Here is a 112010-nt window from a genome sequence, read left to right as displayed (position 1 = left end):
CGCTCCGAGAACACCTCGGGTCTGGGCATCCGGGCGCTGGCCGAGGCGATCGAGAAAGAGGGCTTCGAGGTGGTGGGCGTCACCAGCTATGGGGACCTGAGCCAGTTCGCCCAGCAGCAAAGCCGGGCCAGCGCCTTCATCCTGTCGATCGACGACGAGGAGTTCACCCCCGGCCCCGAACTGGACCCGGCGGTGCTGAACCTGCGCAAGTTCATCAGCGAGATCCGCTTTCGCAACGCCGACATCCCGATCTATCTGTACGGCGAGACCCGCACCAGCCAGCACATCCCGAACGACATCCTGCGCGAGCTGCACGGCTTCATCCACATGTTCGAGGACACGCCGGAGTTCGTGGCGCGCCACATCATCCGCGAGGCCAAGAGCTACCTGGATGGCCTGGCGCCGCCGTTCTTCCGCGCGCTGATGGACTACGCGCAGGATGGCTCGTATTCGTGGCACTGCCCGGGCCATTCGGGCGGTGTGGCATTCCTGAAGAGTCCGATCGGCCGGATGTTCCACCAGTTCTTCGGCGAGAACATGCTGCGCGCCGATGTGTGCAACGCCGTGGAAGAGCTCGGGCAGCTGCTGGACCACACCGGCCCGGTGGCGGCCAGCGAGAAGAACGCGGCGCGCATCTTCAATGCCGACCACTGCTTCTTCGTCACCAACGGCACCAGCACCAGCAACAAGATGGTCTGGCACCACACGGTGGCGCCCGGCGACGTGGTGCTGGTGGACCGCAACTGCCACAAGTCCATCCTGCACTCGATCATCATGACCGGTGCGGTGCCGGTGTTCCTGACGCCCACGCGCAACCACTACGGCATCATCGGCCCGATCCCCGAGAGCGAGTTCAGCAAGACCTCGATCCAGAAGAAGATCGCCCGGCATCCGCTGCTCAAGGGCGTGGACGCCAAGAAGGTCAAGCCGCGCATCCTGACGGTCACCCAGAGCACCTACGACGGCGTGCTCTACAACACCGAGACCATCAAGGCCAAGCTCGACGGCTGGGTGGACACGCTGCACTTCGACGAGGCCTGGCTGCCGCACGCCGCCTTCCACAAGTTCTACGGCACCTTCCACGCCATGGGCAAGGGGCGCCCACGCCCCAAGCAGGCGCTGGTGTATGCCACGCAGTCCACCCACAAGCTGCTGGCCGGCATCAGCCAGGCCTCCCAGGTGCTGGTGCAGGACGCGCAGGAGCAGAAGCTGGACAGGCACCTCTTCAACGAGGCCTACCTGATGCACACGTCGACCTCGCCGCAGTACGCGATCATTGCCAGCTGCGATGTCGCGGCGTCGATGATGGAGCCGCCGGGCGGCACCGCGCTGGTCGAGGAAAGCCTGCGCGAGGCGCTGGACTTCCGCCGCGCGATGCGCAAGGTCGACGCGGAGTACGGCCAGGACTGGTGGTTCCAGGTCTGGGGCCCGGACCGCCTGACCGAAGAGGGCATTGGCCGGCCCGAAGACTGGCTGCTGCATGCCAACGAGACCTGGCACGGCTTCGGCAAGCTGGCCGAGGGCTTCAACATGCTGGACCCGATCAAGTCCACGCTGATCACGCCCGGGCTGGATGTCGACGGACGTTTTGCCGACACAGGCATCCCGGCCAGCATCGTCACCAAGTTCCTGGCCGAGCACGGCGTGGTGGTCGAGAAGACCGGCCTGTACTCGTTCTTCATCATGTTCACCATCGGCATCACCAAGGGCCGCTGGAACACGCTGCTGACCGCGCTGCAGCAGTTCAAGGACGACTACGACCGCAACCAGCCGCTGTGGCGCATCATGCCGGAGTTCTGCCAGGCCAATCCGCGCTACGAGCGCATGGGCCTGCGTGATCTGTGCCAGAGCGTGCATGAGGCCTATGCCCGGGGCGACATCGCCCGCCTGACCACCGAGGTCTACCTGACCGAGCTGGAGCCGGCGATGAAGCCCAGCGACGCCTACGCCTGCATCGCCCACCGCAACACCGAGCGCGTCGAAGTCGACCAGCTCGAAGGCCGTGTGACCACCGCCATGCTGACGCCGTACCCGCCGGGCATTCCGCTGGTCATCCCGGGCGAGCGCTTCAACCGCAAGGTGGTCGACTACCTGCGCTTCACGCGCGAGTTCAATGCCCAGTTCCCGGGCTTCGGCGCCGACGTGCATGGTCTGGTGGCCGAGCAGGGGCCTGATGGCCGGATGTATTACTTCGTCGACTGCGTGCGCTGAGGCTCAAGCCGGCCGCTGAACGGCCGATAGCAGGCCTCACAGGCCTGCCACACGGGTGGGCCAGGCAACGCCCGCATGAAAGCCGCTCGCTGGACCACCGCACTCGACAACCCCCTGGCCCGACCGGCCTCGGCCTGGTGGCGCCGCTGGTGGCGACGCGGGGTTGACGAAGCCGCCGGCCTGCTGGCCACTGATGCGCTGACCGGCCTGCCGGACCGTGAGGGCCTGCTGGCCCAGGCGCTGGCGCTGCAGGTGCGGGCACGGCAGCGCGACGCCACCCGCCCGATGGGCCTGCTGCTGATCGAGTTCGACGACACGCCGGCCCTGGTGGCGCAGCATGGCGTGACGGTGGCCGAGTCCGCGGTGCGGACGCTGTCGATGGCGCTGCGGCGGGGCATCCGCCAGGGCGACCTGATTGGCCGCTGGGCGGCCGGCGCCTTCATGGTGGTGTTGCCACCGCTGGATCCGCGCGACCTGCGCATGATCGGCGAGCGCCTGCGCGCCGTGGCCCAGGCCACCGAGCTGCGCGAAGGCCCGCAGGGCAGTCTGATCCCGATCTCGGTGCATGTCGGCGCCAGCAGTGCCCCGCTGGACGAGCCGCTGAGCGCGGCCCTCGCCCGCAGCGAACTGGCGCTGAAGAACGCGGCGCCCCGACTGGGGCGCGGTGAGCGGGTCAGCGTGGTGCTGCGCTGACCCGGCCCGGCTGGCTCACTCGCCTTCGCCGCCGCCCGGCGTCATGTGGCTGAAGCCACCGTCGACATACAGGATCTCGGCGTTCACGCCGCCAGCCAGGTCGGACAGCAGGAAGGCGGTGGCATTGCCCACCTCGTCGATCGTGATGTTGCGGTGCAGCGGCGCGTGCTCGGCGAACTGGCTGAGCTTCTTGCCGAAGTTGGCAATGCCTGAGGCGGCCAGGGTCTTGATCGGGCCGGCCGACACCCCATTGACGCGGATGTCCTTGTCGCCCAGCGAGTACGCCAGGTAGCGCACCGACGCCTCCAGCGAGGCCTTGGCCAGGCCCATGGTGTTGTAATCCGGCACACGGCGTGCGGCGCCCAGGTAGGACATGGTCACCAGCGAGGCCTTGGGGCGCAGCAGCGGCAGCGCCGCCTTGGCCATGGCCGGGAAACTGTAGGCCGAGATCTCGTGGGCCACGCGGAAGGCGTCGCGCGACAGGCCATTGAGGAAATCACCGCCGATCGACTCGCGCGGCGCGAAGGCGATGGCGTGGACGAAGCCGTCGAACTGGCCCCAGCGCTCGCCCAGCGTGGCGAAGGCCTGGGCGATCTGCTCATCACTGGCCACGTCCATCTCGACAATCAGGTCCGAGCCGAATTCCTTGGCGAAGTCGGTGATGCGTTCCTTGAACCGCTCGCCCTGGTAGCTGAAGGCGAGTTCCGCGCCTTCGCGGTGGCAGGCCTTGGCGATGCCGTAGGCGATGGAGCGGTTGTTCAGCAGGCCGGTGATCAAGAGACGTTTGCCGGCAAGAAATCCCATGGTGGCTCCGAAATCGGTGTTCTCAAGCCCGCGATTCTGGCATGGCATGCGCGAATCGGTGCAGGCGTCTTGAAGCGGTCAAAAGCTCAGGCTACAATCCGACTTTCGCTAGATTTGCACGGGTGGGCGGATTCTTCCAGCCCATTTTTTTTGCTTGAGCACCAAGTGGGCTGTCCGGGTGGCTGTGTGGCACAGCATACCGGAGGGCGCAGGTGGCGGGCGGAGAGTGTCCGGCGGCGGGTGGGCAAAGGGTCTGCCAGCCGTGCGGGGCGAACGGAAAGGATTGCTGGCCCTGATGAACTGGATGCAAGCTGTCGAGAAGACAGTGACCGGACTGCAGTATGAACTTGTCGACGTGGAGCGTTCGGCAGGGGGCTTGCTGCGCGTCACCATTGATCGCATCCCGGGCCAGAGCTATCCCACCGGCGAGCACGAATTCGTCACGGTGGAGGACTGCGAGGCGGTGACCCGCCAGCTGCAGTACCTGCTGGAGGTGGAAAACGTCGACTACGCCCGGCTCGAGGTCTCCTCGCCGGGGCTGGACCGGCCGCTGAAGACGCCGGCGCATTTCGCGCGTTTCACCGGCCAGCTGGTCCAGATCACCCTCAAGCTGCCCTTCCAGGGCCGCAAGAAGTACCAGGGCACGCTGCTGGCCGCCGATGCGGGCGAAGGCTGGCGCCTGGTGTTCACCGAAGGCAAGGTCGAGCAGGCGCTCGACTTCAGCTTCGATGAAATCCGCGAGGCCCGGCTGGTGCCGGTGCTTGATTTCAAGGGGCGCCGCAAGGCGGCCCCGGCGCCCGCAGCGCCAGCCGATACGACTGACGGAGGTCAACAAGAATGAACCGCGAAATGCTGATGTTGGTGGACGCGATCTCGCGCGAAAAGAGCGTGGATCGTGAGGTCGTCTTCGGTGCGGTGGAAGCCGCGCTGGCCTCCGCGACCAAGAAGCTCCACGGGGGCGAGGTGGACATCCGTGTCACCGTCGACCGCGAAACCGGCGACTACGAGACCTTCCGCCGCTGGCTGGTCGTGCCTGATGCCGCCGGTCTGCAGAATCCCGATGCCGAAGAGCTGCTCTCGGAAGCCCGCGAGCAGATCGCCGAGCTGGAAGAGGGCGACTACATCGAGACCTCGATCGAGTCCGTGCCCATCGGCCGTATCGGTGCCCAGGCCGCCAAGCAGGTGATCCTGCAGAAGATCCGTGACGCCGAGCGCGAGCAGCTGCTGAATGATTTCCTCTCGCGCGGCGAGAAGATCATGGTTGGCACCGTCAAGCGCCTGGACAAGGGCGACGTGATCGTCGAGTCGGGCCGCGTTGAGGGCCGCCTCAAGCGCAGCGAGATGATCTCCAAGGAGAACCTGCGCACCGGCGACCGCGTGCGTGCCTTCATCCTCGGCGTCGACACCCAGGCGCGCGGCCCGCAGATCATGCTGTCGCGCTCGGCGCCGGGCTTCATGGTCGAGCTGTTCGCCCAGGAAGTGCCCGAGATCGAGCAGGGCCTGCTGGAGATCAAGAGCTGCGCCCGCGACTCGGGCAGCCGCGCCAAGATCGCGGTGGTCTCGCACGACAAGCGGGTCGACCCGATCGGCACCTGCGTGGGCGTGCGCGGCTCGCGCGTGACCGCCGTCACCAACGAGCTGGCCGGCGAGCGCGTCGACATCGTGCTGTGGTCCGACGACCCGGCCCAGTTCGTCATCGGTGCGCTGGCCCCGGCCAATGTGCAGTCGATCGTGGTGGACGAGGAGCGCCACGCGATGGATGTGGTGGTTGACGAGGAGAACCTCGCGATCGCCATCGGCCGCGGCGGCCAGAACGTGCGTCTGGCCTCGGAGCTGACCGGCTGGCGCATCAACATCATGACGGCCGAGGAATCGGCCGCCAAGCAGGCCGAGGAAAGCGACTCGGTGCGCAAGCTCTTCGTCGACAAGCTCGACGTCGACGAGGAAGTGGCCGAGCTGCTGATCCAGGAAGGCTTCACCAGCCTCGAGGAAGTGGCCTATGTGCCGCTGCAGGAGATGCTCGAGATCGAGGGCTTCGACGAGGACACCGTGGCCGAGCTGCGCACCCGTGCCAAGGATGCGCTGCTGACCATGGAAATCGCCCGCGAGGAGAAGGTCGACGAGGTGTCGCAGGATCTGCGCGACCTGGAAGGACTGAACCCCGACCTGATCGCCCGCCTGGCCGATGGCGGCGTGCACACCCGTGACGACCTGGCCGATCTGGCCGTGGACGAGCTGACTGAGATGACCGGGGTCGACGAGGCCCAGGCCAAGGCGCTGATCATGAAGGCGCGCGAACACTGGTTCAACGCCTGAACCCGCCGCGCCCCGCACCACGCCTACCGAACCCGGCCCCAGAATTCAAGGAACAACAAGCATGGCAGTGACCACCGTCGCCCAACTCGCAGCCGAACTGAATCGGCCCGCCGCGACGCTGTTGGAGCAGTTGCAGTCGGCTGGCGTGGCAAAGCAGTCGGCCGACGACGCCCTGACCGAAGTCGACAAGGAGCGCCTGCTCGACTTCCTGCGCACCTCGCATGGCACCGCCAGCGGCGAGCGCAAGAAGATCACGCTGACCCGCAAGTCGACCTCCGAGATCAAGCAGGCCGACGCCTCCGGCAAGGCCCGCACGATCCAGGTCGAGGTTCGCAAGAAGCGCACCTTCGTCAAGCGCGATGACCTGCCCGGCGCGCCGGTCGAGGACGCCGCCGCCCAGGAGGCCGCCGAACTCGCCCGCCGCGAGGAGGAAGCCCGCGCCCAGGTCGAGCTGATCCGCCAGCAGGAAGAAGCACTGGCCGAGCAACGCCGCCAGCGCGAGGAGCGTGAGCGCCTGGAACGCGAGGCCGCCGAACGCGCCGCCGCCGAGGCTGCCGCCGCGCGCGCTGCCGCCGAGGCCGCCGCCGCTGCCGAGGCCGCCGCCCAGGCCGCCGCGGCCGCTGCGGCCCAGCAGAGCGCCGCCGCCGTGACCACGCCGGCACCTGCCCCTGCGCCCGCCCCGGTGCCGGCACCGGCGCCTGCCGAGCCGGCCAAGCCGACCGTGCGTCTGGTCAAGGGCAACTCGGCGGACGCCGAGGAGCAGAAGCGCCTGGCCGATCTGGCCAAGCGCAAGCAGGCCGCCGAGGACGAAGCCGCCAAGATTCGCGAGATGATGAATCGCAAGGCGAAGGTCATGGTCGCCAAGAAGGAGGAGCCCAAGCCGGTCGAGCCGGTGGCTGCCGCCAACAAGGAAGGCATCAAGGGCACCATCCACAAGGCCAAGGCCGCGCCGGGCGCCCCGGGCACCACGACCACCGCCACCGCTGGCAAGCCGGGTGACAAGAAGTCGGTCAAGTCCGAGAAGCTGTCGTCGAGCTGGGCCGAGGACAAGAAGCGCGGCACGCCGGCCGGCAAGGGCCGACCCGACACCAACGCCGGTCGCGCCGGCTGGAAGGCCCCGCGTGGCGGCCGCCGCGGCGACAGCCGCGATGGCGACCGCGGCAGCAACTTCCAGATGCCTTCCGAGCCGCAGACCCAGGAAGTGCACATCCCCGAGACCATCTCGGTGGCCGACCTGGCTCACAAGATGTCGGTCAAGGCCAGCGAGGTCATCAAGAAGCTGATGCAGCTGGGCCAGATGGTCACCATCAACCAGCAGCTGGACCAGGAAACGGCCATGATCGTGGTCGAGGAAATGGGCCACAAGGCGTTTGCCGCCAAGCTGGATGATCCGGACGCCTTCCTCGAGGAAGAACACGCCGCCACCGATGGCGAAGCGCTGCCGCGCGCGCCGGTGGTCACCGTCATGGGCCACGTCGACCACGGCAAGACCTCGCTGCTGGACTACATCCGCCGCAGCCGGGTGGCCGCGGGCGAGGCCGGCGGCATCACGCAGCACATCGGCGCCTACCACGTCGAGACGCCGCGCGGTGTCGTCACCTTCCTCGACACCCCGGGTCACGAGGCCTTCTCGGCCATGCGTGCCCGCGGTGCCAAGGCCACCGACATCGTCATCCTGGTCTGTGCCGCCGACGACGGCGTGATGCCGCAGACCAAGGAAGCCATCTCCCACGCCCGTGACGCCAAGGTGCCGATCGTGGTGGCGATGACCAAGATCGACAAGCCCGAGGCCAACGTCGAGCGCGTCAAGAGCGAACTGGTGGCCGAGCAGGTCGTGCCGGAAGACTTCGGTGGCGAGAGCCCCTTCGTGGGCGTGTCGTCCAAGACCGGCCAGGGCATTGACGAACTGCTGGAGCAGGTGCTGCTGCAGGCCGAGGTGCTGGAGCTCACCGCGCCTGTGGACGCGGCCGCCAAGGGCCTGGTCGTCGAAGCGCGCCTGGACAAGGGCCGCGGCCCGGTCGCCACCGTGCTGGTGCAATCCGGCACGCTGAAGAAGGGCGATGTGGTCCTGGTGGGTTCGAGCTACGGCCGCGTGCGGGCCATGCTGGACGAGGATGGCAAGCCCACCGAGGCGGCCGGCCCGTCGATTCCTGTCGAGATCCAGGGCCTGACCGAGGTGCCGCTGGCCGGTGACGACTTCATGGTGCTGGCCGACGAGCGCCGCGCCCGTGAGATCGCCACCTTCCGCCAGGGCAAGTACCGCGACGTCAAGCTGGCCAAGCAGCAGGCCGCCAAGCTGCAGACCATCATGAACGAGATGGGCCAGGAAGCGGCGCAGGCACTGCCCCTGATCATCAAGGCGGACGTGCAGGGCTCGCAGGAGGCACTCACCCAGTCGCTGCTGAAGCTGTCCACCGCAGAGGTCAAGGTGCAGATCGTCCACGCGGCGGTCGGCGGCATCAGCGAGTCGGACGTCAACCTGGCGGTCGCCTCCAAGGCCATCATCATCGGCTTCAACACCCGTGCGGACGCCAATGCACGCAAGGTGGCCGAGCACAACGGCGTGGACATCCGCTACTACAACATCATCTACGACGCCGTGGACGAGGTGAAGGCGGCGATGGGCGGCATGCTGGCGCCGGAGCAGAAGGAAGAGGCGCTGGGTACGGCGGAGATCCGCAAGGTCTTCGTGGCCTCGAAGATCGGCACCGTGGCCGGCTCGATGGTCACCTCGGGCCTGGTCCGCCGCAACGCCAAGTTCCGTCTGCTGCGCGACAACATCGTCATCTACACCGGCGAGGTGGAATCGGTGCGTCGCGAGAAGGATGACGTGAAGGAAGTCAAGGAAGGCTTCGAGTGCGGTATCAAGCTGCGCAACTACAACGACATCCACGAAGGCGACGTGCTGGAGATCTACGAAATCAAGGAGATCGCCCGCACGCTGTAAGCCGGCGGACAGGACGCCCCGCGTTCAACCCCGCCGCCTGCGGCGGGGTTTTTGCTTGAGGCGACCGATGGTCAGGAGCATCCCATGCGACACAAGCGCAGCATTCCCAATCGCAGTTTCCGCGTCGCTGACCAGATCCAGCGCGACGTGGCCGAGCTCATCCGCGAGCTCAAGGATCCGCGCATCGGCATGGTCACGATCAGCGGCGTCGACGTCACGCCCGACTACGCCCACGCCACGGTGCGCTTCACGCTGCTGGTAGGCAGCCCCGAGGCCACCGAAGAGGCCTTGAACGAGGCGGCCGGCTTCGTGCGCAACGGCCTGTTCAAGCGCCTGCAGATCCACACCGTGCCGACGCTGCATTTCAAGTTCGACCAGACCACCGAGCGGGCGGCCGAACTCAATGCGCTGATCCAGCGCGCCAACGCCACCCGCGCCAAGGACGAATGAGCCTGTGAACGCGCCCTTGCGTCCCCGCGTGCCGCGCCGTGCCCTGCATGGCGTGCTGCTGCTGGACAAGCCGGTGGGCCTGTCCAGCAACGACGCGCTGCAGAAAGCCAAGCGCCTGATGCGGGCCGAGAAGGCCGGCCACACCGGCACGCTGGACCTGCTGGCCAGCGGCCTGCTGCCGCTGTGCTTTGGCGCGGCCACCAAGTTCTCGCAGGCCAGCCTGGACGCCGACAAGCGCTACACCGCCACGCTGCGCCTGGGCCAGACCCGCGCCGGCGGCGACCTGGAAGGCGAGGTGCTGCGCGAGCGCCCGGTGGCCGTGGACCTGGCGGCGATCCAAACCGCCTGCGCCCGCTTCACCGGCCCGATCGCCCAGGTGCCACCGATGCACTCGGCACTGAAGAAGGACGGCAAGGCGCTGTACGAGTACGCCCGCGCCGGCATCGAGGTCGAGCGCACGCCGCGCCAGGTCACGATCCATGCGATCGACACCCTCGCCTGGACGCCCGAGCAGCACACCCTGGTGCTGGACGTGCGCTGCTCCAAGGGCACCTACATCCGCACGCTGGCCGAGGACATCGGCGAGGCGCTGGGCTGCGGCGCCCACCTGTCGGCGCTGCGCCGTACCGCCAGCGGCGGCCTGGCCCTGGCCGACGCCGTCACCCTGGAGCGCCTGGCCGAGATGACCGAGCCTGAGCGCGACGCCTGCCTGCGCCGCCCCGACAGCCTGCTCTCCGACCGCCCCGAGGTGCGCCTGCCGGCGCCCGAGGCGGCCCGATTCCTGCAAGGCCTGCGTCGCCGCACCGCGCTGGCCGATGCCGACGCCGTGCGCGTCTACGGCCCCGAACCCGCTGCCTTTCTGGGCAGCGCCCACATCACCGCCGGCGAACTCATCGCCGACCGCCTGTTGAGCCCCCCCGAGGTCCAGGCCCTGCTGCAATCCTGAGAAACCGAGGCCCCTCATGAGCCGTCAGATCCGCAACATCGCCATCATCGCCCACGTCGACCATGGCAAGACCACCATGGTCGACCAACTGCTGCGCCAGAGCGGCACCTTCGCCGAGCACGAGAAGGTCGTCGACACGGTGATGGACAGCAATGCCATCGAGCGCGAGCGTGGCATCACCATCCTGGCCAAGAACTGTGCGGTGCGCTGGAACGACACCCACATCAACATCGTCGACACCCCGGGCCACGCCGACTTCGGCGGCGAGGTCGAACGGGCCCTGTCGATGGTCGACGGCGTGCTGCTGCTGATCGATGCCCAGGAGGGCCCGATGCCGCAGACCCGTTTCGTCACCAAGAAGGCGCTGGCACTGGGCCTGCGCCCGATCGTCGTGGTCAACAAGGTCGACAAGCCGGGCGCCAACTGCGACAAGGTGATCAACGCCGCCTTCGACCTGTTCGACAAGCTGGGCGCCACCGATGAGCAGCTCGATTTCCCGGTGGTCTATGCCTCGGGCATCAATGGCTGGTCCTCACTCGAGGAAGGCCCGGCCGGCGAGGCCTGGGGCACCTCGATGGGCCCGCTGTTCGACACCATCCTGAAGCACGTGCCCGCCCACCAGGGCGACCCGGCCGCGCCGCTGCAACTGCAGATCTCGGCGCTGGACTACTCCACCTTCGTCGGCCGCATCGGCGTGGGCCGCATCAACGCCGGCACGCTGCGCCCCGCGCAGGATGTGCTGGTCATGGAAGGTCCGGACGGCAAGTCCTACAAGGGCCGCGTCAACCAGGTCCAGACCTTCCAGGGCCTGGAGCGCCAGCAGGCCACCGAGGCCGGCCCGGGCGACATCGTGCTGATCAACGGCATCGAGGACCTGGGCATCGGCGTGACCATCACCGACCCGGCCAACCCGGCGCCGCTGCCGATGCTGAAGATCGACGAGCCGACGCTGACGATGAACTTCTGCGTCAACACCAGCCCGCTGGCCGGCCGCGAAGGCAAGTACGTCACCAGCCGCCAGATCTGGGACCGGCTGCAGAAGGAGCTGCAAAGCAACGTCGCGCTGCGCGTGTCCGAGACCGACGAGGACGGCGTCTTCGAAGTGTCCGGCCGAGGCGAACTGCACCTGACCATCCTGCTGGAGAACATGCGCCGCGAGGGCTACGAACTGGCGGTCAGCAAGCCGCGCGTGGTCTTTCACGACATCGACGGCGTGCGCCACGAGCCGATCGAGCTGGTCACCGCCGACGTCGAGGAAACCCACCAGGGCGGCGTGATGCAGGCGCTGGGCGAGCGCAAGGGCGAGCTGGTCAACATGGAACCCGATGGCCGCGGCCGCGTGCGCCTGGAGTACCGCATCCCGGCGCGCGGCCTGATCGGCTTCTCCAACGAGTTCCTGAACCTGACCCGCGGCTCGGGCCTGATCAGCAACATCTTCGACGGCTACGAGCCGCACAAGGGCGAGATCGCCGGCCGCAAGAACGGCGTGCTGATCAGCATGGACGCCGGTGAGATCTTCACCTACGCGCTGGGCAAGCTCGATGACCGCGGCCGCATGTTCGTCAAGCCCAACGACCCGGTGTACGAGGGCATGATCGTCGGCATCCACAGCCGCGAGAACGACCTGGTGGTCAACGCCACCCGCACCAAGCAGCTGACCAACTTCCGCGTCAGCGGCAAGGAAGACGCGATCAAGATCACGCCGCCGATCGAGCTGACGCTGGAGTACGGCGTCGAGTTCATCGACGACGACGAACTGGTCGAGATCACGCCCAAGAGCATCCGCGTGCGCAAGCGCCACCTCAGCGAACACGACCGCAAGCGCGCCGCGCGCGAGAGCGCATGACGCACCGCCAGGCGGTGCTGACGATGCTGATCGTCACGCTGCTGTGGAGCATCGCCGGCGTCGTCACGCGCCACCTGGAAGCCGCCGCCTCGTTCGAGGTCACCTTCTGGCGCAGCGCTGCCAACGCGCTGGCGCTGGCCGTGCTGCTGGGCTGGCAGAAAGGGCTGGCCACGCTGTGGGCCGAGGTGCGTGGAGGAGGGCGGCTGCTGTGGTTGTCGGCCGCCTGCTGGACGGTGATGTTCACCTCCTTCATGCTGGCGATGACGCTGACCACCGTGGCCAATGTGCTGGTGACGATGTCGCTGGCGCCGCTGGTGACCGCGCTGATCAGCCGGGTCTGGCTGAAGCACCGGCTGCCGGTGCGCACCTGGGTGGCCATCGTGCTGGCCGGTGTCGGCATCGGCTGGATGTACGGCTCCCAGGTGGCTGGCGGCAGCCACCGCGACCTGCTGGGCACGCTGGTGGCGCTGACCGTGCCGCTGGCCGGCGGCACCATGTGGACGCTGCTGCAGCACAACGCCCAGGCCCACCCCGATGAGCACCGCGACATGACGCCGGCGGTGCTGCTGGGCTCCCTCGCTTCGGCGCTGCTGACGCTGCCGCCGGCCTGGCCGCTCACCGCCTCGGGCCATGACATCGGTCTGCTGGTGATGCTGGGCGTGGTGCAACTGGCCATTCCCTGCGTGCTGGCGGTGGCCGCCGGCCGGGTGCTGAAGGCGCCCGAGGCGGCGCTGCTGGGCTTGCTGGAAATCCTGTTTGGCGTCACCTGGACCTGGCTGGGCACCGCCGAGTCGCCCACGCCGGCGGTGATCGGTGGTGGCACCCTGGTGCTGCTGGCGCTGGCCGGCAACGAGGCCCTGGCGCTGCGCCAGCGCGCCCAGGCCTGAGAAAATCCTGCCCATGAGCACGCAACCTTCCCACGCCGTCTCGAGCGACGGCCATGTGCTGGCCGAGCGCCGCGGCGCGATCGGCCTGATCACGCTGAACCGCGCCGGTGCGCTGAATGCGCTGTCGCTGGCCATGGTGCGCGACCTGACCCAGGTGCTGCTGGACTGGCGCACCGACCCCGCCGTGGCCGGCGTGGTGGTGCGCGGCGCCGGCCGCGAGGGCAAGCCGCCGGCCTTTTGCGCCGGGGGCGACATCCGCTTCTTCCACCAGGCTGCGCTGGCAGGTGACCCGCGGCTGGAGGACTTCTTCACCGAGGAGTACGCCCTCAACCACCTGATCCACCGCTACCCCAAGCCGTACATCGCGCTGATGGACGGCATCTGCATGGGTGGCGGCATGGGCATCAGCCAGGGCGCGGCGCTGCGCGTGGTCACCGAGCACAGCAAGCTGGCCATGCCCGAGACCCACATCGGTCTGTTCCCCGACGTCGGCGGGGGCTGGTTCCTGGCCCGCTGCCCTGGGCACCTGGGCGAATACCTGGCGCTGACCGGCCAGGTGCTGGGCGCCGAGGATGCAATCGCCGCCGGCCTGGCCGACCTCCGCGTCGAGTCGGCGCGACAGGCCGAGCTGATCGATGCGCTGGCCTCGCTGAAGGACGCCACCGCCGATGGCGTGCTGGCCGCGGTGCGCCACTTCGGCACGCCGGTGGGCGCCGCCCCGCTGGACGCCCACCGCGCCGAGATCGACGCCTGCTTCAGCCGCGACTCTCTGGCCGGCATCGACGCCGCGCTGCAGGCCGCCGGCGGCGCCTTCGCCCACAGCACACGCCAGGCCCTGGCCAAGCGCTCGCCGCTGATGATGGCCGTCACGCTGGAACAGGTGCGCCGCGCGCGCCAGATGACGCTGGCCGAGGATCTGCGCCTGGAGCGCGACCTGGTGCGCCACTGCTTCTGGCTGCGCCCCGGCACCGCCAGCGAAACCGTCGAGGGCATCCGCGCGCTGGCGGTGGACAAGGACCACGCACCGCGCTGGAACCCGCCGCACATCGCCGACGTCACCCCCGAGATGGTGGCGCCGTTCTTCGACAGCCCCTGGCCCGCGCACGTGCATCCGCTGCGGGCGCTGGACTGAGGACGGCCATGCAGATCAGCGCGCACGGCGTGGCCATTGAGGTGGATGACCAGGGGCCGATGTCGGCACCGGTGGTGCTGCTGATCCAGGGCCTGGGCATGCAGCTCACCGACTGGCCGCAGGCCCTGGTCGATGAGCTGGTCGGCCGTGGCTGGCGCGTGCTGCGCTTTGACAACCGGGATGCCGGTCTGTCGCAGGGCTTCGACAGCGCGGCGATGAGCGGCGGCCTGGCCTACACATTGAGCGACATGGTGCGCGATGCGCTGGGCGTGCTCGACGCCATGGGCGTGCGCTGCACTCATGTGGTGGGCGCGTCGATGGGCGGCATGATCGCCCAGCGGCTGGCCGCCGCGCACCCCGAGCGCGTGGCCAGCCTCACGCTGGTGATGACCACCGCCGGCGCGCGCGGCCTGCCGGCCCCGACACCGCAGGCCCTGGCGGCGCTGGCCGCACGGCCCGACGGGCCGGCAATCGACCAGCTGGCGCAGCACATGGTGCGCAGCTTCGGCGTGCTGGGCAGCCCCGCCTACGCGCCCGAGCCGATGGCCTTCCTGGCCCATTGGCAGCGCCAGGTGCAGCGTGCCTGGCGGCCGCAGGGCACGGCACGCCAGATGGCCGCGGTGATGGCCGACGGCGACCGCACCAGCCTGCTGGCGCGCATCATCGCCCCGGTCCACATCATCCATGGCGATGCCGATCCGCTGGTGCCGGTGGCGGCCGCGGAGCACCTGGCCCGGCACCTGCCGGGGGCGACGCTGGACATCATCCCCGGCATGGGCCATGACTTCCCGCTGCCGCTGATGCCGCGCTGGGCGGCAGGCATCGCCGCCAATGCGGCGCGCGCAGGAGCCGCCCGATGAGCGTCCAGTGGTTCCCCGGCCACATGCATGCCACGCGCAAGGCGATTGCCGAGCGCATGAAGGCCGGCATCGATGTGGTCATCGAGCTGCTGGACGCGCGCCTGCCGGGCTCCAGTGCCAACCCGCTGCTGGCCGAACTGACGGCGCGCCGACCTGGCCTGAAGGTGCTGAACAAGCAGGATCTGGCCGATGCCAGCCGCACCGCCGACTGGCTGGCGCATTACAACGCCCAGCCGCAGACCCGCGCCATCGGCCTGGACGCCAGCGAGCGCGCGCCGGCCCAGCGCCTGGTGGCCGCCTGCCGGGAACTGGCGCCGCAACGCGGCGGCATGGACCGGCCGCTGCGCATCCTGATCTGCGGGGTGCCCAACGTGGGCAAGTCCACGCTGGTCAACACCCTGGCCGGCCGAAAGGCCGCCAAGACCGGCGACGAGGCCGGCATCACCAAGAACGAGCAGCGCATCACGCTCGCCGAGGACGCCTACCTGTTCGACACGCCGGGCATGCTCTGGCCCAAGATCATCGCGCCGCGCTGTGGCTTCCACCTGGCCGCCAGCGGCGCCGTGGGCCGCAATGCCTACGACGAGCAGGAGGTGGCGCTGGAACTGCTGGAATCGCTGGTCGAGGCGGGCTATGCCGCCCTGATCGCGGCGCGCTGGCGCCAGGCCGAGGTCGACGGCGTGCCCGCCGAGGACCTGCTGGAGCGCATTGGCCGCTTCCGCGGTGCCGTGCGCAGTGGCGGCGTGGTCGACCTGCAGAAGGCCGCCGAGGTGGTGCTCAACGACTTCCGCAGCGGCGCGCTGGGCCGGCTGACACTGGAGACCCCGGCGCAGATCGCCACCTGGATCGCCGAGGGCGAGGCCGAGGACGCCCGCCGCCGCGAGGAGCGCGCGGCCATCCGCGAGGAACGCGCGCGCCAGCGCCGCAAGGCCCGCAAGTGATGGATGCGTCGCTGTCGCCGTGGCGCCTGTCGGTCGCGCCAATGCTGGACTGGACCGACCGGCACTGCCGCTACTTCCACCGCCTGATCACCCGGCGCACCCGGCTGTACACCGAGATGGTCACCACCGGGGCCCTGCTGCATGGCGACCAGGCGCGTCACCTGGACTTCAACCCCGAAGAGCACCCGCTCGCGCTGCAACTGGGCGGCAGTGAGCCCGAGGACCTGGCCGCCTGCGCCCGGCTGGCCGAGCGCTGGGGCTACGACGAGGTCAACCTCAACTGCGGCTGCCCCAGCGAACGGGTGCAGCGCGGTGCCTTTGGCGCCTGCCTGATGAACGAGCCGCGGCTGGTGGCCGACGGCGTGAAGGCGATGCGTGACGCGGTGCAGCGCATCCCGGTCACGGTCAAGCACCGCATCGGTGTCGACCGCACCGAGTCCTACGACTTCGTGCGTGACTTCGTCGGCACCCTGGCCGAGGCGGGCTGCGAGGTGTTCATCGTCCACGCCCGCAACGCCTGGCTGCAGGGCCTGTCGCCCAAGGAAAACCGCGAGGTGCCGCCGCTGCGCTACGAGTTCGTCTACCGGCTCAAGCGCGACTTCCCCCACCTGACGGTGGTGCTCAATGGGGGCGTGCAGACCCACGAGCAGATCGCCGCGCACCTGGCTCAGGTCGATGGCGTGATGGTCGGCCGCGAGGCCTACCACCAGCCCTGGCTGATGGCCGACTGGGACCAGCGCTTCCTGGGCGCGCCGGACAACCCGGCCCAGGACCGCGACCAGGTCGAGGCCGCCCTGGTGGCCTACATGGCCCGCAGCGGCGTGCCCTGGTCGCACATCGCCCGCCACATGCTGGGCTTGCGCAACGGCCTGCCCGGGGCCCGCCGCTGGCGCCAGGTCTGGAGCGACCACCGCCTCAAGAGCCAGCCCGCCCAGGCGGTGTGGCAACAACTGCGTGACATGGCGCCCGCGCGCTGACACCTGGCTACCCACCGTTACAGTGCGACCCGGGCGCAGAAGGCACCATGCCGCCTGCATTGGCTCGTTGGGAGGAGCGCATGAACACCCGCATGACAGCGAGATGGCTGCCCTGGATGGGTCTGGCCAGCGTACTGGCCCTCGCCGGTTGCGGCGGCAGCCAGCCCCAGGACGAGGCGGCCACAGCGGCCGCGGCGGCCGACAAGGCCACCCGGCAATCGGTGAGTCCGCAGGGCACCAGCAGCACCAGCGCCGCCGATGCGGTGCGTCTGGCCCACCAGGCCAGTTTCGGCCCCAGCGAGGCCCTGGTGGCCGAGATCCAGGCCGCTGGCGCGGCCCCCTGGATCGAGCAGCAGATGGCGCTGGACGTCTCGCGCTACCAGCGCGGCGGCAATGACCGCATCCACACGCGCGCCAGCACGGTGCCCTTCTGCGACGCCGGTGCGCAGAAGGACAACCCGAACTGCTGGCGCGACTTCTATTCCACCGAGCCGCTGGTCTGGGATTTCTACCGCAACGCCGTGGGTCAGCCCGACCAGCTGCGCCAGCGGGTGGCGATGGCGCTGTCGCATTTCCTGGTGGTCAGCGGCCACGAGGTGTCGGGGACCTATGGGCTGCGGATCTACCAGAACAACCTGCTGTCGCTGGCCTTCGACAACTACCGCAAGCTGCTGCGGCAGGTGATCCTGTCGCCGGTGATGGGCGACTACCTGGACCACGTCAACAACGACCGCTTCGCGCCGAACGAGAACTTCGCGCGCGAGCTGCTGCAGCTGTTCTCGCTGGGCACCTGCAAGCTCGAGGCCGACGGCACGCTCAAGGGTGGCCGCTGCAAGCCGGTGTACGACAACACCATGGTGCGCAACTACGCCTATGCCCTGACCGGCTGGACCTACCCGGCCGGTGGCGCCAGCCCCTGGGGCTGCTGGCCGCAGGGGGCCAACTGCGTGTACTACGGTGGCGAGATGGTCGAGGCGCCCCGCCTGCGCGACCGCCGCTCGCGCAGCCTGCTGTCCAAGGTCAGCATCGCCGCGCAGACGCCGGCGCCGGCGGCACTGGAGCTGGTGCTCGACAGCCTGATGCGCCACCCCAACCTGGCCCCGTTCGTGGCGCGCCGCCTGATCCAGCACCTGGTGTCGAGCGACCCCGAGCCCGCCTATGTGGGCCGCGTCGCGGCGGCGTTCGAGACCGGTCGCTTCACCTACACCGACGGCAGCGGCGAGCATGTCTTCGGCACCTCCCACAAGGGCGACCTGTCGGCCACGGTGGCTGCCGTGCTGCTCGATCCGCTGGCGCGCAACGAGGCCCCGGATGCACCGCGCGCCGGTCACCTGCGCGCACCGGCCCTGCTGTTCACCGGTGCACTGCGGGCCTTCAACGGCCACACCGATGGCGAGCCCTTCAACTGGTGGTGGGGCGACACGCTGCACCAGCAGATGTTCATGTCGCCGTCGGTGTTCGGCTTCTACCCACCGGACTATCCGGTGCCGGGCACCGGCCGGGTCGGCCCCGAGTTCGGCATCCACAACACCAATGGCGCGCTGGAGCGGCTGAACGTGCTGACATGGCTGTTCGACTGGGGCGGCTCGGCGCCCAATCCGGGCATCCCGGATGCGCTGGGCACCGCGGTCGACCTGAGTGCCTTCACGCCCATGGCCGGCGGCGCCGCCACCCTGGTGGACCGCATCAGCGGGCTGCTGCTGGGGCGCACGCTGGCGAAGGAGCCGCGCAAGAAGGTGATCGACGCCGTGTCCTTCTGGACCAGCGACGTTGACAAGGACCGTTGGCGGGAACGCCGGGTGGCCACCGCGGCCTACCTGCTGCTGGCTTCGCCCGACTACCAGGTGCAGCGCTGAGGAGGGCCGCACGATGACGCACACCCATCACACCAGCCGTCGCCGCTTCCTGGGCGCCGGCAGCGCCCTGGCCGCGGCCCTGGGCACCGGCAGCCTGGCCAACCTGCTGCTGGCGCCGCGCTCGGCCTGGGCGGCCGATTACAAGGCCCTGGTCTGCATCGTGCTGTACGGCGGCAATGACGGCATGAACATGGTCGTGCCTACCGACACCGCCCGGCACGACGCCTACGCCGCCGTGCGCGGCCCGCTGGCATTGCCCCGCAGCAGCCTGGTGGCGCTGTCGGGCAGCGACTATGGGCTGCACCCGGCCATGGCACCGCTGGCGGCGCAGTGGAACAGCGGCCGGCTGGCGCCGGTGTTCAACCTGGGGCCGCTGCACGAGCCGCTGACCAAGCAACAGTACCGCGACGCGCCCGAGGGCTCGGAGACCGTGCCGGAGAGCCTGTTCTCGCACTCCGACCAGCAGATCCAGTGGGAGACCGGCACCACCGATTCTCAAACCCGCACCGGCTGGGGCGGCCGGGCCTCGCAGCTGCTGGCCACGGTCAACCCGGTGATCTCGCTGGGGGGCAACGGCCACTTCGGTGTCGAGGACCTGCGCATGCCGCTGGTGCTGCCGGGTCCGGGGGCCGGTTTCGGCGCCTACGGCCTGCGGCCCGAGGACCAGACGTGGGAGCCCAACCGGCTGCGCAAGGCGGCGATCGATGCGCTGTATGCGGCGCCCCAGGCGCTGGAACTGGGCAGCGCCTTCGCCACCCAGCAGCGCAGCGCCTTCGATGTGTCGGGCCGCCTGGCCGGCCTCGTGGGCATCCGCCCGGGCGATGCCGACGCGATCCCGCAGATCGACACCGCGTTCGCGCCGCTGATCAACGGCGGCGCGGTGCAGGGACAGCTGGGGCCGCAGCTCTACCAGGCCGCCAAGCTCATCGCCGCGAACGCGGTGGTGCAGGGCAACCGGCAGATGTTCTTTGCCCAGATGGGGGGCTTCGACAACCACCTGAACCAGGTCGGCGGCAGCGCCACCGAGGGCACGCATGCGGCGCTGCTGGGCGATCTGGCGCTGGCCTTGTCCTGCTTCCAGAACGCCCTGGTGGCGCTGGGCCTGGCGACGCAGGTGACCACCTTCACCCAGAGCGACTTCGGCCGCACCTTCGCGCCCAACGAGACGCGGGGCACCGACCATGCCTGGGGCAACCACCAGCTGGTGCTGGGCGGTGCGGTGCGTGGCGGGCAGACCTACGGCACCTACCCGACGCTGCAACTGGGCGGCCCGGACGACGTGGGGCTGGACGCCTGGGAGCTGCAGGGCCGCTGGATCCCGAGCAGCTCGGTCGACCAGTACGCCGCCACCTTGCTGGGCTGGTTCGGCGTGGCCGACGCCGACCTGGGCGGCGTGCTGCCCAACCTGGTGAACTTCGGGAGCCGACGCAGCCTGGGCTTCGTCTGATCAGGCGCGGGCCGGCCAGGTGGCCAGCAGCAGACCGGCCAGCGCCAGCGCCAGCGCGCCCACCTGGGCCAGACCCAGCGATTCGCCCAGGAAGAGCACGCCCACCGCGGTGGCGCTGAGCGGCAGCAGCACCGAGAACACACCGGCGCGCGGTGCCGGCACCTCGCGCAGCCCGCGCATCCACAGCCAGACCGTGACCACGCTGGCCGCCAAGGCGTAGAACACCAGCAGGGTCCAGGTCGGCAGGGCCACCGCGGCGAAGTCGAAGGACAGGGCCTGCCACAGGCCCAGCGGCGTCACCAGCACCAGGCCCCAGAGGTTGATCAAGGCGCTGATGCGGCGTGGCGACACCCCCGCCGTCAGCCGCTTGCCGATCACCACGTAGCAGGCCTCGCAGACCGCCGCCGCCAGCAGCAGCGCGTAGCCCCACCAGGGCGCCTCGGCGGCGGTCGATGAGGCGCCGGCCAGGGCCAGCCACGCCACGCCAGCCACGGCGCAGCCAATGCCCAGGCCCACGCGGCGCCCGATCTGCTCGCCCAGGAACAGCCAGGACAGCAGTGCCACCAGCGCCGGGATGGCGGCCATCACCACACCCGCCGCCACCGCCGAGGTGGCGGCCACACCGAACAGCATGCAGATCGAGAACAGGAAGTTGCCCAGGAAGCTTTCCCAGAACAGCAGCCAGCGCTCGTGGCGGCCCAGCGGCGGCTCGCCCGGCGCGCGGCGCAGCCAGGTCAGCATCGCCAGCGCGGCGATGCCAAAGCGCAGCCAGGCCAGCAGGAAGACCGGCAGCACCGCCACCAGCAGGCGTGACAGGCCGACATAGCTGCCCACCAGCGCCATGCTGGCCGCCAGGCTGGCGTAGGCCAGCCAGGGCACCCGGCGTGTGCTCATCGCTGCGGGCGCCCCTGTGCGTCCAGCACCGTCAGCGCCACCTGCGACGAGGCCTGGCGCTTCAGCGGATCCCACTGCAGCACGAAGCCGCCCGGGTCCCAGCCGCCCAGTGATTCCAGCGCGGTCATGAAGGCCTGGCGGCTGCCGCGCGGCGGCGTGCGGCGCAGGGCTTCGATCACCAGCTGGCCGACGATCCAGGCCTCCAGCGACACATGCTCGGGCGCGGTGCTGCCCAGGCGCTGGCGGTAGGCCGCCACCACGGGGCGCGACACGTCCCCCGGCGAGGGCACGACCTGGGTGATGTTGAGCCCGGCCACCTGGGGCCCCAGCAGCGGCCCCAGCGCGCTGGAGCTGGCCAGGCTGGTGGCATAGGCGCCGCCGGCAAAGCCGCCCAGCCGCAGCCGCTTCAGGATGGCCGCGGTGGGTGCATAGGCGCACAGGAAGAGCACGGCCTGCGGTCGGGCGGCCAGGATCTGCTGGCTCACCTGCAGCACGTCGCGCTGCTCCAAGGCCACCTGGCCCGTGGAGTTGCGCTCGATGCGGGCGATCGTCAGCGGTGCCGGCAGGCCCGCCTGGCTGAGCACCGCGCGCAGGGCGTCCAGGCCCGCGTCACCGTCGGCATCCGCCTGCTGGACCACGGCCAGGTGCTGCCAGCCCATCGTGGCCAGCGTTCGCACGATCAGTCCCAGTTCGGCGCTGAGGCCGGGGCGCAGGTGGTACAGCCAGCGCGAGGGCTGTTTGCGAAGGGATTCGGCGCCGGTCAGCGGCGCGATCATCGGCACGCCCGCCTGAACCGCCACCGGCAGGCTGCGCTGGGTGGACTCGGTGCCCACATAGCCCACCAGCGCCAGCACCTGGTCCTGCTGGATCAGCGTGCGGGTGTTCTCCAGCGCCAGCGCGGGTTCGTACTGGTCGTCCAGCGACACCAGCTCGAGGCGTCGGCCCGGCAGCACCCCAGTGGCGTTGGCGGCATCCACCGCCAGCTGCAGGCCGCGCTGGACCTCGATGCCCAGGTGCTGCGCCGGCCCGCTGATCGGCACCGACTGCCCCAGGCGGATCACTTCCGGCGCCGCCTGGGCCGCGGCACCTACCGACCAGGCCGCGGCGCCCAGCAGCAGGTCGCGGCGGCGCAACGCGCCCCGCGTTGGCTGCCTGGATGCAGCCCTGTCCTGAGTGCCGCTAGAAGGCAGCGGCATAGCGCTGCAGTTCCCAGTCGCTGACATGGCGGGCGTAGCTGATCCACTCGGCCCGCTTGAGCCGGATGAAGGCCCGTGACAGCGTCTCGCCCAGGGCCTGGCAGACCACCGGGTCGGCCTCGAGGGCGTCCACGGCCTCACCCAGCGACTGCGGCAGCAGGCCAATGCCACGTGCCCGCAGCGCCGGCAGATCGAGCTGGAACAGGTCGTCGGTACAGACCGGGGGCAGCGCCGGTTGGCGGTCGATGCCGTCCAGGCCGGCGGCGATCAGCGCGGCCGTGGCCAGATAGGGGTTGGCGCTGGCATCGGGCACGCGCCACTCGAAGCGGCCGGGCAGGGTGCGCACCAGCGCCGAGCGGTTGTTGGGCCCATGGGCGATGTAGGCCGGCGCCCAGCTGGTGCCCGACAGGCTTTCGCCCACCACCAGTCGCTTGTAGCTGTTGACCGTGGGGGCGGCCAGCGCACACAGCGCCGGCGCGTGCGCCAGCACGCCGGCGGCGAAGTGGCGACCCAGCACCGACAGGTCCTCACCGGCCTCATGGGGCTTGAACAGGCACTCGCCGGCCGCATCCCACAGCGACACATGGAAGTGCAGGCCGCTGCCCGGCTGGTTGGCGAAGGGCTTGGGCATCATCGAGAAAACCATGCCGTGCGCCTCGGCCAGCGCATGGGCGGCCAGCTTGAAGCCCATCAGGTGGTCGGCACTGGCCAGCGCCTCATCGAAGGCGAAGTTCAGCTCGTACTGGCCATGGGCATCCTCGTGGTCGATCTGCAGCACGGTCAGGCCCCAGGCCTCCAGCACGCCGCGCAGCGCGTGCAGGAAGCCGGCCTGGCGCGGCAGCGACTTCAGGTCGTAGCTGGGCTTGTCCAGCCGGTCGTGGTCGTCCACCGGCACGAAGCGGCCGCCTTCTCGGCGCAGCAGGAAGAACTCGGGCTCGATGCCGGTCTTCAGCGTCCAGCCGCGCTCGGCCAGGCGGGCGGTGGCCCGGCGCAGGACGTGGCGCGGGCAGGCGTCGAAGGGCTGACCGGCAACGAAGCCGTCGCAGACCACCCGCGCATAGCCCGGCTGCCAGGGCATGGGGGTGATGCGGCGCTGGTCGCCGCGCGCGTAGTACTCGGCGCGCGCGCCGGTGCGCGGCAGGTCGGTGCCCCAGATCGACGGGCCGGCGAAGCCGGCGCCGGTGGCGAGCAGCTCGCCCAGCTGGTGCAGCGGCACGTATTTGCCCTTGGCCACCCCGTGCAGGTCGGTGAACTGGGCGAGCAGGGTGTGCACGCCCTGCGCGGCAAGCTGCTCGCGCAGGGTGGCCACGTCGGTTCGGGCGTCAGTCAATGCGGATCCAGGTGGTCTTCAGCTCGGTGTACTTGTCGAAGGCGTGCAGCGACTTGTCGCGGCCGTTGCCGCTCTGCTTGTAGCCGCCGAAGGGCACGGTGATGTCGTCCTCGTCGTACTGGTTGACATGCACCGTGCCGGCCCGCAGGCCGCGCGCCACGCGGTGGGCGCGGTTGATGTTGTCGCTCCAGACGCTGGCCTGCAGGCCGTAGGCCGAGCCGTTGGCCAGCGCCAGGGCCTCGGCCTCGTCCTGGAAGCGGATCACGCTCATCACCGGGCCGAAGATCTCCTCGCGGGCGATCTTCATGTCGTTGCGGATGCCGTCGAACACGGTGGGCTCGACGTAGTAGCCGCCGGTCTCGGCGCGGGCCTGGCGCCCGCCGGTGACGCAGCGGCCCCCTTCGGCGTGGCCGGCATCGATGTAGCCCAGCACGGTCTTGAGCTGGGTCTCGTCGACCAGCGCGCCCAGCTCGGTGGCCGGGTTCAGCGGGTCGCCCGGGGCGTACTTGGGCGCCTCGGCGGCGACCAGCCGGACGAACTCGTCCGCCACCGAGGCCTGCACCAGCACGCGCGACGGTGCGTTGCAGCTTTCGCCCTGGTTGAAGAACATGCTGCCGGCCACGGTGCGGGCGGCGCGGGCCAGGTCCTTGAAGTCGTCGAAGACCACGAAGGCCGACTTGCCGCCCAGCTCGTTGTAGACCCGCTTGAGGTTGGAGCGGCCGGCGTAGTCCAGCATGCGCCGGCCCACGCGGGTGGAGCCGGTGAAGCCGATCGCGTCGACCTCCATGTGCAGCGCCAGCGCTTCGCCGGCCTCGTGACCGAAGCCAGGCACGACGTTGAAGACGCCCGGCGGAATGCCGGCCTCGATCGCCAGTTCGGCCAGGCGCAGCGCGGTGTAGGGGCTCTTCTCGCTGGGCTTGAGCACCACCGAGTTGCCGGCCGCCAGCGCCGGGCCCAGCTTCCAGGCGGCCATGATCATCGGGTAGTTCCAGGGCACGATCGCGCCGATCACGCCCATGGCTTCGCGGGTGATCAGGGCCAGCGCGCTGTCGGGCGTGGGGGCGATCTCGTCGTAGATCTTGTCCACCGCCTCGGCGTACCAGGCGATGCAGCGGGCGGTGGAAGGCACGTCGACCGACAGCGAATACTGGATGGGCTTGCCCATGTCCAGGGTTTCGAGCAGCGCCAGCTCTTCCTTGGCCGCCAGGATCTTGTCGGCAAAGCGCTGCAGGATCTTCTTGCGCACGGCCGGCGCCTTGCCGGCCCAGCGGCGGTCGTCGAACGCGGCGCGGGCGGCCAGCACCGCGGCGTCGATGTCGGCGGCCTGGCCGCGTGCCACCGCACCGAGCAGCCGGTTGTCGATCGGGGAATGCTTGGCGAAGGTCTGGCCGTCGGCGGCGTCGACGCGCTTGCCGTCGATCAGCGCGCGGCCATCGGGCCGGAGGTCGGCGGCGCGCGCCGCCCAGTCGATCGTGCTCATGGGAAGTCTCGGTTCTGGAAACGAAACGGCCGCGCGAACCGGTCAGCCCGCGCGGCCGGCAGGGGCAGGGTCAGAAAGCGACCACCACCGATGCCGCCAGCATGTTGTTGGTCTTCTTGAGGGCGCCGGTCTTGACGTCTTCGAACACAGCGCGGTCAGCACCGTCGAGGCGGTACTCCAGCTTCAGCGTGGTGCTGGTGTCGAACAGGTACTTCAGACCGGTGGTGACCGCCCAGCGGTTGGCGCCACGGTTGGGATCGGCGGGGTTGGCGCCGATGCCGTTGCGGCCGTCGAAGGTGGTCGGGTTGTCGTTGGCGTCCACGAAGCCGGTGTAGCCGAACAGGCCGCCACCGTTCTTGGTGTTGCGGATGTAGTCGGCGCGGATCAGGCCCTGCAGGCGCGGGTCGAACAGGTAGCCGGCCAGGCCGGACAGGCCCCACCACTGGCTGTCACCCCCGTTGGTGGCGGCGCCCTTCTGGCGGCCGAAGCTGGCCTGGCCCTGCAGCGTGATGTCGCCGCGGGTGAAGTAGCCATCGACTTCGAGCAGCTGGGCCATCGACGGCAAGCCGGTGTTGAAGTTGGTGGCCCGGCCCACCAGTGCGGCGGCGCCCCAGCCGGCGAACTCGCCCTTGGCGTAGTCGACGCGCGCGGCGATCACCGGCCGCTTGTCGCCGCTGTCCTTGATGGTCTTGTTGACGTTGCCCAAGGCCCAGCGGATCCACCACTTGCCGTCCTTGATGTCCATGCCGACACCGGTGTAGTTGGTGGGCAGCGTGAAGTCATACAGCAGGTTGTGCGAGGTCAGCGGGTTCAGCGTGGGCTGCTGGTACTCGTAGCCCGACCAGTCGGCGATCTGGCCCACCAGCAGGCGGGTCTGCAGGTCGCCCAGCGGGATCGACACCGTGGCTTCCTGGACGATCGATTGGCCATCGACGACCGCGCCGGTGCCGCGGTTGGGCGCCAGCGTGAGCTTCCAGATCACGCCGCTGTCGGTTTCCTTGGTCAGGTCCAGCACCGCGGCACCCATGTAGGAGGTGTCGTAGTTGTAGCCGTCGCCCTGCTGGTTCAGGAACTGCACGCCGGCGCGGTTCTGGCGCTGGTTGTAGACGAAGGTGGGCTCGATGTAGCCCGAGATCTTCAGGCCCTTGTAGCCCTGGTCGGTGAAGTTGTCCTGGATGGCCTCGGTCTTGACCGCGATGCGGTTGAACTCGGCGGCCTGCTCAGGCGTCATGCCCCACTGGGGCTTGGTGGCGGCGGCGCCGTCAAGCTTCTTCTCGAGGTGGGCCACGCGCTCCTTCAGGGCGCGCAGCTCCTTGAGCAGCTCTTCATTGGACTGCGCGGCCACCGGGAATGCGGCGGACACGGCCAGGGCGAGGAGGGTCGGACGCAGCAACAAGCTCATGGAGGGTTCCTTCTGGCTGGGGTTGTCTCTGTGGTGGTGTTCAGTGGCGGGCCGCTTCGGCCATCTCGCGCTGGCGCTTGCGCTCGGCATTGGCGATCGCGTAGCTCGCGAGCACGGTGCCGATGGCAACGACCAGCACGATCAGCGTGGCGATCGCGTTGACGCTGGGGTTCAGGCCCAGACGGGCCCGGGAGAAGATGACGAGCGGCATCGTCGTGGAGCCGGGGCCGGACAGGAAGGCCGACAGCACGACGTCGTCGAGCGACAGGGTGAAAGTAAGCAGCCAGGCCGACATCAGCGACTGGGCGATCATCGGCAGCGTGACCAGGAAGAAGACCTGGCGCGGACGCGCACCCAGGTCCATCGCGGCTTCCTCGAGCTGCGGGTTGAGCTCCTGCAGCCGGGCCTGCACCACCACCGTGGCGTAGGCCATGCCCAGCAGCAGGTGGCCCATCCAGATGGTCAGCGCGCCGCGCTCCGGGAAGCCCAGCGCGCGCTGCACCGACACCATCATCAGCAGCAGCGACAGGCCCACCACCACCTCGGGCATCACCAGCGGCGCATTGACCATGCCCGAGAACACGGTGCGGCCGAAGAAGCGCTTGTACTTGACCAGCGCGAAGGCCGCGAAGGTGCCCAGCACGACCGAGCCGCAGGCGGTGAAGAAGGCGATCTTCACCGACAGCCACAGGCCGGTGAGCATCTCCTGGTCGTCCAGCAGGGCCGCATACCACTTCAGCGTGAAGCCGCGCCAGACGTTGGCCACCGGCGAGTCGTTGAAGGAGTACAGGATCAGGGCGATGATCGGCAGGTACAGGAACAGGTAGCCACCGGCCAGCCAGCCCTTGCCGAAGCGGCGGTTGAAGTTGGGGGTCAAGCGCATGTCAGCGGTTCTCCTGCGCTTCGGCCTGGTACTTGTTGAAGATGGCCAGTGGCACGATGATCAGCAGGATCATCACCACGGCCACGCTGGAAGCCATCGGCCAGTCGTTGTTCGAGAAGAACTCGTCCCAGACCACGCGGCCGATCATCAGTGTTTCAGGGCCGCCCAGCAGCTCGGGGATCACGAACTCGCCGACGCAGGGAATGAAGACCAGCATCGAGCCGGCGATGATGCCGGCCTTGGACAGTGGCACCGTGATGCGCCAGAAGCCCTGCCAGGGCGTGGCGCCCAGGTCGGCCGCGGCTTCCAGCAGGCGCAGGTCCATCTTGGCCAGGTTGGAGTACAGCGGCAGGATCATGAAGGGCAGGTAGGTGTAGGTCATGCCCAGCACCAGCGAGAACGGCGTGTTCATGAACTTGCCTGGCGCGCTGATCAGGCCGCCGGCCACCAGCAACTGGTCCACGCCGGTGACGATCAGCAGGTCGGACACCCAGCCGTGTTCAGACAGCAGGGCCTTCCAGGAGTACACCCGCAGCAGGAAGCTGGTCCAGAAGGGCAGCATCACCAGCATCAGCAGGGTGGGCTGGATCGTGGGCTTGGCGCGCGCCATGAAGTAGGCGAACGGGTAGCCGATCAGCAGGCACAGCAGGGTGGTCACCGCCGCGTACTTCAGGCTGGCGATGTAGGTCAGGAAGTAGAGGTCGTCGCTGGCGATGAACTGGTAGTTGGTGAACTTCAGCGTCAGCGCGAGCACCCCTTCCTTCCAGGTCAGCACGTCCTTGAAGGTCACCGTCTCCATCTCGGAGACGCTGATCTTGGCCAGGATCAGGAAGGGGAACAGGAAGAACAGCAGCAGCCAGCCGTAGGGCAGGGCGATGACGCCGGTGCGGCCGGTGAACAGGCGCTGCAGGCGCCGGACCAGGGCTTTCATGGCTGCGTCCTCATTGGGTCAGCACCACGTGGGCCGAGCGCGACCAGTGCGCCCAGACGCTGTCGCCCCAGGTCAGCTCGTCGTCGCGCTGGCGCACGGTGTTGGCCTGGCTGACCTTGAGCATGGCGCCACTGGCCAGCTTGACGCGGTAGACGGTGAAGCTGCCGAAGTAGGACATCTCCTCGATCGTGCCCCGCACGGTGTTGTAGTCATCGGCCGGCTTGTGGCGGGACAGGTGGATCTTCTCGGGCCGCAGCGCCACCGTGACCGGCATGCCCTGGGTGCCGGTGATGCCGTGGCCGACGAAGTGCTTGCAGTCGTCGCAGCCGATGACCACGTGGTCGGCGTAGTCCTCGTCCAGCGTGCCTTCCATGAGGTTGACGTTGCCGATGAAGTCGGCCACGAATCGGGTCTGCGGGGTCTCGTAGACCTCGGAGGGCGAGCCCACCTGCAGGAAGCGGCCTTCACTCATCACCGCCACGCGCGAGGCCATGGTCATCGCCTCTTCCTGGTCATGGGTCACCATCACGCAGGTCACGCCGACCTGCTCGATGATGTTGACCAGCTCGATCTGGGTCTGCTCGCGCAGCTTCTTGTCCAGCGCCCCCAGGGGCTCGTCCAGCAGCAGCAGCTGCGGCTGCTTGGCCAGGCTGCGCGCCAGCGCCACGCGCTGCTGCTGACCGCCCGAGAGCTGGTGCGGCTTGCGCTTGGCGAACTTGCCCAGCTGCACCAGCTTGAGCATGGCATCCACCCGCGCGGCCACCTCGTCCTTGGGCAGGCCGTCGCGCCGCAGCCCGAAGGCGATGTTGTCCCACACCGTCAGGTGCGGGAACAGCGCGTAGGACTGGAACATCATGTTCAGCGGCCGCTCATACGGCGGCAGCCCGGCCAGGTCCTGGCCGTTGAGGATGATGCGACCGGAGGTGGGGGTCTCGAAACCCGCCAGCATGCGCAGCAGCGTGGTCTTCCCGCAGCCCGACGAGCCGAGCAGGGCGAAGATCTCGCCCTTGGCGATGTCGAGGCTGACATGGTTGACGGCCTTGTAGCCGCTGAAGTCCTTGACCACATCCTGGATCTGGAGGAAGTGGGCGTCGGCGCTGTTGCTGGCGGGAGAGGGACTCATGGTGTTCCGGTCGCGAGGCCTCAGAGGCCGGTCTTGAACGAGGTGAAGGTGCGCGTCATCAGCCGGCGCAGGTCGTTGTTCAACGAGTCCGGCGGCACCATCTTCTTCATGTCCTCGTCCGACAGGAACACGGTCGGGTTCGACGCCACTTCAGGCTTCACGAACTTCTTCGATTCCTTGTTCGGGTTGGCGTAGAACACCTTGTTGGTCAGCTGCGCATGCACCTCGGGGCGCAGCACGTAGTTGATCCACTTGTGGGCATTGCCCGGGTGCGCCGCATCGGCGGGGATGACCATCACGTCGAAGAACAGCAGACCGCCGGTCTTCGGGATCAGGGCCTGGATGTTCTGGCCGGTCTTGCCATCGATCGCGCGCTGACGGGCGATGTTGATGTCACCCGACCAGCCCAGCGCCAGGCAGATCGAGCCGTTGGCCATGTCGTTGATGTAGCCCGAGGAGCTGAACAGGGTGACGCTGGGGCGCACCGACTTCAGCAGCTGCGCCGCCGCGGCGTAGTCGGACGGGTTCTTGCTGAACGAGGGCTTGCCCAGGTAGTGCAGCGCGGCCGGCACGATCTCGGAGGCCGAGTCCAGGAAGGATACGCCGCAGGACTTCATCTTCGAGATGTACTCGGGCTTGAAGACCAGGTCCCAGGCGTTCTCGGGCATGGGCGTGCTGCCCAGCGCCGCCTTGACCTTGTCGACGTTGATGCCCACGGTGGTGAAGCCCCAGAGCCAGTCGACCAGGTAGTCATTGGTCGGGTCCATGGCCTGCAGCTGCTTGAGCACCGCCGGGTCCAGGTTCTTCCAGTTGGGGATCTGGCTCTTGTCGAGCTTGCGCAGCAGGCCGCCGTCGATCTGCAGCTTGGCCCAGTTGGACGAGGGCACGACGATGTCGTAGCCGGTCTTGCCCGCCACCAGCTTGGCGTGGACGATCTCATTGTTGTCGAAGTTGTCGTACCGGACCTTGATGCCGGTTTCCTTCTCGAAGTTCTTGATCGTGTCTTCGGCGATGTAGTCGGACCAGTTGTAGATGTTGAGGACCTTCTCCTCTTCCTGTGCGAAGGCCTGACCGGCTGCGAGCAGCAGGCTGGCGCTGGCCAGGGCGAGGACCGAGCGGACGGATCTGAACTTCATGGTGGTGAGACCTCCGGGGTGGCTTGGGGTAGGGGAGTGACAGTGGCGGTCCTCAGCGGAGGCTGGCGGATCGCGCCCATTCAGCGGACGAGTCTAGGTGGCGGTTGACCAAGGCTGCAACGGGGGTTGCGAGGGCTGTCGGGCGTCCACCACGGGGGCGGCACCCGACCACGCTCACAGCCAGCCCTGGCGGGTGGCGTCGGCCAGCGTCAGGTCCAGGCACTTGCGCACCAGGGCCATCAGCTCGTCGATCTGCGCGCGCGACATGACCAGCGGCGGTGCAATGATCATGCGGTCGCCGACGGCACGCATGATCAGGCCGTTACCGAAGCAGTGGCCGCGGCAGACCATGCCCACTTCCAGCTCCGACGGGAAGAGCGTGCCCTTCGCCTTGTCCTTGACCAGCAGCAATCCCGCCATCATCCCGCAGTGATCGACATCGCCCACCAGCGGGTGATCCCGCAGCGACTCGAACTGCTCAGCAAGATACGGGCCCACGTTGTCGCGCACATGCTCGACCAGGCCCAGTTGCTGGATCAGCTTGATGTTGGCCACCGCCACCGCCGCCGCCACCGGATGACCCGAGTAGGTGAAGCCGTGGTTGAAGTCGCCGCCCTGTTCGATCAGCACCTTGGCCACGCGGTCGCCCACCATCACGCCGCCCAGCGGGATGTAGCCCGAGGTCACGCCCTTGGCGAAGGTCATCAGGTCGGGCTTTGAGCCCATGGTCTGGCTGCCGAACCAGTTGCCGGTGCGGCCGAAACCGCAGATCACCTCGTCGGAGACCAGCAGGATGCCGTACTGGTCGCAGATGCGCTGGATCTCGGGCCAGTAGGTCTCGGGCGGCACGATCACGCCGCCGGCGCCCTGCACCGGCTCGCCGATGAAGGCGGCCACTTTCTCGGGGCCGACCTCCAGGATCTTGGCCTCCAGCCAGCTGGCGGCCACCTTGCCGAAGTCGGCGCGGCTCATGTCGCGGCCGTTCTCGTACCAGTAGGGCTGGTCGATGTGGACGATGCCGGGAATCGGCAGGCCGCCCTGGGCGTGCATGTAGCTCATGCCGCCCAGCGAGGCACCGGCCATCGTGGAGCCGTGGTAGCCGTTCTTGCGGCTGATGATCACGTGGCGCTCGGGCTGGCCCAGGATGTCCCAGTAACGGCGGACCATGCGCACGATGGTGTCGTTGCCCTCGGAGCCCGAGCCGGTGAAGAACACATGCTCGAAGCCGGGCGGCGAGACCTGCGCCAGCAACTCGGCCAGTTCGATCGACGGCGGCGTGGCGGTCTGGAAGAAGGCGTTGTAGAAGGGCAGCTCCTTCATCTGGCGCGTGGCGGCGTCGATCAGGGCCTGCTGGCCGTAGCCGACGTTGACGCACCACAGGCCGCTCATCGCGTCGAGGATCTTGTGGCCCTCGCTGTCCCAGATGTAGATGCCCTCGGCCTTGGTGATGATCCGAGAGCCCTTCTTGTTCAGGCTGCCGAAGTCGGTGAAGGGGTGCAGGAAGTGCTTGGAGTCGGCCTGCTGCCACTCGCGGGTGCTGCGCTTGGTCGCCACGGCGGGCGCCTGGATGACGATGTTGTCTTGCATGGTGTTGCTCTCGAATCAGGTCGGCAGGTCAGACGTGCAGAAGGAGGTGCTCGCGCTCCCACGGCGAGATCACCTTCATGAACTCGGCGTGCTCGATCTCCTTGACCTCGGTGTAGACGGTGACGAAGGACTCGCCCAGCACGCTGGCCAGGTCCTTCTCGTTGCGCAGCAGGTTCAGCGCTTCGCCCAGGCTGCGCGGCAGCTGGTACTCGCCCAGGTAGGCGTCGCCCTTGCACTCGGGCGTGGGGGCGACCTTGTTCTTGATACCCAGGTAGCCGCAGGCCAGGGTGGCGGCCAGCGCGACGTAGGGGTTGGCGTCGGCGCCGATCACGCGGTTCTCGATGCGCCGGGCCTGGGGCGAGGCCAGCGGGCTGCGGATGCCCACGGTGCGGTTGTCGGTGCCCCACTGGATGTTGATCGGCGCGGCAGTGAAGCGGGCGAGGCGGCGGTAGCTGTTCACATAGGGCGCGAACAGCGCCATGGCCGCCGGGATGTACTTCTGCAGGCCGCCGATGTACCAGTAGAACTCGTCGCTGGGGCTGCCGTCTTCCTTGCTGAAGATGTTGCGGCCGGTCGCCTTGTTGACCACCGACTGGTGGATGTGCATGGCGCTGCCCGGCTCACCGGCGATCGGCTTGGCCATGAAGGTGGCGAACATGTCGTGGCGCAGCGCGGCTTCGCGCACCGTGCGCTTGAAGAAGAAGACCTCGTCGGCCAGGCCCAGCGGGTGGGCGTGGAAGAAGTTAATCTCCATCTGGCCGGCACCGATCTCGTGGATCAGGGTGTCGACGTTGAGCTCCATCTTGTCGCAGTAGTCGTAGACGTCCTCGAACAGCGGATCGAACTCGTTGACCGCGTCGATCGAGTAGGCCTGGCGGGAGGTCTCGGAGCGACCGCTGCGGCCGATCGGCGGCTTGAGCGGCATGTCGGGGTCGGTGTTGCGGGCGACGAGGTAGAACTCGAGCTCGGGCGCCACCACCGGATCCCAGCCTTCGGCGGCGAACAGGTCGCAGACGCGGCGCAGCACGGAGCGGGGCGCGAAGGGCACCAGCTGGCCGTCGCGGTCGTAGCAGTCGTGGATCACCTGGGCGGTGGGGTCCACGGCCCAGGGCACCAGCCGCACCGAGGCCGGATCGGGCCGCAGGTGCATGTCGTGGTCCATCGGGCTGATGACGTCGTAGTAGGGTCCTTCCTCGGGGAATTCGCCGGTCACGCCCATGGCCACGACGGCCTCGGGCAGCCGCATGCCGCGGTCCTCGGTGAATTTCTCGCGCGGCAGGATCTTGCCGCGGGCCACGCCGGTGAGGTCGGGCACAAGGCACTCGATCTCGGTGACGCGGTGTTCATTGAGCCAATGTTCAAGCTCGTGGAAATTGAAGAGTTCTTTGCTGGCCATGTCGGCACCTGGATGGTTTCGCGCGCGGGTTGGGTGTGCTCCCCGCTGGGGGGAGCGCCGGGCCGCGCGGGCCCCGGCGTGTTCAGAGCGTCAGTTGCGGGCTGGCTGAGGGGCCCGGTGGCGGTCGCGGTAGGCGCGGCAGGCCTGGCCGAAGGCGCCCAGCATCGCGATCGACTGCGGGTTGTCGGCGGCCAGCCACTCGGGGTGCCATTGCACGCACAGGCTGAAGCCCGGCGCGCTGGCCACCGAGAAGGCTTCCACCAGGCCGTCGGGCGCACGCGCTTCGACGCGCAGCCCATCGGCCAGGCGATTGACCGCCTGGCCATGGACCGAGTTGACGCTGAACTGCGTGCCGGCGCCGAACAGGCCAGCCAGGTGGCCGCCCGGCTGCACCGTCACCGGGTGGGCGGCGCCATAGGCCTCGGCCGCGGGCGCGCCCTCGCGGGGGCGGTGGTCGTCGTGGCCGTCCACCTCATGCACCGCCTGGTGCAGCGAGCCACCCAGGGCCACATTGGTTTCCTGGGTGCCGCGGCAGATGCCGAACAGCGGAATGCCACGCGCCAGTGCGCGGCGGATCAGCGGCAGGGTCCAGCCGTCGCGCAGCGGATCCAGCGGCAGCGACGGGTCATGGACCTCCTCGCCGAAGTGGCTGGGGTGCACGTTGCTGGGCGAGCCGGTCAGCAGCACGCCATCGGCCATGTCCAGCAGGGCGTCGATCTCGGCGGCCTCGGCGGCCGGCACGACCAGCGGCAGGGCGCCGGCCAGGCGGACCGCGTCGATGTACTTCTTGCCGGCGATGTGGAACGGGTGCTCGCCCAGCATGCGGTTGCAGGCCGGCACCAGCACGACCGGCTTGGCGGCAGGGTTGTCAGGGGGCAGGGTCATGTCGTTCATCGTGCTCATCCCAACAGGTCGCGCAGACGGTACCAGGCCATGCCCAGCACCAGGGCCGGCGTGCGAAGCAGCCGACCGCCCGGGAAGGGATGGTGCTTGAGCCGGGCGAAGACGTCAAAGCGCGAGGCATCACCGGTCATCGCCTCGGCCACCAGGCGGCCGGCCAGGCCGGTCAAGGCCAGGCCGTGTCCCGAGAAGCCTTGCAGGTAATACAGGTTGCTGCCCAGGCGGCCGAAATCGGGCGCGCGGTTCATGGTGATGTCGACAAAGCCGCCCCAGGCGAACTCGATCTTCGCGTCGCGCAGTTGCGGGAAGGTCCCGGCCATGCGCTGGTGCATGCTGGCCGCCAGGTTGGGCGGCGTCATCGTGCTGTAGCTGACGCGGCCGCCGTAGAGCATGCGGTGGTCGTTGGTGGTGCGGAAGTAGTCGAGGACGAAGTTGGTGTCGCAGACCGCCGAGCGGCTGGGCACCAGCGAGTCGGCCAGACCGCTGTCCAGGGTCTCGGTGCAGACGATGTAGGTGCCGACCGGCATGATCCGTTGTTCCAGCTGCGGGGCCACGCCCTGCAGGTAGACGTTGCCGGCCAGCAGGACCTGGCGTGCCCGCACCTGACCTTGCGCGGTGCTCAGCTGGACGACATCGCCGGGCTGCAGCGCGGTGACCGGGCTGTCTTCGTGGATGCGTACTCCCGCGGCGGCGGCGGCGCGGGCGATGCCCAGTGCGTACTTCAGCGGATGCAGGTGGCCGGAGCGCGGGTCGTGCAGACCGCTGTGGTAGCGCGGGCTGGCGATCCAGTCCTGAATGGCTGATGGGGCCACCAGCGTGAACTGCGCACCGTAAACACGCGCCATGCGCTCGGCCCAGGCGGTCAGCGCCGCGCCCTTGCCCGCCGAGGTGGCCACGCCCAGGTAGCCATCGCGCCAGTCGCAGTCGATGCCGTGCTGGGCGATGCGTTCGCGCAGCAGATCCAGCGCCTCGAGCGACATGTCCCACACACGGCGGGCGTCGTCCAGACCCAGCTGGGCTTCAATGGTCTCCTGGTCGCAGGCCAGACCGTGGATCGCCTGGCCACCGTTGCGGCCGCTGGCGCCCCAGCCCACCTGGCGGGCTTCAAGCAGCACCACCTGCCGGCCCTGCTTGGCCAGGTCCAACGCCGCGCACAGGCCGGCCAGACCGCCGCCGACGATGGCGACATCACAGTCGACCGCACCCTGCAGGGCAGGAAAGGTCTGGGTGCGCGGGGCGGTGGCAGCGTAGTAGGACTGCCGGGCAAGATCGCGGTCGACGCTCAGGAAACTCATACGTTATGCGCTAGGCAAGCCCTCTGGCGGTGATGTTCTCTATCGAGCAAGCTTCAGACCAACAAGATCATTGCCGATCAGTCTGCTGCCCCGAAAAATCGTTGGAAGGCAGTGTAGGCGTCGGCACGCGCAATGTGCTTGCGCGCCGACCCCGGAGGAACCCGGTCTGGCGCAATTTCATGCGAGGATCTGTGCGAAGATTGCACGATCATGCGAAACAGCTCCCCCAGCCTGCAATTGGATGCGATTGATCGGGCCATCCTGACCCAGCTGCAGCACAACGGAAAGCTCTCCAATGTGGAGCTGGCGCAGCGGGTCCACCTGTCGCCGTCGGCCTGTCTGCGGCGCGTGAAGCAGCTGGAGGAGGCGGGCGTGATCGCCCAGACCGTGGCGCTGCTGAACCCCAAGGCGGTGGGCCAGCACGGCACCAGCTTCACGATCATCAACCTGGAGTCGATGACCAACAGCCTGCTGGAAGCCTTCGAGCAGGCGGTGCGCGACGAGCCGCAGATCCTGGACTGCTACTACCTGACCGGCTCGAACGACTACATGATCCGCTTCACCTACCGGGATGCGGAAGACCTGGAGCGCTTCCACACCCAGGTGCTGATGCGCCTGCCCGGCGTGGAGCGGTCGAACTCGATGCTGGTGCTGCGCACCGTGAAGAAGACCACGGCGCTGCCGCTGTAGGGCCTGTTCACACCACCGGGAGTGCCTGGCGCGGCAGCCGCCGGTCGGCCTCAGCCGATGAAGGCGCGGCGCTGCTCGGCCAGGCGCCGGCCCAGACCGTCCACCTCTTCCGACAGGGCCAGGCGGGCCTGCGGGTAGATCAGCGATTCCTCCAGCGCGATGTGGTCGTGGTAGAGGGCGGTGAAGACCTCGACCCCGGCGCGCAGGGCGTCCAGGTCGTACCAACTGTAGCCATCGGCCACCGCAGAGAGCTGCAGCGCCAGCTCGCGCCAGTCTTCCTCCAGCCAGCCGTGGTCCAGCTGCAGGCGCTGGACGTGGCGCACCAGCTCCAGATCCTGGCCGCTGAGCAGCGGCGGGAACACGGTGCGCTCCTCGTCGCGGTGGTGCTCGTGCGCCTCGGTCTCGAAGAAGCGCATCACCGCGCCGGCCATCTGGCGCGCCGCCGGGTCGACGCTGTGGCGCTCCAGGTGGTCGATCAGACGGTTGAGCACCTGCAGGTGTTCGATCACCCGGGCATGGCAGGCATCAAGCGCCTCGAACGGAGCGAGGCGGGCCTGCAGCTGGCGCTGCAGTTCGGGGGTCAGGGCCTGGGCCATGGTGGGATCCTCCGGCGACGTTGCGATGGCCCATTCTTCGGGTCTGTCCGGGCGTCGCCCTTGTCCGATGTCAAAGGCCCTGGGGGCTGTCGCGCGCCGCGCCGCCCTGGTGCGTGGGCTGCACCGGCGCAGCGCAGCGCGGCACCAGCCTGGGTCGTCTGAACTACAGCCCGGCCAGGCGCCGCTGCCCGCACAACCAGGTCCACACCGCATGGGCGGCGGCGAGGCTGCTCAGCTCGGCGTGATCGTAGGGCGGCGCCACCTCGACGCAGTCCATGCCGACAAAGGGCAGCGCACACAGCTCCTCGACCAGGGTCAGCAACTGGCTGCTGCTCAGGCCGCCCGGTTCGGGCGTGCCGGTGCCCGGGGCGAAGGCCGGATCCAGGCAGTCGATGTCCAGGCTCAGGTACAGCGGCGGGCGGCCCTGCGCCTCCCAGCGCTGCCGGATGGCCTGGACCACGGGCGCCAGCGCCGCCGGACCGTCCTGGCCCCGCAGGTCGCGGGCGGTGAAGATCTGGCCGCCCTGGGTTCGGACATGGTCGCGCGCCTCCGGCACCGCGGCCGACCGGATGCCGATCTGGGTGAAGCAGACAGGGTCGACCAGGCCTTCCTGGATGGCTTCCCAGACCCAGGTGCCATGGCCGCTGGGTTCGCCGAAATGGTCTTCCCAGGTGTCGCAGTGGGCATCGAAGTGGACCACCCCCAGCGGCTGGCCGAGGTGCGCACGGTAGGCGCGCAGCAGCGGCAGCGTGACCGAGTGGTCGCCCCCCAGCCAGGCCATGCGGTGGCGCTGCAGCAGCGCCGGCAACTGCGGCATCAGCGCGGCGCGCATGCCCTCCAGGCTGGTGTTGGGCAGCGGCAGGTCGCCCGCGTCGGCCAGCACGCCGTCGAGGTCCAACCCGAACAGCGGATGGGTGCCGTCGCACAGCGTGTGGCTGGCCTGGCGGATGGCTGCCGGTGCGAAGCGGGCGCCTGGTCGGTTGGTCACGCTGCCGTCCCAGGCCAGGCCGGCCACTGCGAAAGGCGCTGCGGGCGCGGCATGGGTGCTCGGGCAGCGCAGGAAGCTGGTCTGCGCCAGGTAGGCGAATCCGGTCATGAACGCTGGGCGGGGTGTCCGCCGTGTCGGGGAGGGGTTGGAAGTGTAGGCAGCGCCTGGCGGGCGGAGCGGGGATGCGTGTTTACCATGACGAAATGACGGTTGCGCCATGTGAAATGCGGCGATGCTGCGATGCCGCAAAATTTCTCATTTCGAAAAATTGTCTTTCACACTGCGGAAGATGATGGATAAGTTGTTGTTTTTATTGAGATGAAAAAGTAGTCTTATATAAGACACAAGTGTTCGCAGGCCTGTGGCTCGGGTTAAGCTAACGCCCATCTTGATCCTCACTTCCCCCTTGCCAGGAGAGCATTGATGACCCGACTGACCCGCGAACAACAGATCGCCGCCCTCGAAAAGGACTGGGCCGAGAACCCCCGCTGGAAGCTCGTCAAGCGCGGCTACAGCGCGGCTGACGTGGTGCGCCTGCGCGGCAGCCTGCAGCCCGAGTACACGCTGGCCCAGCGTGGTGCCGAGAAGCTGTGGGAGAAGGTCAATGGCGGCGCCAAGAAGGGCTACGTCAATGCCTTCGGCGCGATCACCGCCGGTCAGGCGATGCAGCAGGCCAAGGCCGGCCTGGAGGCCGTGTACCTGTCGGGCTGGCAGGTCGCCGCCGATGGCAACACCAGCGAAACCATGTACCCCGACCAGTCGCTCTACGCGTACGACTCGGTGCCCACCATGGTCCGCCGCATCAACAACACCTTCAAGCGTGCCGACGAGATCCAGTGGAGCCGTGGCATCAACCCGGGCGACGAGCAGTTCGTCGACTACTTCCTGCCGATCGTTGCTGACGCGGAAGCCGGTTTCGGCGGCGTGCTCAACGCCTTCGAACTGATGAAGAACATGATCGCCGCGGGCGCTGCCGGCGTGCACTTCGAAGACCAGCTGGCCGCCGTCAAGAAGTGCGGCCACATGGGTGGCAAGGTGCTGGTCCCGACCCAGGAAGCCATCGAGAAGCTGATCGCCGCGCGCTTCGCCGCCGACGTCATGGGCGTGCCGACCATCGTGCTGGCCCGCACCGACGCCGAGGCCGCCAACCTGATCACCAGCGACCACGACGCCAACGACAAGCCCTTCCTGACCGGCGAGCGCACCCAGGAAGGCTTCTACCGCGTGAAGAACGGTCTGGAGCAGGCCATCAGCCGTGGCGTGGCCTACGCGCCCTACGCCGACCTGGTGTGGTGCGAGACCGGCGTGCCCGACATCGGCTTCGCCCGCGAGTTCGCGCAGGCCGTGCACGCCGCCTGCCCGGGCAAGCTGCTGAGCTACAACTGCTCGCCCTCGTTCAACTGGAAGAAGAACCTGGACGACAAGCAGATCGCCTCGTTCCAGGAAGACCTCTCGGCGCTGGGCTACAAGTACCAGTTCATCACGCTGGCCGGCATCCACATCAACTGGTACAACACCTTCCAGTTCGCCCACGACTACGCCCGCGGCGAAGGCATGAAGCACTACGTGAACCAGGTGCAGGAGCCGGAATTCGCGGCCCGCGACCGCGGCTACACCTTCGTGTCGCACCAGCAGGAAGTCGGCGCCGGCTACTTCGACGACGTGACCACCGTCATCCAGGGCGGCTCGTCCAGCGTCAAGGCGCTGACCGGCTCGACCGAGGAAGAGCAGTTCCACTGATCGATTGAAGTCGCCTGCCGACCGCAGGCGCACCCGGGCCCGGCCGCCACCAGCGGCCGGGCTTTTTTCATGGCGGACTCACAGCGAGGCGTGCAGCATCTCGCGGTACTCGTCGGCCGTGGCCACACGCGGGTTGGTGCCGTGGCAATGGTCGGCCATCGCGCCAGTGATCACGCGGTCGAACAGCTCCGGCGTCACGCCCAGCGCGCCCAGACCGCTGGGCAGGCCCAGCCGGGCGTTCAGTTCGCGCACGGCCTCGGCCAGCTCGGTGCCCTGGCTGTCACAGCCCGGCAGGCCGATGGCCTGCGCCATGCGCTGCAGACGCCGCTCGCGCTGGATGCTGTCGGCACCCGCGTTGAAGCGGATCACGGCGGGCAGGAACATCGCGTTGAGCGTGCCGTGGTGCAGGCGCGGGTTCACGCCGCCCAGGCTGTGGCTCAGGCTGTGCACTGCGCCCAGGCCCTTCTGGAAGGCCATCGCGCCCTGCATGCTGGCGCTCATCATCTGCCAGCGCGCCTCGCGGTCCTGGCCGTCGCGGGTGGCGCGCTCGATGTGGGCCCAGCCACGTGCCAGGCCGTCCAGCGCGATGCCATCGGCGGGCGGGTTCACCGCCGCGGCCATGAACGTTTCGAAGCAATGGGCCAGCGCGTCCATGCCGGTGGCAGCCGTCAATGCGGGCGGCAGGCCCAGCGTGAGTGCCGGGTCCAGCAGTGCGGCCTTGGGCAGCAGCAGCCAGCTGTGAAAGCCCAGCTTGCGGCCATCGTCGACGATGATGATGGCGCCGCGTGCCACCTCGCTGCCGGTGCCGGCGGTGGTGGGCACGGCGATCAGCGGCGCCACGCGGTCGGTGATCTTCGGGCTGCCGCCCTCGATCGTGGCGTAGGTCTTCAGCGGGCCCTCGTGGGTGGCGGCGATCGCCACGCCCTTGGCCAGGTCGATGCTTGAGCCGCCGCCCACGGCAATCAGGCCGTCGCAGCCTTCATCGCGGTACTGCGACACCGCCGCCCGGACCGCCGCCTCGGTGGGGTTGGACGGCGTGCGGTCGAACACCGCATGCGGCACCTCGCCCAGCGCGGCCAGCGCCTGGTCCAGCACACCGGCGGCGCGCACACCCGGGTCGGTGACCACCAGCGGGCGGCGGATGCCGATGCGCGCGCATTCGGCAGGCAGTTGCGCGACCACGCCGAAGTCGATGTCGATCTGGGTGAGGTACAGGATGCGGGCCATGACGGAGTTCGGGATGGAGGAGGGCACAGTATGCTCAGGCCTGCGCCCCCGTGCTCCCGAGACTTTCCTTGAGTACCCACCTGCTGACGCCGGCCATGGCCGGCATCCTGGAGCGGATCCAGCGCGCCAAGCGCCCGCCCTTCCACACGCTGTCGCCGCAAGACGCCCGGCGTGCCTATGTCGCCGGCGCCGAGGTGCTCGAGCCGCCGCGCGCGCCGCTGCCGCGGGTGGAGGATCTGCAGGTGCCCGGCGCCGGTGGGGCCCTGCTGGCCGCGCGCCTGTATGCGCCCTCGACCGAGCGGTTGCCGCTGCTGCTGTATCTGCATGGTGGCGGCTTCGTGATCGGCGGCCTGGAGACCCACGACAGCCTGTGCCGCCAGCTGGCGCTGCGCAGTGGTGGCGCGGTGCTGTCGCTGGACTACCGGCTGGCGCCGGAGCACCGCTTTCCCACCGCGGTGGACGACTGCGTCAGCGCGCTGCGCTGGCTGATCGACGAGGGCGCTGCCAGCCTGGGCCTGGACGGTACCCGCATCGCCGTCGGCGGCGACAGCGCCGGCGGGACGCTGGCCGCGGTGGCGGCGCTGCAGGCCCGCGACGCCGGCCTGCCGCTGGCCCTGCAACTGCTGATCACGCCCGGCACCACCGCGCATGCAGACACCGGCTCGCACACCCTGTTCGCCAATGGCTTTCTGCTCGATGCGGCGGCCATCGCCTGGTTCTTCGACCACTACATCGACCGCCACCACCGCAGCGACTGGCGCTTCGCCCCGCTGCTGGCCCCCGACGTGGACGGCGTGGCCCCGGCCTGCGTGTTGCTGGCCGAGTGCGACCCCCTGGTCGATGAGGGCCTGGCCTACGCCGACCGGCTGCGTCTGGCCGGCGTGCCGGTCGAGCTGGAGCTGTACCGGGGCCTGACCCATGACTTCATCAAGATGGGCCGCATCCTGAAGGAGGCCGGCCAGGCCCAGCAGGTGGCGGCCGATGCCCTGCGAAAGGCCTGGAACGCATGAAACGCGCCGATTTCCGTTATCTGGACCGCCAGCGGGTGCGCTGGGCCGAGGTGGACCTGCAGAAGATCGTCTTCAATGGCCACTACCTGATGTACATGGACACCGCGGTGGCGGGCTACTGGCGCGCGCTGGCGCTGCCCTACCACGCCACCATGGACGCCCTGGGCGGCGATCTGTACGTGCGCAAGGCGACGCTGGAGTACCACGCCTCGGCCGAGTACGACGACGCGATCGAGACCGGCATCCGCTGCGAGCAGATCGGCAACTCGTCGATGCGCTGGGTCAGCGGCGTGTTCCGCGGCGAGGAGTTGCTGGTCAGCGGCGAGCTGGTCTATGTCTTCGCTGACCCGGTGGCGAAGAAGTCGCTGCCGGTGCCGCCCGACCTGCGCCGTGTGCTGCAGGGATTCGAGGCCGGCGAGGCGATGGTCGAGGTGCGCGTGGGCACCTGGGACGAACTGGGCCGCGAGGCCGGTGCGATCCGCCAGCAGGTCTTCGTGCAGGAGCAGCGCATCCCCGCCGAGATGGAGTGGGACGCGGCCGATGCCGCCTGCCTGCATGCCGTGGCCTTCAACCGCTTCGGCCTGCCGCTGGCCACCGGGCGGCTGCTGGAGCACGTGCCCGGCGTGGCCAAGATCGGCCGCATGGCGGTGCAGCGACCGATGCGCGGCAGCCAGATCGGCCGCCACGTGCTGGATGCGCTGATGGCTGCGGCGCGCCAGCGCGGCGACCGGGAGGTGCTGCTGCATGCCCAGACCAGCGCGGCGGGCTTCTACCGGCGCGCCGGCTTCGTGCCGCGCGGGCCGGAGTTCGAGGAGGCGGGCATCGCCCACATCGAGATGGTCTGCCCGCTGTAGGGGCGCCTCCAACGACTTGGCGCGGGCGCTGGCCCGCGCGCGGCGCTCAAAGCTTGTCGGCCGGCCGCAGCAGGCTGCGCACACGGCGCTTGCGCACGGGTTCCGCCTCGGGCCGGTGTTCGGCCAGCTGGCCTTCGGCCACCGGCGACACGCGCACCGATCGTTCAGGCTCGGTGTCATCGTCCAGGCGGTACTTCGGCGGCCAGTCGTGCAAGGTGGAGTGGCGCAGCAGCGCCAGGCCGGGCCCCGACGTGAAGGTGCGCTCGAACACATGGGTGACCAGGTGCTTGGGCTGGCGCTCGGTGATCACCAGCGTGGAGCAGCGGGTGCCGTAGTGGCCATCGGGCGATCGGATGAAGGCCGAAGACAACCAGCGCTCGCGCTCGGTGCCGATGCCGGTGTCGGGCAGTTCATCGTCGGGCGCGATCTGGCGATCGGCCAGAGCCGCCATCAGGCGGCTGGCCAGGTCGTCCACCGAGGCCGCCACGTCGATCGCATCGTGCATACGCTCCTTCAGGCGCCGGACCTTGGGCCAGGGCTCATCCAGCATCCCGTTGCTGAGCCCGGCGACACCGCGCTCCAGGCGGCGCGGGCTGGCCTGCTCGCTGCTGGCCCAGAAGCTCAGGCCCTCGCGGAAATCCGCCGCCAGCAGGTTGAAGGGCTGGTGGCCCGACAGCGCCACCGACGGCCAGAACTGCTCGGGCCGCTGGTCGCCACGCAGCCAGCGCAGCACGATGCCACCGCGCGAGGGCGCCTGCGGATCGGGCGCCACCGGCTTGCGCACATTGGTGACCACGGCCAGGCGGCCCTCGGCAGTCAGGCCCAGCCAGGTGCCGCCGGCGGACAGGTCGCGCCCGCTGAGCACCGCCGGGCCGCCGCCCTCCGGTGTCCACCAGGCCAGACGCGCGGCCGGGCGCTCGAAGAACTCGTCGCGGTTGGCCGCCAGCACCAGCGGGAAGCGCCGGTGGGCGTCCAGGGCCAGGGCCACTAGGCACATGGCACGAAGACCTCGAGGTGGCGGCTGCCCGCCAGCGCGTGGCCCAGGCGTTCCTGTGCCCGGCGGGACAGCCATTCGCCCAGCGCGGCCTCGTCCTGGGCGCTGAGCGCGGGGGGCAGGTGGTAGATCTCCATCAGTGTCAGCTCGCCGGTCGCGGCGTCGGGCAGCGGGCGCTGCATCAGCTGGCCCTGCAACCCGGGGAAGGCGGCGCAGGCCTCGGCGACCAGACCGCGGGCCGCAGCCATCAACTCGGCGCTGCGCGACGGCGCCACCCGATAGTAGATGAACCAGGCGGTGCCGGGCACCGGGCCGGCCCGATCAGGCGGCATCCGCCGGCAGCGCGTAGGGCAGGGGGCGGGCGGCCAGCGCCGGGCCGTCCGGCGCGCCGTGGTGCAGCGGGGCGGACACGGCGTCGAGCTTGGTCTCCACCAGCGCGTCCCAGCCGCCGGTGGGTGCCGGCGCGGCCAGCACCACCATGCCGGCGGGCTGGCCGGGATCGGCCGCCGAGAACACCTCCTGGCCGGCGGCCATCGGGGCCTCGCCGTGCCAGAGCAGGGCGCGCCGCTTCAGCGTGCCCCGGTACTGGCTGCGCGCCACCACCTCCTGGCCCGGGTAGCAGCCCTTCTTGAAGCTCACGCCGCCCACCAGTTCCAGGTTCACCATCTGCGGCACAAAGGCCTCGGCGGTCGCGGCCGTCACCCGGGGCACGCCGCTGCAGACCTCCAGCCAGGACCACAGGCCGGCCGGCAGGGGCTCGCCCAGCGGCGGATGCTCTTCGGACAGGCCCGCCAGCCAGCGCGGCTGGCCCTGGCTGTCGGGCAGCCGCACCACCAGGCCGGTCGAGGTGGCACTGGCGCGCATCGGCTCCAGCGGCACACCTGCGGCTTGCACGCCAGCGGCCCCCAGCAGCCCCCAGACGCGCCAGGCCGGTTCGCTCAGCTGGCATTTGGCGCGCAGCACGAACATCCGCAGGCGCTTGAGCACGGCGGCCTGCAGGTCGGCGCTGCAGGCCAGCAGGTAGCCACCGCCGGGCTGACGCACGACCAGGAAGGTGGCGATCAGCCGCCCCTTGGCGGTGCAGTAGCCGGCCCAGCGGGCTTCGCCCGGCTGCATGCCCAGCACATCGTTGCTCAGCTGCCCTTGCAGGAAGCTGCCGGCATCGTCGCCGCTGGCGTGGATCAGGGCCCAGTCGTCCAGGCGCTGAACGCCGTTGGCGGGGGCGGAGGAGGTGGGCGTCGCGTTCATGCGGACGATTATCATCGCCACCCGAAATGGCCCGGTGGCGGGCTTGGAATTCGAGGCCCCGCGCCTGATGAGATGGATCCGTAATCTGCTGGCCGCACTGGCCCTGGTGGCGCTGGCCGTTGGGGGGGCGCTGGCCTGGTGGCTGCACCAGCCGCTGGCGCTGCGGCAGGCCGTGGTGGAGGTGTCGATCGAGCCCGGCACCTCGCCGCGCGAGGTGGCCCAGGCCTGGGTGGCCGCCGGCGTCGACACGAATGCCCAGGCGCTGTACTGGTGGTTCCGCAGCTCGGGGGATGCGCGGCGCATCCGCGCCGGCAGCTATGCGCTTGAGCAGCCCACCTCGCCGCGTGAACTGCTCGAGATGATGGTCCGGGGCGACCAGACGATGCAGACCGTGCGCCTGATCGAGGGCTGGAACTGGCGCCAGGTGCGCCAGGCGCTGGCCCAGGCCGAACACCTGCGCCCGGAAACCGCCGGCATGAGCGATGCCCAGGTGGCCGCCGCGCTGGGCCTGGCCACCGATTCGCCTGAAGGCCGGCTGTTCCCGGACACCTACGTCTACAGCCGCGGCGTCAGCGACCTGACGGTGCTGCGCCGCGCCCGCGAGGCGATGCAACGCCGACTGGACAGCGCCTGGGCCGAACGCATGCCCGAGCTGCCGCTGACCAGCCCGGAGGAGCTGCTGGTGCTGGCCTCGGTGGTCGAGAAGGAAACCGGTCGCGAGGCCGATCGGCCGATGGTGGCTGCGGTCTTCGTCAACCGCCTGCGCATCGGCATGCCGCTGCAGTCCGATCCCACCGTGATTTACGGCCTGGGTGAGCGCTTTGACGGCAACCTGCGCAAGGTCGACCTGCAGACCGACACGCCCTACAACAGCTACACCCGGCGCGGCCTGCCGCCCACGCCGATCGCCATGCCGGGCCTGGCCTCGCTGCGGGCGGTGGCCCGCCCCGCCGCCAGCCGGGCGCTGTACTTCGTCGCGCGCGGCGACGGCAGCAGCGTCTTCAGCGACTCCCTGAGCGACCATAATCGCGCGGTGAACGAGTTCCAGAGACGGCGCAGCCCATGAGTGGCGGTGCCCGATTCATCACCTTCGAAGGCATCGACGGCGCCGGCAAGTCCTCGCACATCGAGGCCGCCGCCGAGTGGCTGCGCGAGCGCGGCCACCAGGTGCGCCTGACGCGCGAACCCGGCGGCACGCCGCTGGCCGAGTCGCTGCGCGAGCTGTTCCTGCACCGGCCCATGGACGGCCTGACCGAGGCGCTGCTGGTGTTTGCCGCCCGCCGCGACCACCTGCGCAGCGTGATCCTGCCCGCGCTGGCCGCCGGCCAGACCGTGCTGTGCGACCGCTTCACCGACGCCACCTTCGCCTACCAGGGCGCCGGACGGGGCTTCGACCTGGCGCAGCTGGGCCAGTTGGAGGCCTGGGTGCAGCAGGGGAGGGACCCGGACCTGACGCTGTGGTTCGATGTGGCACCCGACGTGGCCGCGCAGCGCCGCGCGGCGGCCCGCGAGGCCGACCGCCTGGAGCGTGAGGACATCGACTTCTTCGCCCGCGTGCGCAGCGGTTACGCGGCCCGCGCCGCCGCAGCCCCGGCACGCCTGGTGCGCCTGGACGCCGGCCACCCGATCGACACGGTCCGGCAGGCCGTGCTGGCCTGCCTGGCTGAGCGCTGCTGACATGACCCTCGAACCCCTGGCCATGCCCTGGCTGGACGCCCCGCTGGCGCAGTTGCTGGCGCAGCAGCGCGGCCATGCGCTGATCCTGCAAGGCCGCTTCGGCGACGGCCTGCTGGCCCTGGGCTGGCGCCTGGCGCGCGCCTGGCTGTGTGAATCCGGCGGACCGCGGCCCTGCGGCCAGTGCGGCAGCTGCCACCTGGCCGACCAGCAGACCCACCCCGACCTGCGGCCGGTGCTGCCCGAGACCTGGCAGCTGGCGCTGGGCCTGACCGCCGGCGAGGAGGGCGACGGCGAAGGCAAGGCCAGCAAGCGCAAGCCCAGCAAGGACATCCGCGTCGAGCAGGTGCGCCAGGCGATCGACTGGAGCCACACCACCAGCGGCCGGGGTCGCGGCAAGGTGCTGCTGCTGTCGCCGGCCGATGCGATGAACGAGGTCTCGGCCAACGCCCTGCTCAAGACGCTGGAAGAGCCGGCAACCGGTCTGCGCCTGCTGCTGTGCACCGAAGACGCCGGCCAGCTGCTGCCCACCATCCGCAGCCGCTGCCAGAGCTGGCGCCTGCCCAGCCCGGAAGATGCCCCGGTGCGCGCCTGGCTGTCGCAGCAGGGCCTGAACGACGCCGACGACCTGCTGCGCGCCTGTCAAGGGCAGGCACTGAGCGCCTGGCAGGCAGCGCAGCAGGGCTGGCGGGCTGACGCCTGGCGCGCACTTCCCCGCCTGGTGGCCCAGGGCGACGCCCAGAGCCTGAGCGCCCTGGCACCGCCGGACGCCTTGCGCCAGCTCCAGCAGCTCTGCCATGACGCGATGGCAGTGGCGGTGGGCGGCGAGCCGCGCTACTTCGACCGCCAGGCCTTGCCTGCCCGGCTGCGGCTGGAGGCCCTGGTGCCCTGGTCGCGCGCGCTCGCCCAGGCGGTGCGTCAGCAGGACCACCCCTGGAACGCTGGTCTGCTGATCGAGTCGCTGGTGCTGCAGGGACAGGCGGCGCTGGCCCCGGCGGCGGCCGTGTCCCCGCGCCGTGCGGCAGCGCAGCGCCCGGCTACACTGCGCCCATGAGCGACAACGAACCGCGCGCCGCAGCGGCCGCCGGCACACGCCCCAGCGTGATCCAGCTCGTCTTTCGCGAGAAAGGCGCGCTGTACGCCGCCTACATTCCGCTGTTCAGCGAAGGCGGCCTGTTCGTGCCCTCCACCCGCGAGTACCAGCTGGGTGACGACATCTATCTGCTGCTGTCGCTGCCCGGTGACCCGCAGCGCTACCCGGTGGCCGGCAAGGTGGGCTGGATCACCCCGGCCAACACCCCCGGTGGCCGCACCCAGGGCGTGGGTGTCCGCTTCCCGTCGGACGAGAAAACCCGGTTGCTGAAACTGAAGATCGAGGAGCTGCTGGGCACCTCGATCTCCTCGTCCAAGCCGACCCAGACCATCTGAGCCGCGCCTGCCGCGGCGCGCAGCCCGTCCCTTGCCCATGTTTGTCGATTCCCATTGCCACCTGAGCTTTCCGGGGCTGCGCGAGCGCCTGCCCGAGGTGCTGCGCGACATGCGCGCAGCCCAGGTGCGGGGGGCGCTGGTCATCTGCACCACGGTGGAGGAGTTCCCCGAGGTCAGCGCGATCGCGCACACCGCGCCGCACCTGTGGGCCAGCGTGGGCGTGCACCCCGACAACGAGGACGTGCATGAGCCCGACGTCGACGAGCTGCTGCGCCTGGCGCGCGGTGACGAGCGGGTGGTGGCGATCGGCGAGACCGGGCTGGACTACTACCGCCTGAACGGCCGCAGCATGGCCGACATGGCCTGGCAGCGCGAGCGCTTCCGGGTGCACATCCGCGCGGCGCTGGCCGCCGACCTGCCGCTGATCATCCACACCCGCAGTGCCTCCGAGGACACCCTGGCCATCCTGCGCGAGGAAGGGCAGGGGCGGGCGAGGGGGGTGTTCCACTGCTTCACCGAGACCGTGGCCGTGGCCCGCTCGGCGCTGGAGTTGGGCTTTCACGTGTCGCTGTCGGGCATCGTGACCTTCCGCAATGCGGGCGAGCTGCGCGAGGTGGCCCGCATGCTGCCGCTGGATCGTCTGCTGATCGAGACCGACAGCCCCTACCTGGCCCCGGTGCCGTACCGCGGCAAGACCAACACGCCGGCCTATGTGCCCTATGTGGCCGCCGAGATCGCTCGCGAGCGGGGCACCGAGGTGGCGGCCATCGCCGAGGCCAGCACCCGCAACTTCGAGCGCCTGTTTGGCGTTCAGCTGCCGCAGGAGCATCCATGATCGCCTGGCGACGTGCCGGACTCGTCTGTTCGCTGGCCCTGCTGATGCTGGGCGCGCCCGCGGCGCGCGCCGATGTCTACGTCGATTTCTTCCGTGCCGTGAATGTCGACAATGTCAGCGGGGTGCGAGCCGCGCTGCAGCGCGGTCTGGACCCCAATGTGCTGAACGAGCAGGGCCAGTGCGCGCTGTACCTGGCGGTGCGCGAGGACAACGCGCAGGTGTTCGATCTGCTGCTGGCCTGGCCCGGCATCCAGCTGGACCAGCGCAACGCGGTGGGCGAAACGCCGCTGATGATGGCGGCGCTGAAGGGCCAGATCGACCGGATGCAGCGTCTGATCGACCGCGGTGCGGCCATCCACCAGGAGGGCTGGTCGCCCTTGCACTACGCCGCCACCGGCCCCAGTGTCGCCGCGGTGCGCCTGTTGCTGGACAAGGGGGCACCGGTGAATGCGCGTTCGGCCAACGGCAGCACGCCACTGATGATGGCGGCACGCTACGGCGAGGAGCGCTCGGTGATGCTGCTGGTCGAGCGCGGCGCAGACCTGGGCGCGCGCAACAACCTGGGTCTGGATGCCGCGGACTTCGCCCGCGGCGCCGACCGCGACTGGATGATCGCCACGCTCGAGCGCCTGCAGCGCCAACGGGCGGGCGCGGCGCGCTGAGCGCCGGCGACGGCGTGCTTCGGACGCGCTTGTCAGGCAAACGCTGACAAGCCCTTTGTCGGGCCGCCGACTACTGTCGGCCGAGGGTCCTCTCTACAGTCTGGGTCATCGGCTCCGGTTCCACGGGGCCCCCGCCAGGAGAGTCCCATGCGTTCCACCCAGACCCGCAGCAACCCGTTCACCATGATGATGAACCCCGAGGCCATCATCCAGGCGGTCGAGCGCTCCGAGCGCCTGAACCGTCTGCAGCGCCGGGTCTGCCGCCCGCTGGACAAGCCCCTGATTCCGAAGATCGTCATCGACGACCAGGCGGCGTTCGACCGCTCGGTGGAGTTGGACGACACCGAGGCCTGCGACGCGGACGAGCTGAGCTGAGCCGGCCCGCCTGGGCGCCAGCCCTGGAGGGTGGCGCATCGGCCACCCTGGAGCCGCCACTCCGTCGCGCGTCTATAAGCGCGACAATGTATATTATGTAAAATCATGGAGCGGCCGCAGATGCCGATCTAGGGGGAGCCGCAAGCTAGGGGCTTTTCGTTGCCCCGCCGAGCGGCGCAGCATCGCCAGCATGGCGGTGCAACTGTCTTCCACCTCCCGCGGCAACACGCCCACAGACCCCGGCCCGGACGAGCCGAGCGGGCAACGGCGTGCGCTGGAGATCAGCGACCTGCGGCTGTCCTTCGGTGCGGTACGCTGGATCCAGTCCTTCGAGATCAACGACCGGCCGATCGAGCTGGCGCTGCGATTTCCGCGCTTGGCCAATCTGCTCAGCACCCTCTGGCCCGATCCCGTGGCAGCCGCTGCCGCCCTGGACGAATTGCTGTGCGACCGCCGCGGCGGGCGTCGCGGCTTCCCCGACGCGGTGCGCCAGGAACTGCTGGACCTGCGGGCCCGGCTGCCGCGCCCTGGCTGAGGCCCTTGCACGCCCCCGGGCCGAAGGCCCCGGAAACGCCCAGGAGGCCCCCCAAGGAAAAAGGCCCCGCACGATCACTCATGCGGGGCCTTTGCCGTTGGTTGGCGGAGACGGAGGGATTCGAACCCTCGATGGAGTTTTTTGACCCCATACTCCCTTAGCAGGGGAGCACCTTCGGCCTCTCGGTCACGTCTCCAACCTAAGCTGGCATTCTAACCTGATTATTGGCCTCAGTCGGCGCTCTCGGCGGTGGGTTCGATCGAGGCGTCCAGGTCGAAGGCCTTGTGCAACGCGCGCACGGCCAGCTCCATGTATTTTTCGTCGATCACGACCGAGGTCTTGATCTCGGAGGTGGTGATCATCTGGATGTTGATGCCCTCCTCGCTCAGCGCGCGGAACATCGTGCTGGCCACGCCGGCGTGGCTGCGCATGCCGATGCCGACGATCGACACCTTGCAGATCTTGGCATCGCCCAGCACCTCGGCGGCGCCGGTGGCCGGCAGCACCTTGGTCTTGAGCAGGTCCAGCGTGCGCTGGTAGTCGTTGCGGTGCACGGTGAACGAGAAGTCGGTCTTGCCGTCGTGCGAGACGTTCTGGATGATCACGTCGACGTCGATGTTCGCCTCGGCCACCTGGCCCAGGATCGAATAGGCGATGCCGGGCTTGTCGGGCACGCCCAGCACGGTGACCTTGGCTTCGTCGCGGTTGAAGGCGATGCCCGAGACAACGGCTTGTTCCATTTTTTCGTCTTCCTCGAAGGTGATCAGGGTGCCGGATGCGGCCTCTTCAGTGATGTCGATGTCCCAGGGCGTGAAGCTGGAGAGCACGCGCAGCGGCACCCGGTACTTGCCGGCGAACTCCACCGAGCGGATCTGCAGCACCTTGGAGCCCAGGCTGGCCATCTCCAGCATTTCCTCGAAGCTGATCGAGTGCAGCCGCTTGGCCTCGGGCACGATGCGCGGGTCGGTGGTGTAGACGCCGTCGACATCGGTGTAGATCAGGCACTCGTCGGCCTTCAGCGCGGCGGCGACCGCGACGGCCGAGGTGTCCGAGCCGCCACGGCCCAGCGTGGTGACGTTGTTGTCCTCGTCCACGCCCTGGAAACCCGTGATGACCACCACGCGGCCGGCAGCCAGGTCGGCGCGCACGCGGGCGTCGTCGATGCTCTGGATGCGGGCCTTGGTGTAGGCCGAATCGGTGCGCACCGGCACCTGCCAGCCGGTGTAGCTCACGGCCTGCATGCCCTCGGCCTGCAGCGCCAGCGACAGCAGACCCACCGAGACCTGTTCGCCCGTGCAGGCGATCATGTCCAGTTCGCGCAGCATGGCCGCGGTCTGCTGGGCTGGCGACACGTCCTTGGCCAGGGCCAGCAGGCGGTTGGTTTCGCCGCTCATCGCCGACGGAACGACGATCATCTGGTGGCCGGCGCGTGCCCACTTGGCGACGCGTTTGGCGACGCTGCGGATGCGCTCGGTCGAGCCCATCGACGTGCCGCCGTACTTGTGAACGATCAAAGCCATGGAAGGATTGGAAGAGTGGGTCGAAGCGGGATCTGCGCACGCCGGCGGCGGGCGAAAAACCCCCTATTCTAGCTGCTGCGCTGCAGCATCCGGCTCGTCCGCCGACCACTCCAGGCTCAGCTGTGGCTCGCCCGCCGCAGCGCGGGCCTGCGCTTCCACGCCCAGGCCGGGCACCCACAGCAGTTGTGCACCGGACCACAACAAGGGTCCCTGGCGCTGCCAGGCGGGAATGCCCAGGGTCTGAAACTGCTTCTTCAGGCTGCGCGCCGGTCGGCCGGGCCCCAGCGCGAAGCGCTCGCCGCCCTGGCGCGCCTGCCAGTGGCTGCCGGCCAAGCGTGAGCAGGGCAGACCGCCCTCCTCCACCGGCCGCAGCCGCACCCAGCCTTGGCCGGCGGGCAACGGACGCCAGCGGTGATCGATGGCCACGGGCCAGACTGGCGCGTCCGTGGCAGTGATGCTGGCGGACGAGCGCCGGGACAGACTCAGCGTTCCCCGGTACAGGCGCAACTCCAGCGGGCCGTCGACCGGCCAGCGTCCGATGCGCGTCTGCGGCAGTTCCGCCAGCAGGCGGTCGACGAAGCGATCGCTGGCGTGGCCGGCCCCTTGCTCCTTCAGCCAGCGGCGCAGGCTGGCTCGCCGCCGAGCCGGGCTGAGCGCCAGCCAGGCCGCGAGGGCCAGCCCGTGGGGCGCACGGCGCACCGCCTCCAGGTCGGCCGCAGCGATTTCGTCGATCAGTTCAGCCGCTTCCCAGGCCTGGCGCGCCACGTCAACCAGGGCCTGTTCCGTCGCCGGAAACGCCTGGACCAGCGCAGGCCACACCTGCAGACGAAGGCGGTTGCGCTCGAAGCGCGGATCGCGGTTGCTGGGGTCCTCGATGTGACCCAGGCGGTGTCGCCTGACGTAGTGCTCGATGGCCTGCGGAGAGCAGCCCAGCCAGGGGCGGGCCCAGGTCAGGCCGTCGCGCACCACGCTCCGAGGCATGGCCGCCAGGCCCGCCGGGCCGGCGCCGCGCAGGGCCTGCAGGCAGACCGTCTCGGCCTGGTCGCGTGCGTGGTGGGCCAGCAGCAGCAGTGTGGCGCCCTCTTCCGCGGCCATGCGGCCCAGGGCCTGGTGACGCCGCTGGCGCGCCCAGGCCTCGATGCTGGCCCCCGCGGGCGGACGGTCGGTCAGCCGCGCCACCCGCAGGCGCAGCGGCCAGCCGGCGCGCTGCCAGCGCCGGCATTGCCGCTCCAGGTGGCGCACCCAGTCGTCGGCCTCGGCTTGCAGGCCATGGTGGACATGCAGGGCCACCACCGTCAGACCCAGCGCCCGGGCGGCACGCACGGTGGCGTGGCACAGCGCCGTGCTGTCGCGGCCGCCGCTCAGGGCCACCGCTACACAGGCGGGACGGCCCTCAGCGGTCGGTGGTGTCGGTGAAGCGGCCGTAGGACTTGAGGCGTTGGTAGCGGCGTTCCAGCAGCTCGGGCACCGACAGGTCGGACACCTGGCGCAGCGCATCCACCAGGCCGCGCTTGAGCTGCGAGCTCATCTGCTTGAGGTCACGGTGGGCACCGCCCACCGGTTCGCTGACGATCTTGTCGATCAGACCCAGCGCCTTCAGGCGGTGCGCGGTGATGCCCAGCGCCTCGGCGGCGTCCGAGGCCCGCTCGGCGGTCTTCCAGAGGATGGACGCGCAGCCTTCCGGTGAGATCACCGAATAAACCGAGAACTGCAGCATCAGCACCTGGTCGGCCACGCTGATGGCCAGCGCGCCGCCGGAGCCGCCTTCACCGATGATGGTGGTGATGATCGGCACCTCCAGCTGCGCCATCTCGAAGATGTTGCGGCCGATGGCCTCGGACTGGCCGCGTTCCTCGGCGCCGATGCCGGGGTAGGCGCCCGGCGTGTCGACGAAGGTGAAGACCGGCAGGCCGAACTTCTCGGCCAGCTTCATCAGGCGCAGCGCCTTGCGGTAGCCCTCGGGGCGCGACATGCCGAAGTTGCGCGCGGCGCGCTCCTTCGTGTCGCGGCCCTTCTGGTGACCCAGCACCATGCAGGCCTGGCCATTGAAGCGCGCCAGGCCGCCGACGATGGACAGGTCATCGGCAAAAGCGCGGTCACCATGCAGTTCCTGGAAGTCGGTGAACATCTCGTTCACGTAGTCCAGGGTGTACGGGCGCTGCGGGTGCCGCGCGATCTGCGTGACCTGCCAGGGCGTCAGCTGCTGGTAGATCTCTTTCGTGAGCTGCAGGCTCTTCTTGTCCAGGCGGTCGATCTCCTCGGAGATGTCCACCGCCGATTCGCTTTGCACGAAGCGGAGTTCCTCGATCTTGGATTCCAGCTCCGCGATCGGTTGCTCGAAGTCCAGGAAATGTCGCTTGCTCATTCAGCCACTCCTTGGGCGCGATTGTGCCCAATCCCAACGGGTTCTCAATAGTCGACCGGCAGCGGGTCCAGGCTGCGCCACAGGTACCAGGTGGCCACCGACCGGTAGGGGGCCCAGCCTTCGCCCAGTTCGCGCGCCTCGGCCCGCGACACCGGCTCGCCGCTGAAGTAGTTGACGCTGATGCCCTTGAGCAGGCCCAGGTCGTCCAGCGGCAGCACGTTCGGGCGCATCAGGTGAAAGATCAGGAACATCTCGGCGGTCCAGCGGCCGATGCCTCGGATGGCCACCAGCTCGTCGATGATGGCCTCATCGTCCATGCCCTGCCACTGGCGCACATGGACCTGCCCATCCTCGAAATGCCGGGCCAAGTCGCCCAGGTACTCGGCCTTGCGGGCCGACAGCCCGGCCGCCCGCAGCGCTGGCACGTCCAGCGACAGCACGGCGGCTGGCTGCAGGCGCTTGTTGGCGCCGCCGCCGCCGACGGCCGCGACAAAGCGCTCCCACACCGATTGCGCGGCCTTGACCGAGATCTGCTGGCCGACGATGGAGCGGGCCAGCGTGGTGAAGGCGTCGCCGTGGCTGTGCAGCCGGGCCTCGCCGAATTGCGGGATCAGCTTCTTCATCACCCGGTCGCGCTTGACCAGGTGCTTGCAGGCCTCGTCCCAATAGTCCGGCGTGACGCCGGTCGCAGCGCGTGTTCCCACCTCAGGCCCTGACCCAGGTCGTGCCCTGCGGGCCGTCCTTGAGCTGCACGCCCTCGGCGGCCAGCTGGGCGCGGATGCCATCGGCGCGGGAAAAATCGCGCGCAAGCTTGGCCGCCTGGCGTTCGGCGATCAGGGCTTCGATGCGGGCGGCATCGGCATCGCCGGCGCCGCCTTGCAGGTAGATCGCCGGATCCTGCTGCAGCAGGCCCAGCACGCCGGCCAAGGCCTTGAGCAGGCCGGCCTGGCGCGCGTCGCGGCTGCGGTTGACCTCGGTGGCCAGCTCGAACAGCACGGCGACCGCCTCCGGCGTGCCCAGGTCCTCGTCCATGGCGGCCTTGAAACGGGCTGCATGCGCATCGGTCCAGTCGATGTCAACGGCCGCGGCCGGCACGCTGGCCAGCGCCGTGTAGAGCCGGCGCAGCGAGGCACGCGCATCGTCCAGATGCACGTCCGAGTAGTTCAGCGGGCTGCGGTAGTGGGCCCGCACGACGAAGAAGCGGATGGTCTCGGCGTCATAGGCCTTGAGCACCTCGCGGATGGTGAAGAAGTTGCCCAGGCTCTTGGACATCTTCTCGTTGTCGACGTTGACGAAACCGTTGTGCATCCAGGTGCGGGCCAGCGGCACGCCGTTGGCGCCTTCACTCTGGGCGATCTCGTTTTCGTGGTGCGGGAACTCCAGGTCGGCGCCGCCGCCATGGATGTCGAAGGTCTGGCCCAGCAGCGCGCAGGCCATGGCCGAGCACTCGATGTGCCAGCCGGGCCGGCCGGGGCCGTAGTCGCTGGGCCACTGGGCATCGGCCGGTTCGGTCGGCTTGGCGGACTTCCAGAGCACGAAGTCCAGCGCGTCTTCCTTGCCGTCGGCCACCGCCACGCGCTCGCCCGCCTGCAACTCGTCCAGCGACTTGCCCGACAGCTTGCCGTAGCCGGGGAAGCGCCGCACCGCGTAGTTCACGTCGCCCTGGCTGCTGCGGTAGGCCAGACCCTTGTCCTCCAGCGTGCGCACGATGTCGAGCATCTGCGGCACGTAGTCGGTGGCGCGTGGATCGTGGGTGGGGCGCAGGATGCCCAAGGCATCGAAGTCGGCGTACATCTCGGCGATCATGCGGTCGGTCAGGGCCCGCACGGTTTCGCCGTTCTCCACCGCGCGGCGGATGATCTTGTCCTCGATGTCGGTGATGTTGCGCACGTGGGTCACGCGCAGGCCGCTGGCCTCCAGCCAGCGCCGGGCGATGTCGAAGGCAATGTTCGAGCGCGCATGGCCGATGTGGCAGAGGTCGTAGACGGTGATGCCGCACACGTACATGCGCACGTGTCCGGGCTCGATCGGCGAAAAGTCTTCGACCCGGCGGGTCAAGGTGTTGTGGATGCGCAGCGTCATCGACGGGACAGGAGGGAGGCAGTGCGCGCACCGTGGACCGGCGGCGCCGACAGGCCGGAGCGCCCGGAGGGAGAACAGGCGCTCGGTAGAATCGGGGCAGTATAGCCAAGGAGCCTCCCAACGTGACACGCCCCCTGCTGGCCGGCGCCGTGATCGCCCTGTCCGCCCTGATCACCCTCCCTGCCTGGGCCCAGAAGGTGCGCCTGGCCACCAGCGCCGGTGACATCGTCGTGCAGCTTGACGCCGAGAAGGCGCCCAAGACCGTGGCCAACTTCCTGCAGTACGCCAAGGCCGGTCACTACGACGGCACCATCTTCCACCGCGTGATCGACGGCTTCATGATCCAGGGCGGCGGCATGAAGCCCGACATGAGTGAAAAGCCCACCCGGGCGCCGATCCCGCTGGAGGCCGGCAAGGGCCTGTCCAACCTGCGCGGCACGATCGCCATGGCGCGCACCGGCTTTCCCGATTCCGCCACCGCGCAGTTCTTCATCAACGTGGTCGACAACGTCCGCCTCGATTCCTACGGCGGCGGCTATGCCGTGTTCGGCAAGGTGGTCGAGGGCATGGAGGTCGTCGACAAGATCAAGGCCGTGCCGGTGGGCAACCAGGGCGGCCACCAGAACGTTCCGCTGCAACCCGTCACCATCAAGAAGGCCTCGATCGAGGACTGAAGCACCATGACCAAGACTGTTGAACTGACCACCTCCGCCGGCGCCATCCGCCTGGAACTCGATGACGCCAAGGCGCCCCAGACGGTGGCCAATTTCCTGGCCTACGTGGCCAAGGGCCACTACGACGGCACGGTGTTCCACCGCGTGATCAAGGGCTTCATGATCCAGGGCGGCGGCATGACCGAGTCGATGGACCAGAAGCCCACCGACGCCGCCATTCCCAACGAGGCCAACAACGGCCTGAAGAACGACAAGTACACCGTGGCCATGGCGCGCACCAATGCGCCGCATTCGGCCACCGCGCAGTTCTTCATCAACGTCACCGACAACGACTTCCTGAACTTCAAGTCCGAGTCGCCCAGCGGCTGGGGCTATGCGGTGTTCGGCAAGGTCGTGGCGGGTACCGAGGTGGTCGATGCGATCGAGAAGGTCCGCACCGGTCGCCGCGGCTACCACGACGACGTGCCGGTCGACGCGGTGACGATCCTCAAGGCCGCCGAGATTGCCTGAGTTCGGCCTGGATGCGCTGGCGGTGCCTGCGGGCGCCCGGCGCATCGAGTTCGTCTCGGACCTGCACCTCAGCGCCGAGCTGCCCCGCACGCAGGCCGCCTTCCTGTCCTGGCTGGCGAACAGCCAGGCCGATCTGCTGTTCATCCTGGGTGACCTGTTCGAGGCCTGGATCGGCGATGACGCGGCCGACGATGCGCCGCTGCCCGCGATCCTGTCGGCGCTGCAGCACGCCAGCGCCCGTCGCCCGGTGGCCGTGATGCGCGGCAACCGCGACTTCCTGCTGGGCGAGGCCTTCTTCCAGCGCAGCGGCTGCACGCCGCTGGCCGATCCCTGCGTGCTCGAGGCTTTCGGCCAGCGGGTGCTGCTCAGCCATGGCGACGCGCTATGCCTGGCCGACACGGCCTACCAGCGCTTCCGTGCCGAGGTGCGCCAGAGCGCCTGGCAGGCGGCGTTCCTGGCGCGGCCACGGGCCGAGCGGCAGGCCATCGCCAGCGGTCTGCGGGCCGCCTCGCTGGCCAGCCAGGCCGGCCGTGCCGTGGAAACCTATGCCGATCCCGATCCCGCGCTGGCCACCGACTGGCTGCGCCAGGCCCGGGCCACGGTGCTGGTCCATGGACACACCCACCGCCCCGGCGATGAGCAACGCACCGAAGGCTGGACGCGGCGCGTGCTGAGCGACTGGGACCTGGATCAGGCGCAGCGCGCCGAGGTGCTGGCCTGGACCGCCCAGGGTTGGCAGCGCCTGGCGCTCCCGACCGACGGTCGATGGGCTGGCTGAGCCGCCTGGCCGAGTGGCGCGAGCAGCGCCAGCTGGCCCGCCACGCGATCGACGAGCGGCTGTGGCAGGCGGTGCTGCAGGCCTATCCGTTCATCGCCGAGCGCTCCGAGGCCGATCGGACGGCGTTGCGCCGCCTGTGCAGCCTGTTCCTGGCGCGCAAGCAGTTCCATGGTGCCCAGGGCCTGGTGATCGACGACCTGATGGCCGTGTGCATCGCCGCCCAGGCCTGCCTGCCGGTGCTGGGCCTGTCGCTGGACCACTACGACGACTTCGTCGGCATCGTGGTCCAGCCTGACGAGGTGCTGGCGCCGCGCACCGTGACCGATGAGGACGGCGTCGTCCACGAGTACGCCGAGGCATTGACCGGCGAGGCGATGGAAGGCGGCCCGGTGATGCTGTCCTGGCACGACGTGGCCCACGCCGGCGCGCAGGCCGACCTGGTCTACAACGTCGTGATCCACGAGTTCGCCCATGTGCTGGACATGCGCGACGGCGTGGCCGACGGTGTACCGCTGCTGCCCACCGCCGCCGAGCGCCAGGCCTGGGTCGAGGTGCTCGAGGCCGAGTTCGAGGATTTCGTCCGGCGCGTCGACGCCGGCGAGGACACATTGATCGACCCCTACGGCGCCGAGGCCCCCGAGGAATTCTTCGCCGTGGCCAGCGAGGCCTTCTTCGTCGCGGCGACCGACCTGCGCGACGAACACCCTCGCCTGTACCGGCTGCTGGCCGGCTACTACCGCCAGGATCCGGCCGTCGGCTGAACGAACAAGGGGCGCCCGAAGGCGCCCCTGGCGACGATGGCAGGTGGCCGGATCAGACCGCCGTGGCTTCGGCGCGCGGCTTGTCGCCGCTCTTGCCGGCCGGCTGGATGTCCAGGCTGACCTGGCCTTCGGCATCCAGATCCACCGTCAGGCGGCCACCATCGACCAGGCGACCGAACAGCAGTTCGTCGGCCAGCGCGCGGCGGATCGTGTCCTGGATCAGTCGCTGCATCGGGCGCGCGCCCATCAGCGGGTCGAAGCCCTTCTTGGCCAGGTGCTTGCGCAGCGGGTCGGTGAAGGTGACATCCACCTTCTTCTCGGCCAGCTGCTGTTCCAGTTGCAGCAGGAACTTGTCGACCACGCGCAGGATGATGTCCTCGTCCAGCGCCCGGAAGTTGACAATGCCGTCCAGGCGGTTGCGGAACTCGGGCGTGAACAGGCGCTTGATGTCGCCCATCTCGTCGCCCTGCTCGCGCTTGCTGGTGAAGCCGATCGTGGCCTTCTGCATGGTCTCGGCACCCGCGTTGGTCGTCATGATGATGATGACGTTGCGGAAGTCGGCCTTGCGCCCGTTGTTGTCGGTCAGCGTGCCGTGGTCCATGACCTGCAGCAGCACGTTGAAGACATCCGGGTGGGCCTTCTCGATTTCATCGAGCAGCAGCACGGCGTGCGGCTTCTTGGTGATCGCCTCGGTCAGCAGACCGCCCTGGTCAAAGCCCACATAGCCCGGGGGCGCGCCGATCAGGCGGCTGACCGCATGGCGCTCCATGTACTCGGACATGTCGAAGCGGATCAGCTCGATGCCCAGTATGTAGGCCAGTTGCTTGGCCACCTCGGTCTTGCCGACGCCGGTGGGGCCGCTGAACAGGAAGGCGCCGATCGGCTTGTCCGACTTGCCCAGGCCCGAGCGGGCCATCTTGATCGAGGCGGCCAGCGCATCGACCGCCGGGTCCTGGCCGAAGACCACGCTCTTCAGATCACGCTCCAGCGTCTTGAGCTTGCCGCGGTCGTCCGAGGACACCGAGGCCGGCGGGATGCGGGCGATCTTGGCGACGATGTCCTCGACCTCGTTGCGCGTGATGGTCTTCTTCTGCTTGCTCTTGGGCAGGATGCGCTGCGCGGCACCGGCTTCGTCGATCACGTCGATCGCCTTGTCGGGCAGGTGACGGTCGTTGATGAACTTGGCCGACAGCTCGGCCGCGGCCTGCAGCGCGCCCAGCGCGTACTTGACGTTGTGGTGCTCCTCGAAGCGCGACTTCAGGCCCTTGAGGATCTCCACCGTCTGTTCGACGGTCGGCTCGACCACGTCGACCTTCTGGAAGCGCCGCGACAGCGCCGCGTCCTTCTCGAAGATGCCGCGGTACTCGGTGAAGGTGGTCGCGCCGATGCACTTCATCGCGCCCGACGACAGCGCCGGCTTGAGCAGGTTGGACGCATCCAGGGTGCCGCCCGAGGCCGCGCCGGCGCCGATCAGCGTGTGGATCTCGTCGATGAACAGGATGCTCTTGGGGCTGTCCTTGAGCTGCTTGAGCACGCCCTTGAGGCGCTGCTCGAAGTCACCGCGGTACTTGGTGCCCGCCAGCAGCGCGCCCATGTCCAGCGCGTAGACGGTGGCGTCGGCCAGCACCTCGGGCACATCGCCTTCGGTGATGCGCCAGGCCAGGCCCTCGGCGATGGCGGTCTTGCCCACGCCGGCCTCGCCCACCAGCAGCGGGTTGTTCTTGCGCCGGCGGCACAGCACCTGGATGACGCGCTCGACCTCGTGCTCGCGGCCGATCAGCGGGTCGATCTTGCCGTCGCGGGCATTCTGGTTGAGGTTGGTGGTGAACTGGTCCAGCGGTGAGCCCTTGCCTTCGCCGCCATCGTCCTTCTCGGACTCGTTGCCACCGCCACTGCTGCCTTCGCTGCCACTGCCCTTGGCGGGCTCCGGCGGATCGCTCTTCTTGATGCCGTGGGCGATGAAGTTGACCACGTCCAGCCGCGTCACGCCCTGCTGGTGCAGGTAGTAGACGGCGTGAGAGTCCTTCTCGCCGAAGATGGCCACCAGCACGTTGGCGCCGGTGACTTCCTTCTTGCCGCCGCCAGTGGACTGCACATGCATGATCGCGCGCTGGATCACGCGCTGGAAGCCCAGCGTCGGCTGCGTGTCGACCTCTTCGGTGCCACCCACCGTGGGCGTGTTCTCGCGGATGAAGCCGGTCAGGCTCTTGCGCAGATCTTCGATGTTGGCGGCGCAGGCGCGCAGCACCTCGGCGGCGGACGGGTTGTCGAGCAGCGCCAGCAGCAGATGCTCCACGGTGATGAACTCGTGGCGCTGCTGGCGTGCCTCGACGAACGCCATGTGCAGGCTGACTTCAAGTTCCTGGGCGATCATGCGGCCTCCATAATGCATTGAAGCGGGTGCCCCGAGCGGCGTGCAGCAGCCAGCACGAGTTCAACCTTGGTGGCGGCGACGTCCTTGGTGAAGACGCCACACACCGCGCGCCCCTCGTGATGGATCTTCAACATCACCTGGGTCGCAGCCTCGCGGTCGAGGCGGAAATACTCTTGCAGCACCATCACGACGAACTCCATCGGCGTGAAGTCATCGTTCAGCATGACCACCTGGAACATGCGCGGCGGCCGGGTCTTGGCCGCCTTGCGCTCGGCCACCACCGATCCCTGACCGTCATCAGGTTTGCCAACCTGCGGTGTCTGTGCGGGAGGTTTGGGACGAGAGGGCATGAAATCAGTATAGCCAGTTGGACAGATGGCTGCGTCGGGGTCAATGGTCACCCTGACGGTCATCGGCGCATGTTGCAAAAAAGGGCATCCAGCGGCGCGTTTTTCAAGCTTGAACGCACCAAAGCGGTGTCGTCGGGGCGTTTTGATTGACACCATCCCAGGGCGCGCCAACAATTCCACGCATAAGCCTGAAAAAGGCATCAGGAGGACAGGTATGGACGCGTTCGGAACCGTCAAGTGGTTCAACGACACGAAGGGCTACGGATTCATCGAGCCCGATGACGGTGGTGGTGACGTCTTTGCACACCACACAGCCATCCAGATGGAGGGCTACCGCACCCTCAAGCAGGGCGCCCGCGTGATCTATGAGCCGTTCATCGGCCCCAAGGGCAACCAGGCGCAGAACATCCGCTCCGTGGATCCAGTGCGCCCGCGCAGCAGCGCCACCGCACCGCTGCGCGATGCAGCCGAGAACACCGATTGAGCGCCCGTCGCGGCGCTCAGCTCATGCACCAGGCAGCAAAGCGGACAAACAGGTCGTGACCCAGGGCCCAGGCTGAGGCCCCGGCCAATGCCGCCCCCGACAGCCGCGCCGCCCAGCGGGTGATGCGCCCTTCGCGCGAGGGGTCGCCCTGGGCAAGGCGCTGCCACAGCGCAGGTGCCAGCCCGAGGGGCAAGGCCGAGGCCAAGGCAAAGGCGCCCATCACCGCGGCCCCGGACACCGCCGAGTTGGCCAGCGCCGCGACCATCAGCGCCGATTGCAGCAGACCGCAGGGCCAGGCCACCCAGGCCAGCCCGGCGCTGGAGGCGCGCAGCGCACTGCCGCTGCGGCCGTGCCAGCGCACGGGTTGCACCTGGGACCGATCACCGCTGCGTCCCAGCTGATCCAGCCACTGGGGCTGGCGGCCCTGGATCAGCAGCCACAGGCCCAGGGCCAGCGCGGCCATGTGGGCCAGCGCCCACAAGGGGCGCAGCGCCGGGCTCCACTGGCCCAGCTGGGCCAGCCAGCTCACGCTGGTGGCGGCCACTGCGCCCGCGGCGGCATAGCCGAGCAGCCGTCCGAGGTGAAAGAAGCCCAGCCCCAGGCGCGGCCGCGTCGGGGCACAGCCGCGCACGGCGGCCGCGCTGGCGGCGCCGCACATGCCAATGCAATGCAGAGAGCCTGCCAGGCCCATCAGCAGGGCCGACAGCACCAGGGCCTGATCCACCCTCAGATGATGCGCGAAAAACGCTCGCGGGTCCGGTCGGCCTGCAGATACTTGTCGAAGGACATGGCGATGGCCCGCACGAAGAACCAGCCGCGCGCGGTGATCTGGATCGCACCGGGCTCCATCGTCACCAGGCCCATCTCTTCATAGGGACGCAGCGACTCAAGTTCCTGGCGGAAGTACTCGGGCACCTTGACCAGGTGCGCCAGTTCCACCGATTCGAACTCCAGCCGACCCTGGCACATCAGCGCCATGATGACGGCACGGCGCAGCAGGTCGTCGCGGGTCAGCGCCAGGCCACGCTGGATCGCGAACTGTCCCTGACGAATGGCGTCGTAGTACTCGGGGATGGTCTTGGCGTTCTGGCTGTAGGTGGCGCCCATGCGACCGATCGAGGACACGCCCAGCGCCACCAGGTCGCAATCGGGCTGCGTGCTGTAGCCCTGGAAATTGCGATGCAGCCGGCCCTGCCGCTTGGCCTGGGCCAGCGCGTCGTCGTGCAGCGCGAAGTGGTCCATGCCGATGTAGCTGTAACCATGGCCCATGAAGCCGGCAATCGCCGAGGACAGCATGTCGATGCGGTGCTGCGCGGGCGGCAGCTGGCTGGCGTCGATGCGCCGCTGCGGCTTGAAGCGCGCCGGCAGGTGCGCGTACGAGTACAGCGCAATGCGGTCGGGCCGCAGCTCGCTCATCTGGCGGATGGTGCGGGCAAAGGACTCGGGCGTCTGCTTGGGCAGGCCGTAGATCAGGTCGGCGTTGATCGACTCGAAGCCCAGCTCGCGCGCGGCTCGCATCAGCTCAGTCACCATCTCGAGCGACTGGACGCGGTGCACCGCCTTCTGCACATCGGGGTCGAAGTCCTGTACACCAAAGCTGATGCGGTTGAAGCCGATGGCACGCAGGTGGGCCAGACGGCCGCGGTCTGCGGTGCGCGGATCCACCTCGATCGAAACCTCGGCATCCGACGCCAGCTTGAAGCAGCGCTGCAGCGCCGCCATCAGGCGGGCCAGTTCGGCGTCGCTCAGGAAGGTGGGCGAGCCCCCGCCGAAGTGCATCTGCGAGACGTTCACCGACTCGCCCAGCACCTGCCGGTGCAGCGCGATCTCGGCTTCCAGCACATCCAGGTATTCGGCGCCGCGCTCGTGGTGCTTGGTGATGATCTTGTTGCAGGCGCAGTAGTAGCACACCGACTCGCAGAACGGGATGTGCACGTAGACCGACAGCGGCTTCTTGCCACCGACCTGGGCGCCCTCGGCCCGCTGCTGCAGTGCGCGGCGGTAATCCTCGCCGTTGAAGGCCTCGACGAACCGGTCGGCGGTTGGGTACGAGGTGTATCGCGGGCCCGGCACATCGAAGCGCTGGAGCAGCTCCACCGGCAGCAGGGTGTCGGGAGCATGGATGGCTTGTGACATGCCGGCATGGTGCCAAACTGGCACGCCACAGGCTTGACCTGCCTCAAGTCGGACCGCGGTCGGGACCACAAGAATACCCGCACTCAACGAGAGGCATCATGTTCAGGACATGCGATTCATCGGATGACGTTGCTCAGGATGTGGCCGGGCCACGGGTGATAATGCGCGCAATGAGCGAATCCACCTCCCGGGTGCGGTGCGATACCTTCAAGGTCGCCTGCTCCAGCTGCAATCTGCGAGAGTTGTGTCTGCCCGTCGGACTCGGCCGGCCTGACCTGGAGCGCCTGGACGCGCTGGTCGCCACCCGCCGCACCGTGGGCCGTGGCGACACGCTGTTCCGCTCGGGCGATCCCTTCCAGTCGCTCTACGCGGTGCGTACCGGCTTCTTCAAGACCTGCGTCTCGTCCGAGGACGGCCGCGACCAGGTCACCGGTTTCCAGATGGCGGGCGAACTGCTGGGCCTGGACGGCATCAGCGCCGACCGCCATACCTGCGACGCCGTGGCCCTGGAAGACTCGCAGGTCTGCGTGATCCCCTACTCGCAGCTGGAAGACCTCTCACGCGAGTTCACCGACCTGCAGCACCAGTTCCACAAGATCATGAGCCGCGAGATCGTCCGTGACCACGGCGTGATGCTGCTGCTGGGCAGCATGCGTGCGGAAGAGCGGCTGGCGGCCTTCCTGCTGAACCTGACGCAGCGTTTGCAGGCGCGTGGCTTCTCGGCCTCGTCGCTGATCCTGCGCATGACGCGCGAAGAGATCGGCAGCTACCTGGGCCTGAAGCTGGAAACGGTCAGCCGCACCTTCTCGAAGTTCCAGGACGAAGGCCTGCTGGAGGTGAAGCAGCGCCAGATCCGCATCATTGACCAGGCCGGGCTGCAGCAACTGGTCAACGGCACGCCCAGCTGAGCCCGCCCTGCCCCATCCAGCACAACGGCGCCCGCGGGCGCCGTTGTCCTTGGTGACGGGTGGGCGCTCAGCGCTGCTCGGGCGTGGCCGCGTGGTTGCGGGCCTGCATCGCCGGCGTCTGGGCATCGGGCTCGGTCTTGCCACGCTGCGACTCCGCCGTTTCGTCCTTGATCAGCACCGGGTCCTGACCCTTGATGGCCACGTAGGCGGTGCTCACGCTGGCCACCACCACCAGCAACGGTCCCCCGATGACCAGCCAGAGCATGCGGTAGCGCCACCAGGGCAGCTTGGGCTCGGGACTGCCCTCGGCGGGCGGGTTCGTGTTGCTCATGCTTGCAGCCGTCATCGCGGCACCAGGAAGGTGGACTTTTCGTGCAGCGTGGTGGCCGCGACATCGTCATGGGCCACGCGCTCGATCGAGAACTGGATGGTATGCGCACCGGCGCCCGCCTGCTGCGCCGACTCGAACGGGATCTGGGCGCTGAGGGTGATCCAGCGCGCCTCGGCCGGCCCGACGTCCACCTCGGTCTGGCCGGTGACCACGATCTGGTCCATGCCGGACACGCCGATGCGGTAGGACTGCGGCTTCTCGGCCGCGTTCATCACCTGCAGGCGGTAGACGTTCTCGACCTTGCCGTCCTCGACAATGCGCGCCAGCGAGGCACGGTCGCGCACCACGTCGACACGGAAGGGCTCGCGCAGCGCCAGGCTGATGCCGAAGGCCACCAGGATCGCCAGCATGATGCCGGTGTAGACCAGCACCCGCGGGCGGAAGATGCGGCGCAGCATCTGGCTGAAGTTCAGGTGTTCGCGCAGGCCGTTCTGGGTGACATAGCGCACCAGGCCACGCGGGTAGCCGAACTTGTCCATGATGCCGTCGCAGACGTCGATGCAGGCGGCACAGCCGATGCACTCGTACTGCAGGCCCTTGCGGATGTCGATGCCGGTCGGACAGACCTGCACGCACAGACCGCAGTCGACACAGGCACCCAGGCCCGCCTGCTTCGGGTCGACCTTCTTGGAGCGGGCACCGCGCGGCTCGCCGCGTTCGGTGTCGTAGCTGATGATCAGCGTGTCCTTGTCGAACATCGCGCTCTGGAAGCGCGCGTACGGGCACATGTACTTGCAGACCTGCTCGCGCATGTAGCCGGCATTGCCGTAGGTGGCAAAACCATAGAACAGCACCCAGAACCATTCCCAGGGGCCGAAGCCCAGGGTCATGGCCTCGGCGGCCAGCGTGCGGATCGGGGTGAAATAGCCGACGAAGGTGAAGCCGGTCCACAGGCCGAACAGGATCCAGACCACCTGCTTGGACGTCTTGCGCCAGAGCTTGTCACGGCTCCAGGCGGCATCGTCGAGCTTCATGCGCTGCGCGCGATCGCCTTCGATCACGCGCTCGAACCACAGATAGATCTCGGTGTACACCGTCTGTGGACAGGCGTAGCCGCACCACAGCCGGCCTGCCACCGCAGTGAACAGGAACAGCGCGTAGGCCGAGATCATCAGCAGCGCCGACAGGTAGATCAGGTCCTGCGGATAGAGAACCAGTCCACCGATGTAGAAGCGGCGGGACACCAGGTCGAAGAGCACGGCCTGGCGGTTGTTCCACTGCGCCCAGGGCAGCAGATAAAAAAGGAGCTGGGTCGCCCACACGAGCGCCCAGCGCCATTTGATGAACTGGCCGCTGACGGCCCGCGGATAGATTTTCCGGGTCTTCTGGTAGAGCGATACCACCGCCTCGACCGTGTCGCCATCGGGCGCCGACGCTGCGGGGGGGTTGACGTTGCTGGCTTGGATAGGGGTGGGGGTATCGCTCATGCCGCCAATTTAACTCACTGCGCGGCGACCTTCGTGCTCTGGGACAAATTCCAGACGTAGGCGGTCAGGACCTTCAGCTGATCCGGCGTGAAACGCGCGCCCTGGGCGGGCATCACGTTGGTCTTGCCGTTGTTGATCATGGAGACGACCTGGGCTTCGCCCCAGCCATGCAGCCAGATCTTGTCGGTCAGGTTCGGTGCGCCCAGGGCCTGGGTGCCCTTGCCTTCCGGGCCGTGGCAGGCGGCGCAGGCCGCGAACTTCGGCTTGCCGACCTGGGCCGCCACCGAGTTGTGGGCGCTGCCCGACAGGCTCAGCACGTAGTTGGCCACCGCCTTGACGTCCTCGGCGGTGCCCACCGCTGCGGCCATCGGGGGCATCACGCCCTGGCGGCCTTCGACGATGGTCTTCTCGATGTACGCGGGGCTGCCGTCGCCACCCAGCCAGTCGTTGTCGGTCAGGTTGGGGAAGGACTTGCTGCCGCGGGCGTCGGAGCCGTGGCACTGCGCGCAGTTGTTGACGAACAGGCGCTCGCCGATGGCCATGGCCTTCGGGTTCTTGGCCAGCGCTTCAGGGGCCTGGCCGTTGAACTCGGCATAGACCGCCTTCATCGCCTCGGCGGCCTTGGCCTGCTCGGCCTGCAGCTGCCCGGCCGACGACCACTTCAGGCCACCTTCGGCCGCGCCGAAGCCCGGGTACAGGGCCAGGTAGGCGATCGAAAACACCACCGTGATCAGGAACAGGCCCATCCACCAGCGCGGCAGCGGGTTGTTCAGCTCACGCAGGTCAACGTCCCAGGTGTGGCCGGTGGTGTTGTCATCGGCCATCGGGCGGTGCTTGCTCGCGCCGATCAGGACGGCCAGGCAGAACACCAGACCGCCCGCGACGATGGCCACCACATAGAGCGACCAAAACGAACTCACAAAATCACTCATTACTTTCTCCTTGGTGTCGGCGGCCGCAAGCAGCCGCCGCGCACGTCATTGCCGTTCAGAGGACGGGTCTGCGACATCGGGCTCGAGGAAAGGCAGCTGGGCCGCCTCGTCGAACGCAGACTGACGCTTGCGCTGCCAAGTCCAGACCATCAGCGCCAGGAACAGCACCATGGCCAGCACCGTGATCGCGCTGCGGTAGACATTGATGTCGAATTCCATCAGTCGCTCCGGTGATTACTTGCGAGCGGTGCCCAGCACCTGCAGGTAGGCAATGACGGCGTCGATCTCGGTCTTGTCCTTGACCTCGTCGGCGGCCTTGGCGATCTCGTCGTCCGTGTAGGGGACGCCGACCACGCGCAGGGCCTTCATCTTGGGCGCCAGCTCGGCCGGGTTCAGCGTCGTCTTGGCGAGCCACGGGTAGGACGGCATGTTCGACTCGGGCACCACGTCACGCGGGTTGTTCAGGTGAACACGGTGCCACTCGTCGGAGTAGCGGCCGCCCACGCGGTGAAGGTCCGGACCGGTGCGCTTGGAGCCCCACTGGAACGGGTGGTCGTAGACGAACTCGCCGGCCACCGAGTAGGGGCCGTAGCGCAGCGTCTCGGCGCGGAAGGGGCGCACCATCTGCGAGTGGCAGTTGTAGCAGCCCTCGCGGATGTAGACGTCCCGACCGGCCAGTTGCAGCGCGGTGTAGGGCTTGAGGCCCTCGACCGGCTGGGTCGTCGAGCGCTGGAAGAACAGCGGCACGATCTCCACCAGGCCACCGAATGCGACGGTGACCAGGATCAGCACGATCATCAGGAAGTTGCTGGTCTCGATCTTCTCGTGACCCGTCGGCTTGTGACTAGCCATGTTGTTTCTCCTTCTCTCGGGCTCAGGCGTGGGCAGCGACGGCGGGCACCGGCACCGACACGGCCTTGCCGTTGGCGATCGTCATCACGACGTTCCAGAGCATGATGAACATGCCGCTCAGGTACAGCAGGCCGCCCAGCACGCGCATCACGTAGAACGGATAGGTCGCCTTGACGCTCTCGACGAAGCTGTAGACCAGCGTGCCGTCGGGGTTGACCGCGCGCCACATCAGACCCTGCATCACACCGGCGATCCACATCGCGGCGATGTAGAGCACGATGCCGATGGTGGCGATCCAGAAGTGCAGCTCGATCGCCTTGGTGCTGAACATCGCCTTGCGGCCGAACATGCGCGGGATCAGGTGGTACAGGCAGCCGATCGACACCAGACCCACCCAGCCCAGGGCACCGGAGTGCACGTGGCCGACGGTCCAGTCCGTGTAGTGCGACAGCGCATTGACGGTCTTGATCGACATCATCGGACCTTCGAAGGTCGACATGCCGTAGAACGACAGCGAGACGATCAGGAACTTCAGGATCGGGTCGTCACGCAGCTTGTGCCAGGCGCCCGACAGGGTCATGATGCCGTTGATCATGCCGCCCCACGACGGTGCCAGCAGGATCAGCGAGAAGATCATGCCGATCGACTGCGTCCAGTCCGGCAGCGCGGTGTAGTGCAGGTGGTGGGGGCCCGCCCACATGTACGTGAAGATCAGCGCCCAGAAGTGCACGATCGACAGGCGGTACGAGTACACCGGACGCTCGGCCTGCTTGGGGATGTAGTAGTACATCATGCCCAGGAAGGCGGCGGTCAGGAAGAAGCCCACGGCATTGTGGCCGTACCACCATTGCACCATCGCGTCCTGGACACCGGCGTAGGCCGAGTAGCTCTTGGTGAGCGTGACCGGGATTTCAGCGCTGTTGACGATGTGCAGCAGGGCCACGGCGATGATGAAGGCGCCGAAGAACCAGTTCGCCACATAGATGTGGCGCACCTTGCGGATGCCCACCGTGCCGAAGAACACCACGGCGTACGCGACCCAGGTGACCGTGATCAGGATGTCGATCGGCCACTCCAGTTCGGCGTATTCCTTGCCGGTGGTGATGCCCAGCGGCAGCGTGATCACCGCCAGCACGATGGTCAGGTTCCAGCCCAGGAAGGTGAACCAGGCCAGGCCAGGCGCGAACAGCCGGGTCTGGCAGGTGCGCTGGACCACGTGGTAGCTGGTGGCGAAGAGCACCGAGCCACCAAAGGCGAAGATCACTGCATTGGTGTGCAGCGGTCGCAGGCGACCGTAGCTGAGCCACGGAATGCCGTTGATCAACTCAGGCCAGGCGAGCTGGGAAGCGACGATGACGCCCACCAGCATGCCGACGATGCCGTACACGACGGACAGGACAGCAAACCATCGGACGACTCCGTCTTCATAGACCGGTTGCCCCGGTGCGGAACTATTTGCCATTGAAGGCCTCCTTCTTCTTGAGACTCAAAGGGACTCAGGTAACCCTAGGATCAGGATTGTTTTGTAAGCGGTCTTGCGGCCGCTTGATCGGCATCAACCGGGGTGACCTCCTGTTGCAGGATCCGCTCACCCTCGCGTTCCAGATCGTCGAACTGACCCCGGTGCAGGGCCCAGGCGAACACGCCGATGATCCCCAGCACCAGCACCGCAGACAGCGGGATCAGCAACCACATCACTTCCATCGCGACTCTCTTCAGCGGGCCAGCCGCAGCGAATTGCCCACCACCAGCAGCGAGCTGAGCGCCATGCCCAGACCCGCGGCCCAGGGCGGCAGGTAGCCTGCCAGCGCCAGCGGAATGCAGGCCGCGTTGTAGGCCGCGGCCCAGATCAGGTTCTGCCGCACGATGCCGATGGCGCGCCGGGCCAGCTGGCGCGCCATCACCAGATCGGCCAGGCGGTTCGAGCTGACCACGGCGTCGGCGTGCACGCGCGAGACCAGCGCGCCATGCCCCATCGCGAAAGACACATCGGCACGCGCCAGTACCGGGGCGTCGTTGACCCCGTCGCCCACCATGCCGCAGACCTGCCCGGCGGCCTGGGCCTGGGCGACGACGGCCAGCTTGTCCTCGGGCGTGGCACCACCCTGCGCCAGATCCAGCCCCAGCGCCGAACCGACCGCCTGCACGCGCAGCGGGTCATCGCCGGACAGCAGCGCCACCTGGACGCCGCCCGCCTGCAAGGCCTGCACGGCCTGGCGGGCATCGGGCCGCAGGCGCTCCTCGAAGCCGAAGCGCCACTGCACCTGGCCCACCGGTCCGAAACAGACCTCCTGGCCGCGCGCCGGCAAACCGGGCTCGGCCTGCACCCAGGCCCGCGAACCCAGGCGCCAGCGCCGTCCGGTGGGATCGGTGGCCTGCATCCCCTGCCCGGCTTCCTCCTGGACATCGGCCCAGTCCACCGCCTGCGCGCGGCCCACGGCGCGCGGATCGCTGGCCAGGGCCTGCGCCAGCGGGTGCGACGACCAGCGTGCCAGGGCCAGTGCGGCCTGCTCGGCCTGCGCCTGGGGCTCGTCACCGGCCTCGCGCTCGGTGGCGGACCAGTGCGGCCGGTCCTCGGTCAGCGTGCCCGTCTTGTCCATGAACAGGCGGTCGATGCGGGCCAGGGCTTCCAGCGCATCCAGGCGCTGCACCATCACGCCGCGCCGGGCCAGCGCCCCGGTGGCCGCCACCAGCGCCGACGGCGCGGCCAGCGACAGCGCGCACGGGCAGGTGACGATCAGCACCGACACCATCACCCACAGCGCACGGTCGGGGTCGATCAGGCTCCAGACCGCCGCGGCGCCGAAGGCCAGCAGCAGCACCGCCCACAGGAAAGGACCGGCCCAGGCGTCGGCCCAGCGCGCCAGCGCCGGGCGCTGGCTGAGGGCGTCACGCATCATTGTGACGATGGCCTGGTAGCGGGTGTCGGCGCCGACGCGCTCGACCCGCATCACCACCGGTCCGCCCAGGTTCAGGCTGCCACCCACCAGTTCGTCGCCGGGCTGATGCAGCACGGGCACCGACTCGCCGCTCAGCAGCGACTCGTCGGCCTGCGTCGTGCCCACTTCCAGTCGGCCATCGGCCGGGAAGGCCGCGCCCAGCGGTACGCGCACGCGGTCGCCCGGTTGCAGTCGCTGCACGCTGATGCGCTCGACCTCGCCATCGGCGCGCAGGCGCAGCGCGGTTTCCGGCATGCCGGCCAGCGACTGCTCCAGCGCCTCGGCGGCGCGGTGGCGCGCGCTCATCTCCAGATAGCGCCCGCCCAGCAGGAAGCTGATGAACATCGTGAACGAATCGAAGTAGACCTCGTGTCCGAACACGCCGTGGGGGTCGAAGGTGGCGCCGGAACTGGCCACGAAGGTCACCAGCAGACCCAGCGCCACCGGCACGTCCATGCTGATGCGCCGGGCGCGCACCGCATGCCAGGCGTTGCGCATCATCGGCCCGGCCGAGAACAGCAGCACCGGCAGCGACACCAGCCAGCAGCCCCAGTTCAGCAACTGGCGCAGGTCGGGCTCGATCTGGTTGCCGCTGGCCACGTAACTGGGCGTGGCGAACATCATCACCTGCATGGCGCAGAAACTGGCCACGAACAGACGCCACAGCGCCTGGCGACGCTCGCGCCGGCGCAACTCGCGCGCCGGAGCGGCGGCATCGGGCACGGCGTCATAGCCGGCACCGCGCACCGCGCGCACCAGCATGGATGGACGGGTGCGCGAAGGATCCCAACGCACCTGGGCGCGGTGGCCGGCGGCGTTCACCTGGGCGTCCAGCACGCCGTCAACCCGCTGCAGCGCGGCTTCGATCGTGCCCGCGCAGGCGGCGCAGTACATGCCCGAGACCAGGAAGGCCGATTCGGCCACCCGCGCCCCACCGCCCTGCTCCACCATCCGCGTGAAGGCCCGCTGCTCGACGGGGTCATCCAGCACGTCCAGTTCGGCGTTGGATCCCGGATCAGGTTCGGCGATGGCAGCAGACGACGTCACGACGGCGGAGGAACAAGGAGAAGCGATTCAGAGACAGGCGCGCCATCGGACGGACCGCGGGCGCACGATAATCTAGCGCCACGACCTGTATTGGACATGACAAAGATCAAGCCAACGCCCGCCACCCTCACTCATCTGGCCTGCCTGGCCCTGGGCAGCCTGTCGATTGCGGCATCGGCGCAACAGGCGCAGCAGTTGCCGACCGTCAACCTGGGCGCCGGCATGTACAACATCGTCGCCCAGGTCGCCCGCACCGAGGATCAGCGCGCCACTGGCCTGATGTACCGGCGCGAGATGCCGGCCCACGAAGGCATGATCTTCGTCTTCGAGCAGCCCGCCACCCAGTGCTTCTGGATGCGCAACACGCTGATCCCGCTGTCGACCGCCTTCGTCGATGAAGACGGCACGATCGTCAACATCGAGGACATGGCCCCGATGACCGAGAACTCGCACTGCTCGAAGAAGCCGGTGCGATTCGTGCTGGAGATGAACCAGGGCTGGTTCGCCAAGCGCGGCTTCAAGGCCGGCAGCAAGCTGCGCGGGCCCCTGTTCAAGGCCTCCTGAGCGGCCAGAAACGACACAGGCCGGCGGTGAGCCGGCCTGCGGTGCTGAGAGACTGTCTGACTGGTCAGGCGAAGTTCGCCTCGGCGAACGACCAGTTGACCAGCGAGTTCAGGAAGGTCTCGACGAACTTCGGGCGCAGGTTGCGGAAGTCCACGTAGTAGGCGTGCTCCCACACGTCGATCGTCAGCAGCGCCTTGTCGCCGGTGGTCAGCGGGGTGCCCGCGGCGCCCATGTTGAGGATGTCCACCGAGCCGTCAGCCTTCTTGACCAGCCAGGTCCAGCCCGAGCCGAAGTTGCCGACGGCGCTCTTGGTGAAGGCTTCCTTGAAGGCGGCGTACGAGCCCCACTTGGCGTTGATCGCCGCGGCCAGCGCGCCCGAGGGCTCGCCGCCACCGTCCTTCTTCAGGCAGTTCCAGAAGAAGGTGTGGTTCCAGATCTGGGCCGCGTTGTTGTAGATGCCGGCCGTCGACTTCTTGACGATGTCTTCCAGGCTGGCGTTCTCGAACTCGGTGCCCGGGATCAGGTTGTTCAGGTTGGTGACGTAGGCGTTGTGGTGCTTGCCATGGTGGTACTCCAGCGTCTCGCGGCTCATGTGCGGAGCCAGGTCGTCGAGGCCGAAGGGCAGCGCGGGCAGCGTGTGGGTCGTCATGGAATCTCCTTGATGGGGGTGGGCATCCTGGCGGCCGGGGATCCTGGCGCGCTCAGGGGGCTGACTTTGTGATTGTAGGCAGGCACTGAGGCCTGGGCCGCCATGGGGTCAAGCGCTCAGCCTGGTGCACCAGGAGGATGCGTCACCGCCATGCCCACTTCGCCATCGGCCCAGACCGCGGTGAGCGCCTGGCCCTGCTGCAGACCATGGGCGCGCAGCACCGGCTGGCCGTCGGCATCGGTCACCCAGGCATAGCCGCGCTCCAGCACCCGGCGGGGGTCCAGCGCGCCCAGCTGCGCGGCCAGTGCGCCCAGGCGGGCACGCCGCTCGGCCGTGGCCTGCTCGGCCGCGCGGTGCACACGTTGGCCGCGCAAGGCCAGTGCCTCGGTGTTCTGGCGGGTGGCGGCGCGCAGCGCGGCCAGCAGGCGCTCGCCCTGGCGCTCCAGCGCCAGGCGCTGCAGCCCGATGGCCTGCGCCGGTCGCCGCAGGCGCAGGCCCAGCAGGTCCAGGCGCTGGCCGTGGCGGTCCAGTTCGCGCTGCCACTGCCGCCGCAGCAGGTGGGCGCGCGTGTCCAGCGCGCTCAGCAACTCGTCCAGCGCCGGGGCCACCTGCTCGGCCGCTGCGGTGGGCGTGGCCGCCCGCCGGTCGGCCGCCAGATCGGCCAGCGTGATGTCGCTCTCGTGGCCCACGCCGCAGATCACCGGCAGCGGTGAGGCCGCGATCGCCCGCACCACGCGCTCGTCGTTGAAGGCCCACAGGTCCTCGAGCGAGCCTCCGCCGCGGCACAGCAGGATCGCTTCAGCGTGGGGATCGGCCGCCGCTGCGGCCAGGGCTCGGACCAGCGACGCCGGCGCCTCGGCGCCCTGCACCAGGCTGGGCACCAGGTGCAGCGCCACATAGGGTGCGCGCCGGGCCAGTGTGGTGACGACATCATGCAGGGCCGCGCCCGACGCCGAGGTCACCAGCGCCACGCAGCGCGGCAGCGCCGGCAAGGGGCGCTTGCGCGCGGCGTCGAACAGGCCCAGCGCTTCGAGCCGGGCTTTCAGGCGCAGGAATTCCTCGTACAGCGAGCCGGCCCCGACCAGCGACATCGCCTCGACCACCATCTGCAGCTCACCGCGCGCCTCGTAGACCGCCAGACGGCCACGCAGCTCGACCTGCTGGCCGTCGCGCGGCGCGAACGCCAGCAGCGAGGCCGCACGGCGGAACATCGCGCAGCGCAGCGCAGCACCGGCGCCGCTGCCGTCCTTCAGCGTGAAGTAGCAATGGCCGCTGGCCGCGCGGGTGAAGCCGCTGAGCTCGCCGCGCACGCTGACCGACGCGAAGCGCGCCGACAGGGCATCGCCCACCGCCAGCAGCAGCGCCCCGACGCTCCAGGCCCGCGATGCCGGTTCCAGCGTCGTCATGCCGTGCCGCGCCGAGGCCCGCGGCCTTCGGTCCATAATCGCGCGTTCATTGAAAAGGACCGTGTCAGGGACCGCATGCTGTCGATCATACAAGCCGCCGGCTGGCCGATCTGGCCATTGATCCTGTGTTCCGTGGCTGCGCTGGCGCTGGTGTTCGAGCGCCTGTCGGCGCTGCGCCGCGCCCGCATCGCGCCCGACGGCCTGGTGGACGAGGTGATCGGCGTCACCCGCCAGGCCATGCCCACCGCCGACATGCTGTCGAAGCTGGCCGACAACTCGCTGCTGGGCTCGGTCTTGGCCGCCGGCGTCAAGGTGGTGGCCCTGGATCCGCGCTGCCCCGAGGAACAGATCCGGGAAGCCTTCGAGAGCGCCGGCCGCGCCGCGGCCCACCAGCTGGAGCGCTACCTGAACGCGCTGGCCACGATCGCCTCCGCCGCCCCGCTGCTGGGCCTGCTGGGCACGGTGATCGGCATGATCGAGATCTTCGGCTCGCAGGGCGGCAGCGGCACCAATCCGGCGCAGCTGGCGCACGGCATCTCGGTGGCGCTGTACAACACCGCCTTCGGCCTGATGGTGGCCATCCCCTCGCTGATCGCGCATCGCTTCTTCCGCGGGCGGGTGAACGAGTCGCTGCACGAGATGGAGCAAGGCGCCGAGCGGCTGCTGCACCACCTGCGCCGCCTGCCGCTGCGGCAGTTCTGAGGCCGGCCATGAACTTCCGCCGCCCCACCAGCGAGGAACCGGAGATCAACCTGATCCCGTTCATCGATGTGCTGCTGGTGATCCTGATCTTCCTGATGCTGTCGACCACCTACTCGAAGTTCACCGAGTTGCAGGTGACCTTGCCCGTGGCCGACGCCGACGCCACCCGCGAGCGCCCGGCCGAGATCATCGTCAGCGTCACGGCCGATGGCCGCTACGCGCTGGACGGCCAACTCGTCGAAGGCCGCAGCGTCGACGTGCTGGGCGCTGCGCTGCGCGAGAGCGCGAGCCAGCGCAAGGACCCCTTCCTGATCATCTCCGCCGATGCCGCCGCGGCCCACCAGTCGGTGATCAACGTGCTGGACGCTGCCCGGCGCGCCGGCCTGTCGCGCATCACCTTCGCGGCGCAGAACGGCAGCCACGCCAACGAACAGTGAGCCGTTTCGGCGACGCCCTGCAGGCCCAGTGGTGGCGGCCCGAACCGGGGGTGCTGGCCTGGCTGCTGTGGCCGCTGTCCTGGGGCTTGCAGCGCGCTGCGCTGTGGCTGCGCGGGCGTGATCGCCAGCGCGCACGGCAACTGCCGGTGCCGGTCCTGGTGGTGGGCAACCTGATCGTCGGCGGTGCCGGCAAGACGCCCACCACGATCGCCCTGATCCAGGCGCTGCGGGAGCGCGGCTGGCGGCCCGGGCTGATTTCGCGCGGCCACGGCCGACGCGACAGCGGGCTGCGCCTGCTGGGTCCCCAGGTCAGCGCCGCCGAGGTGGGCGACGAGCCCTTGCTGATCCACCGCCGCACCGGCGTGCCCGGCATGGTGGGCGCCGATCGCACCGAGGCCGCACGCAGCCTGTTGGGCGCCCACCCCGAGGTGAACCTGCTGCTGGCTGACGACGGCCTTCAGCACGCCCGGCTGGCGCGCGACTGGCAGCTGATCGTCTTCGATGCGCGCGGCATCGGCAACGGCCTGACCCTGCCCGCTGGCCCGCTGCGCGAGCCGTGGACGACCCGCGTGCCGGCGCACAGCAGCGTGCTGTACAACGCCGAGCAGCCCAGCACGCCCTGGCCGGGCCACCTGGCCCAGCGCCGCCTGGCAGGCGCCGTGCCGCTGGCCGACTGGTGGGCGGGCCAGCCGCCAGCTGCGGACGCCTGGCAGACCCTGGGCAGCGGGCCGGTGCCGCTGGCCGCGGCGGGGCTGGCCGAGCCCGAGCGCTTCTTCACCATGCTGCGCGCCCAGGGCCTGGACTGCCGCTGCCTGCCGCTGCCCGACCACGCGCCGCTCGATCCCCTGCCCTGGCCGGCCAACGAGCCGGTGGTGCTGCTGACCGAGAAGGACGCGGTCAAGCTGACGCCTGGCCGGGTGCCGCCGGGCCAGTCCATCTGGGTGGTGGCGCTAGACTTCCAGCTACCGCGGGCGCTGGTCGACGAGATCGACCAGGCCCTTCACGCCTGCCACCCCCACAAGCCTGCCCGATGAGTGTCGACCACCGATTGCTGGACCTGCTGGTCTGCCCCCTGTGCAAGAGTTCGCTGCGCCTGCGCCGCGATGAGCAGAATCGCCCCACCGAACTGGTCTGTGTGGCCGATCGCCTGGCCTTCCCGATCCGTGATGGCATCCCGGTGATGCTGGCCAACGAGGCGCGTGCGCTGCCGGCCGAGGAAGAGGCGTGAGCTTTTCGGTGCTGATCCCGGCGCGCATGGCGTCGAGCCGGCTGCCGGACAAGCCGCTGGCCGACATCGGTGGCCTGCCGATGGTGGTGCGGGTGGCCCAGCGGGTCAGCGGCATCGGTGCCCGCCAGGTGGTGGTGGCGGCCGACGATGCCCGCATCGTCGACGCCTGCCGGCTGCACGGCGTGTCGGCACTGATGACCCGGGTAGACCATCCCAGTGGCAGCGACCGCCTGGCCGAGGCCTGCGAGGCGCTGGGCCTGTCCGGTGATGATGTGGTGGTGAATGTCCAGGGCGACGAGCCGCTGATCGATCCGGCCCTGGTGCGCGCCTGCGCCGACCTGCTGGCCGCCCACCCGGACTGCGCGGTGGCCACCGCGGCGCACCCGATCCACAGCGTCGAGGATTTCGCCAACCCGAACGTCGTCAAGGTGGTCTGCGACCAGCGCCGCCGTGCCCTGTACTTCAGCCGCGCGCCGATTCCCTGGTGGCGCGACGGCTCGCGCCCGGGTGCCGCTGCGCTGCCGCCAGTGCCCGCCTGGCGCCACATCGGCCTGTACGCCTACCGCGCCGCCACGCTGCGCCGCTTTCCCACGCTGAGCCCGGCGCCGCTGGAACAGGTCGAGTCGCTTGAGCAACTGCGGCTGATGTGGCATGGCGAGTCGATCGTCGTCCACGAGGCGCTGGAGGCCCCGGCGGCCGGTGTCGACACCCCCGAGGATCTGGCGCGCGTGCGCCGCCTGTTCCCAGGGTAAGCCCGCTCCGGACGCACCCCGGCTGTCAGTCTGACGCAGGGGTGCCCATGCTATTCTGGACCCCATCCCCACGCCGCGCGGCCCGGACCACCGGGTCAGGTCGCGACCAACGGCCCATCAGGCCGTCCACAGAATCACATCACTCCGAGGCAATTCACCCATGCGACTGATCCTTTTGGGCGCTCCCGGCGCCGGCAAAGGCACCCAGGCCAGCTTCATCTGCCAGAAGTTCGGCATTCCCCAGATTTCCACCGGCGACATGCTGCGCGCCGCCGTCAAGGCCGGCACCGAGCTGGGTCTGGCTGCGAAGAAGGTCATGGATGCCGGCGGTCTGGTCAGCGACGACATCATCATCGGTCTGGTCAAGGAACGCATCCAGCAGCCCGACTGCGCCAAGGGCTTCCTGTTTGACGGCTTCCCCCGCACGATTCCCCAGGCCGACGCGATGAAGGCGGCCGGCGTCAAGCTGGACCTGGTGCTTGAGATTGACGTGCCCGACTCGGCCATCATCGAGCGCATGAGCGGCCGCCGTGTCCACGTGGCCTCGGGCCGCACCTACCACGTCAAGTACAACCCGCCCAAGGTCGAAGGCAAGGATGACGTCACCGGCGAAGAGCTGATCCAGCGCGCTGATGACGCTGAAGAGACGGTGCGCAAGCGCCTGGACGTGTACCACTCGCAGACCCGTCCGCTGGTCGACTACTACAGCGCCTGGGCCGCCACCGGCGACGCCCAGGCCCCGCGCTATGCCCGCATCTCGGGCGTCGGCTCGGTGGAAGACATCACCGCCAGCGCGCTGAAGGCGCTGGGCTGATCCCGCCGTCGGCTGGGTCTTCCACGCACAGCAGGGCCGCCTTCGGGCGGCCCTTTTGCATGGCGGAGGCCCCCGACAGCCCGGCTCGGTGCACAATTGACGTTTACGTCAACGTCAACCACTCGAGCAGGAGCAACCCATGGATATCGCCGGCAAGGTCTTCATCGTCACCGGAGGCGCCTCCGGGCTGGGCGAAGGCACGGCGCGCATGCTGGCCGCGAACGGCGGCCGGGTGGTCATCGCCGACCTGCAGCAGGACAAGGGCGAGGCCCTGGCACGCGAACTGGGCGGCACCTTCGTGCGCTGCGATGTCAGCAACGAGGACGATGGCCGCGCCGCAGTCGCGGCCGCCACCGCGATGGGCAAGCTGATGGGCCTGGTCAACTGCGCCGGCATTGCACCGGCGGCCAAGACCGTGGGCAAGGACGGTGCGCACGCGCTGGCTCTGTTCGCCAAGGTCATCCAGGTCAACCTGGTGGGCAGCTTCAACATGATCCGCCTCGCGGCCGAGGCCATGTGCCGCAACGAACCCGAAGCCACCGGCGAGCGTGGTGTGCTGATCAGCACCGCCAGCGTGGCGGCCTTCGACGGCCAGATCGGCCAGGCGGCCTACTCGGCCAGCAAGGGCGGCGTGGTCGGCATGACGCTGCCGATTGCCCGCGATCTGGCGCGCAACGGCATCCGCAACATGACGATCGCCCCGGGCATCTTCGGCACCCCGATGCTGTTCGGCATGCCGCAGGAGGTGCAGGATTCACTGGCCGCCGGCGTGCCCTTCCCCAGCCGGCTGGGTCGGCCCGAGGACTACGCCAAGCTGGTACACCAGATCGTCACCAACGACATGCTCAATGGTGAGGTGATCCGTCTGGATGGCGCGATTCGACTGGCGCCGCGCTGAACGCTGCCGCACCACCGCCGCAGGACGGCGGCGGTGGTGCGCGTCCTGCGAGGGGTGGTGGACCGAAGGGGGTCAGCGGGTCTGACCGGTGCGCTGCTGGGCGTCCTGCACCATCTTGCGCGACTGCTGGCTCTCGTACTCCCACATGCCGGCCGTCTTGCAGGTCTTGGTGGGGATCTTGGAGCCGGTGGGGCGCTCGTAGCGGCAGACCATGCGGTCCGGGTCGTTGCTCGGCTGGGACGCCGAATCGGCGGTGGCCGCGGCCACATGACTGGTGGGCGGCGTCTGCGCCCAGGCAGGAAGGGCCATGCTGCAGGCGGCAACCAGGATCATTCGGGACAACATCTTCAAACCTCCAGACGCCCGGCTGACACCAACGGGGCGATAATCAAGAAAATACAACCGATTTCAACCGACCTCTTCGGGTCGACTCGTTGAACGAGTATAGTTGAGAGAATCAACGACGAACTATCGAAGAGACTTTAACCTTTCCCAGGTATCTGAGAAGTCATTCAAACAGTTTCGAATGATGTCCTCATTTTTCCGCCATTTCTCAGGGTGCGGTTTGGTGAGCGTATGCCGGGATGGTGGTAACGGAGCGCTGAGCCGTGCCTGCAAGGCAGAATCAATAGCGATACCTGCAAAATCACAGATCCTGCGCACCACCTGATCGGGCTGACGGGTGAGGTCGGTGTAGTTCACCGCCATCCAGCGCTCGGGCGGCAGCGCACTGAGGTCATCCAGCGCAATGGTATTCGTGGTATTCCATTGGAATGTGGCCACGTCGGCCAATGGGCGACCGCGTAATTGACGCCAGCCCGGCGGCAGCAGCAAGGACCAATCGCCGTCCCAGCCCGGCATATTCGAATAAGTGACCCAGCCGCCGCTTTCCCAGGCATCGATGATGCTGCTGATATTCTCCCAGGGGTCGCGCCACAGGAACACGAATTTGGCCTGGGGAAACAGGCTTGCGAAAAATGGCACGCGCAAGGCGTTCTTCGGGGTTTTCTCCAGCACCCTCACCGGCCCGGCATCGGCCGGCAGGGGTTCGCCCTGGGGGTTTCGCAGCCGCGCACGCAAGCGCGCGGCCATGTCGGCGGCCAATTCGGGGTTGGCATGCGACGTGTCCAGACGGTTGTCTTCCAGACCGTCGGTGCCCGGGGCGAATTGCTCGTAGCCCTCGACCAGCCAATGGGCCTCGCCGCCCACGGTCCACCACTGGGGTGTGCTGGCCAGTGTTTCGAACAGCAAGGTGCTGCCCGAGCGCGGTGCCGCGATGATGAACACCGGGGCGATGCCCTGGGGGGCGATGGCTGGCGCGGGGGCATCGCGCCGGATCGCCGACGGCGCCGGTGACGTGCTCATGGTCGCTGCCGCGCTCGCCACAACGGGCGACGGAGCCGTTTGGGTCAGGCTGGTCTGCCCTTCGCTGACCAGGTAGCGCCCCACCCGTGCCATCAGCACGCGCATGGTCGGGGCCTTGTTGCTGCGCATCGACAGGCGTTCGCCGTGGGCCTGGGTCACCTCGCGCAGCGCCTGGGCCATGTAGCGGAACTGCTCCAGGCCCTCATCCGAGTCGGCATAGAGCGACCACAGCTGGCGCCAGTCGTTGCAGAAGCTGCGCAGCAGGCTCTGGAAGCGCAGCACATCGTGCACCGAGCCGCCTGCCCCGGGCGTGGGCTCCAGGTCGGCCGCCAGATCGCCCAGCAAGGACTCCAGTTCGGAGGGCGGCATCACCCGGAAGGTGTTGTAGCGCTCCAGCGCCAGGCTGACCTCGCGCCCGGGTTGGTAGCCCACACGCTGCGGGAGCTGGCCCGGTGGCGTGCCCATGGCCATGTTCCAGAAGGCCGCGCTGCCTGAGGTGTCGGCGACCAGGTGGATGCGTTCCTCGTCGGTGTCGTTCTCGACCCGGTGCAGGCGCCAGTTGTCGAAGATCCAGGCCTCGCCGGGCGCCATGTAGACGCACTCGTCCTCGCACCAGAACTTCACGCCCGGGCGGGTCAGCACGGGAATGTGCACCCGCACGCGGGTGAACCAGTGGTAGTTCATGTCGGCGTGCTCGGGCACCTTGGCGCCCGGCGCCAGCCGCATCAGCCGCGAGCGACCCCAGACCACGCCGAAGTGCGCCAGCACCTGGCGGATGTAGGGCGTGGCCTGCAGGTGGGGCGTCATGGCCATGCGGCCGGTGACATCGTCGTTCTCGGCACCGTCCACCGTGATCAGCCGGCAGGCGGTGTTGCCTTCGAAGGCGTTGGGATGACTCACCCAGGCCTCGGGCGGCAGCGCGCGCACTTCCTGCGCCAGGCGATCGGCGTCGAACTGCAGGGGCAGCTTGAAGAAGGGTTGGGCCAGTTTCATCAGAACTCCAGCGACGAGGACCGGGTGCTGAAGCCACCCAGCACCTCCTGCAGTTCGCGCAGCGCCTGAATCTCGACCTCGCTGAGATCGGGATGCCACAGGTCGAAGATCATCACCACCCGGATCTGGTCGCTGCGGTTCCAGGCCTCGTGCGAGTAGGTGTCGTCGAAGACCACGACCTCGCCTTCCTTCCAGGCGTGCTCGATGCCGGCCACGTTGAGCGCGCAGTTCGCCGGCACGATCAGCGGCAGGTGGCCCACCAGGCGGGCGTTGGTCACGCCGTAGTGCGGCAGCAGGTGCGTGCCAGGCCCCAGGATGCTGAACAGCACCTCCGGGCCGTGGCCGGTGACCCGTGACAGCGGCAGCTGATCGATCGCGGCAGCGGTCACGGGACAGGCGGCGGCGTTGTTCTCGTTGCGCTGTCCGTGGCGGTAGAAGTAGTAGCCGTCCCAGCGCGACGGACCGGTCTGGTTGGCCAGGAAGGCCTGGGCCAGCGCCGGGTCGCCGAACACCGGCTCGCGGCCGGTGGGGTCCGACATCACTGCCAGCAGCTCAGCGCGGATCTGGGCCGCCTGGGCTTCCAGCTGGTCGACGCCGCGGATGCGGGTCTTGTCGATGTAGGGCGACTGCGCCAGGCCGGGCACCGGAAAGCGCGTCGGGTGCTGGCGCTTGTCCGGCGCGTCGTAGACCGCCTCGCCCAGCTGGATCAGCGCGAAGCCGATGACGCGGTCCATGTCGGCCTGGCCGTGGCGGGCGACGATGCCCGACAGGATCTGGTCGCACAGGCTGCGCTTGTGCTCGCGGACCATGGACAGCGCATGAACCACGGCGGCACGCATCGCGGGTGGCGTGGAGCTCTCGCTGATCCAGCGGCCCTGGCGCTGTGCGTCGTCGATGGCGCGCGCGTAGTGCAGCACCGCCGCGTTGAGGTCGCCCCCCTGCTCCAGCAGCCGCGCACAGGACAGCCGCGCAGCGAACAGCGCGGGCTGTGCGGTCAGCAGCCGCCGGTAGGAGGCCAACGCGGCGGCGCCATCGCCCTCGGCTTCCTGGATGTTGGCCAACTGATTCAGGGTCAGCGGGTCCTGCGGTGCGCTGTTCAAGGCGGCCTGCACATGCTGCCGGGCGGTGCGCAGGTCGTTCGCGCTGAGGGCCAGCACGGCCAGGGCATTGCGCACCTCGACGTGCTCGGGGGCCGCATCGACCAGTCGATTCAGGATCGACAAGGCCTCCGGCAGGCGTCCGGCGCCCATGCAGGCCCGCGCCGTGTTGAAGGACTCCGTGAACTCGACTGCATCCATCGCCATCTTCCATCCGATCCCAGGCCGGTCGCTTCGTTCCCCACGCAGCGCTCAGGCCTCGTAACCCCAGCGCGACATCAGACTGGACAGGCCGGGCACCAGAACGCGCAGCTGCGGCTCATAGGCGCGCCAGCGGCCCACTGCCTTGGCGGTCACCGGCTTGACCACCTGATGGTAGCTGGGGGTGCCAATATAGCCCCGGCGCCGCGCATTCTGCGCGGGCTCGAGCATGGCCGGGTCCCATGCCAGATCACAGAACTGGGCGATCTGCCGGGCATAGCCTTCCAGGTCGGCCACCAGCGACTCGTAGCGCACCTCCATCACCCGCGGTTGCAGCAGTTCAACGGCGGCGTACCACTGCGCAAACATCGCGGCATAGCCGGCGCCCAGGGTCGGCAGGTCCTGGCACAGCCGTGCGAAATCGGGGGCCCGGTAGTGCTGGAAGTAGTTGCTGGTGATGACGTCCAGCGGATGACGCACCGCCATGATGATCGGGGCTTCGGGCCACAGACGGCGGATCACCGGCAGCCGCAGCATGTTCAAGGGGTTCTTGTCCAGCAGGCGCTGACCGGGTGCCAGGTCCACCTTGGTGGCCACCTGGCTCCAGTAGCGCTGGCGGGCGGCCTGCAGCTGCTCGGCGCTGGCCTGCGCCAGCGCGCGTGGATAGTCCAGGCCCTGTTCCTGCAGGCATTCCTGCGCGTCGAGCAGGAAGCGCTGCTCGTCCATGGTCTGAAGCCCGGGATGGGCGTCCATCATCTGTTCGAGCAAGGTGGTGCCGGAGCGCGGGAAGGCCACGATGAACACCGGGCTCTGGGCCGCGGACGGGGCCGCCGGGTCGTGCCAGCGCGCCACATCCTGCGGGTCACAGCCGGTGCGGCCGGGGTCGCCGAAGGCGATCTCCTGCCCCTGCGATCCCGGCGCCGCCATGCCGAAGAAAGCCATCTGAGAGCGGTGCGCCGCCGTGGCTGCCTCGAACGCCTCGGCGCTGCGCCCCAGCGTGTCCAGGGCCTTGGCCAGCGGGAACAGCAGCTCGTGGCGTGCGGGCTCGGGAACGTCCTTCGCCAGCAGCTGCTGGTACAGGCCCACGGCCTCCTCCGTCTGGCCATTGCGCGTGGCCATCTGTGCACACAGGCCCAGCCACCGCTCCTGCAGTTCCGGCGGAATCGACACGCGCACCGCCTGCAGCCGCGCAAAGCGCTGGTTGGCCTCGTCCAGGCGGTTGGTGCGCTCCAGCAGCGACACCAGGGTCATCTCCACCGCGTGGCCATTCTGGCGGGACAGTGACAACTGCTCGACGATGCCCAGGGCCGAGGCCTGGTCGCCAGCGGTGAGCAGCATCATCGCCACCTCGGCCAGCAGTTCAGGCGTCCAGCCCTGCCAGCTCTGCCAGTCCTGCAGCGCGCTGCGCAACGCCGCGGGCTCGCCGCTTTGCATCAGGGTCTGGGCGTAAAGGCAGCCAATCTCGGCCTCCACCGGGCGCTGCACCATGGCCAGCGCCAGCTGCTGTCGGGCTTCGGGCAACTGGCCGCGCTCGATCTCGAGCAGCGCCATGTTGTAGCGCAGCACGGGGTTCCAGCCCGCAATGCGTGCGGCCGCCTGGTAGCCCTCGGCCGCGTCATTCAACTGGCCCGAGGCCCGCAGGGCGGTCGCCAGGTTCATCCAGTGCGTGGGCTCGGTGGGCTGCAGGCGGGTCAGGGTCCGGAAGGCCGTGGCGGCGGCGCCAAAGTCGGCCTTGGCCTGCTTGATGATGCCGTAGACCAGCAGCACCTGCGGATCCTTGGGCGCGCCGATCAGGGCCATGTCGGCCCACTGGGAGGCCGCGTGCAGGTCACCCGCCTCGTAGGCGGCGTAGGCGCGCTGAATCGCCATGTTCTCTTGCATCGTTCAGGGAGCCCGCGATGTCAATGAAAGTCCAGAAATGAAATGAGCCGCGCGGCACAGCCGCGCGGCTCATGGATCGACTGGTCACAAGGACCAGTTCATCTCACTCAGAACGCCTGCTCCAGGCGCACGAACCAGCGGCGGCCGATCGTGTCGTAGGTCTGCACGTCGACGTTGCCGTTCAGCTGGAACTGGTAGGCCAGCGGCGGCTGCTTGTCGCCCACGTTGTTCACACCGACGATGACCTTGGTCTTGGTCTTCTCCATGCTGTAGGAGACGGCCACGTCGTGGTAGGTCACGCCACCCTGGCGAACCAGAACGGTCGGGCAGGTCGCCGTCGAGCAGAAGTTGGCGTCCTTGCTGTTGCTGATGTTGGTGCTGCTGATGTAGCGCGAGGTCCACAGCACGCCGAACGGGCCCATGCCCCACTGCACGTTGCCGGAAATGCGCCACTTGGCGAAGTTGCCGTAGCTCGGATCCAGCGTGCCAGCGGCTTCCTGTTCGACACCGTCACCCAGGTCGTACTTGAAGCTCTTGGTGTAGCTGGTGTCCAGACCCACGCGGAAGCGGCCGTAGGCGGTGGGCGGCAGCATGTAGCGCAGCGACACATCAATACCGTTGGTCTTGATGTAGCCGGCGTTCAGGTTGGACAGATCCATGTTGTCGATCTGGCCAGTGCCCGGGTCACGCTTGATGCGGTTGCAGAAGGCGTCGGACGGCGTGTTCAGGCAGGCCTTGGCGATCGTGGTCGGGTCGCCGGAGGTGATCGCGTCGTCGAGGCGGTAGTTCCAGTAGTCGGCCGTGACAGAGAAGCCCTTGATCAGGCTCGAGTCATAGACGAAGCCCAGGGTGAACACCTTGCCCTGTTCAGGCTTGAGGTTCTTGTTGCCACCCAGGAAGCCCAGGATCTGCGAGTTGTCCTGATCGTAGCCGCTGTTCGGCGGGATGTACTGGCAAGCGCGGCTGTAGCCGGGCTCGTTGCCGGTGGCCGTCTGGCAGGGATCGATGAAGGTGGGGAAGGTGCCCTGCGTGGCGCCGAAGCGGTCATTGATGGTCGGGGCGCGGAAGACCTGCGACGCCGTACCACGCACCATCAGGTCGGCGACCGGACGGTACTCCAGCTTGGCGGAGCTGTTGGTCGTGCTGCCGAAGCTGTCGTAGCTCGACAGGCGGCTGCCCAGCGTCAGGTTCAGGGCCTTGGCGCCCGGCATGTCCTTCAGCAGCGGAATGAACAGCTCACCGAACACTTCCTTGACGTTCTGCGTGCCAGAGGTGTCGCCACCGCAGGTCTCGGCCGCCAGCAGGCAGGAGTTGTAGGTCGGCGGCACATAGCGCGTCAGTTCATCGACCTTCACGCTCAGGTCCGACTTGCTGTAGGTAGCGCCCACGGCGGCCTGGATCGTGCCCGGGGTCCACTTGTAGACGTCACCGGTCATCACCAGGTCCAACGTGCGTTCGTTGGTGGAGGTGAAGTTGGTGTAGCCCACCGAGAACGGCGTCAGGCCGACCAGCGAGGCCTGGCCCGTGGCGTTGTCGGCCGTGACGTTGAAGATGTTGAACGCGTCGTTGGTCAGCGCGTTCTGCAGCAGGCCGCCGTTGATGTAGCCGCTGACGCCGGTGTTCTGGCGGTAGCCCTGGTAGGTGTAGGCCAGGTCCCAGGTCCAGGAGCTGTCGGCGACGGCACCGCGCGCACCCAGGGTCATCTGGCTCAGGGTGGTGGCGTTGTTCGACTGGCGCTTGCCCAGGTCGACCGGGCGCACCTGCATGTTCGTGCCAGCGGCACCGCCAGCCGAGGTGGAGCCGAAACGGATGCCGAACGGGTTGTTGGCGCTGGTGGCCCAGCCGTCGTTGGCCGCCACCATGGGCAGCGGGGCGATCTGGAAGCCGGACGTGGTGCGGTTGTGCAGCACGGTGGCGAACAGCTCGACCGCGTCAGACGCCTGGTAGGAGGCGTCGACGAACAGGCTGGCACGCTCCTGCGGGGTCAGGGCCAGGTTCTGCGGCTGGTAGTCGTAGGAGTCGGTGGCGCTGGAGTAGCAGCGGAAGTCGTCCAGCGAGGTGCCGGCGGCGCCGGTCTTGCGGGTCAGGCGGATGGTCGAGCCGGCGCAGCCGAACTGCTCGGCAGCGGTCTTGCCGTTGGGCAGCACGGTGCTGGCCGGCAGCGAGATGCGGCCTTGCGGGGTGGAGCTCGAACCCAGCTTCAGGGTGTTGACCACGCCGTCATACGTGTACCAGTACAGGGCATGCGCCGAGAACTTGCGGTCGCCGGAGCGGACCAGGCCCTGCTTGTTGAAGTTCAGGCCGGCCATCACGTGGCCCTTGTCGGTGGAGGTACCGAAGGTCAGCTCGAGGTTCTTGGTCTCGGCGTCGCCCTTGCCCGACACGCCGTACTGGGCGGCGGCATTGAAGCCGGTGAAGTTCTTCTGGGTGATGATGTTGACCACACCACCGATGGCATCCGAACCATAGGTGGCACCGGCACCCTGCTTCAGGATGTCAACGCGCTCGATCAGGTTCAGCGGGATGGAGTTGACGTCGAAGCCGGCGCCCAGGCGGCGGCCGTCCAGCAGCACCAGGGTGCGCTCGGAGCCCAGGCCGCGCAGCGAGATGGTGGACGCGCCATCACCACCGCCGTTGTTGACCTGCGGGTTGGTCGCCGCACCGGCGATCGACGGCAGTTGCTGGAGCAGCGCACCGATCGAGACCACGCCCGACTGCTGGATCTGCTCACGGTTGACCACCTGCACCGGCGCCGCGGCTTCGGCGTCGATACGGCGGACACGCGAACCGGTCACCTCCACGCGCTCGGCGGTCGGGGTGTCGGTGGGGGCGGTCTGCGCCTGCGCCATCGGGCTGAACGCCGTGACGCCGCCGCCGAACGCCACCAGCAGGCTGGAGCATAGTTTCGTGCGATTGAACATGGATGCCACTCCTTTGATCTGAAAAGAATTGATCGATAGACCCAGTCATGAAGCAAGGGCCATGCCGTCTTGTGAAGTTTCGTGTCCTTGCTTCAACGGACCGTGAACGGATTGTGGCGAGTGCCCTCTTGTCCAGTCATGCGGTTAACCCTTTTTGCATCTCATTCCGGTCCGCTGTGTTGCAAAAAAACTTCAACGTTCATGGGGGTCACGGACGAGCGCCAAACGCGCGTCGCCCGGTGGGGCGACACGCATCAAGACAGGCCGGCGGACGCGGCCGCTCGCGGGGTCAGGCCGGGGTGTTCAGGCGCGGCACGGCGTCGATCAGCCGGCGCGTGTAGGCGTCCTGGGGACGCTCCAGCACGTCGGCGCAATCGCCCTGCTCCACGATGCGCCCGCCGCGCATCACCGCCACCCGGTCCGCGATGTACTCGACGACGCCGATGTTGTGGGTGATGAACAGGTAGGCGATGCCCAGCTCGGCCTGCAGGTCCTTCAGCAGGTTCAGGATCTGGGCCTGTACCGACACGTCCAGCGCCGAGGTGGGCTCGTCGCAGACGATCAGCTTGGGCCGCACCGCCAGCGCGCGCGCGATGGCGATGCGCTGGCGCTGGCCGCCCGAGAACTCGTGCGGGTAGCGCTCCAGCGCCTCGCGCCGCAGGCCGACCTGGTCGGCCAGGGCCTCCAGCCGGGCCCGGCGCGCTGCTGCATCCAGGTCGGGCTGCAGCGACAGCAGCCCTTCCTCGAGGATGTCGAAGACCCGCATGCGCGGGTTCAGCGAGGCGAACGGGTCCTGGAAGATGATCTGGATGTCGCGCCGCGCGGCGCGCAGGGCGTCGCCCTCCAGCGCGAACAGGTTCTTGCCGCCCAGCAGCGCCTGCCCCTCGATCGTCGCCTGGCCGCGCAGCAACTGCACGATGGCCTTGCCGCTGGTGGTCTTGCCGCAGCCGGATTCCCCCACCAGGGCCAGCGTCTGGCCAGCGCGCACCTGGTAGCTGACACCATCGACCGCATCAAACCAGCCGTGCGTGCGCTGCAGCAGGCCCTTGCGGATCGGGAAGCGCACGCGCAGGCCCTGGACGTCCAGCAGCGGCTGGTCCTGGGCCGACGCGGTGGACCGCGGCGAGGGTGCCGGCGCAGGCTGCGGCGCGGCCACGCTGCCCTGACCCGCCATGCCAGGCTCGTACAGCAGGCAACGCACCTCGCGCGCCCCACCCTGGGACAGCAGCGCCGGCACGGTGCTGGTGCACTGCGGCAGTGCACGGTCGCAGCGGGGTGCGAAGCGGCAACCGCTGAAGCTCATCGTCAGCGGCGGCACGGTGCCAGCAATGGCGGACAGCTGCGTGCCGCGACGCGAGGCATCGGGCAGCGCGCGCAGCAGCGCCTGGGCATAGGGATGCCGCGGCGCGCGGAAGAACTCGTCGGCGGGCGCCAGCTCGATGATCTGGCCGGCATACATCAGGGCCACGCGATGGGCCATGCCCGACACCACCGCCAGATCGTGGGTGATCAGCAGCAGCCCCAGACCATGTTCGCGCTGCAGGTCCTTCAGCAGGTCCAGCACCTGGGCCTGGATGGTCACGTCCAGCGCGGTGGTGGGCTCGTCGGCGACGATGTAGTCGGGCTCGGCCGCCAGCGTCATCGCGATCATCACGCGCTGCTTCTGGCCGCCGCTCATGCGGAACGGGTAGTCGTCGATTCGCCGCTCAGGCTCGGGGATGCCGACCCGGCGCAGCCAGTCGATCGCCTTTTCACGGGCGGCGACACCGCGCAGGCTGGTGTGCGTCTCGATGGCTTCGACCAGCTGGTCGCCCACCCGCATCACCGGGTTCAGGCTGGTCGACGGCTCCTGGAAGATCATGCCGATGCGGCCGCCGCGCACGCTGCGCATGTCCGACTCGGGCAGGGCCAGCACGTCGTCGCCGTCGATCAGGATGTCGCCGCCGACCACGCGGCCGTTCTCGGGCAGCAGGCGCATCAGCGCCAGCGCGGTCATGCTCTTGCCACAGCCCGATTCGCCCACCAGCGCGAAGGTCTCACCGCGCTGCAGGGTCAGGCGCATGTCGTCGATGGCGCGCACGATGCCCACCTCGCCATCGAGCTCGACTTTCAGGTTCTTGATGTCCAGCATGGGGCGCTCGCGTCAGGCTTTCTTGGGAACGGCGGCCACGCGCGGGCGGAAGGCCCGGGCGCGCGGGTCGAAGGCGTCGCGCACGCCGTCGGCGAACAGGTTGGCGGCCAACACCAGCGACACCATGAACACGAAGGCGGCGGCGAAGGGCCACCAGACCACCGGGTCGCGGCTCATCTCGTTGCGGGCGAAATTGATCATGCCGCCGAAGCTGTTCATCGACGGGTCGACGCCGACGCCCACATACGACAGCACGGCCTCATACAGGATCAGCGCGGAGAATTCGAGCACCGTGACGATCAGCATCAGGTGCGCCACGTTCGGGAAGATGTGGCGCGCCATGATGCGCCAGTGGCCCACGCCGAAGGCGCTGGCGGCCTGCACGTACTCCAGCTCACGCAGCTTCAGGGTCTCGCCACGCAGCAGGCGGCACAGGCCGGCCCAGCCGGTCACGCCCAGCACCACGCACAGCAGGAAGAGCTTCAGGTCGGCGCGCTCGACGCCGGTCTCGAACAGTTCGGGGTGCTTGTCCAGGAACACCTGCACCATCAGCACGCAGGCGGCGATCAGCAGGATGTTGGGGATCGAGGACAGCACGGTGTAGAGGTACTGGATCAGTTCGTCCACCCAGCCCTTGAAGTAGCCGGCCATGATGCCCAGCGTCACCGCCAGCGGCAGCGTGGCCAGCGTGGCCAGCGTGCCGATGACGAAGGCGGTGCGGATGCTCTTGACCGACTGGTAGAGCACGTCGTTGCCGGTGATGTCGGTGCCGAACACGTGGTAGGCCCCGTTGAGCGTGACCACCGGGCCGAGCAGCAGGCCCAGGATCAGCACGGTCAGACCGGCGACATGCCAGGGCACTGGCAAGCGCTGCTGGCGCACGTCCTGCCAGGTCTGCGCCAGCGGCGTGCCGCGGGCCCGGCCGATCAGCAGCAGGCCCAGCAGGCACAGCATCGCGGCGCCCAGGGCCCCGGCGACCAGCCCCTTGAGCACCCGCGCCGTGACATCACCCGCCCATTCAGCCGCCGGGTTGCTCAGGTGGGCACCGCCATAGGTCAGCCGCGGCGCGACGCGCTGCACCTTGCCATCGATGGTTTCCGACTCCTTGGTGAAGCGCACATAGGCCAGCGGCACCGAGTAGGTGGCCTCGCGGGCTTCGGCCGCCGAGGCCATCAGCGCATCCAGCACCGACTTCACGCGGGTGTCGTAGGCCACCGTGCCGGCCGGCGCACCTGGCGTTGGCGGCAATTGCGGACGGAAGTGCAGGCTGTCGGCCAGGGTCAGCAGCAGGCACAGCACGAGCACGACGCTGGAGGCCAGCGCCGGGCCGTTCTGGAAGACTTTGGCCCAGTTGGCGCGCAGGTTGGCGCGGCGGCGCACCATCAGGCCGTAGCCCACCGCGGCGGCGATCAGCAGCCAGATCGCCACGTCGGTCCAGAGAAGAACGAATTTCGGCATCACCGTGTTCCTTGCAGCGGTGGCGTCAGCCCAGGCGGACGCGCGGATCGACCCAGGTGTAGGCCAGGTCGATCAGGATGTAGGTGGCGATGTAGAGCAGCGAGCCCACGAACACCATGGTGCGCACGATCGCGAAGTCCTGCTTGCTGATCGCCTCGATCACGTAGGCGCCCAGGCCCGGGATGCCGAAGAAGCTCTCGAACACCAGGCTGCCCATGAACACATACGGCAGGTAGCCGCCGGCGCTGGTGATGATCGGGATCAGCGCGTTGCGCAGCACATGGCGGAACATCACCACCGTTTCGGACAGGCCCTTGGCGCGCGCGGTGCGCACGTAGTCCTTGCCGATCTCCTCCAGAAACATCGCCCGGTACAGGCGCGCCTCGGCACCCAGTCGGGCCAGCGCCGACAGCAGCACCGGCAGGATCAGGAAGCGCACCGCATCCAGCCCCGCCGCATAGCCCGAGATCGGCACCAGCTTCAGCACCCGCGAGAACAGGTACTGGCCGACGATGATGTAGAAGAGGCTGGAGATCGACAGCATCAGCACGCACAGCACCACGCCCCACAGGTCCAGCCGGGTATGGCGGAACATCACCAGCAGCAGCGCGAAAGCCGTGCTGGCAATGACCTGCAGGATGAAGATCGGCAGCGCCAGCTGGATGCTGACCCACATGCGGCTGGCCACCTCGTGGCCGATGTCACCGGCGCTTTCGCCGTCGGCACGCCCGAACTTCAGCTGGAACAGCGAGACCGAGCGGTCGTAGAAGATCGTGTCGGTGAAGCGCTCCAGGCCCACGCGCTGGTCGTTGAGGTACAGCGGCTTGTCATAGCCGCGCTCGACCTTCCACTTCTCGATCAGCTCCTGGGTGACACGCTTGCCGCCGATGTTCAGGCGGGCCATGTCGTCCGGCGTGTTGACCGTGAAGAACAGGAAGAAGGTGGCCAGGTTCACGCCCAGCAGGATCACGACGCCGTAGAGCAGGCGGCGGATGGTGTACGCAATCATCGTGTGCTCTCGTCGATCAGGCCAGGACTTCGCCGCGGGCGTTGGTGCGCTCGCGCTTGCGCAGCGCGCGCCGCGCCACCACCACGCCCGCCACGACGACGGCCAGCAGCGCCAGCAGCGGCCACCAGACCGGACGGTTCCAGCGCGCCACGGCCTCGGCACGCTGCTGGGCATCCAGGCGCAGGTAGCGGCCGTGGTCGCGGATCAGGATGGCCGGCTTGGAGTTCTTGATCCAGCCGTGCACCGCCGCCGACGCGTAGGGGTAGAAGCCGAAGCTCCAGGGCGCGTCGTCCTGCAGGATGCGCACCATGCGGTCGATCAGGGCCTGCTTGGCGGGGCCGTCGTCCATGGTCTTGAGCTGGGCGAACAGCTTGTCGTACTCTGGGTTCTGGTAGTTCGAGGTGTTCTCGCCGTCGGACACGCTCTTCGAGTTCGGGCCGTAGAGCAGGAACAGGAAGTTCTCGGCGTCCGGGTAATCGGCGTTCCAGCCCAGCCAGAAGACCTGGTGCTTGCCCTTGCGGACCTTGTCCTGGAACTGGTTGTTGTCGGTGGCGCGCACCTCCAGCTGGATGCCCAGCTTGGCGAACTGCTTGACCACCCAATCGATCTCGGGCTTGCGCTCCGGCGTGGCCGGCGCGTAGTAGTCGTAGTTGATGACCAGTGGCTTGCCGCTGCTGGCCTCGCGGCCGTCGGGGTAGCCGGCCTCGACCATCAGCTTCTTCGCGTCCTCGATCGTGCGGCGCACGTACTGGCCGTCGACCAGCTTGTGGGTCACCGGATTGACGCCCTCGGGCTGGCCCTCGCGCGAGCCGGGGATGCCCTGGGGCAGCGGGCTCATCGCGGTCAGGCCGGCCTTCTTCGGGAAGATCTTCGAGTACTCCTCCCAGTCGATCGCGATGGAGATCGCCTGGCGCAGCTTGCGGTTGCGCTCGCGCAGCTGCGGCGTGTCGCCATAGCCGATCACCGGGTCGATCATGTTGAAGCCGATGATGTAGCTGTTGACGTCGCTGTACTGGCCGAAGTCGAAACCCTTGGCGGTGTAGTCGGCACGGACCTCGTCGGAGTCGTCCATCTCGACCAGGTAGGCCTTGCCGGTGTCGGTGCGCTCGAAGACCTCGAGGTCGTAGTAGCCGTCGCGGAACTTGTTCTTCTGGGGCGTGGCCTCGCGCTCCACGGTGGCGACGATGGTGTCGATGAAGGGCGTGGGCTTGCCGCAGTCGGCCAGCAGGCCCTTGGCCTTGTCCTCGTCGGTGCCCTCGCACGGGTAGGGCACGCCGCGGTAGTTCGGATTGCGCTGCATCGTGATGCGGCGGTCCTTGACGTACTCGGTGACCATGTAGGGGCCGGTGCCCACCGGCCACATGTCCAGCGTCAGGCCGCGCGCGGCCATGCCCGGCTGGGCGTAGAACGCATCGGCCTCCCAGGGGATGGGAGCCGTGAAGGTCATCTGCATCCAGTACTTCCACTGCGGGTACTTGCCATGCAGGCGGATGCGCAGCAGGTGCTTCTCGGGCGCGGTGGCGCCGGCCAGCGGCCAGCGGCGGAAGTCCAGGAAGGGCTTGTCGAGGCTGGCCGGGTCAGTGCCGGCGCGCAGCTTCTTGTCCTCGGCCTTGACCAGGTCACCGTATTCCTTCAGGCCGACCACGTACTCCGAGAAGATGCCGAAGATGGGCGTGGTGATGCGGGTCGTGGCGTGGCGCTTGAGCGCATAGACGAAGTCTTCGGCCACCAGTTCGCGGGTGCCGGTGTGCTCGAAGTCCATCACCGAGCGCCGCTCCCCGATGTCGCCCGGCTTCATCGCGTGGTAGCGGTAGTTGCCACGCTCGTCCTTGGCAAAGGCCGGGTGCGGCTGGAACAGGATGCCCTTGCGGATCGGCACCTCGTAGACGCTCTCGGCGACCTGCTCGCCCGGGGCGTCTTCGTCCAGTTCCTTGCCGCTCTTGTCGTAATAGCGCGGCTTGACGACCTGCTCGGCCGACTTGGGCACCAGCTCGAACGGGCGCTTCAGGTAGTGGTAGCCGTAGGGCGGCTCGTAGACCTGGTAGGTGACCAGGGTGTCGTTCGACCAGTACGAGGCGGTGGGGTCCAGGTGCCGCGGGGTGTTCTCGATCATCGCCGAGTGGATGACGTTGCGGCTGGCTTCGCCACGCACCCACGGGCTGTTGTCGCAGCCCGCCAGACCCAGCAGCGCAGCCAGCCCCATCGCGGGTGCCCAAAGCGCCCGGACACGGCGCAACGCCGTGAACACACCGACCATGCGGAGTACCCCCATACGGCACCGTTGCGGCCACGGATAAGGCCATCGACGGCGGAACAAAAGAAAAGCGCCTTCCACAACCCCTGCTTGTAGCGAAGGCCGGGCCAGGCGATAGCGGCAGATTCTATGCGGCCGGCAGGAGGCGAAACTAAGGGTTTACTCAGCCGTCATAGGGGGTTAACCCCAAAACGCACCACTCAATGCACCACGGAGCGTCGAAATGACGCCTTATGGTGCCTGGCAGGTGTCAGAGTCTCACCAGCCAAGCAGGACATTGCGTCCTTCGACCAGCAACTGGGCCCGCTGACCGAAGGGCATGCAGATCTTGGTGGGCACATGGCCGAAGGGCACACCGGTCAGGATCGGCGTGTCGCAGTGGCTGCGCACGCAGGCGATGGCACTCTTGAGCGAATAGCCATGGTCCATCGGTGAGGGCCGCCAATCGGAGAAGGCGCCCAGCAGCACCGCCTTCTGCGCCGCCAGCAAGCCGGCCTGGTGCAATTGCAGCAGCATGCGCTCCACCCGGTAGGGGTGCTCGGCCACGTCCTCGAGGAACAGGATGCCGCCCTTGACCCGGGGCCAGTGCGGCGTGCCCAGCAGGCTGCACAGCACCGTCAGGTTGCCACCCCACAGCAGGCCCTTGGCCTGCAGACCGTCGAAGCCGGCCTCGGTGCGAAAGCCCACCGCCTCCAGCTCACCCGACATCGCCTCGCAGAAGCAGTCGGGCGTGATCTCGTCCAAGGTGTCGCGGCCGAAGTCATCGGCGGCCATCGGCCCGCACCAGCTGGCCGCACCGGTGTGCGCCAGCAGGCCCATCTGCAGTGCGGTCAGGTCGCTGTAGCCCACCCAGCGGGTGCCCTGCTCCACGCTGCGGGCCAGCAGCGCCCAGTCGATGCAGTCCAGCAGCCGGGTGATGCCGTAGCCACCACGACCGGGCATGGCGATCGACGGCGCCGCGGCCGCCACGCGGTGGATCGCAGCCAGCCGCGTCTCGTCGTCGCCCGCAAAGCGCTGACGCCGGGCCAGCAGCGACTCATCGCGCGACACGTTGAAGCCCAGCGCCTTGAGCCGCTTGACGGCCAGGCTCATCGTGGCCGCGCGGGGCAGCAGGCCGGAGGGGCTGTACAGGATCAGCGAGTCGCTCATGTCGGACCGGTGAGGTGGGGTGGCAAGGCGGGCAGCTCGGCAGCGTCGCCCGTGGGGATGGCCTCGGTCGATGCCGCCGCGCGCTGTTGGCGCTGCTGGGCACGCCGTTCGGCGAAGAAATCGCGCAGCAGCTGGCCGCAGGCATCGGCCAGCAAACCGCCCTGCACGACCGTGTGGTGGTTGAGCTGGCGCTGGGCGAACAGGTCCACCACGCCGCCGGCCGCGCCAGTCTTGGGGTCGGGGGCACCGAACACCACGCGCTTGAAGCGCGCGTGCATCAGCGCCATCGCGCACATCGCGCAGGGCTCCAGCGTGACGAACAGCTCGCACTCGGGCAGTCGGTAGTTCTCCAGCAGCTGCGCGGCGTGGCGCAGCGCCACCAGCTCGGCGTGCGCGGTGGGATCGTGGGTGGTGATCGGCCGGTTGTAGCCGGTGGCGATGACCTGGCCGTCGCGCAGGATCACCGCGCCCACCGGCACCTCACCGACCAGCCAGGCGTTCTGCGCCTGGTCGAGCGCAATGCGCATCGCGTGCTCGTCGGCGGGGGTGAAGACGGGGGGCGCGTCGCTCATCGTGGTTCGATTATCGGCTGGCGCACTGCACCGGCCCACCTCGCCGCCTGCATGCGGCTCGGAGTGATGAGGCGAGAGAGAGTCCGCAGGGACTCTCTCTCGTCCGCATCGGCCCACCTCGCCGCCTGCATGCGGCTCGGAGTGATGAGGCGAGAGAGAGTCCGCAGGGACTGTCTTTCGTCCGCATCGGCCCACCTCGCCGCTTGCAAGCGGCTCGGAGTGATGAGGCGAGGAAGAGTCCGCAGGGACTCTTCCTCGTCCACATCACTCCCATTCGATCGTTGCTGGGGGTTTGCTGGAGACGTCGTAGGTCACGCGGTTGATGCCGCGCACCTCGTTGATGATGCGGCTGGAGACCTTCTTCAGCAGGCTGTAGGGCAGCTCGGCCCAGTCGGCGGTCATGAAGTCGCTGGTCTGCACGGCGCGCAGCGCCACCACGTAGTCATAGGTGCGGCCGTCGCCCATCACGCCCACGCTCTTGACCGGCAGGAAGACGGTGAAGGCCTGGCTGGTCAGGTCGTACCAGCTCTTGCCGCTGTGCGGATCGATGGCGGCGCGCAGCTCCTCGATGAAGATGGCGTCGGCACGGCGCAGCAGGTCGGCATAGTCCTTCTTCACCTCGCCCAGGATGCGCACGCCCAGGCCGGGGCCGGGGAAGGGATGGCGGTAGACCATGTCGTGCGGCAGGCCCAGCGCCACGCCCAGCTCGCGCACCTCGTCCTTGAACAATTCGCGCAGCGGCTCCAGCAGCTTCAGGCCCAGCTGCTCGGGCAAGCCACCGACGTTGTGGTGGCTCTTGATGGTGGTGGCCTTCTTGGTCTTGGTGCCGCCGCTCTCCACCACATCGGGGTAGATCGTGCCCTGGGCCAGGAAGGTGGCGCCTTTGTGGCCGCCGTCACCCGCCTTGAGCTTGGCGGCCTCGGCCTTGAAGACGTCGACGAACAGGCCGCCGATGATCTTGCGCTTCTTCTCGGGGTCGGTGACGCCGGCGAGCTGCCCCAGGAACAGATCGGCCGCATCCACGCGGATCACCTTGGCATGCAAGCGGCCGGCGAACATCTCCATCACCATGTCGCCCTCGTTCAGGCGCAGCAGGCCATGGTCGACGAAGACGCAGGTCAGCTGGTCGCCGATCGCGCGGTGGATCAGCGCCGCAGCCACCGAGCTGTCGACGCCGCCGGACAGGCCCAGGATCACCTCCTCGTCGCCCACCTGCTCGCGGATGCGGGCCACCGCTTCCTCGATGTAGTTGCCCATGATCCAGTCGCCGGCGCAGCCGCAGATGCCCCGCACGAAGCGGCCCAGCATCTCGGCGCCCTGCAGCGTGTGGGTCACCTCGGGGTGGAACTGCACCGCGTAGTAGCGCTTGTCCTCGTTGGCCATGCCGGCGATCGGGCAACTGGGCGTGCTGGCCATCAGCTTGAAGCCCGGCGGCAGCGCGGTGACCTTGTCGCCATGGCTCATCCAGACCTTGAGCATGCCGTGGCCCTCAGGCGTGGCGAAGTCCTGGATGCCCCGAAGCAGCTCGGTGTGGCCATGGGCGCGCACCTCGGCGTAGCCGAACTCGCGGGTGTCGGACCAGCTGACCTCGCCCCCCAGTTGCACCGCCATGGTCTGCATGCCGTAGCAGATGCCCAGCACCGGCACGCCCAGGTCCCACACCGCCTGCGGGGCGCGCAGCTGATGGTCCTCATAGGTGCTGGCGTGGCTGCCGCTGAGGATGATGCCCTTGGGCGAGAACTCGCGGATGAAGGCGTCGCTGACGTCGTTGGGATGGATCTCGCAATAGACATGCGCCTCGCGCACCCGGCGCGCGATCAGCTGGGTGACTTGCGAGCCGAAATCGAGGATCAGGATCTTGTCGTGCATGGGCAGGTCCGGACGGAGTGGATCAGGTGGCTGCGCCAGAGGCCGGCGCAGCAGCAGGTTCAGAAGACGGGGCCAGCGGCGCCGGATGGCGGCGGAAGTGCCGCAACGCCAGCACGGTGGCCACGGCCTGCAGCGCGGAACACAGGTAGAACGGCGCGCCGATGCGCCAGTCACCACGCGGCAGGTGCGAGGCAAAGCCCAGCAGCGAGGCACCCAGCACCGGCGCGAACACCGCGGTCAGGCTGTTGAGCGACGCCACGGCACCCATCACCCGGCCCTGTTCGTGGTCACCGGCGGCGTTGGACACCAGGGTCTGGATGGCGGTGGCTGCCATGAAGCCGAAGACGTTCAGGCCGATCACGGCGTACATCATCCAGCCCTCGGTGGCGGCGCCCCACAGCAGGTAGCAGCCTGCCGAGGACACCAGACCGAGGATGGCGATGCGCTGTGCCGACATCCGCTGCAGCGCCACCCGGATCAGGCCGCCTTGCACCAGCACCGACATCACGCCCACCGCGAACAGCGACCAGCCGTTCTCCTTCGGGCCCCAGCCGAACTTGAAGCTGGTGTAGAGCACCCAGGTGGTGTGCATCACGAACTGCGCCAGGCTGGCCAGGCCGATCACCGCCACCAGCATGCCCACGCCCTGCAGGTCGGACAGGCGCCTGAGCGACGACACCGGGTTGGCCTTGCGCCAGTCGATCGGCGTGCGCCGATGCGGCGGCAGCGATTCCGGCAGCACCAGGATGCCGTACAGCGCATTGACGATGGCCAGGCCGCCCGCCACGAAGAAGGGCAGGTGCAGGTCGATCGAGCCCAGCAGGCCGCCCATCACCGGACCCAGCACGAAGCCCATGCCGAACATCGCACCCAGCAGGCCGAAGCGCTTGGCGCGCTGCTCGGGCGTGGAGATGTCGGCCACATAGGCATTGGCCACCGCCGCGTTGGCCTGCAGCGCACCGCTGACCAGACGCACCGCCACCAGCATCCACAGCGCGGTGGCCAGCCCGGTGACGAAAAAGCTCAGCGCCAGGCCCGAGAAGCCCAGCAGCAGCACCGGCCGACGACCGTAATGGTCAGACAGCGCGCCCAGCACCGGCGAGCCGAAGAAGTTGGCGATACCGAAGGCGAAGGTCACCACGCCGTACCAGAACGCATGCTGGGTCTGGTCGGCGGTGAAGCTGCCCACCAGCGGCGGCAGCACTGGAATGATCAGACCGATCGCCACCATGTCGATCAGCACCGTCAGCATGATGAAGGGCATCGCCGGCTCGCGGCGGCGGGTGCTGGCGTCGGCTGGGGCGCTGGAATCGGTCATCGAGGGCTCTGAAAGACGGCGCCCGGACGGTGCCGGGCGCTGTGCGGTGCGGTGGAGGGGGTCACTCCATCCGGTAGTTCGGGGCTTCCTTGGTGATCTGCACGTCGTGCACGTGGCTCTCGCGGATGCCCGCGGCGGTGATCTCGACGAACTCGGCGCGCTCGCGCATCTCGTCGATCGTTGCGCAGCCGCAGTAGCCCATCGAGGCCCGCAGGCCGCCGGCCATCTGGTAGACGATCGAGATCATCGAACCCTTGTACGGCACCCGACCCTCGATGCCCTCGGGCACCAGCTTGTCGGCGTTCGGGTTGGCGGACTCGTCGTTTTCCTGGAAGTAGCGGTCGGCCGAGCCGGCCTTCATCGCCCCGATCGAGCCCATGCCGCGGTAGCCCTTGTAGCTGCGGCCCTGGTAGAGGAAGACCTCACCCGGCGATTCCTCGGTACCGGCAAACATGCCGCCCATCATCACCGAGCTGGCGCCGGCGGCGATGGCCTTGGCGATGTCGCCCGAGTAGCGGATGCCGCCATCGGCGATCAGCGGCACACCGGTGCCGCGCAGCGCGGTGGCGACGTTGTCGATCGCGGTGATCTGCGGCACGCCGACGCCGGCGACGATGCGGGTGGTGCAGATCGAGCCCGGGCCGATGCCGACCTTGACGCCGTCGGCGCCCGCCTCGACCAGCGCCAGCGCAGCGGCGCCGGTGGCGATGTTGCCGCCGATCACATCGACCTGCGGGAAGTTCTTCTTGACCCAACGCACGCGCTCGATCACGCCGGCCGAGTGGCCATGGGCGGTGTCGACGATCAGCGCATCGACGCCGGCCTTGACCAGCAGTTCGACCCGCTCCTCGGTGCCCTCGCCCACGCCCACCGCGGCGCCGACGCGCAGCTTGCCGTGGGCGTCACGGGCGGCGTTGGGGAAGCTGGTCTGCTTGGTGATGTCCTTCACCGTGAACAGACCGCGCAGCTCGAAGGCGTCATTGACCACCAGCACGCGCTCGAGCTTGTGCTGGTGCATCAGTGCCTTGGCCTCGGACAGCGCAGCGCCTTCGCGCACCGTGATCAGGCGCTCGCGCGGGGTCATGATGTCGCGCACCGGGGCGTCCAGGCGCGTCTCGAAGCGCAGGTCGCGGCCGGTGACGATGCCCACCACCTGGCCTTCTTCCACCACCGGAAAGCCCGAGATGCCGTGCTGGCGCGACAGCTCGATCACATCCCGCACCCGGGCGCCGGGGGCGATGGTGATCGGGTCCTTCAGCAGGCCCGATTCATAGCGCTTGACGCGCGCAACCTCGGCCGCCTGCTGCTTGGGCGTGAGGTTCTTGTGGACGATGCCGATGCCACCTTCCTGGGCGATGGCGATCGCCAGGCGGGCTTCTGTCACAGTGTCCATCGCGGCGGACACGAGCGGCAGGTTCAGCTGGATATTGCGCGACAGACGGGTCGCAAGCGAGGTGTCGCGGGGCAACACCTGGGAGAACGCAGGCACCAACAACACATCGTCGAAGGTGAGCGCTTTGCCAAGAAGGCGCATGGGTCGGGCTCCAGACGCAAAAGCGGATTATACGGACCGTTGCATGCTGTGCGCCCGGCCGCCTTACACTGCGACCACAACAGCCCCTTTTCCAGCACCGCCATGCGTCGCTCCACTGCCCTGCTCGCCCTCGCCTGTCTGGCCCTGCTGCCGGTGGTCGGCTCCGCCCAGGCGATCTGGAAATGGAAGGACGCCAACGGCACGCTGCAGGTCAGTGACACGCCGCCGCCCACCAGCGTGCCCGACTCGGCCATCCTCAGCCGGCCGGGTGGCCGCTCGGCCGAGATCGTCGTTGGCGGCACGGCAGACGCGCCGGCCTCCACGCCCTCGCGCAGCGACAGCGCGCTCGAAGCCCGCAAGCGCGAACAGCAAAGCGGCCAGAAATCCGCTGATGCCGCCCGCGCCGCGGCCGCCAAGGAGCGCGATCAGGCCCGGCGCGAAGAGAACTGCCGCCAGGCGCGCCAGCAGCAGGCGAACCTGGACAGCGGCATGCGCATGGCGCGGCTGAACGACAAGGGCGAACGCGAATTCCTCGATGACGCCGCCCGTGCGGCCGAGGCCGAGCGGGTGCGCCAGCGCATCCAGCAGGCCTGCAACTGAGCGTCGGCGCCGCCCACACCGGGCTTTGGCGCTGCCAGGTTGGCGGCCGATCAGGCCTTGGCCTTGCGGTAGCGTTGCCGGCGCGCTTCCTTCGGGTCGACCTTCAGCGCTCGCCAGACTTCCACCCGGTCGTGCTCGCGCAGCACGGTGTCGCGCGCACGGGCCTTGGCCCAGATGCCCACCTGGAGTGATGCGCCGGCGTCGCTGTCGACCATCTCCAGCAGACCCGCCGCGCGCAGCGCATCGTCCAGCGTGCTGCCCACCGGCAGGCTCAGGGACCAGCTGCACACCTCACGCGGCTGCGGGCTCCAGCTCACCAGCACCTGGATCGTCTCAGCGTTCGCCATAGACCTGCTCCGCACGTTTGACGAAGGCGTCGACGAAGGTGTTGGCCACCTTGTCGAACACCGGACTCAGCACCACCTCCAGCGGCCGGCTGGCGAAGGCGTACTGCAGGTCGAACTCGACCTTGCAGGCCGGCGGCTGTCCATTGCCCAGCGGCAGGAAGTCCCAGGTGCCGTCCAGCAGCGAGAACGGGCCGTCGACCAGGCGCATCAGCAACTGGCGGTCGGCGGTGTGATCGTTGCGGGTGGTGAAGGCATGTCGCACCCCGGCGTAGGCCAGGTGGATGCGCGCCGTGTTGCCGCCGTCATGGGTCTCGAGCACCTCGCCACGCTCGCACCAGGGCAGGAACTCGGGATAGCGGGCCACATCGGTCACCAGCGCGAACATCTCGGCCGGCGAGTACCACAGCAGGACAGACTTCTTCACATGCTTCATACAATGCCGGGATTCTAGGGCGCCGCCCTGCCCTGTCCCGACCCCTGCATGTCCGCCCTGATCGCTGAAAACCGCCGCGCCCGATTCGAATACCACATCGAAGAGCAATTCGAAGCCGGCATGGTGCTGGAAGGCTGGGAGGTCAAGGCCATCCGCGCCGGCCAGGTGCAGCTGACCGATGGCTATGTGGTGATCAGGCAGGGCGAGCTCTTCCTGATCGGCTGCCGCATCAATGCGCTGCGCTCGGCCAGCACCCATGTGCACCCCGAGGCCGACCGCACCAAGAAGCTGCTGATGAGCAAGGCCGATATCCGCCGCCTGATCGGCAAGGTCGAGCAGCGCGGCTTCACCCTGGTGCCGCTGAACCTGCACTACAAGGGCGGCCGGGTGAAGGCGCAGATCGCGCTGGCCAAGGGCAAGGCGCAGCACGACAAGCGCGAGACCGAGAAGAAGCGCGACTGGGAGCGGGAAAAGGGGCGGCTGATGAGACACAAAGTCTCATCAGGGCCGAAGGCATGAAGCGCGCAGCGATTCATCGGCCCTTTCTGCACAAGGGGCGCCTGATGCGACACAAGGTCAGCGGACCGTCGGCCTCATGACGCTCGACGAGGTTCTGCACCCAGCCGTCGAACCGCTGCGCCAGGGCCGCCTGGCGGTGGGCGACGGACACGAGCTGCACTGGGAAACCTGCGGCACGGTCGATGGCATTCCGGCGCTGTTTCTGCATGGAGGGCCCGGCGCCGGCACCTCGCCCACCAGCCGTCGCTTCTTCGATGCCCGCCGCTACCACGTCGTGCTGTTCGACCAGCGCGGCGCCGGCCGCTCCACACCACTGGGCGCCACCCACGCCAACACCACGCGGCTGCTGATCGACGACATCGAGCGCCTGCGCACGCTGCTGGGCATCGAGCGCTGGCTGGTCTTTGGCGGGTCCTGGGGCTCGACGCTGGCCCTGGCCTACGCCCAGGCGCACCCGCAGCGCTGCCTGGGCCTGGTGCTGCGCGGCATCTGGCTGGGCAGCCAGGAAGAGATCGACTGGTGGCTGTACGGCATCCGCCAGTTCTACCCGCGCGAATGGGAAGCCTTTGCCGGCCATGTGGACGCGTCCGAACGCCATGACCTGCTGGGCGCCTACCAGCGCCGCCTGACCCACCCCGACCCGGCGGTGCACGCCCCGGCGGCCCGGGCCTGGGCACGCTATGAGGGCAGCTGCCTGCACCTGGTGCCGCAGCCCGCGCAGGCGGACGCCTTCGGTGCCGACGCCATGGCCCTGGGCGTGGGACGCCTGGAGGCGCACTACTTCGCCCACCAGGCCTTCCTGGCACCGAACCAGCTGCTGCAGGGCATGCCGCGCATCGCCCACCTGCCGGGGGTCATCGTGCACGGCCGCTACGACGTGATCTGCCCGCCGCGCTATGCCCACGCCCTCGTCGATGCCTGGCCTGGCGTGAAGCTGCGCATGGTCACCCAGGCCGGGCACAGCTCGACCGAGCCGGGCATCGCCGCTGAACTGGTGGCGGCCACCGACCGCTTCGCGCAGACCGGTGGCTTCGCCTGATCAGCCCAGCCGGGCCAGGCCGGCGGCCAGGTCGACGATCAGGTCGTCCACCGACTCCAGGCCGATGCACAGGCGCACCAGCACGCCCTCGTAGGGGGTGGGCAGCTCGCGCATGAAGCGGGCCTGGTAGGGCACGGCCAGGCTGACCGGGCCGCCCCAGCTCCAGCCGATGCGGAAGCACTGCAGGCCGTCGACCAGGGCGTTGACCTGCTCCACGCTGTGGCGCGGATCGATCTCCAGTGTCAGCAGGCCGGCGGCCGCGGTGCACAGCCCAGCCCAGTGCGCGTGGCCGGGCGAGCCCGGCAGCGCCGGGTGCAGCACGCGGCGCACCGCGGACTGGCCCTGCGCCCACTCGGCGATGCGCCGCGCCGCCTGGTCCTGCGCGTGGTAGCGCAGCGCCAGGCTGGGCAACGAGCGCAGCAGCGCCTCGGCATCATTGGCGCCCACCCCCAGGCCCAGGCGGCTGTGCGTCCAGGCCAGGCGCTCGTGCAGCGCGTCATCCAGGCAGGCGATCGAGCCCATCAGCACATCGCCACCGCCCGAGGGGTACTTGGTCAGCGCATGGATCGTCAGGTCAACGCCCAGGCCCTCCTCGCCCAGCGCGAAGGGGTTGAAGGCCAGGCCGGCGCCCCAGGTGTTGTCCAGCGCCAGCACGGCCTGCGGCGCACGCTCGCGGCAGCGGCGCACCAGGGCGCGCAGGTCGGGGAATTCCAGCGTCACCGAGCCGGGCGCCTCCAGCCAGACCAGCTTGACGTCCGGCCCCAGCGCGGCGTCCAGCGTGGTCGGGTCCAGGGCGTCGTAGACCCGGTGAGCGATGCCCCAGCGCGCCAGCTCATGGCGCGCCATGTCCCGGCTGGGAAAGTAGACGTTGTCCGGCAGCAGCAGCGCATCGCCGCTGGACAGCAGCGCCTGGTTGACCACGTTCAGCGCCGACAGGCCGCTGGGCGCCAGCAGCACATGGCGGGCGTGCTCCAGCGTGGCCAGGCGCGCCTCCAGCGTGAAGGTGGTGGGCGTGCCGTGCAGGCCGTAGGTGTAGCCGCTCTTGTCCACCCAGCGACGGCTGCGCAGCGCGGCCACGTCGGGAAAGAACACGGTCGAGGCCTTGTGCACGGGCACCACCGGCGACTCGAACTCGGCCGGCGCCACGTAGTCGTGGTGGATCAGGCGGGTGCGGATGTCCTGGCTCATGCGGGCCCCTCAGATCGGCTCGCCGACCAGGTCGTGGCCGTCGACAGCCACGATGCGCGCCCGGGCGAATCCGCCCACCGCCAGCCGGGTCGAGGCCTTGGCGGGCGGCAGCAGGCGCACCGTGCCGTCGATCTCCGGCGCATCGGCATAGCTGCGGCCCACGCCGCCCTTGCGGCCCATTGCCGGCGCGTGGTCGACCAGCACCTGCATCACCTGGCCCACGCGGCGCTGCAGCCGAGCCACCGAGACCTGCTCGGCCACCGCCATGAAGCGGGCGCGGCGTTCCTCGCGCACCGCATCGGGCAAGGCCCCGGGCAGGTCGTTCGCCGTGGCGCCTTCGACCGGCGAATAGGCAAAGCAGCCGGCGCGGTCGATCTGTGCCTCCTGCAGGAAGTCCAGCAGGTGGGCGAATTCGTCCTCGGTCTCGCCCGGGAAGCCGGCGATGAAGGTGGAGCGGATCACGATCTCGGGGCACAGCTCGCGCCAGCGCTGGATGCGCTCCAGGTTGCGCTCGCCGCTGGCCGGGCGCTTCATGCGCCGCAGAACGTCCGGGTGGGCGTGCTGGAAGGGCACGTCCAGGTAGGGCAGCACCAGGCCCTCGGCCATCAGCGGGATGACCTCGTCGACGTGCGGATAGGGGTAGACGTAGTGCAGGCGCACCCAGGCGCCATGCGCGCGGGCCAGCTCGCCCAACTGGGCCACCAGGTCCAGCATGCGCGTCTTGACCGGGGCGCCGTTCCAGAAGCCGGTGCGGTACTTCACGTCCACGCCATAGGCCGAGGTGTCCTGGCTGACCACCAGCAGCTCCTTCACGCCGCCTTCGAACAAGGCCCTGGCCTCGTTCAGCACGTCGCCCACCGGCCGCGAGACCAGGTCGCCGCGCATGCTGGGGATGATGCAGAAGGTGCAGCGGTGGTTGCAGCCCTCGCTGATCTTCAGGTAGGCGTAGTGCTTGGGCGTGAGCTTGATGCCGGCCGCCGGGACCAGGTCCACGAAGGGGTCGTGCGGCTTGGGCACATGCTGGTGCACCGCGTCCATCACCTCCTGCGTGGCATGGGGCCCGGTGACCGCCAGCACCTTGGGGTGCACCTCACGCACCATGTTGCCGCCGTCGGTGCCGGTGCGCGCACCCAGGCAGCCGGTGACGATGACCTTGCCGTTCTCGGCCAGGGCCTCGCCGATCGCGTCCAGGCTTTCCTTGACCGCGTCGTCGATGAAGCCACAAGTGTTGACGATCACCAGGTCGGCACCCTGGTAGGTCTTGCTGGTCTGGTAGCCCTCGGCCGAGAGCTGGGTCAGGATCAGTTCGCTGTCGGTCAGCGCCTTGGGGCAGCCCAGGCTGACGAAGCCGATGGTGGGCGCGGCAGCCGCCGCGTCAGGAAGTGCACTCATGGGCCGGGATTGTCGCAAACCCGCCCTCGCCCGCCCGCGCCAGCGCCTATTTGCGGCTGGACGGCGGCGTGAAGCCCGGGAACAGCGTTGTGCCCGGCTTGCCGATCTGCTCCTGCATCTGCATGAACAGGTTCTTGGATTGCTCCAGGTAATTGCCCATCAGGCCCTGCATCAGCGGTGCCTGGCCGCTCATGAACTGGGCCCACATCTCGGGGGTGAAGGCCTTGGGGTCGTAGAGGCCGCGGGCCTGCTCGCCCAGGCGTGACTGCAGCTCGACGAAGGTCTGCAGGTTCTTTTCCAGGTAAGCGCCCATCATCCCCTGCATCGCGTGGCCGTAGAAGCGGATGATCTGGGCCAGCATGCGCGAGGTGAACATCGGCATGCCGCCGGTCTCTTCCTCCAGGATGATCTGCAGCAGGATGCTGCGGGTCAGGTCCTCGCTGGTCTTGGCGTCGCGCACCTCGAACTCCTGCCCGTCCAGCACCATCTTCTTGACGTCGGCCAGGGTGATGTAGCTGCTGGCGCGCGTGTCGTAGAGACGGCGGTTGGGGTATTTCTTGAGCACCCGGATGCCGTCATGGCCGGCGGGCTCCGACGCTTCGGACACTGGGGGGGCGCGACGGGCTGAGGGCATCGGCAAGGCTCCGGCTGGCATTGTGCAAGTGCACAACGATTCTAGGCCTGGCCGCAGCGCAGCCGCCCACGGGATTGCACTGTCAGGGATGGCCCCTTGCGGTCGGCCCGGTCGGGACTGCGTGTTTTTCGCACCCGCCGTCCCAGCCGGGCGCGCCATGGGCCTCGACTCTGCACTAGCATCCAGTCACACGTCCTTCGCCCGACCTGCCATGTCCGACCCCGCTCCGTCGCGACCCACCCTGCTCGTCGTCGATGACACGCCGGAAAACCTGGCCCTGCTGGGCGGACTGCTGCGCGGCAGCTTCCACGTGCGGGTGGCCAATTCAGGCCTGCGGGCGCTGCAGGTGGCCGCCCGCACGCCGCACCCCGACCTGATCCTGCTCGACGTGATGATGCCGGACATGGATGGCTTCGAGGTGCTGCGTCGCCTGCGGCGACTGCCCGGACTGCGTGAGACGCCGGTCATCTTCGTCACCGCCATGGACGATGACCGCGACGAACTCGCCGGGCTGGAGCTGGGCGCCGTGGACTACATTCCCAAGCCCGTGCGACCGGCGATCCTGCTGGCGCGGGTGCGCACCCAGCTGGAGCTGAAAAGCGCCCGCGACCAGCTCAGCGACCGCAATGCCAGCCTGGAACACGAGATCGCCCGACGCATGCGCGAGAACGAGCAGATCAAGTCGGCCAGCCTGCACGCGCTGGCCATGCTGGCCGAGGCCCGCGACAACGAGACCGGCAACCACCTGCACCGCACCGAAGCCTATGTGCAGGCCCTGCTGGAGCGCCTGCGCCAGTCGCCCCAGCACGCCGACATCGACGACGACTACTGCCTGATGGTGGCCCGTGCCGCGCCGCTGCACGACATCGGCAAGGTCGGGATTCCGGACGCCATCCTGCGCAAGCCCGGCCGGCTGACCGCCTCGGAATTCGAGCAGATGAAGCGCCACGCCGAGATCGGCGCCGAGGCCATCGCCACCGCGATGTCGCGCGCCACGCCGGAACCCGCCGGGCGCCAGACCGAGGCGCTGAGCTCGGGGGCCCTGCGCTTCCTGGAGATCGCCCGCCAGATCGCCGGCGGCCACCACGAGCACTGGGACGGCAGCGGCTACCCGGCCGGCCTGGCCGGCCTGCAGATCCCGCTGCCGGCGCGGCTGATGGCGCTGGCGGACGTCTATGACGCGCTGGGCTGCCGGCGCGTCTACAAGCCGCCGATGCCGCTCGACGAGGTCGAGCAGGTCATCGTGGCCGGCCGGGGTCGGCAGTTCGACCCCGCGGTGGTCGATGCGTTCGTGGCGCAGCGCGACGTGTTCCGCGCCATCGCCCAGCGCTTCGCCGATGACGATCCTGCCCCTGCCCCCCCCATGCAAGGCCCCGCATGAGCCGCCCGATGCAGCGCCGCACCCTGATCGCTGCCGGCTGTGCGCTGGCCTTGCCCGGACGGGCCCAGCCGTCATCGGCCATCCGTGAGCGCCTGCCCAGCCCGGCCGACCTGGCCCGCGTCCGCGGTGGCGGACTGGTGCTGTACGTGCGGCACGGGCTGACCGACAACAGCCGGATCGACCAGCCCGGCATCACCGATTTCGCCGACTGCTCGACGCAGCGCACGCTGAGCCCGGAGGGACGGCGCCAGGCCGAGCAGCTGGGTGCCGCCATCCGCCGCGCGGGCTGGCCGGTGCGGCGCGTGATCAGCAGCCCGATGTGCCGGTCCCTGGATACCGCGCGGCTGGCCTTCGGCGCACAGGTCGAGACCGATCCGCTGCTGGCCTATACCGCCCACCTGAGCGCCGCCCAGCGCCAGGCCGCACTGGCACGCACCCGGGACTGGCTGAGCCAGGCCGTCCCGGCGGGTGAGCTGCGGGTGGTCGTGGCCCATGGACCCAACCTGTCCGACCTGACCGACTACTTCCCGCCGGAGGCCGCCACCGTGCTGCTGCGCCCCCTGGCCAACGGCCAGTTCGAGTACCTGGGTACGCTGCGCATCGAGCAGTGGGAAAGCCTGCCGCGATGACCCGTGCGCCCCTGAGTCGGCGTCGCCTGCTGTGGTGGGCCCTGCTGCCGGCGCTGCTGGTTGGCGGGCTGCAGCTGCTGGTGGGGATCCTGCCGCTGGAGCTGACCCGACGCGAACTGCTCGAGGACCAGCGGACCGTCGATGCCGACATGGCCACCCTGGCCGAGCTGCAGTCGATCAATGCCCGCCTGGTGGCGCTGCAGCGCTCCTCCGAGACGCTGATCGACGAGGCCGGCGGCGGCAAGCTGGACACGGCCTCGGTGCACCGCGCCCGGGTGATGCACCTGGACGAGCTGGAGAGCATCGAGGCGCAGTTCAAGCGCCTGGCGCCCCAGGTCGAGCGCATCGAAGGCCCTGGTGGCGGGCAGGCAGGCGCGCAGGCGGGCTCTCTGGTGCGCCTGCAGGTGTTCCGCACGGCCCTGGCCTCGGCGCTGGACATGGCGGTGATCGAGCCGATCCGCGCGGTCAGCCTGGGCGATCAGGCGGCGAGCCGGCTCGAGGAGTTCTCTGCGCAATCGGCGCGGCTGTCGCTGCTGACCAGCGAGAAGGCCCGTGACAGCGTGCTGGCGCGCTCGCGTGCTTTCGACGGCGCAGCCACCCGCGCCGCGCTGGCTGCCGCCCTGTGCGGACTGGGACTGTCGGCGCTGTGGTGGTTCGCCGCCCGCTGGCTGGGTGCGCGCACGCTGGTGCTGGGCGGCGCCTTGACCGAACTGGCCCGCTCGCGCACGCCCGACCCGGCCACCTTGCGCCGGGTCGATGAATGGGCCGGCCAGTCCGATGGCGTGCTGGCCGAGCTGGCCCGCGCGGTGCGCAGCTTCGGTGAACTGCGCGAGGAGGAACGCCAGGGCCGCAGCCTGCTGGAGCGCCAGGGCGCCCTGCTCGGCGCGATCGTCCAGGACAGCCCGGACCTGGTCTGGCTCAAGGACCCCGAGGGCGTGTACCTCTCCTGCAATGCCCGTTTCGCTGCGCTGGTGGGCGCTGCCCCGTCCGACATCATCGGCCGCCGCGACGTGGACTTCGTCGGTGCCGACCGGGCCGCGCAGCTGCGCGAAGCCGACCTGGCGGCCCTGGCCAGCCAGGGCCCGATGGCCAGCGAGCTGCAGCTGCGCTTCGCCGACGGGCACGAGGAGGTCTGCCACACGCTGAAGACGCCGCTGCGAGCCTCCGACGGCCGCCTGATCGGCGTGCTGGGCGTGGCGCGCGACATCAGCCAGCTGCGGCAGTCGGAGGAGGCGCTGCGCGCCCGCGAGGAGCAGCTGCGCGCGGTGGTGAGCCAGGCGGCCGACGCCATCGTTGTGCTCGACGAGCGCAGCCTGGCCCTGCTGGAATTCAATGACGCCGCGTGCCAGATGCTGGGCCACCAACGCGACCACCTGACCGAGCGGCGCCTGCCC

The 112010-nt window shown here is 68.9% G+C and carries 105 protein-coding genes and 1 tRNA gene (2 of these 106 running past the window's edge); 47 read left to right on the top strand and 59 right to left on the bottom strand.

The window, feature by feature from the left end; genetic code table 11:
- On the top strand, positions 1-2211 hold the 3' portion of the coding sequence (locus tag KAK03_RS11135; protein WP_210854021.1) for an arginine/lysine/ornithine decarboxylase. It extends 45 nt beyond the left edge of the window; only the last 2211 of its 2256 coding nucleotides appear in the window; its start codon lies off the left edge, out of view; the stop codon is at positions 2209-2211.
- 75 nt (positions 2212-2286) lie between these two features.
- The gene (locus tag KAK03_RS11130; protein ID WP_210854020.1) at positions 2287-2904 is read left to right on the top strand and encodes a diguanylate cyclase domain-containing protein; all 618 of its coding nucleotides are present in this window, start codon (positions 2287-2289) and stop codon (positions 2902-2904) included.
- A 15-nt stretch (positions 2905-2919) separates the two neighbouring features.
- Here KAK03_RS11130 and fabI read toward each other — a convergent pair whose 3' ends face one another.
- Positions 2920-3708, bottom strand: coding sequence for an enoyl-ACP reductase FabI (gene fabI, locus KAK03_RS11125; protein WP_210854019.1), 789 nt, complete (start codon positions 3706-3708; stop codon positions 2920-2922).
- A 295-nt stretch (positions 3709-4003) separates the two neighbouring features.
- Here fabI and rimP point away from each other — a divergent pair, with 295 nt between their 5' ends.
- The 13 genes from rimP (at position 4004) to KAK03_RS11060 (ending at position 20313) form a co-directional block, all read left to right on the top strand.
- Positions 4004-4549 (top strand): ribosome maturation factor RimP, encoded by a 546-nt coding sequence (gene rimP, locus KAK03_RS11120; RefSeq protein WP_210854018.1) that lies wholly within the window; start codon positions 4004-4006, stop codon positions 4547-4549.
- On the top strand, positions 4546-6024 hold the full coding sequence (gene nusA, locus KAK03_RS11115) for a transcription termination factor NusA (RefSeq protein WP_210854017.1): 1479 nt from the start codon (positions 4546-4548) through the stop codon (positions 6022-6024). Before rimP ends, nusA begins: the two co-directional genes overlap by 4 nt.
- A 61-nt stretch (positions 6025-6085) precedes the next feature.
- Positions 6086-8971 carry a translation initiation factor IF-2 gene (gene infB / locus KAK03_RS11110; protein ID WP_210854016.1) on the top strand — a complete coding sequence of 962 codons (2886 nt, stop codon included), beginning with the start codon at positions 6086-6088 and terminating at the stop codon, positions 8969-8971.
- 84 nt (positions 8972-9055) lie between these two features.
- Entirely contained in the window at positions 9056-9421 is a 366-nt protein-coding gene (gene rbfA / locus KAK03_RS11105) for a 30S ribosome-binding factor RbfA (RefSeq protein WP_210802039.1), read from the top strand.
- A gap of 4 nt (positions 9422-9425) precedes the next feature.
- Positions 9426-10367, top strand: a complete 942-nt coding sequence (gene truB / locus KAK03_RS11100) for a tRNA pseudouridine(55) synthase TruB (protein ID WP_210854015.1) — start codon at positions 9426-9428, stop codon at positions 10365-10367.
- A gap of 16 nt (positions 10368-10383) precedes the next feature.
- A complete protein-coding gene (gene typA / locus KAK03_RS11095) occupies positions 10384-12213 on the top strand; it encodes a translational GTPase TypA (RefSeq protein ID WP_210854014.1) in 1830 nt (609 codons plus the stop codon).
- Positions 12210-13100, top strand: coding sequence for a DMT family transporter (locus KAK03_RS11090; protein ID WP_210854013.1), 891 nt, complete (start codon positions 12210-12212; stop codon positions 13098-13100). The genes typA and KAK03_RS11090 overlap by 4 nt, the downstream gene beginning before the upstream one ends.
- Positions 13101-13113: 13 nt before the next feature.
- Positions 13114-14232, top strand: coding sequence for an enoyl-CoA hydratase/isomerase family protein (locus KAK03_RS11085; RefSeq protein WP_210854012.1), 1119 nt, complete (start codon positions 13114-13116; stop codon positions 14230-14232).
- A gap of 8 nt (positions 14233-14240) precedes the next feature.
- Positions 14241-15092: an alpha/beta fold hydrolase gene (locus tag KAK03_RS11080; RefSeq protein WP_210854011.1), complete on the top strand. Its 852-nt coding sequence runs from the start codon at positions 14241-14243 to the stop codon at positions 15090-15092.
- Complete coding sequence (gene ylqF, locus KAK03_RS11075) at positions 15089-16033, top strand: ribosome biogenesis GTPase YlqF (RefSeq protein WP_210854010.1); 945 nt, start codon at positions 15089-15091, stop codon at positions 16031-16033. Before KAK03_RS11080 ends, ylqF begins: the two co-directional genes overlap by 4 nt.
- Complete coding sequence (gene dusA / locus KAK03_RS11070; protein WP_210854009.1) at positions 16033-17010, top strand: tRNA dihydrouridine(20/20a) synthase DusA; 978 nt, start codon at positions 16033-16035, stop codon at positions 17008-17010. Before ylqF ends, dusA begins: the two co-directional genes overlap by 1 nt.
- A gap of 80 nt (positions 17011-17090) precedes the next feature.
- Complete coding sequence (locus KAK03_RS11065; RefSeq protein WP_210854008.1) at positions 17091-18866, top strand: DUF1800 family protein; 1776 nt, start codon at positions 17091-17093, stop codon at positions 18864-18866.
- A gap of 13 nt (positions 18867-18879) precedes the next feature.
- On the top strand, positions 18880-20313 hold the full coding sequence (locus KAK03_RS11060) for a DUF1501 domain-containing protein (RefSeq protein ID WP_210854007.1): 1434 nt from the start codon (positions 18880-18882) through the stop codon (positions 20311-20313).
- On the opposite strand, the gene KAK03_RS11055 is transcribed toward KAK03_RS11060, so the two are convergent.
- The 13 genes from KAK03_RS11055 to KAK03_RS10995 all read right to left on the bottom strand — a co-directional run bounded on the left by KAK03_RS11055 (position 20314) and on the right by KAK03_RS10995 (position 35866).
- Positions 20314-21207, bottom strand: a complete 894-nt coding sequence (locus tag KAK03_RS11055; RefSeq protein WP_210854006.1) for a DMT family transporter — start codon at positions 21205-21207, stop codon at positions 20314-20316.
- Positions 21204-22340: an ABC transporter substrate-binding protein gene (locus KAK03_RS11050; protein ID WP_210854005.1), complete on the bottom strand. Its 1137-nt coding sequence runs from the start codon at positions 22338-22340 to the stop codon at positions 21204-21206. Before KAK03_RS11050 ends, KAK03_RS11055 begins: the two co-directional genes overlap by 4 nt.
- 46 nt (positions 22341-22386) lie before the next feature.
- Positions 22387-23733 carry a type III glutamate--ammonia ligase gene (glnT, locus tag KAK03_RS11045; RefSeq protein WP_247661080.1) on the bottom strand — a complete coding sequence of 449 codons (1347 nt, stop codon included), beginning with the start codon at positions 23731-23733 and terminating at the stop codon, positions 22387-22389.
- Positions 23726-25213: an aldehyde dehydrogenase gene (locus tag KAK03_RS11040; RefSeq protein ID WP_210854004.1), complete on the bottom strand. Its 1488-nt coding sequence runs from the start codon at positions 25211-25213 to the stop codon at positions 23726-23728. The genes glnT and KAK03_RS11040 overlap by 8 nt, the downstream gene beginning before the upstream one ends.
- Positions 25214-25283: 70 nt before the next feature.
- Positions 25284-26615, bottom strand: coding sequence for a DUF3138 family protein (locus KAK03_RS11035; RefSeq protein WP_210854003.1), 1332 nt, complete (start codon positions 26613-26615; stop codon positions 25284-25286).
- 40 nt (positions 26616-26655) lie between these two features.
- Positions 26656-27498, bottom strand: a complete 843-nt coding sequence (locus tag KAK03_RS11030) for an ABC transporter permease (RefSeq protein WP_210854002.1) — start codon at positions 27496-27498, stop codon at positions 26656-26658.
- Between the two features lies 1 nt (position 27499).
- The gene (locus KAK03_RS11025) at positions 27500-28429 is read right to left on the bottom strand and encodes an ABC transporter permease (protein WP_210854001.1); all 930 of its coding nucleotides are present in this window, start codon (positions 28427-28429) and stop codon (positions 27500-27502) included.
- 10 nt (positions 28430-28439) lie between these two features.
- Positions 28440-29552 carry an ABC transporter ATP-binding protein gene (locus KAK03_RS11020; protein WP_210854000.1) on the bottom strand — a complete coding sequence of 371 codons (1113 nt, stop codon included), beginning with the start codon at positions 29550-29552 and terminating at the stop codon, positions 28440-28442.
- Positions 29553-29572: 20 nt separating this feature from the next.
- Positions 29573-30688, bottom strand: coding sequence for a polyamine ABC transporter substrate-binding protein (locus tag KAK03_RS11015; RefSeq protein WP_210853999.1), 1116 nt, complete (start codon positions 30686-30688; stop codon positions 29573-29575).
- A 174-nt stretch (positions 30689-30862) separates the two neighbouring features.
- Positions 30863-32275, bottom strand: coding sequence for an aspartate aminotransferase family protein (locus KAK03_RS11010; protein ID WP_210853998.1), 1413 nt, complete (start codon positions 32273-32275; stop codon positions 30863-30865).
- Positions 32276-32303: 28 nt separating this feature from the next.
- The gene (locus KAK03_RS11005) at positions 32304-33671 is read right to left on the bottom strand and encodes a glutamine synthetase family protein (RefSeq protein ID WP_210853997.1); all 1368 of its coding nucleotides are present in this window, start codon (positions 33669-33671) and stop codon (positions 32304-32306) included.
- A 90-nt stretch (positions 33672-33761) separates the two neighbouring features.
- Entirely contained in the window at positions 33762-34556 is a 795-nt protein-coding gene (locus KAK03_RS11000) for a gamma-glutamyl-gamma-aminobutyrate hydrolase family protein (protein ID WP_210853996.1), read from the bottom strand.
- Between the two features lie 14 nt (positions 34557-34570).
- On the bottom strand, positions 34571-35866 hold the full coding sequence (locus tag KAK03_RS10995) for an NAD(P)/FAD-dependent oxidoreductase (protein WP_210853995.1): 1296 nt from the start codon (positions 35864-35866) through the stop codon (positions 34571-34573).
- 210 nt (positions 35867-36076) lie between these two features.
- On the opposite strand from KAK03_RS10995, the gene KAK03_RS10990 reads away from it, so the two are divergent.
- Positions 36077-36556 carry an Lrp/AsnC family transcriptional regulator gene (locus tag KAK03_RS10990; RefSeq protein ID WP_210853994.1) on the top strand — a complete coding sequence of 160 codons (480 nt, stop codon included), beginning with the start codon at positions 36077-36079 and terminating at the stop codon, positions 36554-36556.
- Between the two features lie 50 nt (positions 36557-36606).
- On the opposite strand, the gene KAK03_RS10985 is transcribed toward KAK03_RS10990, so the two are convergent.
- Together KAK03_RS10985 and speB are read right to left on the bottom strand one after the other, a co-directional pair.
- Positions 36607-37152: a hemerythrin domain-containing protein gene (locus tag KAK03_RS10985; RefSeq protein WP_210853993.1), complete on the bottom strand. Its 546-nt coding sequence runs from the start codon at positions 37150-37152 to the stop codon at positions 36607-36609.
- 163 nt (positions 37153-37315) lie between these two features.
- The gene (gene speB / locus KAK03_RS10980) at positions 37316-38248 is read right to left on the bottom strand and encodes an agmatinase (protein ID WP_210853992.1); all 933 of its coding nucleotides are present in this window, start codon (positions 38246-38248) and stop codon (positions 37316-37318) included.
- Between the two features lie 315 nt (positions 38249-38563).
- On the opposite strand from speB, the gene aceA reads away from it, so the two are divergent.
- Positions 38564-39880 carry an isocitrate lyase gene (gene aceA, locus KAK03_RS10975; RefSeq protein WP_210802064.1) on the top strand — a complete coding sequence of 439 codons (1317 nt, stop codon included), beginning with the start codon at positions 38564-38566 and terminating at the stop codon, positions 39878-39880.
- Positions 39881-39958: 78 nt separating this feature from the next.
- Here the strand turns inward: aceA and gbd are convergent, their stop codons facing one another.
- A complete protein-coding gene (gene gbd, locus KAK03_RS10970) occupies positions 39959-41107 on the bottom strand; it encodes a 4-hydroxybutyrate dehydrogenase (RefSeq protein ID WP_210853991.1) in 1149 nt (382 codons plus the stop codon).
- A 95-nt stretch (positions 41108-41202) separates the two neighbouring features.
- Here gbd and KAK03_RS10965 point away from each other — a divergent pair, with 95 nt between their 5' ends.
- Both KAK03_RS10965 and KAK03_RS10960 read left to right on the top strand, forming a co-directional pair.
- A complete protein-coding gene (locus tag KAK03_RS10965; RefSeq protein WP_210854034.1) occupies positions 41203-42117 on the top strand; it encodes an alpha/beta hydrolase in 915 nt (304 codons plus the stop codon).
- Positions 42114-42971: a YbgC/FadM family acyl-CoA thioesterase gene (locus tag KAK03_RS10960; protein WP_210853990.1), complete on the top strand. Its 858-nt coding sequence runs from the start codon at positions 42114-42116 to the stop codon at positions 42969-42971. Before KAK03_RS10965 ends, KAK03_RS10960 begins: the two co-directional genes overlap by 4 nt.
- A gap of 46 nt (positions 42972-43017) precedes the next feature.
- Here the strand turns inward: KAK03_RS10960 and KAK03_RS10955 are convergent, their stop codons facing one another.
- The 3 genes from KAK03_RS10955 to ygfZ are packed head-to-tail and all read right to left on the bottom strand — an operon-like array spanning position 43018 to position 45213.
- A complete protein-coding gene (locus tag KAK03_RS10955; RefSeq protein ID WP_210853989.1) occupies positions 43018-43968 on the bottom strand; it encodes an NRDE family protein in 951 nt (316 codons plus the stop codon).
- Positions 43959-44297 (bottom strand): DUF4936 family protein, encoded by a 339-nt coding sequence (locus KAK03_RS10950; RefSeq protein WP_210853988.1) that lies wholly within the window; start codon positions 44295-44297, stop codon positions 43959-43961. The genes KAK03_RS10955 and KAK03_RS10950 overlap by 10 nt, the downstream gene beginning before the upstream one ends.
- Positions 44287-45213 carry a CAF17-like 4Fe-4S cluster assembly/insertion protein YgfZ gene (gene ygfZ / locus KAK03_RS10945; RefSeq protein WP_210853987.1) on the bottom strand — a complete coding sequence of 309 codons (927 nt, stop codon included), beginning with the start codon at positions 45211-45213 and terminating at the stop codon, positions 44287-44289. The genes KAK03_RS10950 and ygfZ overlap by 11 nt, the downstream gene beginning before the upstream one ends.
- A 67-nt stretch (positions 45214-45280) precedes the next feature.
- Between ygfZ and mltG the strand changes: the two genes are divergently transcribed.
- The 8 genes from mltG to KAK03_RS10905 all read left to right on the top strand — a co-directional run bounded on the left by mltG (position 45281) and on the right by KAK03_RS10905 (position 50722).
- Positions 45281-46279 (top strand): endolytic transglycosylase MltG, encoded by a 999-nt coding sequence (gene mltG / locus KAK03_RS10940; RefSeq protein WP_210853986.1) that lies wholly within the window; start codon positions 45281-45283, stop codon positions 46277-46279.
- On the top strand, positions 46276-46890 hold the full coding sequence (gene tmk / locus KAK03_RS10935; protein ID WP_210853985.1) for a dTMP kinase: 615 nt from the start codon (positions 46276-46278) through the stop codon (positions 46888-46890). Before mltG ends, tmk begins: the two co-directional genes overlap by 4 nt.
- A gap of 1 nt (position 46891) precedes the next feature.
- Positions 46892-47941, top strand: a complete 1050-nt coding sequence (locus tag KAK03_RS10930; RefSeq protein WP_210853984.1) for a DNA polymerase III delta subunit-related protein — start codon at positions 46892-46894, stop codon at positions 47939-47941.
- Positions 47938-48315, top strand: coding sequence for a PilZ domain-containing protein (locus KAK03_RS10925; protein ID WP_210853983.1), 378 nt, complete (start codon positions 47938-47940; stop codon positions 48313-48315). The genes KAK03_RS10930 and KAK03_RS10925 overlap by 4 nt, the downstream gene beginning before the upstream one ends.
- Before the next feature lie 37 nt (positions 48316-48352).
- Positions 48353-49150 (top strand): TatD family hydrolase, encoded by a 798-nt coding sequence (locus KAK03_RS10920; protein ID WP_210853982.1) that lies wholly within the window; start codon positions 48353-48355, stop codon positions 49148-49150.
- A complete protein-coding gene (locus KAK03_RS10915; protein WP_210853981.1) occupies positions 49147-49812 on the top strand; it encodes an ankyrin repeat domain-containing protein in 666 nt (221 codons plus the stop codon). Before KAK03_RS10920 ends, KAK03_RS10915 begins: the two co-directional genes overlap by 4 nt.
- 147 nt (positions 49813-49959) lie before the next feature.
- Positions 49960-50187, top strand: a complete 228-nt coding sequence (locus tag KAK03_RS10910) for a hypothetical protein (protein WP_210853980.1) — start codon at positions 49960-49962, stop codon at positions 50185-50187.
- A 190-nt stretch (positions 50188-50377) separates the two neighbouring features.
- On the top strand, positions 50378-50722 hold the full coding sequence (locus KAK03_RS10905; RefSeq protein WP_210853979.1) for a hypothetical protein: 345 nt from the start codon (positions 50378-50380) through the stop codon (positions 50720-50722).
- 102 nt (positions 50723-50824) lie between these two features.
- On the opposite strand, the gene KAK03_RS10900 is transcribed toward KAK03_RS10905, so the two are convergent.
- The 6 genes from KAK03_RS10900 to cysS form a co-directional block, all read right to left on the bottom strand.
- Positions 50825-50918 (bottom strand) — tRNA-Ser (locus tag KAK03_RS10900).
- 34 nt (positions 50919-50952) lie between these two features.
- Positions 50953-52242 (bottom strand): aspartate kinase, encoded by a 1290-nt coding sequence (locus KAK03_RS10895; protein ID WP_210853978.1) that lies wholly within the window; start codon positions 52240-52242, stop codon positions 50953-50955.
- 63 nt (positions 52243-52305) lie between these two features.
- The gene (gene tilS, locus KAK03_RS10890) at positions 52306-53739 is read right to left on the bottom strand and encodes a tRNA lysidine(34) synthetase TilS (RefSeq protein WP_210853977.1); all 1434 of its coding nucleotides are present in this window, start codon (positions 53737-53739) and stop codon (positions 52306-52308) included.
- Positions 53636-54607, bottom strand: coding sequence for an acetyl-CoA carboxylase carboxyltransferase subunit alpha (locus KAK03_RS10885; RefSeq protein ID WP_210853976.1), 972 nt, complete (start codon positions 54605-54607; stop codon positions 53636-53638). Before KAK03_RS10885 ends, tilS begins: the two co-directional genes overlap by 104 nt.
- Positions 54608-54651: 44 nt before the next feature.
- The gene (locus KAK03_RS10880; protein WP_375140978.1) at positions 54652-55416 is read right to left on the bottom strand and encodes a DNA-3-methyladenine glycosylase family protein; all 765 of its coding nucleotides are present in this window, start codon (positions 55414-55416) and stop codon (positions 54652-54654) included.
- On the bottom strand, positions 55313-56689 hold the full coding sequence (cysS, locus tag KAK03_RS10875; protein ID WP_210853974.1) for a cysteine--tRNA ligase: 1377 nt from the start codon (positions 56687-56689) through the stop codon (positions 55313-55315). The genes KAK03_RS10880 and cysS overlap by 104 nt, the downstream gene beginning before the upstream one ends.
- 158 nt (positions 56690-56847) lie before the next feature.
- On the opposite strand from cysS, the gene KAK03_RS10870 reads away from it, so the two are divergent.
- Genes KAK03_RS10870 through KAK03_RS10855 form a run of 4 tightly spaced genes read left to right on the top strand, consistent with a single transcriptional unit; the run spans position 56848 to position 59412 of the window.
- Positions 56848-57363 carry a peptidylprolyl isomerase gene (locus KAK03_RS10870; RefSeq protein WP_375140979.1) on the top strand — a complete coding sequence of 172 codons (516 nt, stop codon included), beginning with the start codon at positions 56848-56850 and terminating at the stop codon, positions 57361-57363.
- Between the two features lie 6 nt (positions 57364-57369).
- A complete protein-coding gene (locus tag KAK03_RS10865) occupies positions 57370-57873 on the top strand; it encodes a peptidylprolyl isomerase (RefSeq protein WP_210853972.1) in 504 nt (167 codons plus the stop codon).
- The gene (locus KAK03_RS10860; RefSeq protein WP_210853971.1) at positions 57866-58651 is read left to right on the top strand and encodes a UDP-2,3-diacylglucosamine diphosphatase; all 786 of its coding nucleotides are present in this window, start codon (positions 57866-57868) and stop codon (positions 58649-58651) included. Before KAK03_RS10865 ends, KAK03_RS10860 begins: the two co-directional genes overlap by 8 nt.
- Positions 58639-59412, top strand: coding sequence for a M90 family metallopeptidase (locus tag KAK03_RS10855; protein WP_210853970.1), 774 nt, complete (start codon positions 58639-58641; stop codon positions 59410-59412). Before KAK03_RS10860 ends, KAK03_RS10855 begins: the two co-directional genes overlap by 13 nt.
- Positions 59413-59464: 52 nt before the next feature.
- Here KAK03_RS10855 and clpA read toward each other — a convergent pair whose 3' ends face one another.
- Together clpA and clpS are read right to left on the bottom strand one after the other, a co-directional pair.
- A complete protein-coding gene (clpA, locus tag KAK03_RS10850) occupies positions 59465-61786 on the bottom strand; it encodes an ATP-dependent Clp protease ATP-binding subunit ClpA (RefSeq protein ID WP_210853969.1) in 2322 nt (773 codons plus the stop codon).
- A complete protein-coding gene (gene clpS, locus KAK03_RS10845; protein ID WP_210853968.1) occupies positions 61783-62136 on the bottom strand; it encodes an ATP-dependent Clp protease adapter ClpS in 354 nt (117 codons plus the stop codon). Before clpS ends, clpA begins: the two co-directional genes overlap by 4 nt.
- A gap of 214 nt (positions 62137-62350) precedes the next feature.
- On the opposite strand from clpS, the gene KAK03_RS10840 reads away from it, so the two are divergent.
- Positions 62351-62620, top strand: a complete 270-nt coding sequence (locus KAK03_RS10840) for a cold-shock protein (protein ID WP_210853967.1) — start codon at positions 62351-62353, stop codon at positions 62618-62620.
- Between the two features lie 16 nt (positions 62621-62636).
- Here KAK03_RS10840 and KAK03_RS10835 read toward each other — a convergent pair whose 3' ends face one another.
- Together KAK03_RS10835 and hemN are read right to left on the bottom strand one after the other, a co-directional pair.
- Positions 62637-63344 carry a sulfite exporter TauE/SafE family protein gene (locus KAK03_RS10835; protein WP_210853966.1) on the bottom strand — a complete coding sequence of 236 codons (708 nt, stop codon included), beginning with the start codon at positions 63342-63344 and terminating at the stop codon, positions 62637-62639.
- Positions 63345-63346: 2 nt separating this feature from the next.
- The gene (hemN, locus tag KAK03_RS10830; protein WP_210853965.1) at positions 63347-64756 is read right to left on the bottom strand and encodes an oxygen-independent coproporphyrinogen III oxidase; all 1410 of its coding nucleotides are present in this window, start codon (positions 64754-64756) and stop codon (positions 63347-63349) included.
- A 170-nt stretch (positions 64757-64926) separates the two neighbouring features.
- Between hemN and fnr the strand changes: the two genes are divergently transcribed.
- Entirely contained in the window at positions 64927-65664 is a 738-nt protein-coding gene (gene fnr / locus KAK03_RS10825) for a fumarate/nitrate reduction transcriptional regulator Fnr (protein ID WP_210853964.1), read from the top strand.
- 67 nt (positions 65665-65731) lie between these two features.
- Here the strand turns inward: fnr and KAK03_RS10820 are convergent, their stop codons facing one another.
- From KAK03_RS10820 to KAK03_RS10785, 8 genes are read right to left on the bottom strand one after another with little or no spacing between them, the layout of a single operon-like run.
- The gene (locus tag KAK03_RS10820) at positions 65732-65995 is read right to left on the bottom strand and encodes a nitrogen fixation protein FixH (RefSeq protein WP_210853963.1); all 264 of its coding nucleotides are present in this window, start codon (positions 65993-65995) and stop codon (positions 65732-65734) included.
- Between the two features lie 11 nt (positions 65996-66006).
- On the bottom strand, positions 66007-67482 hold the full coding sequence (gene ccoG / locus KAK03_RS10815) for a cytochrome c oxidase accessory protein CcoG (protein WP_210853962.1): 1476 nt from the start codon (positions 67480-67482) through the stop codon (positions 66007-66009).
- A 14-nt stretch (positions 67483-67496) separates the two neighbouring features.
- On the bottom strand, positions 67497-68414 hold the full coding sequence (gene ccoP / locus KAK03_RS10810; protein WP_210853961.1) for a cytochrome-c oxidase, cbb3-type subunit III: 918 nt from the start codon (positions 68412-68414) through the stop codon (positions 67497-67499).
- A 45-nt stretch (positions 68415-68459) separates the two neighbouring features.
- Positions 68460-68633: a cbb3-type cytochrome oxidase subunit 3 gene (locus KAK03_RS10805; protein ID WP_210853960.1), complete on the bottom strand. Its 174-nt coding sequence runs from the start codon at positions 68631-68633 to the stop codon at positions 68460-68462.
- Between the two features lie 15 nt (positions 68634-68648).
- Positions 68649-69266, bottom strand: coding sequence for a cytochrome-c oxidase, cbb3-type subunit II (gene ccoO, locus KAK03_RS10800; RefSeq protein WP_210853959.1), 618 nt, complete (start codon positions 69264-69266; stop codon positions 68649-68651).
- Between the two features lie 22 nt (positions 69267-69288).
- Positions 69289-70728, bottom strand: coding sequence for a cytochrome-c oxidase, cbb3-type subunit I (ccoN, locus tag KAK03_RS10795; RefSeq protein WP_210853958.1), 1440 nt, complete (start codon positions 70726-70728; stop codon positions 69289-69291).
- Between the two features lie 50 nt (positions 70729-70778).
- Positions 70779-70970, bottom strand: coding sequence for a cbb3-type cytochrome oxidase assembly protein CcoS (gene ccoS / locus KAK03_RS10790; RefSeq protein WP_210802097.1), 192 nt, complete (start codon positions 70968-70970; stop codon positions 70779-70781).
- A gap of 11 nt (positions 70971-70981) precedes the next feature.
- Positions 70982-73252, bottom strand: coding sequence for a heavy metal translocating P-type ATPase (locus KAK03_RS10785; RefSeq protein WP_310738558.1), 2271 nt, complete (start codon positions 73250-73252; stop codon positions 70982-70984).
- Between the two features lie 96 nt (positions 73253-73348).
- Between KAK03_RS10785 and KAK03_RS10780 the strand changes: the two genes are divergently transcribed.
- Complete coding sequence (locus tag KAK03_RS10780; protein WP_210853957.1) at positions 73349-73816, top strand: DUF192 domain-containing protein; 468 nt, start codon at positions 73349-73351, stop codon at positions 73814-73816.
- 64 nt (positions 73817-73880) lie between these two features.
- Here the strand turns inward: KAK03_RS10780 and KAK03_RS10775 are convergent, their stop codons facing one another.
- Complete coding sequence (locus KAK03_RS10775; protein WP_210853956.1) at positions 73881-74465, bottom strand: superoxide dismutase; 585 nt, start codon at positions 74463-74465, stop codon at positions 73881-73883.
- A gap of 116 nt (positions 74466-74581) precedes the next feature.
- Entirely contained in the window at positions 74582-75871 is a 1290-nt protein-coding gene (xseA, locus tag KAK03_RS10770; RefSeq protein ID WP_210853955.1) for an exodeoxyribonuclease VII large subunit, read from the bottom strand.
- A gap of 75 nt (positions 75872-75946) precedes the next feature.
- Here xseA and KAK03_RS10765 point away from each other — a divergent pair, with 75 nt between their 5' ends.
- The 7 genes from KAK03_RS10765 to KAK03_RS10735 all read left to right on the top strand — a co-directional run bounded on the left by KAK03_RS10765 (position 75947) and on the right by KAK03_RS10735 (position 80702).
- Complete coding sequence (locus tag KAK03_RS10765) at positions 75947-76573, top strand: MotA/TolQ/ExbB proton channel family protein (RefSeq protein WP_210853954.1); 627 nt, start codon at positions 75947-75949, stop codon at positions 76571-76573.
- Positions 76574-76581: 8 nt separating this feature from the next.
- Positions 76582-77010, top strand: coding sequence for an ExbD/TolR family protein (locus KAK03_RS10760; RefSeq protein WP_210853953.1), 429 nt, complete (start codon positions 76582-76584; stop codon positions 77008-77010).
- Positions 77007-78044: a tetraacyldisaccharide 4'-kinase gene (gene lpxK, locus KAK03_RS10755; protein ID WP_310738557.1), complete on the top strand. Its 1038-nt coding sequence runs from the start codon at positions 77007-77009 to the stop codon at positions 78042-78044. The genes KAK03_RS10760 and lpxK overlap by 4 nt, the downstream gene beginning before the upstream one ends.
- Positions 78041-78238, top strand: coding sequence for a Trm112 family protein (locus KAK03_RS10750; RefSeq protein WP_210853952.1), 198 nt, complete (start codon positions 78041-78043; stop codon positions 78236-78238). Before lpxK ends, KAK03_RS10750 begins: the two co-directional genes overlap by 4 nt.
- The gene (kdsB, locus tag KAK03_RS10745; protein ID WP_210853951.1) at positions 78235-78990 is read left to right on the top strand and encodes a 3-deoxy-manno-octulosonate cytidylyltransferase; all 756 of its coding nucleotides are present in this window, start codon (positions 78235-78237) and stop codon (positions 78988-78990) included. Before KAK03_RS10750 ends, kdsB begins: the two co-directional genes overlap by 4 nt.
- Positions 78991-79150: 160 nt before the next feature.
- Positions 79151-79804 carry an adenylate kinase gene (adk, locus tag KAK03_RS10740; protein ID WP_210853950.1) on the top strand — a complete coding sequence of 218 codons (654 nt, stop codon included), beginning with the start codon at positions 79151-79153 and terminating at the stop codon, positions 79802-79804.
- Positions 79805-79943: 139 nt separating this feature from the next.
- Positions 79944-80702: a 3-hydroxyacyl-CoA dehydrogenase gene (locus tag KAK03_RS10735; RefSeq protein WP_210853949.1), complete on the top strand. Its 759-nt coding sequence runs from the start codon at positions 79944-79946 to the stop codon at positions 80700-80702.
- A 72-nt stretch (positions 80703-80774) separates the two neighbouring features.
- Here the strand turns inward: KAK03_RS10735 and KAK03_RS10730 are convergent, their stop codons facing one another.
- The 14 genes from KAK03_RS10730 to guaB all read right to left on the bottom strand — a co-directional run bounded on the left by KAK03_RS10730 (position 80775) and on the right by guaB (position 102454).
- On the bottom strand, positions 80775-81035 hold the full coding sequence (locus tag KAK03_RS10730; protein ID WP_210853948.1) for a hypothetical protein: 261 nt from the start codon (positions 81033-81035) through the stop codon (positions 80775-80777).
- Positions 81036-81170: 135 nt separating this feature from the next.
- Positions 81171-82994, bottom strand: coding sequence for a sulfotransferase (locus tag KAK03_RS10725; protein ID WP_210853947.1), 1824 nt, complete (start codon positions 82992-82994; stop codon positions 81171-81173).
- 65 nt (positions 82995-83059) lie between these two features.
- On the bottom strand, positions 83060-84358 hold the full coding sequence (locus KAK03_RS10720) for an aspartyl/asparaginyl beta-hydroxylase domain-containing protein (protein WP_210853946.1): 1299 nt from the start codon (positions 84356-84358) through the stop codon (positions 83060-83062).
- A 51-nt stretch (positions 84359-84409) separates the two neighbouring features.
- The gene (locus tag KAK03_RS10715) at positions 84410-86227 is read right to left on the bottom strand and encodes a tetratricopeptide repeat-containing sulfotransferase family protein (protein WP_210853945.1); all 1818 of its coding nucleotides are present in this window, start codon (positions 86225-86227) and stop codon (positions 84410-84412) included.
- A 119-nt stretch (positions 86228-86346) separates the two neighbouring features.
- Positions 86347-89160, bottom strand: coding sequence for a TonB-dependent receptor domain-containing protein (locus KAK03_RS10710; RefSeq protein WP_210853944.1), 2814 nt, complete (start codon positions 89158-89160; stop codon positions 86347-86349).
- 289 nt (positions 89161-89449) lie between these two features.
- Positions 89450-91291 (bottom strand): ABC transporter ATP-binding protein, encoded by a 1842-nt coding sequence (locus tag KAK03_RS10705; protein WP_210853943.1) that lies wholly within the window; start codon positions 91289-91291, stop codon positions 89450-89452.
- A 12-nt stretch (positions 91292-91303) separates the two neighbouring features.
- On the bottom strand, positions 91304-92749 hold the full coding sequence (locus tag KAK03_RS10700; protein WP_210853942.1) for an ABC transporter permease: 1446 nt from the start codon (positions 92747-92749) through the stop codon (positions 91304-91306).
- A 25-nt stretch (positions 92750-92774) separates the two neighbouring features.
- A complete protein-coding gene (locus KAK03_RS10695) occupies positions 92775-93758 on the bottom strand; it encodes an ABC transporter permease (RefSeq protein ID WP_210853941.1) in 984 nt (327 codons plus the stop codon).
- A gap of 16 nt (positions 93759-93774) precedes the next feature.
- On the bottom strand, positions 93775-95961 hold the full coding sequence (locus tag KAK03_RS10690) for an ABC transporter substrate-binding protein (protein ID WP_375140977.1): 2187 nt from the start codon (positions 95959-95961) through the stop codon (positions 93775-93777).
- A 309-nt stretch (positions 95962-96270) separates the two neighbouring features.
- Positions 96271-97161, bottom strand: a complete 891-nt coding sequence (locus KAK03_RS10685; protein WP_210853939.1) for an LD-carboxypeptidase — start codon at positions 97159-97161, stop codon at positions 96271-96273.
- The gene (gene tadA / locus KAK03_RS10680) at positions 97158-97733 is read right to left on the bottom strand and encodes a tRNA adenosine(34) deaminase TadA (RefSeq protein ID WP_210853938.1); all 576 of its coding nucleotides are present in this window, start codon (positions 97731-97733) and stop codon (positions 97158-97160) included. Before tadA ends, KAK03_RS10685 begins: the two co-directional genes overlap by 4 nt.
- Positions 97734-97997: 264 nt before the next feature.
- Entirely contained in the window at positions 97998-99602 is a 1605-nt protein-coding gene (guaA, locus tag KAK03_RS10675; protein ID WP_210853937.1) for a glutamine-hydrolyzing GMP synthase, read from the bottom strand.
- A 22-nt stretch (positions 99603-99624) separates the two neighbouring features.
- Positions 99625-100920, bottom strand: coding sequence for an MFS transporter (locus KAK03_RS10670; protein WP_210853936.1), 1296 nt, complete (start codon positions 100918-100920; stop codon positions 99625-99627).
- Positions 100921-100981: 61 nt separating this feature from the next.
- Positions 100982-102454, bottom strand: a complete 1473-nt coding sequence (guaB, locus tag KAK03_RS10665; RefSeq protein WP_210853935.1) for an IMP dehydrogenase — start codon at positions 102452-102454, stop codon at positions 100982-100984.
- Positions 102455-102556: 102 nt separating this feature from the next.
- Between guaB and KAK03_RS10660 the strand changes: the two genes are divergently transcribed.
- Complete coding sequence (locus tag KAK03_RS10660) at positions 102557-103054, top strand: DUF4124 domain-containing protein (RefSeq protein WP_210853934.1); 498 nt, start codon at positions 102557-102559, stop codon at positions 103052-103054.
- Positions 103055-103104: 50 nt separating this feature from the next.
- Here the strand turns inward: KAK03_RS10660 and KAK03_RS10655 are convergent, their stop codons facing one another.
- Together KAK03_RS10655 and KAK03_RS10650 are read right to left on the bottom strand one after the other, a co-directional pair.
- A complete protein-coding gene (locus KAK03_RS10655) occupies positions 103105-103401 on the bottom strand; it encodes an RnfH family protein (protein ID WP_210853933.1) in 297 nt (98 codons plus the stop codon).
- Entirely contained in the window at positions 103388-103834 is a 447-nt protein-coding gene (locus KAK03_RS10650) for a type II toxin-antitoxin system RatA family toxin (protein ID WP_210853932.1), read from the bottom strand. Before KAK03_RS10650 ends, KAK03_RS10655 begins: the two co-directional genes overlap by 14 nt.
- Before the next feature lie 48 nt (positions 103835-103882).
- Here KAK03_RS10650 and smpB point away from each other — a divergent pair, with 48 nt between their 5' ends.
- Positions 103883-104353 (top strand): SsrA-binding protein SmpB, encoded by a 471-nt coding sequence (gene smpB, locus KAK03_RS10645; protein ID WP_210853931.1) that lies wholly within the window; start codon positions 103883-103885, stop codon positions 104351-104353.
- Positions 104354-104429: 76 nt separating this feature from the next.
- Positions 104430-105392, top strand: coding sequence for a prolyl aminopeptidase (gene pip / locus KAK03_RS10640; protein ID WP_210853930.1), 963 nt, complete (start codon positions 104430-104432; stop codon positions 105390-105392).
- Here the strand turns inward: pip and KAK03_RS10635 are convergent, their stop codons facing one another.
- The 3 genes from KAK03_RS10635 to phaR are packed head-to-tail and all read right to left on the bottom strand — an operon-like array spanning position 105393 to position 108606.
- Positions 105393-106580 carry a PLP-dependent transferase gene (locus KAK03_RS10635; RefSeq protein WP_210853929.1) on the bottom strand — a complete coding sequence of 396 codons (1188 nt, stop codon included), beginning with the start codon at positions 106578-106580 and terminating at the stop codon, positions 105393-105395.
- Between the two features lie 9 nt (positions 106581-106589).
- Complete coding sequence (gene rimO, locus KAK03_RS10630) at positions 106590-107972, bottom strand: 30S ribosomal protein S12 methylthiotransferase RimO (RefSeq protein ID WP_210853928.1); 1383 nt, start codon at positions 107970-107972, stop codon at positions 106590-106592.
- Positions 107973-108018: 46 nt separating this feature from the next.
- The gene (phaR, locus tag KAK03_RS10625) at positions 108019-108606 is read right to left on the bottom strand and encodes a polyhydroxyalkanoate synthesis repressor PhaR (RefSeq protein ID WP_210853927.1); all 588 of its coding nucleotides are present in this window, start codon (positions 108604-108606) and stop codon (positions 108019-108021) included.
- Between the two features lie 211 nt (positions 108607-108817).
- On the opposite strand from phaR, the gene KAK03_RS10620 reads away from it, so the two are divergent.
- The 3 genes in view from KAK03_RS10620 to KAK03_RS10610 are tightly spaced (at most 8 nt apart) and all read left to right on the top strand, a layout consistent with a single transcriptional unit that may run on beyond the window.
- Positions 108818-109987 (top strand): HD-GYP domain-containing protein, encoded by a 1170-nt coding sequence (locus tag KAK03_RS10620; protein ID WP_210853926.1) that lies wholly within the window; start codon positions 108818-108820, stop codon positions 109985-109987.
- Positions 109988-109995: 8 nt separating this feature from the next.
- A complete protein-coding gene (locus tag KAK03_RS10615) occupies positions 109996-110616 on the top strand; it encodes a histidine phosphatase family protein (RefSeq protein WP_210853925.1) in 621 nt (206 codons plus the stop codon).
- Positions 110613-112010 carry the start of a response regulator gene (locus tag KAK03_RS10610; RefSeq protein ID WP_210853924.1) on the top strand. 2532 nt of this gene lie beyond the right edge of the window, so 1398 of the gene's 3930 nt are visible here — the first part of the coding sequence; it begins with the start codon at positions 110613-110615; the stop codon falls past the right edge of the window. Before KAK03_RS10615 ends, KAK03_RS10610 begins: the two co-directional genes overlap by 4 nt.

This window comes from Ideonella alba (assembly GCF_018069845.1).
Lineage (GTDB): Bacteria > Pseudomonadota > Gammaproteobacteria > Burkholderiales > Burkholderiaceae_C > Ideonella > Ideonella alba.
Note: the sequence above shows the minus strand (reverse complement) of the source record. Positions and strands in the feature narration are given on the sequence as shown.

Excerpts from the sequence above, each read along its gene's own strand:
- KAK03_RS10865 (WP_210853972.1), top strand. The coding sequence starts at position 57,370 with ATGACCAAGACTGTTGAACTGACCACCTCCGCCGGCGCCATCCGCCTG.
- smpB (WP_210853931.1), top strand. The coding sequence starts at position 103,883 with ATGTCCGCCCTGATCGCTGAAAACCGCCGCGCCCGATTCGAATACCAC.
- pip (WP_210853930.1), top strand. The coding sequence starts at position 104,430 with ATGACGCTCGACGAGGTTCTGCACCCAGCCGTCGAACCGCTGCGCCAG.
- KAK03_RS10690 (WP_375140977.1), bottom strand. The coding sequence starts at position 95,961 with ATGGGGCTGGCTGCGCTGCTGGGTCTGGCGGGCTGCGACAACAGCCCG.
- dusA (WP_210854009.1), top strand. The coding sequence starts at position 16,033 with ATGGATGCGTCGCTGTCGCCGTGGCGCCTGTCGGTCGCGCCAATGCTG.
- clpA (WP_210853969.1), bottom strand. The coding sequence starts at position 61,786 with ATGATCGCCCAGGAACTTGAAGTCAGCCTGCACATGGCGTTCGTCGAG.
- KAK03_RS10840 (WP_210853967.1), top strand. The coding sequence starts at position 62,351 with ATGGACGCGTTCGGAACCGTCAAGTGGTTCAACGACACGAAGGGCTAC.
- KAK03_RS10985 (WP_210853993.1), bottom strand. The coding sequence starts at position 37,152 with ATGGCCCAGGCCCTGACCCCCGAACTGCAGCGCCAGCTGCAGGCCCGC.
- KAK03_RS10955 (WP_210853989.1), bottom strand. The coding sequence starts at position 43,968 with ATGTGCCTAGTGGCCCTGGCCCTGGACGCCCACCGGCGCTTCCCGCTG.
- KAK03_RS10805 (WP_210853960.1), bottom strand. The coding sequence starts at position 68,633 with ATGGAATTCGACATCAATGTCTACCGCAGCGCGATCACGGTGCTGGCC.
- rimO (WP_210853928.1), bottom strand. The coding sequence starts at position 107,972 with ATGAGTGCACTTCCTGACGCGGCGGCTGCCGCGCCCACCATCGGCTTC.
- KAK03_RS11015 (WP_210853999.1), bottom strand. The coding sequence starts at position 30,688 with ATGAAGTTCAGATCCGTCCGCTCGGTCCTCGCCCTGGCCAGCGCCAGC.
- rimP (WP_210854018.1), top strand. The coding sequence starts at position 4,004 with ATGAACTGGATGCAAGCTGTCGAGAAGACAGTGACCGGACTGCAGTAT.
- KAK03_RS10950 (WP_210853988.1), bottom strand. The coding sequence starts at position 44,297 with ATGCCGCCTGATCGGGCCGGCCCGGTGCCCGGCACCGCCTGGTTCATC.
- KAK03_RS11090 (WP_210854013.1), top strand. The coding sequence starts at position 12,210 with ATGACGCACCGCCAGGCGGTGCTGACGATGCTGATCGTCACGCTGCTG.
- KAK03_RS10965 (WP_210854034.1), top strand. The coding sequence starts at position 41,203 with ATGGCCGGCATCCTGGAGCGGATCCAGCGCGCCAAGCGCCCGCCCTTC.
- KAK03_RS10695 (WP_210853941.1), bottom strand. The coding sequence starts at position 93,758 with ATGATTGCGTACACCATCCGCCGCCTGCTCTACGGCGTCGTGATCCTG.
- KAK03_RS10905 (WP_210853979.1), top strand. The coding sequence starts at position 50,378 with ATGGCGGTGCAACTGTCTTCCACCTCCCGCGGCAACACGCCCACAGAC.
- KAK03_RS11030 (WP_210854002.1), bottom strand. The coding sequence starts at position 27,498 with ATGCGCTTGACCCCCAACTTCAACCGCCGCTTCGGCAAGGGCTGGCTG.
- aceA (WP_210802064.1), top strand. The coding sequence starts at position 38,564 with ATGACCCGACTGACCCGCGAACAACAGATCGCCGCCCTCGAAAAGGAC.
- KAK03_RS10910 (WP_210853980.1), top strand. The coding sequence starts at position 49,960 with ATGCGTTCCACCCAGACCCGCAGCAACCCGTTCACCATGATGATGAAC.
- KAK03_RS10635 (WP_210853929.1), bottom strand. The coding sequence starts at position 106,580 with ATGAGCCAGGACATCCGCACCCGCCTGATCCACCACGACTACGTGGCG.
- KAK03_RS10765 (WP_210853954.1), top strand. The coding sequence starts at position 75,947 with ATGCTGTCGATCATACAAGCCGCCGGCTGGCCGATCTGGCCATTGATC.
- KAK03_RS10925 (WP_210853983.1), top strand. The coding sequence starts at position 47,938 with ATGAGCGACAACGAACCGCGCGCCGCAGCGGCCGCCGGCACACGCCCC.
- KAK03_RS10700 (WP_210853942.1), bottom strand. The coding sequence starts at position 92,749 with ATGCCGAAATTCGTTCTTCTCTGGACCGACGTGGCGATCTGGCTGCTG.
- KAK03_RS10820 (WP_210853963.1), bottom strand. The coding sequence starts at position 65,995 with ATGAGCAACACGAACCCGCCCGCCGAGGGCAGTCCCGAGCCCAAGCTG.
- KAK03_RS11080 (WP_210854011.1), top strand. The coding sequence starts at position 14,241 with ATGCAGATCAGCGCGCACGGCGTGGCCATTGAGGTGGATGACCAGGGG.
- KAK03_RS11035 (WP_210854003.1), bottom strand. The coding sequence starts at position 26,615 with ATGAGCTTGTTGCTGCGTCCGACCCTCCTCGCCCTGGCCGTGTCCGCC.
- KAK03_RS10995 (WP_210853995.1), bottom strand. The coding sequence starts at position 35,866 with ATGAGTTTCCTGAGCGTCGACCGCGATCTTGCCCGGCAGTCCTACTAC.
- KAK03_RS11040 (WP_210854004.1), bottom strand. The coding sequence starts at position 25,213 with ATGAGCACGATCGACTGGGCGGCGCGCGCCGCCGACCTCCGGCCCGAT.
- cysS (WP_210853974.1), bottom strand. The coding sequence starts at position 56,689 with ATGACGCTGCGCATCCACAACACCTTGACCCGCCGGGTCGAAGACTTT.
- KAK03_RS10685 (WP_210853939.1), bottom strand. The coding sequence starts at position 97,161 with ATGAGCGACTCGCTGATCCTGTACAGCCCCTCCGGCCTGCTGCCCCGC.
- KAK03_RS11130 (WP_210854020.1), top strand. The coding sequence starts at position 2,287 with ATGAAAGCCGCTCGCTGGACCACCGCACTCGACAACCCCCTGGCCCGA.
- KAK03_RS10990 (WP_210853994.1), top strand. The coding sequence starts at position 36,077 with ATGCGAAACAGCTCCCCCAGCCTGCAATTGGATGCGATTGATCGGGCC.
- KAK03_RS10775 (WP_210853956.1), bottom strand. The coding sequence starts at position 74,465 with ATGACGACCCACACGCTGCCCGCGCTGCCCTTCGGCCTCGACGACCTG.
- KAK03_RS10760 (WP_210853953.1), top strand. The coding sequence starts at position 76,582 with ATGAACTTCCGCCGCCCCACCAGCGAGGAACCGGAGATCAACCTGATC.
- KAK03_RS11005 (WP_210853997.1), bottom strand. The coding sequence starts at position 33,671 with ATGGCCAGCAAAGAACTCTTCAATTTCCACGAGCTTGAACATTGGCTC.
- KAK03_RS10620 (WP_210853926.1), top strand. The coding sequence starts at position 108,818 with ATGTCCGACCCCGCTCCGTCGCGACCCACCCTGCTCGTCGTCGATGAC.
- rbfA (WP_210802039.1), top strand. The coding sequence starts at position 9,056 with ATGCGACACAAGCGCAGCATTCCCAATCGCAGTTTCCGCGTCGCTGAC.
- ccoS (WP_210802097.1), bottom strand. The coding sequence starts at position 70,970 with ATGGAAGTGATGTGGTTGCTGATCCCGCTGTCTGCGGTGCTGGTGCTG.
- guaA (WP_210853937.1), bottom strand. The coding sequence starts at position 99,602 with ATGCACGACAAGATCCTGATCCTCGATTTCGGCTCGCAAGTCACCCAG.
- ygfZ (WP_210853987.1), bottom strand. The coding sequence starts at position 45,213 with ATGAACGCGACGCCCACCTCCTCCGCCCCCGCCAACGGCGTTCAGCGC.
- tmk (WP_210853985.1), top strand. The coding sequence starts at position 46,276 with ATGAGTGGCGGTGCCCGATTCATCACCTTCGAAGGCATCGACGGCGCC.
- KAK03_RS10780 (WP_210853957.1), top strand. The coding sequence starts at position 73,349 with ATGACAAAGATCAAGCCAACGCCCGCCACCCTCACTCATCTGGCCTGC.
- xseA (WP_210853955.1), bottom strand. The coding sequence starts at position 75,871 with ATGACGACGCTGGAACCGGCATCGCGGGCCTGGAGCGTCGGGGCGCTG.
- KAK03_RS10720 (WP_210853946.1), bottom strand. The coding sequence starts at position 84,358 with ATGGATGCAGTCGAGTTCACGGAGTCCTTCAACACGGCGCGGGCCTGC.
- ylqF (WP_210854010.1), top strand. The coding sequence starts at position 15,089 with ATGAGCGTCCAGTGGTTCCCCGGCCACATGCATGCCACGCGCAAGGCG.
- KAK03_RS11025 (WP_210854001.1), bottom strand. The coding sequence starts at position 28,429 with ATGAAAGCCCTGGTCCGGCGCCTGCAGCGCCTGTTCACCGGCCGCACC.
- ccoO (WP_210853959.1), bottom strand. The coding sequence starts at position 69,266 with ATGGCTAGTCACAAGCCGACGGGTCACGAGAAGATCGAGACCAGCAAC.
- KAK03_RS11020 (WP_210854000.1), bottom strand. The coding sequence starts at position 29,552 with ATGAGTCCCTCTCCCGCCAGCAACAGCGCCGACGCCCACTTCCTCCAG.
- KAK03_RS11060 (WP_210854007.1), top strand. The coding sequence starts at position 18,880 with ATGACGCACACCCATCACACCAGCCGTCGCCGCTTCCTGGGCGCCGGC.
- speB (WP_210853992.1), bottom strand. The coding sequence starts at position 38,248 with ATGACCGGATTCGCCTACCTGGCGCAGACCAGCTTCCTGCGCTGCCCG.
- KAK03_RS10705 (WP_210853943.1), bottom strand. The coding sequence starts at position 91,291 with ATGCTGGACATCAAGAACCTGAAAGTCGAGCTCGATGGCGAGGTGGGC.
- ccoG (WP_210853962.1), bottom strand. The coding sequence starts at position 67,482 with ATGAGCGATACCCCCACCCCTATCCAAGCCAGCAACGTCAACCCCCCC.
- KAK03_RS10615 (WP_210853925.1), top strand. The coding sequence starts at position 109,996 with ATGCAGCGCCGCACCCTGATCGCTGCCGGCTGTGCGCTGGCCTTGCCC.
- KAK03_RS10730 (WP_210853948.1), bottom strand. The coding sequence starts at position 81,035 with ATGATCCTGGTTGCCGCCTGCAGCATGGCCCTTCCTGCCTGGGCGCAG.
- ccoP (WP_210853961.1), bottom strand. The coding sequence starts at position 68,414 with ATGAGTGATTTTGTGAGTTCGTTTTGGTCGCTCTATGTGGTGGCCATC.
- KAK03_RS10885 (WP_210853976.1), bottom strand. The coding sequence starts at position 54,607 with ATGAGCAAGCGACATTTCCTGGACTTCGAGCAACCGATCGCGGAGCTG.
- guaB (WP_210853935.1), bottom strand. The coding sequence starts at position 102,454 with ATGCGCCTTCTTGGCAAAGCGCTCACCTTCGACGATGTGTTGTTGGTG.
- KAK03_RS10660 (WP_210853934.1), top strand. The coding sequence starts at position 102,557 with ATGCGTCGCTCCACTGCCCTGCTCGCCCTCGCCTGTCTGGCCCTGCTG.
- KAK03_RS10895 (WP_210853978.1), bottom strand. The coding sequence starts at position 52,242 with ATGGCTTTGATCGTTCACAAGTACGGCGGCACGTCGATGGGCTCGACC.
- ccoN (WP_210853958.1), bottom strand. The coding sequence starts at position 70,728 with ATGGCAAATAGTTCCGCACCGGGGCAACCGGTCTATGAAGACGGAGTC.
- clpS (WP_210853968.1), bottom strand. The coding sequence starts at position 62,136 with ATGCCCTCTCGTCCCAAACCTCCCGCACAGACACCGCAGGTTGGCAAA.
- mltG (WP_210853986.1), top strand. The coding sequence starts at position 45,281 with ATGAGATGGATCCGTAATCTGCTGGCCGCACTGGCCCTGGTGGCGCTG.
- KAK03_RS10650 (WP_210853932.1), bottom strand. The coding sequence starts at position 103,834 with ATGAAGCATGTGAAGAAGTCTGTCCTGCTGTGGTACTCGCCGGCCGAG.
- KAK03_RS10920 (WP_210853982.1), top strand. The coding sequence starts at position 48,353 with ATGTTTGTCGATTCCCATTGCCACCTGAGCTTTCCGGGGCTGCGCGAG.
- KAK03_RS10915 (WP_210853981.1), top strand. The coding sequence starts at position 49,147 with ATGATCGCCTGGCGACGTGCCGGACTCGTCTGTTCGCTGGCCCTGCTG.
- KAK03_RS10655 (WP_210853933.1), bottom strand. The coding sequence starts at position 103,401 with ATGGCGAACGCTGAGACGATCCAGGTGCTGGTGAGCTGGAGCCCGCAG.
- adk (WP_210853950.1), top strand. The coding sequence starts at position 79,151 with ATGCGACTGATCCTTTTGGGCGCTCCCGGCGCCGGCAAAGGCACCCAG.
- KAK03_RS11055 (WP_210854006.1), bottom strand. The coding sequence starts at position 21,207 with ATGAGCACACGCCGGGTGCCCTGGCTGGCCTACGCCAGCCTGGCGGCC.
- hemN (WP_210853965.1), bottom strand. The coding sequence starts at position 64,756 with ATGTCACAAGCCATCCATGCTCCCGACACCCTGCTGCCGGTGGAGCTG.
- infB (WP_210854016.1), top strand. The coding sequence starts at position 6,086 with ATGGCAGTGACCACCGTCGCCCAACTCGCAGCCGAACTGAATCGGCCC.
- gbd (WP_210853991.1), bottom strand. The coding sequence starts at position 41,107 with ATGGCCCGCATCCTGTACCTCACCCAGATCGACATCGACTTCGGCGTG.
- tadA (WP_210853938.1), bottom strand. The coding sequence starts at position 97,733 with ATGAGCGACGCGCCCCCCGTCTTCACCCCCGCCGACGAGCACGCGATG.
- fabI (WP_210854019.1), bottom strand. The coding sequence starts at position 3,708 with ATGGGATTTCTTGCCGGCAAACGTCTCTTGATCACCGGCCTGCTGAAC.
- KAK03_RS11065 (WP_210854008.1), top strand. The coding sequence starts at position 17,091 with ATGAACACCCGCATGACAGCGAGATGGCTGCCCTGGATGGGTCTGGCC.
- typA (WP_210854014.1), top strand. The coding sequence starts at position 10,384 with ATGAGCCGTCAGATCCGCAACATCGCCATCATCGCCCACGTCGACCAT.
- tilS (WP_210853977.1), bottom strand. The coding sequence starts at position 53,739 with ATGCGCTGCGCCAGGTGTCCGACCTGTCGGTGCCCGAGCTGCTGGAAC.
- KAK03_RS10930 (WP_210853984.1), top strand. The coding sequence starts at position 46,892 with ATGACCCTCGAACCCCTGGCCATGCCCTGGCTGGACGCCCCGCTGGCG.
- KAK03_RS10715 (WP_210853945.1), bottom strand. The coding sequence starts at position 86,227 with ATGGCGATTCAGCGCGCCTACGCCGCCTACGAGGCGGGTGACCTGCAC.
- KAK03_RS11010 (WP_210853998.1), bottom strand. The coding sequence starts at position 32,275 with ATGCAAGACAACATCGTCATCCAGGCGCCCGCCGTGGCGACCAAGCGC.
- KAK03_RS10710 (WP_210853944.1), bottom strand. The coding sequence starts at position 89,160 with ATGTTCAATCGCACGAAACTATGCTCCAGCCTGCTGGTGGCGTTCGGC.
- KAK03_RS10960 (WP_210853990.1), top strand. The coding sequence starts at position 42,114 with ATGAAACGCGCCGATTTCCGTTATCTGGACCGCCAGCGGGTGCGCTGG.
- nusA (WP_210854017.1), top strand. The coding sequence starts at position 4,546 with ATGAACCGCGAAATGCTGATGTTGGTGGACGCGATCTCGCGCGAAAAG.
- KAK03_RS10670 (WP_210853936.1), bottom strand. The coding sequence starts at position 100,920 with ATGACCGATTCCAGCGCCCCAGCCGACGCCAGCACCCGCCGCCGCGAG.
- KAK03_RS10750 (WP_210853952.1), top strand. The coding sequence starts at position 78,041 with ATGAGTGTCGACCACCGATTGCTGGACCTGCTGGTCTGCCCCCTGTGC.
- fnr (WP_210853964.1), top strand. The coding sequence starts at position 64,927 with ATGAGCGAATCCACCTCCCGGGTGCGGTGCGATACCTTCAAGGTCGCC.
- KAK03_RS10735 (WP_210853949.1), top strand. The coding sequence starts at position 79,944 with ATGGATATCGCCGGCAAGGTCTTCATCGTCACCGGAGGCGCCTCCGGG.
- KAK03_RS11085 (WP_210854012.1), top strand. The coding sequence starts at position 13,114 with ATGAGCACGCAACCTTCCCACGCCGTCTCGAGCGACGGCCATGTGCTG.
- KAK03_RS11000 (WP_210853996.1), bottom strand. The coding sequence starts at position 34,556 with ATGACCCTGCCCCCTGACAACCCTGCCGCCAAGCCGGTCGTGCTGGTG.
- KAK03_RS10855 (WP_210853970.1), top strand. The coding sequence starts at position 58,639 with ATGGGCTGGCTGAGCCGCCTGGCCGAGTGGCGCGAGCAGCGCCAGCTG.
- phaR (WP_210853927.1), bottom strand. The coding sequence starts at position 108,606 with ATGCCCTCAGCCCGTCGCGCCCCCCCAGTGTCCGAAGCGTCGGAGCCC.